This window comes from Enterobacter sp. AG326 (genome assembly GCF_004362415.1).
Lineage (GTDB): Bacteria > Pseudomonadota > Gammaproteobacteria > Enterobacterales > Enterobacteriaceae > Enterobacter > Enterobacter asburiae.
The window spans coordinates 56897-167679 of the sequence record NZ_SNXG01000008.1 but is presented as its reverse complement, the minus strand read 5'-3'; the positions used below and the strand labels follow the sequence as shown (position 1 = coordinate 167679).

Below are 110783 nucleotides of genomic sequence, written 5' to 3'. Positions count from 1 at the left end.
TGATAGGTCGGGTGTGTAAGCGCAGCGATGCGTTGAGCTAACCGATACTAATGAACCGTGAGGCTTAACCTTACAACGCCGAAGCTGTTTCGGCGGACGAGAGACAGAAGATTTTCAGCTTTGATACAGATTAACAGAATTTGCCTGGCGGCTTTAGCGCGGTGGTCCCACCTGACCCCATGCCGAACTCAGAAGTGAAACGCCGTAGCGCCGATGGTAGTGTGGGGTCTCCCCATGTGAGAGTAGGGAACTGCCAGGCATCAAATAAGTGAAGAGGCCATCCGTAAGGATGGCCTTTTTGCGTTTATACGCTGCACAAACTAATCCCCCAACGCCCTGCTTATACGGTAAACTACCTGCGTTTTTGCATCAGGATAGCGTCTATGAACCACTCCCTTAAGCCCTGGAATACCTTTGGCATTCAACGCAATGCTAATCAAATTGTACGTGCCGATACTGCACAGCAGCTGCTGGATGCATGGCAAAACGCGACAGAAAATAATGAACCCGTACTGATTCTGGGCGAAGGAAGTAATGTCCTGTTTCTCGATGACTTTGCGGGAACGGTGATCGTTAACCGCATCATGGGGATTGATGTTGAAGAGCGTGCCGACAGCTGGCACCTACACGTGGGGGCCGGAGAAAACTGGCATCATCTGGTGCAATTCACCCTCGAAAAAGGGATGCCGGGCCTGGAAAACCTTGCGCTTATTCCAGGCTGCGCCGGATCGTCACCTATTCAAAACATCGGTGCCTACGGCATCGAACTGAAACATGTCTGCGAATATGTCGACTGCATCGAACTGGCGACCGGAACGGCTAAGCGATTAACGGCGGAACAGTGCCGGTTTGGCTATCGTGACAGTATCTTCAAACATGAATATCAGGATCGCTACGTGATTGTCGCCGTAGGTCTGCGCCTGTCGAAGAACTGGCAGCCCGTGTTGACCTACGGGGATTTAACGCGTCTCGATCCGGCTACCGTAACCGCCCGCGACGTTTTTGACTCGGTTTGCCATATGCGGATGACCAAACTTCCCGATCCAAAAGTAAACGGAAACGCCGGCAGTTTCTTCAAAAACCCGGTTATCAGCAGCGAAAATGCAAAAGTCTTTCTTGAAGGATGGCCAGCCGCGCCACATTACCCTCAGGCGGATGGCAGCGTGAAGCTTGCCGCGGGATGGCTTATCGATCAATGCCAGCTAAAAGGCACTTCAGTAGGCGGTGCCGCCGTTCACCAGCAGCAGGCCCTGGTACTGATTAATCAACGCGATGCGACCAGCGATGATGTTATACAGCTGGCTCATTATGTTCGTCAGCGTGTGGGCGAAAAGTTTAACGTCTGGCTGGAGCCAGAAGTTCGCTTCATTGGCTGCACAGGTGAAGTTAATGCCGTGGAGGCTATCGCGTGAAGGACAATACCATTCCCTTAACCCTGATTAGCATCCTTGCTGACGGTGAGTTTCATTCTGGCGAGCAGCTGGGTGAACAGCTTGGCATGAGCCGTGCTGCTATCAATAAACATATCCAGACGCTTCGCGACTGGGGTGTTGATGTGTTCACGGTTCCCGGAAAAGGCTACAGTCTGCCGGAGCCGATTCAATTGCTGAATGAAGAAACGATCCGCAGCCAGATCGGACACGGCAATGTTGCGGTGCTGCCGGTGATTGATTCGACGAACCAGTATCTTCTGGATCGTCTGCCTGAGCTGACATCCGGCGATGCCTGCGTTGCTGAATATCAACAGGCCGGTCGCGGCCGTCGCGGTCGCAAATGGTTTTCGCCATTTGGCGCTAACCTCTATTTGTCCATGTACTGGCGACTCGATCAGGGCCCGGCCGCTGCCATTGGCCTGAGTCTGGTCATCGGCATCGTCATGGCGGAAGTGCTGCACGATCTGGGAGCGGATAAGGTACGTGTTAAGTGGCCTAATGACCTCTACCTCAACGATCGTAAACTTGCCGGCATTCTGGTCGAACTGACGGGAAAAACGGGCGATGCGGCGCAAATCGTCATTGGCGCAGGCCTTAATATGGTAATGCGCAATGTACAAAATGATGTGGTGAATCAGGCCTGGACTAACCTCCAGGAGGCGGGGATCGTCATCGATCGTAACACCCTTGCCGTGCGTATGATTAAAGAGTTGCGCAGTTCACTCACGCTTTTTGAGCAGGAAGGGCTGGCACCGTTCCTGTCTCGTTGGGAAAAGCTGGATAACTTCATTAACCGCCCGGTGAAACTGCTGATTGGTGATAAAGAGATCTACGGGACTTCACGCGGTATTGACGCACAGGGCGCGCTGCTCCTGGAACAGGATGGCGTAATTAAACCCTGGATGGGCGGTGAGATTTCACTGCGAAGTGCCGAATAACCGGATCGAGTTAATTATGCGAAAACCCGTGTGCGCAACGCTGGCCGTCATGATGAGTCTGCTGTTCTCGCCTCTCTCTCATGCGGATCGGGCCTGGGAGAGTTACAAGGCCCGCTTTTTCAAACCGGAAGGCCGCATTGTCGATACCGGCAATGGCGGCGTGTCGCATACGGAAGGTCAGGGTTTTGCCATGCTGATGGCGGTGGCCAACGACGATAAAGCCACGTTTGATAAGCTCTGGCAATGGACAGACAGTCAGCTGAAGAACAAAGAAAATGGTCTGTTTTACTGGCGCTATAATCCTGCTGAGTCCAACCCGGTCGCCGACAAAAACAACGCTGCAGATGGCGACGTGCTAATTGCCTGGGCGTTGCTGAAAGCCGACGCCCGCTGGCATGACAAACGCTACAGCGCCGCATCGGATGCAATTACAAAAGCACTGATTGACCATAGCGTGATCCGCTATGCTGGTTACCGCGTGATGCTGCCCGGCGTCCAGGGGTTTAAGCTTGAGGGTGAAGTGGTCCTTAATCCTTCCTATTTCGTGTTTCCGGCCTGGCAGGCCTTCTCCAGACGCAGTCATTTGCCGGTCTGGCGCGATTTGATTAAGGACGGGAAACGCCTGCTGGGGAAAATGGGTTCGGGTAAAGCGAATCTGCCCACTGACTGGGTTTCACTGGCATCAGGTGGCAAGCTGGCACCTGCTAAAGGCTGGCCGCCGCGAATGAGCTATGACGCGATTCGTGTTCCGCTGTACGTCGCCTGGTCTGATAAGCAAAGCCCGCTGCTGACGCCGTGGAAGGCCTGGTTCGGACAGTTTTCCCGGGAACAAACTCCCGCCTGGGTTAACGTCACGACCAACGAATATGCGCCCTACATGATGGAAGGCGGCCTGCTGGCTGTACGTGATTTCACGATGGGGCAGTCTTCCGGTGAACCCGAAATCACCTCTAAAGACGACTACTATTCGGCAAGTCTGAAAATGCTGGTGTGGATCGCCCAGCAATAATGTTGACATTGTCCCTCTCCCCGATGGGGAGAGGGACGTCATACCGTGTTACTGCGGATACGGTACCCAATCCCCGCCGTTCAGGCGAACGTAAGGTTTGTTTTGATATTGAATGACGACCGCGTTAGCGTTCTCTGAGACTTCCGCTGTTTGCGGCAGTTTGCTGGTGAGCTGATCCCAGTTCACGCTATCTTCCACAAACAGCTTCCCGTCAACGGCGCGGGCAACCAGTTCTGAAATCGCCAGATAGCTGGTTGGCTGTGTAATCTCAATCGGTGCGCCCTGATGCGGTGCCTTCATCCCAAAGAATTTAATACCTGCAGGCACGTTGGTGATGGACGGGCTTGGGATATCACGCAGGCCTGACACCTGCATTCTGTCACCTTTCAGCGCACCACCGTGCTCAGGCACCACAACCACCATCACTTTACGGCCTGATTTTTCCAGCTCCGTGAAGAACGCGTCCAGCTCGTCGAAGAATTTCTGCGCACGCACTTTATAATCTGCCGTTTTGCTCACGCCCGGGAAATGGTTACCGTCGTGGAGCGGCAGGGTATTAAAGAACGTCGCGCTGCGCGGGTTACTGTCTTTTTCGATGGTCTGCAGCCAGCGTTGCAGGACGGCGGTATCGTCATAAACGGGCGAACCGTCGAAGCCCAGCAGAGAGACAGGAAGACCGGTTTGGTCCATCAGCGGTGACTGCATGCCACCCTCTTCGCGCACCTCTTTCAGGAAGTTACCGAACTGGCCGTTATGCCCCAGCATCAGATGCTGCGTAAATCCCAGCTTTGCAAGGTTATCGAACAGATAACACTGGTTGCCGGCGGGTTGATACAGGTTTTTATGCGATGTCTGACCGCAGCTTGCACGCAGCAGGCGGATCGCAGCAGGGCCGCTGTACGAGGTGGCAGAGTTGAAATCTTTAAACTGAATGTCGAAATGTGACCACAGCGGATGAGACATCAAACCGGCGGCGTCCACGTCGGCCCAGGAGAGAGAGCAGATGTTGATCACCAGCAGTTCAAACGGCTGAGCATCCGCCGGCAGCGCATCCGGGAATTTAGTCTGTCGCTTGTCTTCCGCAGTATAGAAACTGGAGAGCCAGGCGTTCAGGTTGGTTGAGGTCGGCGGTGCGGTCTGGGTTGGGATATCGCCCACCACAGGCGTATCGCCTGCCGTTGTGACGGTTGCCGCCGCGCTTCCCCCTGTGGTGGTCACCGTGGTGGTCGGTTGACCGGCAGGCCACAGCGAAAAGTTCGGCCCAGCCAGCGTCAGCACGTTAAGCCAGATCATAATCGCGACCACAAACACCGTGACGCGGATCCACTGCGACAGGAACAGCCAGGCAACCAGCAGCACAAATACCGCGCCAATCATCTGCCAGTTAATAAAGCGCTCGGTCAGATCGAGGACATAGCTGGCGCTAAAGCCCGCCACCTGCGACCCCTGGCTCATAATGCTGTCCGGCCCCGGTAGCCAGGTATCATGCCAGAACAGCGCAAAGCCGACAGGTATAGCAACCCAGTGGCGCAAGCGATGTAGCCTGATATTCGGCAGCGGCATCAGCAGGAAGGCCATAAACACCAGGTTGAGAAGGGGATGGAAATTCAAATAGCCTGCCCACAGCAGGCCAAACTTCACCAGAAAGTAGAAGTTCCAGCCGGAAAGGCCGCGCCAGTATTGCCAGAGCGGCGAGGGTGACGAAGCGGTATAGGTAGAATTAGTCATGTTTTCGGTCTGCCTTGACGTGTGATGCCCGTGTCAGTGTTCCGGCTGGTTTTACATAGCGAGGTTTAATAAACAGCACTCTGGCCGTATCGCGGATACGGCGTATGGAATGGCGCGCATAGTAGCCAAGCGGGAAAAAGATCAGCGCACAGAATATAACCAGTTGAATGATATCGCTGATGTTCATGATGATGCGTTCTCCGCGTTGTCTGTTAGTAAGCGAAGGGGTTCCGGAACCCGACGCCAGACGTGTCCATCATGCCTGGCATTGAGGATCGGTTTGGCATCGCTCTTGATTGCGAGCGGTTTGGCCCATTGTTCAGGCTGGAGCGCACGCATCTGCACCAGCTCCGCGCTAATCGTATTATCTTCGAACCAAATCATACGGTTCGAGAAAATATCCCCTGTAGGCAGGGGGAAGATGTGGTTAAGCGCCGTATCGAGATCGTTTACCCGGCAGAAGGACAAAAACAGCACCAGGCGATTGTCGCCAATGGTCATGATGTCCCCAGTACGGTTCGGGCGACATAAGGTGAGAGCCTGTTCAACGCGAATACCCGGTACAGGACGCAGGGCAACCATGACCCCTTTTCCGTCAGCAGGAAGAAGCGTGTTGTTCATCATGTTGCCCACGGCGTCGCAGAAGGTATCCCATTTTTGGTACCCACGCAGCTTCATCGGCTGCGTCATGGAGAGCAGCGTGGAAATATCTTCCGGTACGTGGCGGCTAAACTGCTGGCCCTGAACGCTTTCGATAAGCGTCAGGCAGCGTGACAACGGCGCATTCCATGGAATAACCATATTGGCACCGCAGCCCAGAAGCAGGCGCTCATCGGTGGCGCGCAGGCTGGTATTATTTTCGCGCACGATGATTTTCAACGCACTGCCGCGCTGGCGGCGTAAGGTGTGGATTTGCCGTGCCAGCGTCTCAATCTGGTTATTCTGCATCAGCGAGAAAATAAGGGTTGCCGCCTGGGTTGTGCGGGCTTCATGGAAAAGGGCTTCGTTAGAATCAAACAGCGTCCAGTTTTCCGACAGGGCGGGTGCCCCCTCTAAAACCGCGATATGGCTCAGGATGCGTTTTTCATCACTGCGCGGTTGCACCACGGTTTCTTCCTGCTGCGCCAGGTGCCACTCGCCCTCGATATGTTTCAGCGTAAGCTGTTGCCTGGCGCTCACGCCTTTTTCATTACACCAGAATGCAATATCGTAGAGATAGCTGCCTGCCTGGTCACGAACGCTTGCCAGGCCGAACAGGGAGCGATATTCGCCCATTAAAAGTGAAAACAGCTTGTCATTATTACTGCCGGGATTGACTATCAATAGCGTGCAATTTTGAAATTTTGCCCATTTATTGATTTTTTCCAGCCACGGCAGTAGTTTTTCAGCGGGCATATTTTGCAGGACGTTATTTGCACATTTTAGAATCACTAAATAGTGATCCGGATCAATAGAGCACTGAACGTCGCGGGACAAAAAGTATAGACTATCGGCTTCCGATGTCATGGAAAATAATCGCACCGTCTGGGGGCCGCGACCACTTTCAAGCGTAATAATTTTCTTCGGATCTTCGCCCATGCTAATGACGGCCACGCGGGAATCCTTATCCTGAGCAGCAATTGTCTGGTTTACCAGACTGATAGCATCTTCATTACGGTCCGTATTAATCCACCAGACTCCTCCGACTGGCATGTGGCTCAATTCGTCCCATAATGACTGGATGCCAATAGAAAATATGGAGTCCACGGTGTCCCTCTTTTCGTCTAATTTATCTGTATCTCAGTTTACTAGCGAAAGCGTAGAAATAAACCTAACATTGAAATTAAAGAACATCAGATTTAGCATGTAAATGAAATTTGTCAGGGCAGGAAGCCTCGCAAGTTCTTTAGCGTGCGATTTTCCTTAAAGGGATGGAAAAAGAATGGATAATAACGAACCTGGAACCCCAGTCGACTCGACTCTGGGTTACACATTCCAAAACGATTTTCTGGCGCTGACGCAGGCCTTTTCTTTACCTGAAATAGATTACACCGATATTTCCCAGCGGGAACAGTTGGCCGCGGCTATTAAACGCTGGCCGTTATTAGCTGAATTCGCCCATCAACAATAAGGGAGCCATTGATGGCCATACTCGGATTACAGGGTGTCCGTGGCGGTGTGGGTACCACATCAGTTACCGCGGCGCTGGCGTGGTCATTACAGCTTTTAGGTGAATCGGTGCTGGTTATTGACGCCTGCGCCGATAATTTGTTGCGTATGTCGTTTAACGTCGACTTTTCTCGTGAAGAGGGCTGGGCCCGGGCACTGCTTGATGATAAAGACTGGCAGGATGCAGGGATGCGCTATACCTCCCAGCTTGATCTGCTGCCGTTTGGGCAACTGACCACCACGGAACGCGAGAATGAAGCCGCGTATCAGCGCTTGTTTTCACAGTTCACGCTGGCGCTGCAAACCCTGAAAGAAAAGGGGCACTACAAGTGGATCCTGCTGGATCTGCCGCACGGCGCCGGCACGCTGACCCGACAGCTTATCGCCCAGTGCGATCATATACTTTCCATCGTCAACGTCGATGCGAACTGCCATATCCGCCTGCATCAGCAGGGGCTGCCTCAGAACGCTCACCTTCTGATTAACGATTTGCGCATTGGCAGCCAGATTCAGGACGATCTGTATCAGGTCTGGCTGCAAAGCCAGCGCCGTCTGCTTCCCATTGTCATCCATCGTGATGAGGGGATGGCGGAATGCCTTGCGTCTAAGCAACCGCTCGGCGAATACCGCAGCGATTCACTGGCGGCAGAAGAGATCCTGACGCTGGCTAACTGGTGTCTGCTGAACTTCGCCAACAGGGCGGAGCATGCAGGGAGTTCTGTATGAGTCGTCTCGCCAGCTGGTTACTCATCCCACCGGTCAGTTCGCGTTTGAGCGAACATTACCGGCATTTCCGCCGACACGGTGCTTCGGCATTTAGCGCCGCGCTCGGCTGCTTCTGGATGATTCTGGCCTGGATGTTTATTCCCCTCGAACACCCGCGCTGGCAGCGCATACGTGCCCGGCACAGTGAGCTGTATCCGCACATTAATCCCAACCGGCCGCGTCCTTTGGATCCGGCACGCTATCTCATTCAAGCCATCTGGCTGGTGGTCACGTCATCCCGCTCAGAGAAAATAACGCCGCACTGGCGCAGCTTCTCCCGCGTGCAGCAGTTACGTGAACGTTACCACCAGTGGCTGGACAGGCTGCCCAACAGCGTAAGCGATAAGACCAGCCATCTGGATAACCACAAAGAGCTCGGGCATCTCCACCCGGGCCTGCGGCGCTTTATCCTCGGCGTGATCGTCGTGTTCTCGCTCATTCTGGCGCTGGTCTGTATTACGCAACCTTTCAACCCTCTGGCGCAGTTCACCTTCCTGATCCTGCTGTGGGGCGTGGCGCTGCTGGTCCGCCGTATTCCAGGCCGCTTCTCGGCGCTGATGCTGATTGTGTTGTCGTTGACCGTCTCCTGTCGCTACATCTGGTGGCGTTATACCTCAACCCTGAACTGGGACGACCCGGTCAGCCTGGTGTGCGGCCTGGTGCTGCTGTTTGCCGAAACCTACGCCTGGATTGTACTGGTGCTGGGCTATTTCCAGGTTATTTGGCCGCTCAACCGCCAGCCGGTTCCGCTGCCAAAAGACACCGCGCAGTGGCCGTCTGTTGATCTCTTTGTACCGACCTACAACGAAGATTTGAGCGTGGTGAAAAACACCATTTATGCCGCGCTGGGCATCGACTGGCCGAAAGACAAGCTCAAGGTCTGGATCCTGGATGACGGCAACCGTCCGGCGTTCCGCCAGTTCGCAGAGGAGGTTGGCGTCGAGTACATCGCCCGTCCGACTCACGAGCATGCGAAAGCCGGGAACATCAACAACGCGTTGAAGTATGCCACAGGGGAGTTTGTCTCGATCTTTGACTGTGACCACGTGCCGACGCGCTCGTTCCTGCAGATGACTATGGGCTGGTTCCTGAAGGAGAAAGAGCTGGCGATGATGCAGACGCCGCACCACTTCTTCTCGCCGGATCCGTTTGAACGTAACCTTGGCCGCTTCCGCAAAACCCCGAACGAAGGCACCCTGTTTTATGGCCTGGTGCAGGACGGGAACGACATGTGGGATGCCACCTTCTTCTGCGGCTCGTGTGCGGTTATCCGCCGTAAGCCGCTGGATGAAATTGGCGGTATCGCCGTCGAAACGGTCACGGAAGATGCGCACACCTCTCTGCGCCTGCACCGTCGTGGCTATACCTCGGCGTATATGCGTATTCCGCAGGCTGCCGGTCTGGCAACGGAGTCACTGTCGGCGCACATTGGTCAGCGTATTCGCTGGGCGCGCGGCATGGTGCAGATTTTCCGTCTCGATAACCCACTGATAGGGAAAGGGCTCAAGCTGGCGCAACGTCTCTGCTACGTCAACGCCATGTTCCACTTCTTATCCGGTATCCCGCGGCTGATCTTCCTGACCGCGCCGCTGGCGTTCCTGCTCCTTCACGCTTATATCATTTACGCCCCGGCGCTGATGATTGCGCTGTTTGTTCTGCCGCACATGATCCACGCGAGCCTGACGAACTCGAAGATACAGGGTAAATACCGCCATTCCTTCTGGAGTGAAATCTACGAGACGGTGCTGGCCTGGTATATCGCGCCGCCGACGATGGTGGCGCTGATTAACCCGCATAAAGGGAAATTTAACGTCACCGCCAAGGGTGGCCTGGTAGAAGAAGAGTACGTCGACTGGGTGATCTCCCGTCCGTATATCTTCCTGGTATTGCTGAATATCGTAGGCGTCATCGCCGGTATCTGGCGTTACTTCTACGGCCCGGAAAACGAAATCCTGACCGTCTTTGTGAGTATGGCCTGGGTCTTCTACAACCTGATTATCCTCGGCGGCGCGGTAGCGGTGTCGGTGGAGAGTAAACAGGTTCGCCGTGCGCATCGCGTTGAAATCTGCATGCCTGCGGCGATCGCCCGTGAAGATGGCCACCTCTTCTCCTGTACCGTGCACGACTTCTCTGACGGTGGTCTGGGGATCAAAATCAACGGCCAGGCGAAGGTGCTGGAAGGCCAGAAAGTTAACCTGCTGCTTAAGCGCGGTCAGCAGGAGTATGTCTTCCCGACGCAGGTTGTTCGAGTGGCGGGCAATGAAGTCGGTTTGCAGCTGATGCCGTTGACCAAAAAGCAACATATCGATTTTGTGCAGTGTACGTTTGCCCGCGCGGACACGTGGGCTCTCTGGCAGGACAGCTTCCCGGAAGATAAACCTCTGGAAAGCCTGCTGGATATTCTGAAGCTGGGGTTCCGTGGCTATCGTCACCTTGCAGAATTCGCCCCGTCGTCGGTGAAATTAATTTTCCGGTCACTTACTTCGCTGGTTTCCTGGGTCGTGTCGTTCATTCCTCGTCGTCCTGAGCGGGATGAGGCGAAGCAGGCGGACCCGGTTATGGCTCAACAATGATGATAACGCGATGAAAACAAAACTTTCCTGGTTATGTGCAGTGGCAATGGGGATGAATGCCCTCCCCGCAACAATGGCTAACGCAGCTCCTGGTAACGCAGCGGCAACGCCTGCGCCAACGGTACCTGTCGTCGCGCAGGCAACCGATCCGGTTGTCACCGCGGCACCCGGTCAAACAGAAAATATCACGCCGAACCAGCCAACGGAGGGGAACACCCTGCCGGCAGACGGCCAGGTCATCGGGCAGGTGATGCCGGGCGTCCGGGGGGCGAATGCGCCCGTCGTTGCGGACAATGCGCCGTCGCGGGACGTGAAGCTGACCTTCGCGCAAATTGCACCGCCTCCGGGCAGTATGGTGCTGCGCGGCATCAACCCTAACGGCGGCATCGAGTTTGGCATGCGCAGCGATGAGGTCGTTTCGAATGCGGTGCTGAACCTGGAATACACGCCGTCGCCATCTCTGCTGCCGACGCAGTCTCAGCTGAAGGTCTACCTGAATGATGAGCTGATGGACGTACTGCCGGTCACCAAAGAGCAGCTGGGTAAGAAAACCCAGGCTCAGGTGCCGATCAACCCGCTGTTCATCACCGACTTTAACCGTATCCGTCTGGAATTTGTCGGCCACTACCGCGATGTCTGCGAAAACCCGGCCAGCAACACGCTGTGGATGGACGTCGGACGTAACTCCTCGCTGCAGATGACCTACCAGTCGCTGGCGCTGAAAAACGATCTCTCGGCATTCCCGGTTCCGTTCTTCGATCCGCGTGATAACCGTCCGCTCACGCTGCCGATGGTGTTTGCATCATCCCCGGACGTGACCGAGCAGCTGGCGGCCACCATTGTGGCGTCCTGGTTTGGTTCACGTGCTGGCTGGCGTGGACAGAGCTTCCCGGCGATGTATGACAAACTGCCGGACAGAAATGCCATTGTGTTTGCGACCAACGCGAAACGCCCGGCCTTCCTGCGCGATCATCCGGACGTCAAAGCGCCAACCGTTGAGATGATAAGCCACCCGGAAAACCCGTACGTGAAGCTGCTGGTGGTCTTTGGCCGCGACGATAAAGATCTGGTGCAGGCCGCAAAAGCGATTGCCCAGGGCAACGTCCTTTTCCGCGGTGACAGCGTGGTGGTGGATGAGGTCAAACCGCTGCTGGCGCGTAAACCTTATGATGCGCCAAACTGGGTGCGTACCGACCGTGCGGTGACATTTGGCGAGCTGAAAACCTATGAAGAACAGCTGCAGGCGACGGGGCTTGAGCCAGCGCCGATTAGCCTGTCACTGAATCTGCCGCCGGATCTGTATCTGCTGCGTACCAACGGCATTGATATCAACCTGAACTACCGGTATACCGCGCCAGCGACCAAAGACAGCTCGCGCATGGATATCAGCCTGAACAACCAGTTCCTGCAATCGTTCAGCCTGCAAAGCACGCAGGATACTAACCGCCTGATGCTTCGTCTGCCGGTGTTGCAGGGGCTGCTGGACGGTAAAACGGATGTCTCCATCCCGGCACTGAAGCTCGGCGCGATAAACCAGCTGCGCTTTGACTTCCAGTACATGAACCCGATGCCTGGCGGCTCGGCGGAAAACTGCATCACCTTCCAGCCCGTACAGAACCACGTTGTGATTGGCGATGAGTCGACCATCGACTTCTCGAAGTACTATCACTTCCTGGCGATGCCGGATCTGCGCGCCTTTGCTAACGCGGGCTTCCCGTTCAGCCGCATGGCCGATCTCTCTGAGTCCATCGTTGTGATGCCAAAAGCGCCAAGCGAAGGGCAGGTAACGACCCTCCTGGATACCATGGCGACCGTTGGGGGACAGACGGGATTACCGGCGATTAACGTCACGTTGACGGATGATGGCAGCCAGATCCAGAACAAAGATGCTGACATCATGGTGATCGGCACTATTCCGGATAAGCTGAAGGATGACAAACGTATCGATCTGCTGGTGAAAGCGGCCCAGTCCTGGGTTAACACGCCGCTGCGCCAGACCGAGTTCCCAAGCATTATGCCGGATGTGAATGACCGTCAGGCCAGCGCGCAGACGACCGTAACGTCTCAGGGGGCAATGGCCGCGGTGGTGGGCTTCCAGTCACCTTACAACGAACAGCGTAGCGTGGTGGCTCTCCTGGCGGACAGCCCGCGCGGGTATGAATTGCTCAATACGGCCATGAACGACAGCGGTAAACGTGCCGCGATGTTTGGTTCCGTTTCGGTGATCCGTGAGTCCGGCGTCAATAGCCTGCGCGTGGGCGATGTGTACTACGTAGGCCATCTGCCGTGGTTCGAACGACTGTGGTATGCGCTGGCTAACCATCCGGTTCTGCTCGCCATCCTGGCGGCGGTCAGCGTGGTCTTGCTGGCATGGGTGCTGTGGCGTCTGCTGCGTATCATCAGCCGTCGTCGCCTGAACCCGGATGAGTAAGATGTGATGAAAGCCTTTCGCTGGTGTGCATTAGCAGCGTTGATGCTGGCGGCGCTTCCTCTTCGCGCCGCCTGTACCTGGCCTGCCTGGGAGCAGTTTAAAAAGGATTACATCAGTGAGGGCGGGCGTGTCGTTGATCCCAGCGACACGCGCAAAATTACGACCTCGGAAGGGCAAAGCTACGCCTTGTTCTTTGCCCTTGCGGCGAACGATCGCAGCGCGTTTGACCAGCTGCTGACCTGGACGCGCGATAATCTTGCCAGCGGCAATCTCAACGACCATCTGCCCGCCTGGCTATGGGGTCAGAAAGATAAAGAGACGTGGGCGGTGATTGATACCAACTCCGCCTCTGACGCCGATGTCTGGATCGCCTGGTCTCTGCTCGAAGCGGGTCGGTTGTGGAAACATCCGGACTATACCCGCACGGGTAAGGCGCTGCTGAAACGCATTGTCAGTGAGGAAGTGGTGAAAGTGCCGGGGCTCGGCGCAATGCTGCTTCCCGGTAAAGTCGGTTTTGCCGATGAAAACGTCTGGCGTTTTAACCCCAGCTATCTTCCTCCGCAGCTAGCGAGTTATTTCACGCGTTTTGGTACCCCGTGGACCCAGCTTCGTGAAACCAATCAGCGTCTGCTGCTGGAGAGCGCGCCGAAAGGTTTTTCGCCGGACTGGGTTCAGTATCAGAAAAACAAAGGGTGGCGGTTACAGCAGGATAAATCGCTGGTGGGCGGCTACGATGCCATCCGCGTTTATCTCTGGGTGGGAATGATGAGTGATAAAGATCCTCAGAAAGCCCGGCTGCTGACGCGCTTCCAGCCGATGGCGGCAAAGACAATGAAACGGGGTGTGCCGCCGGAGAAAGTGGATGTGGCGACGGGTAAACGCACCGGGAATGGTCCGGTCGGGTTCTCTGCCGCCATGCTGCCGTTTTTACAACAACGTGATGCCCAGGCGGTTCAGCGCCAGCGCGTTGCAGACCATTTTCCCGATAATAATGCCTATTACAGCTACGTGCTGACTCTCTTTGGGCAAGGATGGGATCAGCATCGTTTTCGCTTCACCGCAAAAGGTGAATTAATACCGGATTGGGGCCAGGAATGCGCAAGTTCACAGTAAATCTACTCACTTTATCGCTTGGCCTGGCACTGATGCCGATGGCTGAGGCCGCCAACTCTCCGCAGCAGAAACAGCTGCTGGAACAGGTTCGGCTGGGCGAATCGACAGAGCGTGAGGATTTGGTTCGTCAGTCGCTTTACCGTCTTGAGCTGATTGACCCGAACAACCCTGACGTCATTGCCGCACGCTTTCGCTACCTGCTGCGCCAGGGCGATAACGCCGGTGCGCAAAAAGAGCTGGATCGTCTGAAAGGGATCGCGCCGGGCTCGAGTGCGTATCAGTCATCTCGCAACACGATGCTGCTGTCCACCCCGGATGGCCGCCAGCAGCTCCAGCAGGCGCGATTGCTCGCCACCACGGGACACACGCAGGAGGCGATTGCAGCCTATGACAAGCTGTTTGACGGCAACCCGCCGGGCGGCGACGTGGCGACGGAATACTGGAACGTCGTGGCGAAAGACCCCGCTCGCCGGAATGCGGCCATTAACCAACTCAAGAAAATCAACACCAGCAGCCCCGGAAATACGCAGCTGCAGGCGACGCTGTCCCAGCTTTTGTTCCAGAGCGGACGCCGTGATGAAGGCTTTGCCGTATTGCAGGAGATGGCTAAATCGACCAACGGGCGCAGCCAGGCGTCTGATATGTGGTATGACCAAATCAAAGGCCAGCCTGCCAGCAGCGCCAGCGTCAGCGCGCTGCAAAAATACCTGAGCGTATTCAGCAGTGGTGATAGCGTCGTGGCGGCGCGTGCCCAGCTCGAAGAACAGCAAAAACAGCTCGCTGACCCGGCGTTCCGCGCGAAAGCGGAAGGGCTGGCGGCGGTGGATGCCGGGCAGGGGAGTAAGGCTGTGGCTGAGCTGCAAAAAGCCGTCAGCGCCAACCATGCCGACAGTGAAGCGGTGGGCGCCCTTGGCCAGGCCTATTCCCAGAAAGGCGACCGCGCCCGCGCGGTGGCGCAGTTTGAAAAGGCGATCGCCCTCGATCCCCAGAGCGATAACCGGGGTAAATGGGACAGTTTGCTCAAGGTTAACCGCTACTGGCTGCTGATCCAGCAGGGTGATGCGGCCCTGAAGGCGAATAACCCTGCGCAGGCGGAGCGTTACTATCAGCAGGCGCGCGGTATCGACAATACCGACAGTTATGCCGTGCTGGGGCTGGGCGATGCCGCCGCGGCGCGTAAAGACAACGACGCGGCGGAACGTTACTATCGCCAGGCGCTGCGTATGGACAGCGGCAACAGCAATGCGGTCCGCGGCCTGGCCAATATTTACCGCGCGCAGTCCCCGGAGAAGGCCTCGCAGTTTATCCAGTCTCTCTCCGCCAGCCAGCGCCGGAGCATCGATGATATTGAACGCAGCCTGACCAACGAGCAGCTCTCCGCTCAGGCAGAACAGCTGGAAAATCAGGGGAAATACGCCCAGGCGGCAGAGATTCAGCGTCGTCGTCTGGCGCTCTCTCCCGGCGACGTGTGGATAACCTATCGTCTCTCCCGCGATCTCTACAGCGCGGGTCAGCGCAGCCAGGCGGATACCCTGATGCGTCAGCTTGCCAGCCAGAAACCGTCCGACCCGGATCAGGTGTACGCCAACGGGCTCTATCTTTCCGGCAACGATCAGGACCGCGCCGCGCTGGCGCATCTGGACACGCTGCCGCGCAGCCAGTGGAACGGCAATATTCAGGAGCTTGCCGACCGCCTGCAAAGCAACCAGGTGCTGGAAACCGCCAACCGTCTGCGCGACAGCGGCAAAGAGCAGGAGGCGGAAAACCTTCTGCGCCAGCAGCCGACCTCCACCCGCATCGACCTGACGCTGGCGGACTGGGCGCAGCAGCGTGGCGATCTGGCGTCGGCGAAAACGACGTACAGTGCTGTACTGCAGCGTGAACCGCAGAACGAAGACGCGATCCTCGGCCTGACCGAGATTTATAGCGCGCAGGGTGACAAAGATGCCGCGCGCGCAGAGCTGGCGAAACTGCCCGCCGCGCAAAACGGCCAGCCGCAGTCGCTCAACATGCAGCGCCGGGTCGCGATGGCGCAGGCAGGACTGGGCGATTCCGCTGCCGCAGAACAGACCTTCAACAACATCATTCCGCAGGCTAAATCGCAGCCCGGCTCCATGGAAAACGCGCTGGTGTTACGTGATGCCGCGCGTTTCCAGGCGCAAAACGGTCAGCCTCAGCAGGCGCTGGAAACCTATAAAGACGCGATGGTGTCGTCCGGCGTCACGACGACCCGTCCGGCCGACAACGACAGTTTCACTCGTCTGACGCGTAACGATGAAAAAGACGACTGGCTGAAGCGCGGCGTGCGCAGTGATGCCGGTGACTTGTACCGTCAGCAGGATGTTAACGTCACGCTGCAGCACGACTACTGGGGTTCCAGCGGAACGGGCGGCTATTCCGACCTGAAAGCGCACACCACCATGCTGCAGGTGGATGCCCCGCTGTCTGACGGGCGCATGTTCTTCAGAAGCGATCTGGTCAACATGGACGCCGGTTCATTTGATAACAATAACGGGACCTACGATCCAAAATGGGGGACCTGCTACGAAACGCCGTGTAGCGGCAACACCCATCAGTCCGACAATGGCGCAAGCGTCGCCGTCGGCTGGCAGAATAAAACCTGGGCGATGGATATTGGCACCACGCCAATGGGCTTTGACGTCGTCGACGTGGTGGGCGGGATCAGCTACAGCAGCGATCTGGGCCCCATCGGCTATACCGTTAACGCCCATCGCCGCCCAATCTCCAGCTCTCTGCTGGCGTTCGCCGGGCAAAAAGATACCAACACCGGCACCACCTGGGGCGGCGTACGTGCCACCGGTGGCGGCGTCAGCATGAGCTATGACAAAGGGGAAGCGAACGGCGTCTGGTCAAGCCTGAACGCGGAAACGCTGACGGGTAAAAATGTGGAAGATAACTGGCGCGTCCGCTGGATGACGGGTTACTACTACAAGCTCATTAATAAAAACAACGAGCGCCTGACGGTCGGCGTCTCCAATATGCTCTGGCACTACGACAAAGACCTGAGCGGTTATACCCTGGGTCAGGGCGGCTACTACAGCCCGCAGGAGTATGTCTCCTTCGCACTGCCGGTGACCTGGCGTAAACGCACGGAGAACTGGTCATGGGAGCTGGGTGGCTCAGTGTCCTGGTCTCACTCTAAAACCAAAGACGAGCTGCGCTACCCGATTCAGAACCTGATCCCGACCGATGAGCCAGACCGCTATACCGACCGGGGCGCGATGGAAACCGGCAGCAGTTCCTCAGGCACGGGTTATACCGCGCGGGCCATTATCGAACGCCGCGTAACGTCCAACTGGTTTGTGGGCATGGGCGTGGATATTCAGGAAGCGAAAGACTATACCCCAAGCCATGCGCTGATCTATGTGCGTTACTCTGCTGCAGGCTGGCAGGGCGATATGGACTTACCGCCGCAGCCGCTCATCCCTTACGCGGACTGGTAATCGGATTTTCCTTAATCCATTTGTAAGTCTCTCTTAATAGCGCGGCAATCGGGTATACTCAGGCGCGCCAGGTTTACACCCTGGCGCGCCCTGCGCTTCGAGTTTTGTGGAGAGTCATTTTGCGTGTCAGCCGTTCCTTAACAATCAAACAGATGGCGATGGTTTCTGCCGTCACCATGCTGTTTGTACTGCTCTTCTGCGTAATTTTGCTGTTTCATTCCGTACAGCAGAATCGCTATAACACGGCTTCGCAGTTAGAAAGTATCGCCCGCTCGGTGCGCGGCCCTCTCTCTGCCTCTATCCTGAAAGGGGATATTCCCGAAGCGGAAACCATTTTAAAACGCATTCAGCCTGCCGGCGTCGTGAGCCGCGCCGATGTGGTCTTGCCCAACCAGTTTCAGGCGCTGCGGATGAGCTTTATCCCGGAGCGTCCCGTCCCGATGATGGTGATGCGCCTGTTTGAACTGCCGGTGCAGATTTCGCTGCCCGTTTATTCGCTTGAACGCCCTGCCAACCCGCAGCCGCTGGCCTACCTGGTATTACAGGCGGACTCCTACCGCATGTATAAATTCGTCATGAGTTGGGTGGTTACGTTAGTGACCACTTGCTTACTTATGACGCTGATCCTCAGCGTGGCGCTCACCTGGTGCATTAACCGGCTGATTGTTCATCCGCTGCGCCGTATCGCCCGCGAGCTGAATACGCTTGCGCCGCAGGATCAGATGGGGCATCAGCTTGAGCTACCGCGTCTGCATCATGACGATGAGATAGGTATGCTGGTGCGCAGCTACAACCTCAACCAGCAGCGCATCCAGCGCCAGCAGGATGAGCTAAACAGCAGCGCCACGCGCTTCCCGGTGTCTGAGCTTCCTAATAAAGCCTTCCTGATGGCGATGCTGGAGCAGACCGTTGCCCGTCAGCAAACCACGGCGCTGATGGTTATCGCCTGTGAAACCCTGCAGGACACGGCTGGCGTGCTCAAGGAGAGCCAGCGCGAAATGCTGCTGCTGACTCTGGTCGAAAAAGTGAAGTCTGTCCTTGCCCCGCGCATGGTGCTGACCCAGGTCAGCGGTTACGACCTGGTGGTGATTGCCAACGGCGTAAAAGAACCCTGGCATGCGATCACTTTAGGTCAGCAAGTACTCACTGTCGTTAATGAGCGGTTGCCCATTCAGGGAATTCAGCTTCGTCCAAGCGCCAGTATCGGTATTGCGATGTACTATGGCGATTTAACGGCAGAGCAGCTTTATCATCGCGCGTTCTCGGCGGCGTTCACCGCCCGGCGCAAAGGCAAAAATCAGATCCAGTTCTTCGCGCCGGAAGAGATGGAAAAGGCGCAGCAGCGCCTGACGGAAGAGAGCGACATCCTGACTGCGCTGGATAACCGCCAGTTTGCCCTCTGGCTACAGCCGCAGGTGAATTTGCTGACGGGAGAAGTGAAAAGCGCCGAGGCACTGCTGCGCGTGCAGCAGCCGGATGGTTCATGGGAGCTACCGGAAGGGCTGATTGAGCGCATTGAGTCCTGCGGCCTGATGGTTACCGTTGGCTACTGGGTGCTGGAGGAGTCCTGCCGTCAGCTTGCTGCCTGGCAGGAGCGCGGCGTGACGCTGCCGCTGTCGGTCAATTTGTCTGCCGTGCAGCTTATGCACCCAACCATGGTTTCAGAGATGCTGGAGCTGATCCATCGTTACCGAATCAAGCCTGATACGTTAACTCTGGAAGTGACGGAGAGCCGACGCATCGACGACCCTAATCAGGCGGTCGCAATTCTGAAACCGCTGCGTAATGCCGGCATTCGCATCGCGCTGGATGATTTTGGCATGGGATACGCCGGGCTGCGTCAGCTTCAGCACATGAAAACCCTTCCGGTGGATGTGCTCAAAATTGATAAAGCGTTTGTCGACGGTCTGCCGGGCGACAGCAGCATGGTGCAGGCGATTATCCAGATGGCGCGCAGCCTCAACCTGCATCTTATTGCCGAGGGAATTGAAACCGAAGCGCAACGCGCCTGGCTGGCAGAGGCGGGCGTGGAGAGCGGACAAGGCTTCCTTTTTGCCCCTGCTGTTCCTTCGGATGTCTTTGAAGAACGATACCTTTCTGGTGCTGACAATAGCGCAAAAGTGTAATTTTGTTGCTGGCTTGTGCGAGCCAGCTCAAAGTTCTTAACATTTGTGTTTCAAATTTGAACTGAGTTTATTTCTGTCCTGTTATGTGGGTGTTATTTTAAAGCCGCAGGTTAACCATAACCTTACAAAGCCTGTGGTTTTTCTTCCCAAGGACACCTTATGAAAACCTCACTCTTCAAAAGTCTTTATTTCCAGGTCCTGACAGCCATCGCCATCGGTATTCTGCTGGGTCACTATTACCCTGAGCTGGGCGCGCAAATGAAACCGCTTGGCGACGCGTTCGTTAAGCTCATCAAAATGGTCATCGCTCCGGTGATCTTCTGTACCGTCGTGACGGGCATCGCTGGCATGGAAAGCATGAAGGCGGTAGGTCGTACCGGTGCGGTGGCGCTTCTCTATTTTGAAGTGGTCAGTACCCTTGCACTGATTATCGGTCTGATCATCGTCAACGTGGTGCAGCCGGGCGCGGGGATGAACGTAGACCCGTCAACGCTGGATGCCAAAGCGGTTGCGGTGTATGCCGAGCAGGCGAAGGATCAGGGCGTGGTGGCCTTCCTGCTGGACGTGATACCGGGCAGCGTCATTGGCGCGTTCGCCAGCGGAAACATCCTGCAGGTTCTGCTGTTCGCCGTGATGTTTGGCTTTGCCCTGCACCGTCTGGGCAGTAAAGGCCAGCTTATCTTTAATGTGATCGAAAGCTTCTCGCAGGTGATCTTCGGCATCATCAATATGATCATGCGCCTGGCGCCGATCGGTGCTTTCGGTGCGATGGCCTTCACCATCGGTAAGTATGGCGTCGGTACGCTGGTGCAGCTGGGTCAGCTGATTATCTGCTTCTATATCACCTGTATCCTTTTCGTGGTCGTAGTGCTGGGCTCCATCGCCCGCGCGACGGGTTTCAACATCTTCAAATTTATCCGTTACATCCGCGAAGAGCTGCTGATTGTTCTGGGGACCTCCTCTTCAGAATCGGCGCTGCCGCGTATGCTCGACAAGATGGAAAAGCTGGGGTGCCGTAAATCGGTGGTCGGGCTGGTGATCCCGACGGGCTACTCCTTCAACCTGGACGGCACCTCGATATACCTGACGATGGCGGCCGTGTTTATCGCTCAGGCGACCAACAGCCATATGGATATTTTCCACCAGATTACCCTGCTGGTGGTACTCCTGCTCTCCTCTAAAGGCGCGGCAGGCGTGACGGGCAGTGGCTTTATCGTGCTGGCTGCCACCATTTCCGCTGTGGGTCACCTGCCGGTGGCGGGTCTGGCGTTGATTCTCGGTATCGATCGCTTCATGTCAGAGGCGCGCGCGTTAACCAACCTGGTGGGTAACGGCGTGGCAACGGTGGTAGTGGCGAAATGGGTAAAAGAGCTGGATCACAAAAAGCTCGACGATACTCTGAATAATCGTTCAACTGACAGCAAAAATCCTGGCTTATCCTCTTAATCTTGTCACAAATGCCCGTATTCCCTTGTCGGGATGCGGGCTCCTGCGCATAATAACTGTTCGTACCTGTCATAATTCGACAAGATTTTTTTTGGGTATATTTCACTTCTGACCGTGACGTTTTGCCGAACGCGCGGTCTAATCGACGTGTTTTCATCGTCATCTTTAAGAGTGAAGAGCGTCGCGAAACACTCTTTTTTAACCAGGAATGTTGATCAGGGGTTCACATGCAGGGCACAAAAATTCGACTCTTAACCGGCGGTTTGCTGATGATGGCAGCAGCCAGTTATGTGCAGGCAGATGCGCTCCAGCCAGACCCGGCCTGGCAACAAGGGACATTAGCGAACGGTTTTCAGTGGCAGGTGTTAGCCACTCCGCAGCGTCCCAGTGACCGTATAGAAATCCGTCTGTCTATTAATACCGGTTCCCTCACGGAAAGCACTCAGCAAACCGGTTTTAGCCATTTTATTCCCCGGCTGGCGCTCACGCAGAGCGGCAGCCTGCAAGCGGTTCAGGTGCGTTCGCTTTGGCAGCAGGCCATCGATCCAAAACGCCCGCTCCCCCCGGCTGTTGTCTCGTATGACTACACCATGTTTAACCTGAGCCTGCCAAACAACCGTAACGACCTGCTTAAAGAAGCGCTTACGTATCTCTCCGATGCCTCTGGCAATCTGGCGATTACGCCGGACACCGTCAACTATGCGCTGAGCAACAGCGACATGGTGGCGACCTGGCCTGGGGATACCAAAGAAGGCTGGTGGCGTTACCGCCTGAAGGGCTCGACGCTGCTGGGACACGATCCGGCCGAACCGCTGAAACAGCCGGTGGATGCCGAACAGGTAAAATCGTTCTACCAGAAGTGGTACACCCCGGACGCGATGACGCTAATCGTGGTGGGTAACGTGGACAGCCGCGCGGTGGTGGAGCAGATCAACAAAGCGTTTGGTGATTTGAAAGGCAAGCGTGAAACGCCAGCCCCTGTTCCGACGCTCTCTCCGCTGCGTGCAGAGCCTGTCAGCATTATGACGGACGCCGTGCGTCAGGATCGCCTCTCCGTCATGTGGGATAACGCCTGGCAGCCAATCCGCGAGTCCGCGGCGATGCTGCGCTACTGGCGTGCCGATCTGGCGCGTGAAGCGCTGTTCTGGCACGTTCAGCAGACGCTGAGCAAGAACAACGTGAAGAATATCGGTCTTGGCTTTGACTGCCGCGTGCTGTTCCAGCGTGCGCAGTGCGCCATCAACGTTGAATCGCCGGGCGATAAGCTGAATGCCAATCTGGGCGTGGTTGCGAAAGAGCTGGCAAAAGTGCGTAAAGAGGGTCTTTCCGAAGAGGAATTCAACGCTCTCGTGGCGCAGAAAAAACTCGAGCTGCAGAAGCTGTTTGCGACCTACGCTCGCGCCGATACCGACATTCTGATCAGCCAGCGTATTCGCTCTCTGCAGAACCAGGTGGTGGACATTGCGCCGGAACAGTACCAGAAGCTTCGTCAGGACTTCCTCAACGGTCTGACCGTCGAGATGCTCAATCAGGACCTCCGTCAGCAGCTGTCGCAGGAGATGGCGTTGATCCTCCTGCAGCCGAAGGGCGAGCCGGAATATGACATGAAGGAACTTCAGACGACCTGGGATTCCATTATGGCTACCGCGCCGCAGCCCGCGCAGGCCGCCACGGCCGATGATTTACATCCGGACGCGACGGATATTCCGCAGGGGCAGTAATGCTTAAACATTCCCTCTCCCTGTGGGAGAGGGTTAGGGTGAGGGCATCAGCCCGCACCTTACTTAAACAGGCATCGCCTCACGCGGAATAATCGCCCCGCGATACTGAATCACCGTGCTGGCCGTCAGGTGACCACGCTGTGCCGCCGCTTCCGGCGTTCCACCCGTCAGACGTACCGCCAGATATCCCGCGCTGAATGAATCGCCGGCCGCCGTGGTATCAATCACTTTCTCTTTGGCAAGCTTCACCGCCGGAACGTTAACCAGCGCTTCGCCCGCCACCGCGACCAGGCACGAATCCGCCCCGCGCTTAATCACCACTTCGCTCACGCCTGCCGCCTGCGTGCGTGCAATCACGTCCTCTACCGGTTTCTCACCCCACAGGGCGTCTTCATCGTCGAGCGTCAGGAAGGCGATATCGGTGCACTGCAGCATCTGCTGATAGACCTGCTGCGTCTCTTCGCAGCTGGCCCACAGGCGCGGGCGGTAGTTGTTATCGAAAATAACTTTGCCGCCGTTTGCACGGCATTCGCGCAGCAGCGAGAGCAGCTTTTCACGGCTGGCGGGGCTTAAAATCGCCAGGCTAATGCCGCTCAGATAGAGGTAGTCAAAGGTCGCCAGCTTTTCGCAGATGGCCGCGGCCGCGTCGCTCTCCAGCCAGAATTTGGCCGCGGCTTCGTTACGCCAGTAATAAAACGTGCGTTCGCCGGTGCTGTCGGTTTCGATGTAATAAAGCCCCGGGAGGCGGTTCTCCATACGCTGAATCAGCGACGTTTCAACATGTTCACTCTGCCAGGCCTCCAGCATTTGCTGGCTGAAGCTGTCCGTGCCCAGGGCGGTCACGTAGTTCACGGTAAGCGCGTCAGGCGCGACCTGACGGGCAATATAAACGGACGTGTTTAACGTATCGCCACCAAATCCGCGGCTGACTTCCGCGCCTTTTTGTGACAGCTCAATCATGCATTCGCCAATCACGGCAATTTTTTTGGACATAGTCGTGAACCTGAACAGAAGAATTATCAGCAGTGTGCGCTGAGTGAATTAACCGGTCAACTATATTAAAACAACGTTCCATTATTTTATTTGAGCCAGCGCGTGTTCCCGCGCATTTCTGTCATCTTAATTTCATTTTCCCGGTGAATTGAACATAAAGTTCTCAATTGTCGCGCCGATAATCCTGTGACGAGTCCAGAAAGGCTATCCCAACAACAGGACATCTGAAATGAAGTCAGAGCAGGTTATCCAGCGGCTGAGCACTACGCCTGAGGCAAGTATTGAGAACTTGCAGGAGCATCGCTACTGGCTGCAATGTGAGCGTGCGTACACCTATCAGCCGATCTACCGAACAGATGGTCGACTGATGGCAATTGAAATTTTGACCGTCGTTACGCATCCCTCAAACCCTACTCAGCGCATCGCGCCGGATCGCTATTTTGCCGAAGTTGCCGTTCGCCAGCGTCTGGACGTGCTGGAAGAGCAGCTTCGTATGCTGGCGACGAAGCAACCTTTTTTCGAACAGCACGATATCCTCGCCTCGGTGAACGTCGATGGCCCAACCCTGCTGGCGCTGCGTCAGAACGCAAAATTGCAGGAGCTGATCGCCACCCTGCCGTGGATGCGCTTTGAGCTGGTGGAGCATGTCCGCCTGCCGCAGGATTCCTCATTTGCGTCGATATGCGAATACGGCCCGCTGTGGCTGGATGACTTTGGCACCGGCATGGCGAACTTCTCCGCCCTGAGTGAAGTTCGCTACGACTACATTAAAGTGGCCCGCGACCTGTTCATTATGCTGCGTCAAACCCCGGAAGGGCGGAATCTGTTTACGCTGTTATTACAGCTGATGAACCGCTATTGCCAGGGCGTGATTGTTGAAGGTGTGGAAACACTGGAAGAGTGGCGCGATGTGCAAAACTCTCCCGCAGCGGCGGCGCAAGGCTATTATCTCTCCCGCCCGGTACCCATGGATCGCCTCGATAGCGTTATAACGACCCTCTGATAAGCCCGCTTCCCTTTGTCTGGACTATAGTTTTACAGGACAGGTCATCAGGAAAGGGGATAAAAATGACGAGAACAACCAGGGTAATCTCCTGGACAGCAGGGATTTTCTTGTTGTTGATCGTGGTCGTCGCCATCATTATTGCGACGTTTGACTGGAACCGTCTCAAGCCGACCATCAACCAGAAAGTCTCAACCGAACTGAACCGCCCCTTCGCCATACGCGGCGATTTAGGGGTGGTATGGGAGCGTCAGAAAGAGGAGCCAGGCTGGCGCAGCTGGATCCCCTGGCCTCACGTCCATGCCGACGACATCATTCTCGGCAACCCGCCGGATATCCCGGACGTCACCATGATCCACCTGCCGCGCGTTGAAGCCACGCTGGCTCCGCTGGCGCTCCTCACCAAAACGGTCTATCTGCCGTGGATCAAACTTCAGCAGCCCGATGCGCGCCTGATCCGACTTTCAGAAAAAAACAACAACTGGACGTTTAACCTTGCCAGCGACAGCGAAAAAGATCCGAATGCCCAGCCTTCCTCCTGGTCATTCCGTCTCGACAATATTCTTTTCGATCGAGGACGGATCGCCATCGACGATAAGGTCAGCAAGGCGGATGTGGAGATCCTGGTCGATCCGCTGGGCAAACCGCTGCCGTTTAGCGAGGTCACGGGCACGAAAGCAAAAGGCGACGCGGCAAGCGTAGGTGACTATGTCTTCGGCCTGACGGCAAAAGGGCGCTACAACGATCAGCCTCTCAGCGGTAAAGGAAAAATAGGCGGCATGCTGGCGCTGCGGAGCGAAGGCACACCGTTCCCGGTGCAGGCGGACTTCCGTTCCGGTAACACCCGCGTGGCGTTCGTGGGCACGGTTAACGATCCGATGAATATGGGGGGCGTCGACCTTCAGCTCAAATTTGCCGGCGATTCGCTGGGCGAGCTGTATGAACTGACCGGCGTGCTGCTGCCGGATACCCCGCCGTTCGAAACGGACGGGCATCTGGTTGCCAAAATCGATACCGAAAAAGCGTCCGTTTTTGACTACCGGGATTTCAACGGCCGCATCGGTGACAGTGATATTCACGGCACGCTGACCTACACCACCGGAAAACCGCGCCCGAAACTGGAAGGGGATGTTGAGTCCCGTCAGCTGCGTCTGGCCGACCTGGGCCCGCTAATTGGCGTGGACTCGGGTAAAGGTACCAAGTCGAAAGAGATCAAAAAGGATGTTCAGCCTGCCGGCAAAGTGCTGCCATACGATCGCTTCGAAACCGACAAATGGGACGTGATGGATGCGGATGTGCGCTTCAAAGGCGGAAAAATTGAACATGGCAGTACGCTGCCGATCAGCAATCTTTCGACCCATATCCTCCTCAAAAACGCCGACCTGCGCCTGCAGCCGCTGAAGTTCGGCATGGCGGGCGGGACGATTTCCTCGAATATTCACCTGGAAGGCGATAAGAAGCCGATGCAGGGACGGGCGGAAATCCAGGCGCGTCGATTGAAGCTGAAAGAGCTGATGCCGAACGTAGAACTGATGCAGAAAACTCTCGGTGAAATGAACGGTGATGCCGACATTCGCGGCGTGGGGAACTCGGTGGCGGCGCTGCTGGGCAGCGGCAATGGTAACCTGAAGCTGCTGATGAACGACGGGCTGGTGAGCCGCAACCTGATGGAGATCCTGGGGCTGAACGTCGGTAACTACGTCATCGGGCAAATCTTCGGTGATGACGAGGTGCGGGTGAACTGCGCGGCGGCCAATCTGGATCTGGTTAACGGCGTGGCGCGTCCGCAGATATTTGCCTTCGACACGGAAAACGCGGTGATTAACGTGACCGGGACCGCGAGCATGGCCTCGGAGCAGCTTGATTTGACGATTGACCCGGAAAGTAAGGGGATCCGCATCATCACCCTGCGCTCGCCGCTTTACGTGCGCGGAACCTTCAAAAACCCTCAGGCGGGCGTGAAGCCCGGACCGCTGATTGCGCGCGGTGCGGTAGCTGCGGCCCTGGCGACGCTGGTCACCCCAGCCGCAGCCCTGCTGGCGTTGATTTCGCCGTCTGAGGGCGAGGCTAATCAGTGCCGTACTATTTTGTCGCAGATGAAGAAGTAGCTCCCTTTCTCCCTCTCCCTGTGGGAGAGGGGCGGGGAGAGGGCATCGGGCCGCAGTGAATTACAGAGCCTGATGCTTCGTCTCGTGCGTCAGCAGTAGCGCAATCAGCGTCAGCGCTGCCATGGCCGCCAGATAGACGCCCACGTAGAACAGACCATAGTTCGCCTGCAGCCAGGTGGCGATATACGGCGCAACGGACGCGCCCAGAATAGAGGCAACGTTGTAGGAGAACGACGCACCGGTATAACGCACTTCCGTCGGGAACAGCTCAGGCAGCAGCGCGCCCATCGGGCCGAAGGTCAGCCCCATCAGGCTCAGGCCAATCAGCAGATAGGCCATCACCAGTGCCGGACTACCTGAACCCAGCAGCGGCGGGAAGACGAACAGGGCAAACAGAATGATCAGCGTGGTGATCACAATCATGCTTGAGCGGCGACCAAACTTATCCGCCAGCAGACCCGCAATCGGTACCATGACCCCGAACCCGATCACTGCCATCATCAGCATCCACAGCACTTCGTTACGCGGCAGCCCCAGGCCAACCGGCGCGGCGGCGGTACTGAACGTCATAGAGTAGACGGTCATGATGTAGAACAGCGTATAGGTTGCCAGCATGATGAACGTGCCCAGTACGGTCACGCGGACGTGTTTGGTCAGCAGCGTACCCAGCGGCACTTTCACCTGCTTGTTCGCCGCGGCCACTTTCGCAAAAACTGGGGTTTCATGCAGCGAAACGCGCACATACAGGCCAATCAGCACCAGCACGGCTGAGAAGATAAACGGGAGACGCCAGCCCCAGCTCATGAACTGTTCATCCGTCAGCAGCCAGGAGAGCAGCAGGAACGTCCCGTTGGCAAAGAAGAAGCCAATCGGTGCGCCCAGCTGCGGGAATGAACCGTACAGCGCGCGCTTGCGCGCCGGGGCGTTCTCGGTGGCCAGCAGCGCCGCGCCGCCCCATTCACCGCCCAGTCCCAGACCCTGACCGAAACGCGCCAGCGCCAGCAGGACCGGCGCCAGAATGCCGATGGTTTCATAGGTCGGCAGCAGACCGATGGCTACGGTGGAGATGCCCATCGTCAGCAGCGAGGCCACCAGGGTGACTTTGCGGCCAATGCGATCGCCAAAGTGTCCAAACAGCGCAGAGCCAATCGGACGCGCAACAAACGCGATGGCAAAGGTCGCCAGAGACTGCAGTGTGGCCGCCGTCGGATCGCCCTGCGGGAAGAAAATATGCGGGAAGACGATGACCGCGGCGGTGGCATAAATATAAAAGTCGAAGAACTCAATGGCGGTGCCAATCAGCGAGGCGACGACAACTTTATTGCGCGAGTTTACCGGAACGTTTTCCGTTCCTGAGTCGAGTGTGGTGGCTGTTGCTTGCATAATATTTTCTTATTTTTGTCGAACGAAAGGCCATATTACGCACAGCAAAAGCGACATTTCAATCTGTAACAAAGCCGCGCGCTGGTGATAAAAGCAACAAAAAGCGGATAATTTTCAGGCCAGCGAAAACACGTCTATGAAATGCTTCACAGATTTTAAATATCAGTCAATTAAACTGGTTTTCAGTTAAATAAAAGTTACGGACTGGATTTATATGCTGAAATGATGAATCGGGCTGAAATTTCAGCCCGAGAGCGGGGCTAGCGGTGCGTTTTACCGGGCATTCGCGTGTCGCCTTTGTACTCGGCGGTGGCAATCCATGCCGCGCAGAACAGCGTCAGGCGGGCGAAGAAATAGAAGAAGGCCATCAGTCCCAGCACCGAGCCAAACGCCGCGCCGGAAGGCGATTTCACCAGCGATGGCAGCGTGTAGGTCATCACGATTTTGATCACCTCAAAGCCGATCGCCGCAATCAACGTGCCGCGAATCAGCGCCTTCTTGCGCGGACGATGGCGGGGCAAGCGCCAGAAGATCCAGAAGAACAGCAGGTAGTTAGCGAAGATGGAAATGGCCAGCCCAATGCCGCGCCAGGCGGGCTTCAGCCATTCGATGTAATCAAGATAGAGCGCGGAGATGATCATCTGCTGCGCCGAGCCCGCCACGGAGGTAATGGAAAGCGTCACGATCAGCGCGACGAGCAGGCCAATCAGCGAAACAAAATCGCGGAGATACTTAACCCAAATTTTCTCCTGGTCCTGCGGCTTACGCTCCCAGACGTCGCGTGACTGGGCGCGAATGGCCTCGCGCAGGTTGCCCATCCAGTTAACGCCGGAGTAAAGTGCAATCAGCAAACCGACGATACCGACGGTGGTACGCTGCTGCACGGCGGTATTGATGGTGCTCTTGAGCGTGCTGGCAAGAGTCGGGTCACTGACGTTATTCAGGATCTTACTGAAGATATCCTGCAGCAGCGTCGGGTGCGACGCGAGCACAAAACCTGCCGCTGCAAACGACACCATCAGGATCGGGATCATCGACAGGAAGGAAAAATAGGTGATGGCGGCCCCAAACTGGTTCCCCATGCGGTCATTAAAGCGCTCGGTCGCGCGTATCAGATGCGCAACCATGGGAAACTGCTGAATTCTCGCGGCGATGCCGGTGACGGTCCCCAGCGCTTTGCTGGCGGTGCCTGGCGTTTTGGCCTCTTCGGGCCCGGTTTCCATCTTTTTGACGGGCTCATACTCTAAATGTTGGGTGGGTCGTTGCGGGTTGTTTTCCGGCGTCACGCGCATTTTCCTTTTCGTTGAGCTGGATGTGTTTTTGAATTATAGCTTGCGGCTAGTCCACGTAAGCTTTTGTGAGTTCGGTAAGCCACTCCATGAACAGATGGACCCGGCGGGAGAGGTTGCGGCGGTGAGGGTAAATCAGGGAGACGGGCATCGGTTCGGCCCGGTATTGCGGGAGGATCTCAATCAGTTTCTTCGCGCGCAGTAAATCGCGCACCCCAACCCGCGGAACCTGAATAATGCCCAGCCCGGCGAGACAGGCAGCCTGGTAAGTTTCCGTGCTGTTGACGGTTAACACCCCGCCCGTTTTTATCCACTGCGTCGCACTGCCGTTATAAAACTCAAAGCCCTGCGGGCGGGTTCCCAGCATCGCAGCGTAGTGGATCACGGCGTGCGAGCCTAAATCGTCCAGGGTTTCCGGATAGCCAAAACGCGTCAGATAATCCGGGCTGGCGCAGTTAATCACCGACAGCTTGCCCAGCGGACGGGCAATCAGCCCTGAATCCTTCAAAGTGCCGACGCGCACCACGCAATCAAACCCTTCGCGAATCACATCCACCAGGCGATCGCTGCTGCTGAGCTCCAGTTCAATGCCCGGATAGTGCTGCAGAAAAGCAGGTAGTTTGGGGATGACTAAATTTCGAGCAACGCCGACGGGCATATCCACGCGCAGCCGACCGCTGATGCTGGAGGGATCGTGCTGAAACATACCGTCGAGTTCATCAAGGTTTGCCAGCAGATCTTTTGCCCGTTCGTAATAGACCATGCCGTCCTGCGTCAGGCTGACGCGGCGCGTGGTGCGGTGCAATAGCTGGGTCCCAAGCCGGTTTTCCAGGGCCTGAATTTGCCGCGAGACGCTGCCTTTCGGCAGGGTTAATGTTTCGGCCGCGCGGGAAAAACTCTCCAGTTCCGCGACGCGGACGAACAACTGCATTGCGTGAATTTTATCCATAGAGGAAGCTCATTGTTGTTTCTGGTGAAACAGTGAAGCGTTTTAACCCATCTTTATTGATTTTCTATCACCTAATAAGCTCTTTCTCAATCTTCTTAACAGCCAAAACGAGGTTTATGATGAGTGAACGTATCGCATTAGTGACGGGTGGTAGCCGTGGTCTAGGTAAAAACGCTGCGTTAAAGCTGGCGGCAGACGGCACGGGAATTGTCCTGACATACAACCGTAGCCAGCAGGAAGCGCTGGATGTTGTGCATGAAATTCAGCAAAAAGGCGTCAACGCAGCGGCATTACAGCTCAACGTCGGGGATATCACGGGTTTTGATCATTTTGCCCGACAGCTTCAGGAAACTCTTAAGACCGTCTGGCAGCGCGAAACCTTTGACTATTTATTGAACAATGCCGGAACGGGTTTATATGCGCCCTATGCCGACACGACGGAAGCCCAGTTTGATGAAGCGTTGAACATTCATTTCAAAGGACCTTTCTTCCTGACCCAGCGCTTGCTGCCGCTGCTTAACGACGGGGGACGTATCCTCAACGTCTCCAGCGGGCTGGCCCGTTTTACCCAGCCGGGCTCAGGGACCTATGCGGCCATGAAGGGAGCGATGGAAGTGCTGACGCGTTATCAGGCGAAAGAGCTGGGCGCGCGCGGGATTTCCGTCAATATCATTGCGCCGGGTGCGATAGAAACCGACTTTGGCGGCGGACGCGTGCGCGACAACGCGGAGCTGAATCAGATGCTGGCCTCGCAGACGGCGCTGGGACGGGTGGGGCTGCCGGACGATATTGGCGATGCCATTGCGGCACTGCTCAGCGATAAGCTGGGCTGGATGAATGCGCAACGTATTGAAGTGTCAGGCGGTATGTTCCTGTGATGCGCGGGCTTAAGGGGAAGGAACCTCTTAAGGAAACCCTTAATATGGATGTGTCTGCATACTGACAGTGATAAAGAACGCAGGCAGCCATAGCCGATAACCCATTTTCATCACGATATTTCTCCAGAGAAAGACCCGGATGTTTTTTTATTAACGCAATGGCCGCTGAAAATATTTCCAGCGAATGACGTTTGATATTCGTTTCCTCTTAATAGCGACACTGAAGAGGAAACGACGTCCGGGAAATATCTGCTAAAAAGCGGTTGGTCAGGAATTATTATTCAGGTATTCCTGCTGTAATAAACCAAATAGCCAGTCATTTTGCCAGCGCCCCGCAAGGTAATAGCTCTCGCGTAATTCACCTTCCAGGCGAAAGCGGGCTTTTTCCAGCAGGCGTCTTGACGCGACATTTCCCGCGGTGACGGTGGCGGTGAGTCGCCGTATACCGCCCTGATGAAAAGCGTAATCGCAAAGTGCTTTCAGGGATTCAAAGCCGTAACCTTTCCCCTGCGCCTCGGGTGCGAAAAGGAAGCCCACTTCGGCGCAGTCCTCCTCCCGATGAATATACCCGGTAACGCCCAGCGGGGCATGTGAGGCGGCGTCACGTACGACGAGACAAAGCCAGTGCGCGCTGCCCGGTGACCAGGGCGTCAGGCGCGAATCAAACGCGTCGCGGATCGCCGCGACGGGGCGGTCTTCCGCCACAAAGCGCATGACGTCGGGGTGCTGCTGGAGCGCCAGAAAAAAGGGCCAGTCTTGTTCCTGCAGGGGCGAACAGGTCAGGCGAGAGGTAATTAAAACCGGCATTCAGTTTCTCCTGAAACATTTTAAATCATTTTAGGGTTGTCACTTTATTTCAACAGAAAGTCAGGTATGGTTAACCGCGTATAAATAAAAAGAAAAAAGGGCGTCTCGTGCCCATTCCGGATGTCTTCGTTGTCGCTTAAGGAAAACAATGACTCTCAGCACATCACACCATATCCGCGAACAGTTTGAACACTGTCTGGCGGTCATTCGCCATGCGTCGGTGGAAATTTTACTCCTTCTGAATGTACATGCTTCTGAGGGAAAAGATCCACGCTGGTTCCTGGAACAACTCGACAGCGCGCGATTAGCTCTGGGCGGCTGGGGAGCCGTTGCGAAAAAACTCAACCTCAATGATGCCGAGATGTCGGAATTTACGCTCCAGCTGCGCCTGCTGCAGCAGCGCGTTCCGCAGTATGAAAGCGGACAGGATGTGAGTGAAAACCAGCTTATTGCGGCGATGCGGTTTGTGACCGCGCTGGAACATCTTCGCCTGCAGCAGCCGCTGTTGACCTACAGCACTGACCTGGCACCGGGAAGCGAACTCCAGCAGCAGCAGGCGCACAAGCAGGTACGCGCGATTGAGCTGATGATTAAAGGGCTCATCCAGCAGGCCTGGCCCGATCAGGTGCGGCTGAACAACCATCTTAAGACCCTGTTTAACGCTGACCGCGTGCGGCGCTGGCTGAAGCTTGGCGAGATCAATGATGTCCTCAGCGGCATGATGTTCAGTGAACTGGCGCAGATGCTGGTGGATAAAAAAGAGTTCAGCCGCTATTACGCTTCGCTGTTCAGCGACCCGTCCATGCTGACGCTGCTGGTTGAACCGCGCAAAACGCTGCAAACCTTCCTCGATGATATTCGGCAAATCCGCAACAGCATCACCGTTCAGAAAACGCTAAGCTCGGCGCAAATCCAGCTGCTGGATAACTACTATGCGCAGATCGCGCGGCCCGTTCAGCGCGCGTTTGAAGAGGGGAGAACGCGCGTCAATCCGGCCGGATTCATGGCGGTAGATGCCAGCGAATTGCATACCTTCTGGGAAAAGGCGCAGAAAATGGATCGGGTCACCGGTGGGGATCTGTTTGAAGTCCGTGACACCATTGAAAAGCCGACCCAGCGCGCGCCGCGTACCCCTGAACAACGCGAGCAGCTCATTTCCGGTGCGCTATGGGGGGCGGTTGGCGTCATGGTGATCGCCATCGTGGCGGGAGGCTTCTGGCTGGTGACCAGCAGCAAACCGCAGCCTGCAACCGCCAGCGCGGCTGAAGCGGCTCCTCCGCAGGAAATGCGCGAGACGCCTTCCTCGCGCGAAACGCTCACGCGGATGGGGGTGACCTGGGACGAGAATAATTTCCGCTCGGCCATCAACCGCAACGATACCCGTGTGACCCTGCTATTTTTGCAGGGCGGCATGGACTGGAAGCTCTCCTGGACCGAAGAGGCGATGTCGGCAGGCTATGACGATGTGCTGGAGCTGATGTTACGCTACCGGCAGAACATGGTGGAAGAGAAGCCGTGTCGTCGCTTCATCAACACGCTCAGCCATGCCATGTCGAACGGCGAGTCTCTGACCTCGGTTCGTAAAGAGTATCTCAAAGCGTTCTGCACCGTGCCTGCCGTGGTGAAACGCCAGCAGCACGATCTCGACATGGCCACACGCCGTGCGCAGTCGCAGCCGGATGCCACCACGAAAAAATGGCAGTCCATTCAGACTGCCATTTATGAGGTGATTCGCTGATCTCTTCTCCCTCTCCCTGTGGGAGAGGGCCGGGGTGAGGGCACCAGACCGCACCCCGCTTAAGGCTCCCCATACAACCCAATCAGCCGCCGCACCACGCCGTTCGTCCAGCCAAAACCGTCCTGCAGCGGATACTCACCCCCGCCACCTTCGCGCGGCGTGCTGCTGGCGATGTGATACTTCTCAATTAGCTTGTGATGCGTCTTATAAAAATGGTTCACCGTATGCAGCCAGCTCCAGGCGATCTCATCGCCCAGCGAGTCGTTGCCGTACTGCTTGAACCCCTGAATCGCCATCCACTGCAGCGGCGCCCAGCCGTTGGGTTTATCCCACTGTTCGCTGGTTTCGTACTCGGTCGCCAGAATTCCGCCCGGGGTCAGCAGCCGCGATTTGACCGCATCAGACAAACGTTCTGCCTGCTCGTGCGTCGCCATTCCAACATACAGCGGCACAATGCTGGCGGCAGAAAACAGCGCCAGCTCTTCGCGTCGCCAGTCGTAATCGCGGTAGCAGCCGCTCTCCTCATCCCACAGATAGCGGTTCACCGCCGCGCGGCGATCGTTGGCTTTCTGGCGGAACGCCTCTGCCGTCTCTTTATCCCCTTTCGACGCCGAGATATTGGCGATAGCGCTTTCCAGCTTGAACAGGAAGGCGTTCAGATCGATGGGGATAAACTGCGTTGTGCGGATGCTGGCGAGCCGCGTCGGATCGCGCAGCCAGCGGGACGAATAATCCCAGCCGGACGCCGCCCCCGCGCGCAGATCGCGGTAAACCTCATTGGGCGGACGACCCGAGTGGCGGGCAGTTTCCACGTCCTCAATCCACGATTCGTCGCGCGGGGTATCACGGTCGTCCCAGTAGCGGTTGAGCAGTGAACCGTCCGGCATGCGTACGGCGCTGCGGTAAGCCTGGTTAAGCAGCAGCGACTCCGCACCGTCCATCCAGAAGGCGTACTCCATTTTGAGGTGATCCAGATAGCGTTTCGCACCGCGCACGCCGTCCTCCTCGAACAGCTCCACCATCAGGGCAAAGACCGGCGGCTGCGAGCGGCTGAGATAATAGGTGCGGTTGCCGTTGGGGATATGCCCGTAGCGTTCAATCAGCCAGGCGAAGTTGTCCGCCATACACTTCAGCAGATCGTTACGGCCACTCTCCGCCAGCCCCAGCATGGAGAAATAGGAATCCCAGTAGTAGGTTTCGCTGAATCGCCCGCCGGGGACTATATAGGCCTGCGGCAGGGCCAGCAGGGAAGACCAGGGAATATGATCCTGTGGCTCGCGCGTCAGCACCGGCCACAGGTTATCAATGTGCTCTTTCAGGGAGAGTCCCGGGTCGGAGACATATTCTGTGCCGTACGTTTCCGGCATCCAGAAGTGGTTCTCCACAAACTGGCGAAGGTCGAAATCCCGATGGCGTCTGACCTTGCGGTAGCGGATCAGGATATCCAGCGGATCCATCTTCGGCGCGCAGTCGGGGAAGGTTTTACTGTCCGCAAACAGCCGCGTCGACTGCACATGCTCGAACAGTTCAAGATAGCGGTCTGCGGGCGTCAACGCATCGGAGGCGGGTAGCCCCTCGATCATTTCGGGTTCCGGCTCCGCCTCAATCATTTCATCCAGTTTCAACTCGCAGGGATCGGTCTCGTAGCGCAGCTCTTCTGCAATCTCGAACTCGATGTTCTCGGTAGCCTGTAGTTTCTGGTTGAACATGGTGATAGGGACCTCCGGTTGTGTGTTCAAAAGACAGGTTTATCCGGGCGTCCTATAAGCGTAGTCATTCGCTTCGGTAGATGGGGAGGGATATGTGCGGTAGATCACTATTTTCGGAGCATTCGTTTTGCAACGATTTATGAATGTTAAAAAAATGCCCCTCCGGGGAGGGGCATCAGGATTAACGCATGGTCACAAACTCTTCCGCGGCCGTTGGGTGGATGGCCACCGTGTTGTCGAAGTCTTTCTTGGTTGCGCCCATCTTCAGCGCCACGGCGAAGCCCTGCAGGATCTCGTCCATGCCGAAACCGATGCCGTGGATACCGACAATCTTCTCTTCCGGACCTACGCAGACCAGCTTCATGCGGCACGGCTGACGGTGAGAGGTGACGGCGGTGTACATCGCGGTAAATGCCGATTTATACACTTTCACCTGGTCGTCGCCGTACTGCTCGCGCGCCTGCGGCTCGGTTAAGCCGACGGTGCCGATTGGCGGGTGGCTGAAGACCACGGTCGGAATGTTGCTGTAGTCCAGATGCTCGTCCGGCTTGTTGTTGAACAGGCGCTCGGAGAGACGACGACCCGCCGCAACGGCGACCGGCGTCAGCTCAACCGCGCCGGTGTTGTCGCCGACCGCATAAATGCCCGGAACGCTGGTGTTCTGGAATTTATCGACGACAATATAGCCTTTTTCATCGGTTTTCACGCCGGTCACGCCCAGGTTGAAGTTATCGTTCGCCGGCTCACGGCCAATCGCCCAGATCAGGCAATCGACGGTCTGGCTGCGGCCATCTTCCAGCTCAAGCGTCAGGCTGCCGTCCGCGTTTTTCACCACCGCTTTTGGCACGGCGTTGGTGTGCAGGGTCGGGCCTTCGGTGTTCATTACTTCAACCAGCGTATCGACAATCAGCGGGTCAAAGCTGCGCAGCGGCGCGTGTTTACGTACGAACAGGTGCGCTTCTGCGCCCAGGCCGTTAATCACGCCGGCCAGTTCCACCGCAATGTAACCCGCGCCAACAACGGCAACGCGCTTAGGCAGGGCAGGCAGCTCGAAGAAACCGTCGGAATCAATGCCGTATTCTACGCCCGGGATGTTCGGGTGGCTCGGACGACCGCCGGTGGCGATCAGGATGCGATCGGCGGTGATCGTCTCGCCGTTCACTTCGATCGTTTTCGCGTCCACAAAGCGGGCGAAGCCGTGGATCACGTCAACGTTATTTTTACCCAGCACGTTGTCGTACGAGGTGTGAATGCGGTCGATGTAGGCGGTACGGCTGGCGATCAGTTTGTCCCAGTCGAAGCGGTTGATGGTGGTGTCAAAGCCGTAGTCCGGGCCATACATATGGATAGCTTCACGGATTTGCGCCGCATGCCACATCACTTTCTTCGGTACACAACCCACGTTCACGCAGGTGCCGCCCAGCGCTTTGGCTTCAATCAGCGCGCACTTCTGGCCGTACATGGCCGCACGGTTGATGGAGGCGATGCCGCCGCTGCCGCCGCCGATTGCGATGTAGTCATAATGCTTAGTCATTGCTTTTGTCCTTAATCGTGAATTGCCGCGATTGTATACCTGAAATCAATAGTTTCCACCGATGGCTGCGATTACTCCGGCACGATCCAACTGACGGTGGCGTGGCCTGTACCCGCTGGCACCAGCGTTTTATGCAGCCACGGCAGCACGTTGTTCATCTGCGCTTCGAGCTTCCACGGCGGGTTGATCACAATCATCCCGGAGGCGGTCATGCCGCGCTGATCGCTGTCAGGGCGTACCGCCAGCTCGATCTGCAGGATCTTGCGGATGCCGGTCACTTCCAGGTCTTTGATCATGCGTTTGATTTGCGCGCGCAGCACCACCGGGTACCACAGGGCATAGGTGCCGGTAGCAAAGCGTTTGTAGCCTTCGTGGATACCGGTCACCACCGCCTGATAGTCGGTTTTGATTTCGTACGGCGGGTCGATCAGCACCAGGCCGCGACGGGAAACCGGCGGCAGTTTGGCCTTCAGCTGCTGGTAACCGTCGGATTTTTCCACGCGGGCGCGGCTGTCTTTCTGGAATTCAGAACGCAGCAGCGGGAAGTCGCTCGGATGCAGCTCGGTCAGCTGGAGGCTGTCCTGCTCGCGCAGCAGCTGACGTGCAATCAGCGGCGAGCCAGGGTAGTAGCGCAGCTGGCCGTTGCGGTTGAAGTGATTCACCACACCGATGTAAGGCTCCAGCTCGGCAGGCAGGTCGTCCTGCTGCCAGATGCGGGCAATCCCTTCCAGATATTCACCGGTACGCTCGGCATGCTCGCCGCTCAGCTGATAACGGCCCGCGCCCGCGTGCGTGTCCAGATAGAGAAACGGCTTCTCTTTCTCTTTGAGCGATTCGATGATCAGGCTCTGAACGGTGTGTTTAAGGACGTCGGCGTGGTTGCCTGCGTGGAAGCTGTGGCGATAACTGAGCATGGATGAATGTGTTCCAGGTAGTAAACGTAGGCCCGATTAGCGTAGCGCCATCGGGCAAAAATAGAGCGTATCGCCACAGTATACAGAAAAGTTTCCACCGCCGCGAAAGCGCAACGTCCGGCATTGAAATCCTCTACACTTAACCCCATTCTAGATCTCATATGCACAGCGCCGGATGCGCGCTTCATTCACCTTTTTCAACAGGACAGCGTTTATGACCAATCCATTACTGACGCCTTTTTCGTTGCCGCCGTTTTCTAAAATCCTCCCTGAGCATGTGGTTCCAGCCGTTACGCAATCGCTGGACAACTGCCGCGCGGCGGTAGAAAGCGTGGTAGCGCAGGGCGCGCCGTACACCTGGGAAAATCTGTGTCAGCCGCTGGCCGAAGTGGACGACGTGCTGGGGCGTATCTTCTCCCCGGTGAGCCACCTGAACTCGGTAAAAAACAGCCCGGAACTGCGCGAAGCCTACGAACAGACGCTGCCGCTGCTCTCTGAGTACAGCACCTGGGTTGGCCAGCACGAAGGGCTGTACAAAGCCTACCGCGACCTGCGCGACGGCGACCACTATGCCGAACTGAACACGGCGCAGAAAAAATCGGTCGATAACGCCCTGCGTGATTTTGAGCTGTCCGGGATTGGCCTGCCAAAAGAGAAGCAGACCCGCTACGGCGAAATCGCCGCGCGTCTGTCCGAGCTGGGCAACCAGTACAGCAACAACGTGCTCGACGCCACCATGGGCTGGACGAAGCTGATTACCGACGAAGCTGAGCTGGCCGGTATGCCGGAAAGCGCGCTGGCGGCGGCAAAAGCCCAGGCCGAAGCGAAAGAGCAGGACGGTTTCCTGTTAACGCTGGATATCCCGAGCTATCTGCCGGTGATGACCTACTGCGACAACCAGGCCCTGCGCGAAGAGATGTACCGTGCGTACAGCACCCGCGCCTCCGATCAGGGGCCGAATGCCGGTAAGTGGGACAACAGCCCGGTAATGGCGGAGATCCTCGCCCTGCGACACGAGCTGGCCCAGCTGCTGGGCTTCGAAAATTACGCCGATAAATCCCTCGCCACCAAAATGGCGGAGAACCCGCAGCAGGTGCTCGACTTCCTGACCGATCTGGCGAAACGCGCCCGTCCTCAGGGTGAGAAAGAGCTGGCCCAGCTGCGCGCCTTCGCGAAAGCGGAGTTCGGCGTGGACGAGCTGCAGCCGTGGGATATCGCGTACTACAGCGAAAAACAGAAGCAGCACCTCTATAGCATCAGCGACGAGCAGCTGCGCCCGTACTTCCCGGAAAACAAAGCCGTTAACGGCCTGTTCGAAGTGGTAAAACGCATCTATGGCATCACCGCCAAAGAGCGTACCGATATCGACGTCTGGCATCCGGACGTGCGCTTCTTCGAGCTGTATGACGAGAAAAACGAGCTGCGCGGCAGCTTCTACCTCGATCTCTACGCGCGTGAGAACAAGCGCGGCGGGGCGTGGATGGACGACTGCGTGGGCCAGATGCGTAAAGCCGACGGTTCTCTGCAGAAGCCGGTCGCCTACCTGACCTGTAACTTTAACCGTCCGGTGAACGGCAAACCGGCGCTGTTCACCCATGACGAAGTGATTACCCTGTTCCACGAGTTCGGTCACGGTCTGCACCACATGCTGACCCGCATCGAAACCGCAGGCGTGGCCGGTATCAGCGGCGTGCCGTGGGATGCGGTCGAGCTGCCAAGCCAGTTTATGGAAAACTGGTGCTGGGAGCCGGACGCGCTGGCGTTTATCTCCGGTCACTATGAGACCGGCGAGCCGCTGCCGAAAGAGCTGCTGGATAAAATGCTGGCGGCGAAAAACTACCAGGCGGCGATGTTCATCCTGCGCCAGCTGGAGTTCGGCCTGTTCGATTTCCGCCTGCACGCCGAGTTTAGCCCGGAGCAGGGCGCGAAAATCCTTGAGACCCTGGCCGAGATTAAAAAGCAGGTTGCCGTTATTCCTGGACCAACCTGGGGCCGCTTCCCGCATGCCTTCAGCCACATCTTCGCAGGTGGCTACGCGGCGGGCTACTACAGCTACCTGTGGGCCGACGTGCTGGCGGCAGATGCCTTCTCTCGCTTCGAAGAAGAGGGGATCTTCAACCGCGAAACCGGCCAGTCGTTCCTCGATAACATCCTGACCCGCGGCGGGTCTGAAGAGCCAATGGTGCTGTTCAAACGCTTCCGCGGACGCGAGCCGCAGCTGGATGCGATGCTTGAGCATTACGGGATCAAAGGCTGATTGTTACGTGAAGATCTGCTTAGTAGATGAAACAGGCGCCGGAGACGGCGCCTTATCTGTTCTGGCGGCCCGCTGGGGGCTGGAGCACGATGAAGAAAACCTGATGGCGCTGGTGATGACGCCGGAGCATCTCGAATTACGCAAGCGCGACGAACCGAAGCTCGGCGGGATTTTCGTCGACTTTGTCGGCGGCGCGATGGCGCACCGGCGCAAGTTCGGCGGCGGTCGCGGCGAAGCGGTGGCCAAAGCGGTCGGCATCAAAGGGAGCTACCTCCCGGACGTGGTCGATGCCACGGCGGGGCTGGGGCGCGATGCGTTTGTGCTGGCGTCAGTCGGCTGTCGCGTGCGGATGCTGGAGCGTAATCCGGTGGTCGCTGCGCTGCTCGACGATGGGCTGGCGCGAGGCTACGCGGACCCGGAAGTCGGCCCGTGGCTGCAGGAACGACTACAGCTGATCCACGCCTCCAGCCTGACGGCATTGACGGATATCACCCCGCGCCCGCAGGTGGTCTATCTCGACCCTATGTTCCCGCATAAGCAGAAAAGCGCGCTGGTGAAGAAAGAGATGCGGGTGTTTCAGTCGCTGGTGGGGCCGGATTTGGATGCCGATGGCCTGCTGGAGCCGGCTCGTCAGCTTGCCACGAAGCGGGTGGTGGTAAAGCGCCCGGACTATGCACCGCCGCTGGCGGACGTTGCGACCACTAACGCGGTGACCACGAAAGGGCACCGGTTTGATATTTATCCGGGTACGCCGGAATAAAAAAGCCGGGTGGCGGCTTCGCCTTACCCGGCCTGTGTCCTCGATCTATCCCCTCTCCCTTTGGGAGAGGGTTAGGGTGAGGGGAGCTTAATGCACTTACTCGTCTTCTTCGTCACGCAGTGGAACAATCAGCATATCCACGTGAACGGTGTTAATCAGCTGGCGCGCTGAAGACATCAGCTTGCTCCAGAAGTCCTGATGGTGACCGCAAACCACCAGGTCCATATCGTATTTCTTGATCGCATCAACCAGCACCTGGCCCAGGTCGCCGCTGCCGCTCAGGGTTTCGGTAATTGGATAGCCCGCGTTGGTGGAGAGTTCGCTCAGAGCGTGGTGAGTCTCTTCGGAAATGCGTTTCTGCATATCGCCAAGATTCACGTCGATCAGACCGGTGTAGAGGTCGGAGTAATTCACGTCAACGTGAATCAGCGAAACTTTCGCGTTGTAGGGACGTGCCATGGATACCGCTTTATCAACCAGCACTTTGCTCTCAGGGGAGAGGTCAACCGCGATGAGAATGTGTTTGTAAGCCATAGTGTTACTCCTTCCTTAAGTTATCGATGACTAAGTGAGAATGCCGTCGTCTGATACTTTCATTACGGCCCAGTTAAACATATTTTTCAAGCTTTGGTGTTGATAACGATTAACCTTGTGGCAAAAAAATTAACGGATCTCCTACACTATTAAATGAGCCGTTCGGATATTAAAACGCGAACCGGATCGACTTTTGGTCATTCTTTCACTGAACTGTCTGTCAGGGCATTGGGGTGCGGTAGCTCAGGAGCCTTGCTTCGTGGGCGGACGCCGGGGAGGATGTATGATTAGCACCGTCGCATTGTTTTGGGCGTTATGCGTGGTTTGCATAGTGAATATGGCGCGCTACTTCTCATCGTTACGTGCGCTGTTAGTGGTACTTCGTGGTTGCGATCCGTTGCTTTATCAGTATGTGGACGGTGGAGGGTTCTTCACCTCGCATGGACAGCCCAGCAAGCAGATGCGTCTGGTGGGATACATCTACTACCAGCGCTACCGCGATCATCACGATGAAGAGTTTATTCGTCGCTGCGAGCGCCTGCGTCGTCAGTTCATTTTGACCAGCGCCCTGTGCGGGCTGGTCGTGGTCAGTATGATTGCATTGATGATTTGGCACTGAGCATAAAAAAAGCGGGTCAGTTTCTGACCCGCTTTTTTGTCGTCTTCAACCGATTAGATCAGCTTCAGCGAAATCCAGTACAAACCGCCAGACAGCAGGATGGATGCCGGAAGGGTGAACACCCAGGCCATCAGAATGTTGGTCACGGTTTTGCGCTGCAGACCGCCACCGTCAACAATCATGGTACCTGCCACGGACGAGGAGAGTACGTGGGTGGTGGATACCGGCATACCGGTGTAGCTCGCCAGACCGATAGACACTGCCGCCGTCATCTGCGCGGACATACCCTGCGCATAGGTCATGCCTTTCTTACCGATCTTCTCGCCGATGGTGGTCGCCACGCGGCGCCAGCCAATCATCGTACCGATACCGAGCGCCAGCGCGACGGCCATGATGATCCAGATTGGCGCGTACTCGATGGTGTTGAGCATATCGCCTTTCAGTTTCTTCAGGAGACGCTGGTCGTCAGCATTCACGTCAGGCAGCTTCGCCACTTTATCCGTCACATCAGAGATGCACAGCATAATGCGACGCAGCTGACCACGCTGCTCAACGGTCAGTTTGTCATAACTTTCGATATTGCCCAGCATGCCTTTCGCACGTTCCAGCGCGTTAATCGCGTTTGCCGGATGGCAGTGGAACTCGCCTGGTGCAGTCGTGGCACCGGCTTCCGGAGAAGGGATTAACTGGTCAACGCCGGTCGCCTTCTTCAGCAGTTCAGGATGCTGCTGGAAGTAGGTTTCGACGTTGTTGACCGCATCGCGGGTACGGGTGATTTCGTAGCCGGAGGCATTCATGTTGACCACGAATCCTGCCGGTGCAACGCCAATCAGTACCAGCATCACCAGACCAATGCCTTTCTGACCATCGTTCGCGCCGTGTGAGAAAGCCACGCCGATAGCGGAAATGATCAGGGCAATACGCGTCCAGAATGGCGGTTTTTTCTTGCCGTCTTTCTTTTCACGCTCTGCCGGCGTCAGGTGAATACGGGAGCGTTTTTTGGTATTGCTCCAGTAACGACGCAGGATGAAGATCAGCCCGCCAGCCACCACCAGACCCACGATAGGGGAGACGATGAGTGAGGCAAAGATCCCCAGTACTTTCGGGATATTTAATGCATCAACAACCGAGGTACCGGTCATGAGGGCATTCGTTAACCCGATACCGATAATCGCGCCGATGAGGGTGTGAGAACTGGATGCAGGCAGGCCAAAATACCAGGTACCGAGGTTCCAGATAATTGCAGCAAGCAGCATTGAGAACACCATAGCGAGGCCATGGCCAGAACTAACGTTAAGCAGCAGATCCGTTGGCAGCATATGCACGATGGCATACGCAACGCTCAGCCCGCCCAGGAGAACACCAAAAAAGTTAAATACCGCCGCCATAACAACCGCAAGCTGCGATCGCATTGCGCGAGTGTAGATAACCGTCGCTACTGCGTTTGCAGTGTCGTGGAAGCCGTTGATCGCTTCGTAAAACAGTACAAAAACCAGAGCAAGCAATAATAAAAGCCCGGTATGTAAATCCAGGCCGGCAAACAAATGTAGCATAGGACGTTACGCCATTTTGAGGACATGAACGCGGCGCATTATCCAGGACAAATGCGCGGCGGGCAAAGTGAAATATAGACTTTTTTTGACATACCACCTGATTTGCGAAAAGCACCAGAAAGGATATTCTTTAAATTTCAATGGAATGCCTTTGTAATATCTTTTTACGCTGGTGTGACCACAGAGGAAACTTTACAATCCGCGGCAGTTAACAAAGAGGGTTTTGACGTGGAAAGGTTTGATGCCGTGGTAATTGGCGCCGGTGCGGCGGGTATGTTTTGTGCGGCAATGGCCGGACAGGCGGGTCGTCGCGTGCTGCTGCTGGATAACGGTAAAAAGCCCGGCCGTAAGATCCTGATGTCCGGCGGCGGGCGCTGCAACTTTACTAATCTGTATGTTGAACCCGCGGCCTATTTGAGCCAAAACCGTCATTTTTGTAAATCTGCGCTGGCGCGCTACACCCAATGGGATTTTATCGGCCTGGTGGGTAAGCACGGCATCGCGTGGCATGAAAAGACGCTGGGGCAGCTGTTCTGCGACGACTCCGCGCAGCAGATTGTCGATATGCTGGTGGCCGAGTGCGAGAAGGGTGGCGTCGTCATGCGCCTGCGCACGGAAGTGCTGGAAGTCGCCCGCGACGACCAGGGCTATACGCTGCAGCTGAACGGTGAAACCGTCAGTGCGGATAGCCTGGTGATCGCCAGCGGCGGCCTGTCGATGCCGGGGCTGGGCGCCTCCCCGTTCGGCTATAAGATTGCCGAACAGTTTGGCCTTAAAGTCTTGCCCACTCGCGCCGGGCTGGTGCCGTTTACGCTGCATAAACCCCTTCTTGAACAGCTTCAGACGCTGTCTGGCGTGTCTGTTCCTTCGGTCATTACCGCCGAAGACGGCACGGTGTTCCGCGAAAATCTGCTCTTTACCCATCGCGGCCTCTCCGGTCCGGCGGTACTGCAAATCTCCAGCTACTGGCAGCCGGGGGAGTTTGTCACGGTGAATCTGCTCCCGGACTGCGATCTCGACGCGTTCCTTAACGAGCAGCGTACCGCGCACCCAAATCAAAGCCTGAAAAACACCCTGGCAATGCAGCTGCCAAAACGTCTGGTGGAATGTTTGCAGGCGCTGGGGCAGATCCCGGACGTGTCGCTCAAGCAGCTTAACAGCCGCGAGCAGGAGATGCTGGTGGAAACCCTGACAAACTGGCGCGTGCAGCCAAACGGCACCGAAGGCTACCGCACGGCGGAAGTGACGCTGGGTGGCGTTGACACGAATGAGCTCTCGTCCCGCACCATGGAAGCGCGCAACGTGCCGGGGCTCTATTTTATTGGCGAAGTGATGGATGTGACCGGCTGGCTCGGCGGGTACAACTTCCAGTGGGCATGGGCAAGTGCCTGGGCGTGTGCTCAGGCGCTGGCAGAAGACAAGTGACATAAGAGCACAGCCACTCGTCGCGGTTGGCTTTATGGGCTGACGGTGGTTACGTCCGTCACAGCAAGAATATTGCTCGCGGCCACGGTCCCCATCTTGATATATGACGCTGCGGTAACGCCGCCAATATGCGGTGAAATAACCACGTTTTCTACGGACTGCCACAGGTGCGGCGCGGTCATCGGCTCGCGGGTAAAGCTGTCCAGCGCGGCGCTGTGCAGCGTGCCATCCCTGAGCGCCGCCAGTAACGACTCATCGTGGATCAGTCCACCGCGTGCCGTATTGACCAGAATCGCGTTCCGCTTGCAGTGTGCGAGCGTCTGGCTATTGATCATCCCCCGATTCTCATCTGTCAGCGGACAGTGCAAAGAGATGACATCGGAACGGGAAAGAAGTCCGTTCAGCGTTTCTGCGCGTTCGCACAGGGCAGGCATGGTCTTAGCATAGGGATCGTAAGCCAGCACCTTCATGCCGAAAGCGTGGCCAATAGTCGCCACGCGCGAGCCGATAGCACCCAACCCAATTAGCCCTAGCGTTAAGCCCTCCAGTTCAATGGATTTATGCGTCGCCTTATCCCAGTGCCCGTCTCGCAGCCGCTTGTCCAGAGGCACCACTGACTTTGCGGAGGCGAGGATCAGCGCCCAGGTATGTTCAGCCACTGCCGCCGCGTTTGCGCCTGGCGCAGCCCGGACGGCGATGTTGCGCTCGGCCGCTGCCGTCTGGTCTATCACATCGATCCCGCTTCCGTGCTTGGAAATAACCTGCAGAGCCGGGGCGGCATCCATGACCTTCGCGGTGATCCTGCCGTAACGTACAAGGATCGCCACAGGATTGTGTCGTTTACACAGCGCGATCAGGTCATCTTCTGTGGGCTGGCGGCCCGCAAACACTACCTCAAAGCCCTGTAACATGACCATGGCCTGCTCCGCCAGGTCGCTTCCGGTAACCAGAACTACGTCTTTGCCGCCCATTACAGCGTCTCCCCGTCGTTCAACATACCTGCCTTACGAAGCGCGTCATCAAGCCAGCGTGGACGTAAATCGCCTTCACGGATGGCAGCAAGACGCCGGGTCTCCATCTCCAGCTTTTCTTTTGCCAGAGCGATAACCTCCTGAACCTCATCTCGCGGGATAACGACCACGCCGTCGATATCCGCGACAACCAGATCCCCGGCCTGAACCGTCGCCCCGGCGACTGAAATGGGATGATTAACCCGGCCAGAAATTAACTTTGTCGGGCCGCAGGGGTTCAGACCGGCAGAAAAGACGGGGTAGTGACCTTTGCTCAGGGTATCGGCGTCACGTACAGCGCCATCAATAATAATGCCCGCAATGCCGCTCGCCTGAGCCTGAGTGGCCATGATTTCCCCAAGCAGCGCGCAGCTCAGGTCGCCTTTGCCATCGACGATCAGGACATCGCCGGGCTGCGCCACCGCCATCGCGGCATGAATCGCCAGATTATCACCCGGACGGACTTCAACGGTGATGGCCGGACCCGCTACGGACATGTGTGGGGCCAGCGGTTTGATGCGGCCATGAAGCGTACCGCGGCGACCGGCCACGTCGGCCAGAATAGCCGCCTGATACTCGGCAGCCCGACGAACGTCCTCGGCAGAAACGCGCTCGAAATGGCGATTAATCGGTTTTTTTTCAGTAACGGACATAAATGCCTCCATATTGTTTTACTGAGTACAATGCAGGTGTACAGAACAAAACAACTATAGCGGTGTTGCTTTCCTTTTAGCCAGACCCGAGGTGGCGTTTGTGATGTAAACACGAAGTGACTCACAAAATTTGAGGTACACTCACTGCCGGGCTAACAAGGAGATAATGATGGGGAATGAAGGCGTTGTAGCGGTTGAAAAAGCGCTGGCTTTACTGGATTGCTTCCGTCCTGGGGATGAGAGCCTGACGCTGACCGCGCTGGCACAGCTGTCGGGTTATCACAAAACCACGGTTTACCGCTTGATGAATTCTCTTGAACGGATGAATTACGTCGTCAGGCATGAAGACGGCAATTATGCGCTGGGCCCACGTCTGCTTTACCTCGGCAAGCTGTATGAACAATCTTTCCATCTTTCCCGGGTGGTTCAGCCAGAGCTTCAGGCCTTATCCCTGGCGTCTCAGGAGAGTGCCAGCTGGTATGTGCTGGAGGGAGGGCAGCGGCTTTGCCTGTTTCGCGCTGAAGCGTCGCATGGCCTGCGACACAGCAATCTTCCCGGCAGCCAGTTCCCGCTCGATAATTCGGCCATCAGTAAGGTATTGCGTCATTGGGGGCTCAATGAAAGCCTGCCGGAGGAAGAGGCTGAACTCCCATTCTACACGTCAGGCGCACGCGATCCCCACACCGCTGCGTTTGCGATGCCTGTCTTCGGCGTTCACGACAAGCTGGTTGCGGCGTTAGCCCTGACCGGCCCCATCTCGCGGCTGACGGAAGATCGTCGTGAGAAGGAGATAGGGCAGTTGATGAAGGCGGCCGCAAGCCGTCTGTCGCAGAAAATGGGCGCCAGTAAGCCCTTCTGTCAGCAGTTCTTTGGTGAAACGAGCGACGCGGCGGAAGAAAATCTTTAAACGCCGAAGCGGGACAAATGTCCCGCTTCTGTCATCGTTAATGCGTGACCTGTTTTTCGTGTAGCTGAGCGCGGCGGGCCTGCCGGCCCATAATGAGCACCGCGATGCCCCCAGCCACGCACAGCGCGGCCAGCGGAAGCATAGCCAGCGTGTAGCTGCCCGTTCGCTCATTGATAATGCCGTACGCGTTTACCATCACCGCCCCGCCTATCAGGTTTGCGATGGCGCCAATCGCGGCCAGTCCCGCCGCTGCTGAGGTACTGCTCATCCAACCGGACGCCAGCGCCCAGAAAGGCCCTTTCATTGAATAAGCGCCTATCAGCATAATGCTGAGGATAACGATCGTGGCAGACAGCGAGACGCTTACAAAGGCGGCGAACACGCCGGCGGCAATCATGAACAGCGTGAGTGCGGTATGCCAGCGGCGTTCGTTGGTACGATCGGAATTCCGTCCCCATACAATCATCAGAACCGATGCCAGACCGTAAGGAATGGCGTTAAACAGACCTGTCTCCAGGTTATCGAGATGGAAGGATTTCAGCAGTTGAGGAGACCAGACGCTGATGGTGGTGCCCGCGGAAGATGCACCCGCGTAAATCAGCGCCATCAGCCAGATTTGGCGATGCTTTAGCAACTGCCACGTCGTCTGGTGTCCAATGTTCTTTTGCTGGCTACGCTCGGTCTCAAGCGTGGTTTCCAGCCACTTTTTCTGTTCATCACTGAGCCATTTCGCCTGATGAGGGCGATCCCGGAGAATAAACCAGGCTGCAATACCCAGCAGCACCGCCGGCAAGCCTTCAATGATGAACAGCAGATGCCAGCCGCGAAGGCCCAGCCAGCCATCCAGTGACAGTATCAACCCGGAAAGCGGGGAGCCGATGAAGTTAGCGAGCGGGATGGCGACCATAAAGGACGCAATAATGCGTGCGCGGTAGCGGGACGGGATCCACCAGGTCAGATACAGCACGACGCCCGGGAAGAAGCCCGCCTCTGCAGCACCGAGAAGAAAACGGACGATATAGAGCGACGTGGTGTTCTGCACCAGGGCCATACACATGGAGACGATGCCCCAGCTGATCATAATGCGCGGGATCCACAGCCGGGCGCCGACTTTCTGCATGGCCAGGTTGCTGGGTACCTCAAACAAAAAATAGGCCACGAAGTAAAGGCTGCTGGCGAAGCCAAACGCGGCTTTACTGAGGCCAAGGTCCTCATTCATCTGCAGCGAAGCCATGCCGATATTCCCGCGATCGATAATGGAGACCAGGTAACTGACAATCAGAAACGGGAGAATACGCCAGATCACCTTCCGCATCGTCTCTCTTTCTATGTCCTCGGTGGCGGTCGCGCCGTTACGTAAATGTTCTGTCATTGTGTCCTCGCAGGGTTTGTTCTTTGTTTTATTAGGTACAACTAAGTTTTATTAAACAAAACCACTATAGCGACGGCGCGTTATTTTTATCCAGTTAATGGAAGGTTTAAATGATGTAAATAAGAGGTGACTCACAGATAGTGCGCTTCAGATATATCGTTCACAGCAGCCGAACCAGTGGCAAAGAGGAGGTTCTGTAATGGAAATAATCACGCAACGCAATTATTGCACCAACTTTTCCTCGCCGTTCAACTAAGCTTCGACCGGGTGCCCCGCCGCGTTAGCGGGGCCATATTCCTTTTGGTCGAGCACGCATCATGCAGCTACTCAGTATTATTATTTTGCTTACCCTAACCGTGGTGATCCATTCGCTGTGGATGTTTGGCGTTTTAAAATTCATCAAATTAGAAGTCGATTCTGCGGTACGCATCGTGTTACGCAACGTCGGTATCGTCATCTCCATGATCTTCGCCCACCTTCTTGAGGCCGGACTGTTTGCTGCGTTTTATTTTGTCATCGACGCGTTTAATGACTGGAACACCAGCTTCTATTTTTCACTGGTCAGCTACGCCACCGTGGGATACGGCGACGTCACGTTACCCCAGCACTGGCGGCTCATCGGCGGTGTGGAAGGGCTGGTGGGCGCGTTGATGGTGGGCTGGTCCGTGGCGGTTCTGGTGGCGGTGCTACAGCGTTTGCGCGGCATGAGCGCCTAAACGGCAGATGCGCGATCCCCGCCTGGTAAGGTAAAGTACTCCTCCTTGCGCGGCCTGAAGGCCGCGAATTTGAGGGCGAAGAGGCTGATTAACGGCCCGCCCTTTTCTGTTCCTGGTTTACGCCAGTTTGCATGGTGTTGTGTTTTGTCTGCCAAAAGGGTTTTGTATGTCTGCTGCTCATCTCGGTTTCCCGACGGAAACCGTTGTTGTCTTTGTGGTGATGGCCGTTGGGGCGATGTTTATCGACCTCTTTATGCACCGTCACGATAAACCCGTCTCGCTGAAAAGCGCGGCGATGTGGTCCATTTTCTGGGTCATGATGGCGATGGCCTTCGCCGGATTCCTGTATGTTCACCACGGCGCCGAGATGGCGAGCCTGTTCCTCACCGGCTATGCGCTGGAAGAGGTGCTCTCCGTCGATAACCTGTTCGTGATGATGGCGATCTTCGCCTGGTTCGGCGTGCCGGATAAGTACCGTCACCGCGTGCTCTACTGGGGCGTGCTGGGGGCGATTGTCTTCCGTGGCATCTTTGTGGCTATCGGCACCAGCCTGTTAAGCCTGGGGCCGTACGTTGAGGTGATCTTCGCGCTGGTCGTCGGCTGGACGGCGGTGATGATGCTCAGGCGCAATGAAGAGAGCGACGAAGTGGAAGATTACTCGGGTCATCTCGCCTATCGCCTGGTGAAGCGCTTCTATCCGGTCTGGCCGAAAATCAGCAGCAACGCCTTTATTCTGACGCAGAAAGAGGTGGATGCGGAGCTTGAAAAGCCGGAAAACCAGGACGTGATGGTCGGACGCGTGAAGAAGGCGAAGCGCTATGCGACGCCGCTGCTGCTTTGCGTAGCCGTCGTCGAGCTCTCTGACGTCATGTTCGCGTTTGACTCCGTGCCGGCCATTATTGCCGTGAGCCGCGAGCCGCTGATTATCTACAGCGCCATGATGTTCGCGATTCTCGGCCTGCGTACGCTTTACTTCGTGCTGGAAGCGCTGAAGCAGTATCTGGTGCACCTCGAGAAAGCCGTGGTGCTGCTGCTGTTCTTCGTGGCGTTCAAGCTGGGGTTAAATGCCACCGACCACTTCTGGCATCACGGTTACAGCATTGGCGCCACGGCCAGTCTGTTTGTGGTGCTTGGCGTGCTGGCGCTGGGGATTATAGCGAGCGTGATGTTCCCGGGGAAACGTGAGGCCTGATGTACCGCTTTTCTCCCTCTCCCTGTGGGAGAGGGCCGGGGTGAGGGCGCCAGTCCGCACCTAACCCTTAATCGGTGAATTCCGACGCTTGCGCGGGTGGTGGAAGTGCCGCCAGTGCGGATCCTGCGCCGCCGCCAGCAGCTCGTGGTCGCCGCGGGTGTCTCCCCAGGCGCGCAGGTGATAGGCGTTCAGATCGCCATACACTTTTTCCAGCCTCGCCACCTTCTGGGCGCAGCGACAGTTATTGCCCGTAATGCGCCCCGTCAGCTTGCCGTCTTTCACTTCCAGCTGCGTGCCAATCAGCTTAATGCCGAGCTTATCAGCCCACGGCTGGAGCACCAGCGCCGGGGATGCGGAACAGATGGTCACCTCCGCACCGGAATTTACCTCAGCCGCCACCGCCAGAACCCCTTCAGGGCGCATCAGCTTGTTCCAGTATTTTTCGCAAAAGGCTTCCGCCTGCTGGCGCAGCCAGTGTTCATCCACGCCCGTCAGGAACGTTTTAATCAGCACTTCCTTCAGCTCATCGCGCGTCAGCTTGCGACGCACGCAGTGGAGCGTGGGCAGCGCCATGCGCACCAGGCGGCCCGCGAAGTAGCGTTTGCCAAAGGCAAAACGCAGGAAAGGAATAAAGCTGTCGTGGTGCGTTAATGTCCCGTCAAAGTCAAAGACAGAGAGCACGCTGGATTTTGCCACCGTCTCGTCGGCAATCATATTGGTCATAAATACGTCTTAGCTGAAATACACATTCTGCGGATCAGTTTACCTGCTTTAGCTGGACAGTCCTTATATCACCACTCTTTTTTTCTCGATCTTGCGATCTCAAAGTGAATCCATTTTTGGCCTCGATAACAATTGGTGAAAAAACGAACTGTCTATGTTATCGCCACATCGCAAGATATTTAGGGGAACCATTGGGCCCCACAGGTAAGGAAAAACTCACTCACTACTTCTTTCTTGATATGACTCTTAGATCGCTTATTTCAATCCTCACGTTAAGTTTTGCTTCGTTTTCTGCGTTCAGCTTTCAACTTCCAGCGTCGATGCTATCGATGAACAGTGAGCTGGCAGCATCACCGGCGAAATCTGCGCTGGTGCATCAGGAAACAGGCCCGCTGCGCTCGCGTATTCTCGACCAATACCAGAAGTGGAAAGGCACCCAGTACCGGTGGGGCGGAACTACGCATCGCGGGGTGGATTGCTCCGCGCTCATGCAGCACCTGTTCACCGATGCGGCGCATCTTAATTTGCCGCGCACGACGAGTGAACAGATCCATCGCGGCGTGCAGGTCGCGCAATACCGCCTGAGAGCCGGCGATCTGGTCTTCTTCCAGACGGGCCCGAACCGCAAGCACGTCGGCGTTTATATTGGCAAAAACCAGTTTATTCATGCCTCAACCAGTCAGGGCGTAACGGTTTCAACCCTGACGGATGATTACTGGCAAGCACACTACATTACCGCCCGTCGCATTGCAGGCAGCGCGGCCTGACAGCATCAGATAATGTCATCCACGACGCCACCGTCGACGCGCAGCGCCGCGCCCGAGGTGGCGGAGGCCTGGGTCGAACAGACATAAATCACCATATTAGCCACCTCTTCAACCGTTGCCGCACGCTGGATAACCGAGCTGGGGCGGTTGGCCATCACAAACTCTTTCGCCAGCTGTTCCAGCGATTTGCCGGTTTTTTCGATTTCATCTTTCATCATCTCTGCGAAACCGTCTGACATCGTCGGGCCCGGCAGCACGCTGTTGACCGTCACGCCGCTCCCCGCCACGAACTTCGCCAGCCCGCGCGCCAGCGAGAGCTGCGCCGTTTTGGTCACGCCGTAGTGGATCATATCCGCCGGAATATTGCAGGCCGACTCGGAGGAGATAAACACCACGCGTCCCCAGCCTTTCTGCACCATACCCGGTAGCAGGGCGCGGGACAGACGCACGCCGGACATCACGTTGGTCTGCCAGTAACGCTCCCAGGTCTCATCGTCGGTGGCATAGAAATCCTGCGGACCGTAAATCCCGGCGTTGTTGACCAGAATATCGACGTTATTCGCTACCTTCAGAAGCGACTCGACCCCTTCCGCCGTGCTGAGGTCGGCAATCGCGGCGCGCACCTGTACGCCCGGCACCACCTGCTGGAGCTGCTGAATGCCTTTATTCACCGATTCCGTGCTGCGGCCATTGACGATCACTTCCGCACCGCTTTCTGCCAGACCTCTGGCAATGGCGAACCCGATCCCGCCGGTTGAGGCGGTCACCAGCGCCACTTTCCCCGCAAAGTCGATTTTCATCATCTGCTCCTTCTCGTTTAAACGTTCGGACCTTAAAGCGTAGCAGGTGAGGATGACGGCTCCTGGCTAAAAAGGCGCAACAGCGTCTCAACCTGCTCATCAAGCGGGGCGAGGGAACGCTTTACAATCAGGTGAAGCGGCGTTGCCCTGCGCGCGCCGTGGCTCAGCGGCAGGCGCTTCAGTACGCCCTGATCCAGCTGGGTCTGGATGCGTTCCTCTGGCAGCCAGCCGTAGCCGACCTGAGAGACGACGGCCTCAATAGCGGCATCGATGGTGGAGAAGGTCCACGACTCGCCGGCAGCACGCGCGGCGGGCTGACTGTCCGCAATCTGGATGAGCGGCCACGGGCGCAGCATCTCATCATTTAGCGGCGCGTCGAGGTGAAACAGGGGATGCCGGGAATGGGCCACGGCAACAAAGTCGATATTCATCAGCCATTCGCCGAGCCCGGTAATGTCCTGGCGGCGGGTTAAGACCATCACATCGGCTTCGTCGTTAATGGCGTCGGCGCGGGTATTTTCCAGCACCTCTGTCAGACGAACCTGAGTCTGCGGATACTGCTGCTGGAACTGACGAAGAATAGCGAACAGGCGGCGGCGCGGGAAAATGGAATCCACCACCAGATCTAACCTCGTGCGCATCCCGTTGCGAAGGGTCGCTGCTCGCGTCTCAACGTACGAAAACGCTTTCAGCAGCGGTTTAACCTGGTTGAGAAGAAGCTCTCCGGCCGGAGTTAACACCGCTCGTCGCCCCTCCGGGACCAGGAGCGCCACGCCGAGCCGCTCCTGCAGCAGCGACAGGTTATAGCTCACCGAGGACTGGCTGCGGTGGGTTTCTTCCGCGGCTTTGGCGAAGCTGCCCGCTTCCACCACTCTTTCCAGTAAAGCCCATTGTTCCAGCGTCGTCTTATGCATAATTTATCTAAAATTTGGATGAATTTGATTAAAACATAGCGTTATTCATTCATTTTTTGAAGGGGTACGATCGTCTCATCAAAACAAAGGAGACATCTTATGAACACCTTCGACAAACACGACTTAAGCGGCTTTGTTGGTAAACATCTTGTATATACCTACGATAACGGCTGGAACTACGAGATTTACGTAAAAAATGAGACTACGCTTGATTACCGTATTCACAGCGGTCTTGTAGCCAACCGTTGGGTGAAAGATCAGCAGGCTTATATTGTGCGGGTAGGCGAGAGCATCTATAAAATTTCCTGGACCGAGCCAACCGGTACCGACGTCAGCCTGATTGTGAACCTGGGCGACAAACTGTTCCACGGCACCATCTTCTTCCCACGCTGGGTCATGAACAATCCGGAAAAAACCGTCTGCTTCCAGAACGACCATATTCCGCTGATGAATAGCTATCGCGATGCGGGCCCGGCGTATCCAACTGAAGTGATTGATGAATTTGCTACGATCACCTTTGTGCGCGACTGCGGTGCGAATAATGAAAGCGTTATTGCCTGTGCAGCCAGTGAATTGCCGAATGATTTTCCTGCTAATCTTAACTAAGCGCGACAGTTGATTCCGCGACAATTGATATTAATAAAAAGTTCCCGGAGGATGACGGAATTTCCACTCAAACCTCCGGGATTTTTATTTTGGTTGAGTGTTCATTTACTTTTCTTATAATTTCACTGTAAACAAAATGAAATAGTAGAGTAATCGTTGTGAGTCCACCCACAAAAAAAGAAAAAAATAGTAAGAATGACTATCTTGCTGTTGTAAAACGATTTTCTATTCTCTTTTATGTGCTGTTTCCCTTCTGCTTTTCACCTGTCTTAATTTTTTCCTAAGAAAACGACGTTACTTTTGCTTCAGTTGATGGTTTGTTGACATAACTGTAATAGCGACTTAATTTTATTTGGTCTTTATTTAATAACCATCTTGCATGATTCCATTGAGCTGCCCATTACGACAGCGCAGTAAAAGATGACGCCTTTAATACAGCAAGGAAATTAATAATGAGTGATTTTCTGCCTTTTTCGCGACCGTCGATGGGCGCTGAGGAAATTGCGGCGCTTCAGGACGTTTTGATGTCGGGCTGGATCACCACTGGGCCAAAGAATCAGGAACTTGAAGAGGCATTCTGTCAGCTTACCGGGAATCAGCATGCGATTGCCGTCTGTTCAGCCACCGCAGGTATGCACGTCACGCTGATGGCGCTGGATATTGGCCCGGGCGATGAAGTCATTACCCCTTCCCAGACCTGGGTCTCCACGCTGAATATGATCGTGTTGCTGGGTGCCACACCGGTCATGATTGATGTGGACAAAGATACGTTAATGGTGACGCCAGAAGCCGTTGAAGCCGCCATTACCCCGCGTACCAAAGCCATTATTCCCGTTCATTATGCCGGCGCGCCGTGTGAAATCGACGCTATTCATGCCATCGGTGAACGTCACGGTATTCCGGTTATTGAAGATGCGGCCCATGCCGCCGGAACCTACTACAAGAACCGTCATGTAGGCTGGAAAGGGACCGCGATTTTTTCCTTCCACGCCATTAAAAATATGACCTGCGCGGAAGGTGGCTTAGTCGTCACGGATAATGCCCAGCTGGCACAGCGGATCCGCAGCCTGAAATTCCATGGCCTGGGCGTAGATGCCTATGACCGCCAGACGCACGGCCGCGCGCCGCAGGCGGAAGTGATCGCGCCGGGCTATAAATACAACCTGGCGGACATCAACGCCGCGCTGGCGCTGGTGCAGTTAGGCAAACTGAAAGAGGCCAACAGACGCCGCCAGGAAATTGCTGAACGCTACCTGCGTGAGCTTGCCGATACGCCGTTCCAGCCGCTCACCATTCCGTCATGGCCGCACGTGCACGCCTGGCACCTGTTTATTATTCGCGTTGACGAAGCGCGCTGTGGAATTTCCCGCGACAACCTGATGGCGGCGCTGAAAGAGAAAGGCATCGGTACCGGCCTCCACTTCCGCGCGGCACACACCCAAAAATACTACCGCGAGCGTTTTCCTGATGTATCGCTCCCGAATTCTGAATGGAATAGCGCGCGTATTTGTTCTCTCCCTCTTTTCCCGGACATGACTCATGACGACACAACCCGCGTCATTACCGCACTCCATCAGCTTGCAGGACATTGATATGTTCAGTGCACCGCCTGTACAAAAAGTTTCCGTGGTAATCCCGGTTTATAACGAGCAGGAGAGCCTGCCCGAACTGATCCGCCGTACAACCGCCGCCTGCGACACGATGGGCAAGGCTTATGAAATTCTGCTGGTGGATGACGGCAGTAGCGATAATTCCGCGCTGATGCTGACCGAGGCCGCGCAGGCCGAAGGCAGCCATATTGTTGCCGTGCTGCTCAACCGCAACTACGGCCAGCACTCGGCGATTATGGCGGGGTTTAGCCACGTCACGGGCGATCTGATCATCACCCTGGACGCTGACCTGCAAAACCCGCCGGAAGAGATCCCGCGTCTGGTCGCCAAAGCCGATGAAGGCTATGACGTGGTCGGCACGGTACGTCAGAACCGTCAGGACAGTCTGTTCCGCAAGCTGGCCTCACGCACCATCAACCGTCTTATCCAGCGCACGACCGGTAAAGCGATGGGCGATTACGGCTGCATGCTGCGCGCCTACCGCCGCCATATTGTCGACGCGATGCTGCACTGCCATGAGCGCAGCACCTTTATTCCGATCCTCGCCAACACCTTTGCCCGCAAGGCAACGGAAATTCCGGTTCTGCACGCCGAGCGCGAGCATGGGGAATCGAAGTACAGCTTTATGCGTCTCATCAACCTGATGTATGACCTCATCACCTGCCTGACCACCACGCCGCTGCGTCTGCTGAGCGTGTTCGGCAGCATCATCGCCGTGGCCGGGTTTGCGCTGTCCGTTCTGCTGGTGGTGCTGCGACTGGTCTTTGGCCCGCAGTGGGCGGCGGAAGGGGTCTTCATGCTCTTTGCCGTGCTGTTTATGTTCATCGGCGCCCAGTTTGTCGGGATGGGCCTTCTCGGTGAATACATTGGCCGTATCTATAACGATGTTCGCGCGCGTCCGCGCTACTTTATTCAACGTGTTGTCCGTCAGGAACACAAAGCATCTCAAGAGGAAATTCACCCATGAAAGCTGTTGTATTTGCCTATCACGATATGGGGTGCACGGGCACGCTGGCCCTGCTGGAAGCGGGCTATGACATTGCGGCAATCTTTACCCATCCGGACACGGCCGGAGAGAATAACTTTTTTGGCTCCGTGGCGCGTATCGCCGCCGAGCGTGGGATCCCGGTTTATGCACCGGACGATGTAAACCATCCGCTGTGGGTGGATCGCATCCGCGCGCTCGCGCCTGACGTAATCTTCTCGTTCTACTATCGCAACCTGCTTTCCGACGAAATCTTAGGTCTGGCCGCAAAAGGCGCCTTTAATCTTCATGGTTCTCTGCTTCCCGCCTACCGTGGCCGCGCTCCGCTGAACTGGGTGCTGGTGAACGGTGAAACGGAGACGGGCGTGACGCTGCACCGCATGGTGCGCCGTGCTGACGCGGGCGCTATCGTGGCACAGCAGAAGGTCGCTATTGATGCGGACGAAACGGCGCTGCAGCTGCATCAAAAGCTGAATGCAACGGCGCAGACGCTGCTGCGTGATGCACTTCCCGCCATTCTCAGCGGCACCTTCAGCGAGACCGCGCAGGATGAGAGCAAGGCAAGCAGCTTCGGCCGCCGCGCGCCGGAAGATGGCCGTCTGGACTGGAACAAGCCTGCCCGCCAGCTGCACAACCTGGTGCGCGCCGTGACCGACCCGTGGCCGGGCGCGTACAGCTTTGCTGGCGTAAGCAAATTTATCGTCTGGAAATCCCGCGTGCGTGACGACATCCCTGCCGCCAAACCGGGCACCGTCGTCTCTGTCACTCCGCTGATTGTGAGCTGCGGCGAGCAGGCGCTGGAGATCGTCACCGGACAAACCGACAACGGCCTGTACGTTCAGGGCACGCAGCTGGCGCAGTCTCTGGGTCTGGTGGCCGGGGCGCTGATCACCAGCGCGCCGGTTGTTGCCATCAAGCGCCGTACCCGCGTGCTGATCCTCGGCGTGAACGGCTTTATCGGCAACCACCTGACCGAACGTCTGCTCAAGGACGATAACTACGAGATTTACGGTCTGGATATCGGCTCTGACGCCATCAGCCGTTTCCTCGATAACCCGCGTTTCCACTTCGTGGAAGGGGATATCAGCATCCATTCCGAATGGATTGAATACCACATTAAAAAATGCGACGTGGTGCTGCCGCTGGTCGCCATTGCCACGCCAATCGAGTACACCCGTAACCCGCTGCGCGTGTTCGAGCTGGACTTCGAAGAGAACCTGAAGATCATCCGCGACTGCGTGAAATACGACAAGCGCATCATCTTCCCGTCCACGTCTGAAGTGTACGGCATGTGTACCGATAAGAACTTCGATGAAGACACCTCCAACCTGGTGGTCGGGCCGATCAACAAACAGCGCTGGATTTACTCCGTCTCCAAACAGCTGCTGGACCGCGTGATTTGGGCCTACGGTGAGAAAGAAGGCCTGCGCTTTACCCTGTTCCGTCCGTTCAACTGGATGGGCCCGCGTCTGGATAACCTCAACGCGGCGCGTATCGGTAGCTCCCGTGCGATCACCCAGCTGATCCTGAACCTGGTGGAAGGCTCGCCAATTAAGCTTATCGAAGGCGGGAAACAGAAACGCTGCTTTACGGATATCAGCGACGGTATCGAAGCGCTGTTCCGCATCATCGAAAACAAAGATAACCGCTGCAACGGTGAAATCATCAACATCGGTAACCCGGACAACGAAGCGAGCATTCGCGAGCTGGCAGAGATGCTGCTGGCCAGCTTTGAGCGCCATCCGCTGCGCGACAAGTTCCCGCCGTTTGCCGGTTTCCGTGAAGTGGAAAGCAGCAGCTACTACGGCAAAGGGTATCAGGACGTTGAGCACCGTAAGCCAAGCATCCGCAACGCGAAGCGCTGCCTGAACTGGACGCCGACGGTGAAGATGGAGCTGACCATTGATGAGACGCTCGATTTCTTCCTGCGCACCGTGGAGCTGTCGGAACAGGACTCATGAAAAAAGTCGGTTTACGCATTGATGTCGACACCTTCAGGGGAACGCGTGACGGCGTACCCAAACTGCTGGAACTGCTGAGCAAGCACGGTGTGCGTTCCAGCATTTTCTTCAGCGTGGGGCCTGACAACATGGGACGCCATTTATGGCGTCTGGTTAAACCGGCATTTCTGTTCAAAATGCTGCGCTCGCGCGCGGCATCCCTCTACGGCTGGGATATTTTGCTGGCCGGCACCGCCTGGCCCGGCAGACGCATCGGCGCGGGTAATGAAGCCGTTATCCGCGAGGCGGCGCAGCATCATGAGGTGGGTCTGCACGCCTGGGACCACCATGCCTGGCAAGCCTGGGCGGGCGTCTGGGATATCCCGCGCCTGTCCCGTGAGGTCGAGCGTGGGATGCTGGAGCTGGAGGCCATTACCGGTCAGCCCGTGCGCTGCTCCGCCGTGGCGGGATGGCGTGCGGATCAACGCGTCGTGAAAGCCAAAGAAGCCTTTGCGTTTCGCTACAACAGCGACTGCCGCGGAACCGGGCCTTTTTTGCCGCTGTTAGGCGAAAATCGCTACGGTACCGTGCAAATTCCGGTCACGCTTCCCACCTGGGATGAAGTGGTCGGGCGCGAGGCGAAGGCTGATGAGTTCAATCGCTACATTCTGGACCGCATCCATCGTGACGCCGGCACGCCGGTGTATACCATCCATGCCGAAGTGGAAGGGATTGCGTATCAGCATGATTTCGATGAACTGCTGACGATGGCCGCTCAGGAGGGTATTGAATTTTGCCCGTTGAGCGAGCTGCTGCCGGACGACCTCAGCACCCTGCCCGTGGGTAAAGTCGTACGCAATGAAATGGCTGGCCGGGAAGGCTGGCTTGGCTATCAACAAACCGTGAGTCCGGTCCCATGAAAACAGCCCGTTATGGCTTAGCGCTTCTCGCACTGTTTATCGTTTACTACCTCATTCCGGTCGATATTCGTCTGCTCTGGCAGCCTGATGAAACCCGCTATGCGGAAATCAGCCGCGAAATGCTGGCATCCGGAGACTGGGTTGTCCCGCATTTTCTGGGGCTGCGTTACTTTGAAAAACCGATTGCTGGCTACTGGATCAACAGCATCGGGCAGCTGCTGTTCGGGCACACCAACCTCGCCGTGCGCGCCGGTTCTATATTCTCAACCGGGTTAGCGGCGCTGCTGGTCATCTGGATGGCCTGGCGTCTCTGGCGAGATAAGCGGACCGCCATTTTCTCCGGTCTTATCTTCCTGACCCTGTTCCTGGTGTATGGCATCGGCACGTATGCGGTGCTGGATCCTATCATCACCCTGTGGCTGGTGGCGGCGATGTGCAGCTTCTGGCTGGCCTCACAGGCTCAAACCGTTGCCGGAAAAGCGGGTGGCTATGTGCTGCTTGGGCTGGCCTGCGGGATGGGAGTGATGACCAAAGGCTTCCTGGCGCTGGCGGTACCGGTGATTGGCGTGCTGCCGTGGGTGATCGCCCAGAAGCGCTGGAAAGAGGTGCTGATTTTTGGCTGGCTCGCGATCCTGAGCTGCGTGCTGATTGTTCTGCCGTGGGGGCTGGCCATTGCGCAGCGTGAGCCTGACTTCTGGCGTTACTTCTTCTGGGTTGAGCATATTCAGCGTTTTGCCCAGAGCGACGCGCAGCACAAAGCCCCGTTCTGGTACTACATACCGTTCCTGATCGCGGGCAGCCTGCCGTGGCTTGCGCTTTTGCCCGGCGCGATTCGTCTTGGTTGGAATGACCGACAAAACGCGGGTGGCGGGTTCTATCTGCTGGGTTGGGTGGTGATGCCGCTGCTGTTCTTCAGCATCGCCAAAGGCAAGCTGCCGACCTATATCCTGCCGTGCTTTGCCCCGCTGGCTATCCTGATGGCGCGCTATGCCTGCCTCGCGGCGGAAAAAGGTGCCAGAGCGTTACGCATTAACGGCGGGATTAACCTGGCGTTTGGCGTTATCGGCGTAGTGGCGGCGCTGGTGGTCTCGCCGTGGGGACTGTCTAAGCATCCGGTCTGGACGTCGGTCGAACTGTATAAAGTCTTCTGTGCGGTGGTGGCGTTCCTCATCTGGGCCGCTGTAGGCTGGTTTACGCTCAGGCAGAGCCAGCAGCGCTGGTGGCTGGCGGCACTGTGCCCTGCAGGGCTGGCGCTGCTGATTGGTTTTGCCATTCCGAACCTGGTGGTGGATTCCAAACAGCCGCAGTCGCTGGTCGATACCGTGCGCGAGCCGCTTCAGGAAAGCCGATTCGTGCTGGCCAATAACGTTGGCGTGGCAGCGGGCCTGGCGTGGGAGCTGAAGCGCAATGACATCACGATGTTCGATCAAAGCGGCGAACTGCGCTACGGACTGGACTATCCCGATGCGAAAGATCGTTATGTTGATAAAGATGACTTCGCGCAGTGGCTGGCGGAGCACCGTCAGCAGGGGCGCGTATCGCTGGTGATGCTGCTGTCAAAACACGACGATATTTCACAGGCGAATTTACCGCAGCCGGACAATCTCTATATTCAGGGGCGTCTGGCCCTGCTGGAGTATCTGCCGAAGTGATGACCTGGATCTGGCTGATACTGGCAAGCCTGCTCAGCTGCGCGGGACAGCTGTGCCAGAAACAAGCCACCCGTCCGGCGAAAGCCGGGCGGCGCGGGGCGCACATCGTGCTGTGGCTTGGCCTGGCACTGCTGGCGCTGGGCAGCGGGATGCTGGTCTGGCTGGTGGTGCTGCAACGTCTGCCCGTCGGCATTGCCTACCCCATGCTGAGCCTCAATTTTGTCTGGGTGACGCTGGCGGCGAAGGCGTTCTGGCGTGAGAACGTCGCGCCGCATCACTGGCTGGGGGTAGGGTTCATCATCATTGGGATTATTGTGCTGGGAGGGAGCCTGTGAAAGGAGCGTTCTGGGCCTTATGCAGCGTGCTGTTAGTCAGCGCGGCGCAGCTGCTGCTGCGCAATGCCATGCAGGCATTGCCACCGGTGAGTGAGATCCTGGTGTTTGTTTCCGCGCTGTGGCACTTCTCGTCCGGCACGGGCGCGCTGCTGCTGGGGTTGACGGGGTACGTGGCCTCCATGGGCTGTTGGTATCTGGCGCTGCACCGTATGGCGCTCAGCAAAGCCTATGCCCTGCTGAGCCTCAGCTATATTCTGGTGTGGGCCGCCGCGATCCTGCTGCCGGGCTGGGGGGAGCGCTTCTCCTGGCACGGGCTGGTGGGCGTCGGGTTTATTATTCTGGGCGTGTTAGTGATTTTTCTGCCCCGAACGTCCCAACGTGAATAATCGACTCGTTGGTCAGGGTATAAGGGGTCGATGTGCAGACGGCAAGGCTCAGCGAGCCAACCTGTAGCTGACTGACCGCGTGCGTCTGCGCCGTGCTGTCGATGCTGACAATCTGCCAGGCGCTGCCGCCACGCTGTTTCACAATCGCTTCTTTCCGCGTCCAGATACGCCAGAACGCGGAAAGCCGTTCCTCGGGCGCTTCACGCTCCAGCTCGTCATGCTCCGTCATGCTGAATACCGCATTAGCCAGCGCCTGCCAGTTCTTCCTCGGGCGAATCACTTCGATATCGCAGCCGACCTCGCCTTCATCGCTCATCAGCAGGGCGATATCGTCACCGCTGTGGCTCAGGTTGAACCACAGCGGATGACCCTTCGCAAAGGCCGGTTTCCCCTGCTCACCGTAAATGATGTCGGGGAGCGGGTGAGGGGATAACGTTCTGGCGAGCAGCGTCCTCCCGGCAAGCCAGGAGGCCTGTCGGGCACCCTGAGGCGCCCTGTCTGCGAGCGCTGACGCCAGCGGGTCCGCGCAAAGAGTGGAGATTTTTCCCAGTACAAACTGGTACATAGTTACGCCCAGCGTTTAATGATAATCGAGGTGTTGATGCCGCCAAACGCGAAGTTATTGCTCTGCAGATACTCGCAGTCAATCTGACGGGCTTCTCCCATAATATAATCTAAAGCACCGCATTGCTCATCCGGCTGCGTTAAATTGAGCGTCGGAGCAAACCAGCCTTCACGCATCATCTGCAGGCTCATCCACGCTTCCAGCGCGCCGCAGGCGCCCAGCGTATGGCCAAAATAGCTCTTCAGCGAGGACACCGGCACGCTGTCACCGTAGATAGCGGCGGTAGCCAGGCTTTCGGCGATATCGCCGCGATCGGTGGCGGTACCGTGCGCGGAGATATACCCCATATCCCGGGCGCTTAATCCCGCCATGGCCAGCGACTGTTCCATGCAAATCTGCATGGTTTCACGCTGAGGCTGGGTGATATGGGCCGCGTCGCAGTTAGTGGCAAAGCCCACGATTTCGCCGTAGATCGTGGCCCCGCGCGCTCTGGCGTGCTCCAGCTCTTCCAGAATCAGGGTGCCTGCGCCTTCTCCAATCACCAGACCATCGCGCTGCGTATCAAATGGCGACGGGGTGTGTTTAGGCGCGTCATTGCGCTGGCTGGTGGCGAACAGCGTGTCAAACACCGCCGCTTCAGACGGACAAAGTTCCTCAGCGCCCCCCGCGACCATCACGGTCTGATAGCCGTGGCGAATGGCCTCCCAGGCGTAGCCAATCGCCTGGCTGCCGGAGGTACAGGCGCTTGAGGTCGGGATGACGCGGCCGCGTAGTCCAAAGAACAGGCCGGTATTCACCGCCGTAGTGTGCGGCATCATCTGGACGTAGGTTGTTCCGGTGATGTTATTGGTGTGCTTTTCGGTGAGCATGGTCGCGAATTCGCTGACCGGCCCGGTACTGCCCGTGGATGAGCCATAGGCGATACCGGTTTGACCGTTGGTGAGCACCGCTTCGCCAATCAGCCCCGCCTGCTCCAGCGCCAGCTCGGTGGCGCGGGTCGACATCAGCGACACCCGGCCCATGGCGCGAATACGCTTGCGGGTATAGTGTTCCGGCAGCGTGAAATCATCGATCGGCGCGCCCAGAAGGGTATGCAGGCCATCATACACCTGCCATTCCGGCATTTTACGCACCGCGTTTTCATACGCCAGCAGCCTGCTGGAAACGGATTGCCAGCTTTCGCCAAAGGCGGTCACGCCGCCCATGCCCGTAATCACCACGCGACGCGTCATAGCATTCCTCCGTTAATGGAAATGACCTGGCGGGTAACGTAGCCCGCAATATCCGACATCAGATAGCTTGCCAGCCCGGCGACCTCCTCAGCCTGGCCCATACGTTTCATTGGGATGATGGACATCGCTTCCTTCAGCGCGGCTTCTTCCATCTCAATCATGCCGGTATCAATCAGGCCCGGGGCAATGCAGTTGACGGTGATTTTGCGTTTTGCCAGCTCAATCGCCAGCGCTTTGGTGGCGCCGATAATACCCGCTTTGGCCGCGCTGTAGTTCACCTGTCCGCGGTTGCCCATCACGCCGGACACGGACGATAAGGTGATAATGCGCCCCCCTTTACGGGTGCCAATCATCGGCATAATGCAGGGGTGAATGACGTTATAAAAACTGTCGAGATTGGTGTGGATCACGCTGTCCCAGTCGTCTTCGCTCAGCGCCGGAAAGGCGCCGTCGCGCGTAATTCCGGCGTTGCTGACCACGCCATACCATGCGCCATGGGCTTCAATCTCCTGCTCCAGCACCTCGCGGCACTGTTCGCGGTTGCCCACATCAAAGGCGAGTAAACGACCGTTGCCACCCGCCTGCGTGATGGCGTCCAGCGTCTCCTGCGCGCCTGCGGCATCACGATGGTAATGCACGCCTACGGTAAACCCGTCGGCGGCAAGCTGGCGGGCGATGGCGCGCCCTATGCCTTTGCTGGCCCCTGTGACCAGTACGGAACGACTCATGCGTTAGATCCCTGATTAAAAAGCGATATTAATTCTTCTGCGCTCGGCTGGAAGGTATTGACCCGGCCCGTGGCCAGCGTCTCTTCATTCGCGGAAATCGCGCATTCAAAACTGCCGAAGCGTTCGTCCTGCATCAGCAGCTTAACGGTGATGTCCAGCGTCAGGCCTGCGGCGAAATGCCCGCTGGCGCAGACCAGCTCGCGCGCGCCGAGCACCATGCCCAGCGCGATATGATCCTGCCCCTGCTGCTGGCGATGCCAGCCTGACCAGACGCCGACGGTTTGCGCCATCAGCTCGAGCGCGTACCAGCCCGGCAGGTCGCCATCGGCATTGAGAAACGGCGCCAGCACGCTTTGCCCGTTGACGGCCACGCGGCAGACCGCCGTGTCGTCCGTAACGTTCTCAACGGATCCCAGCAGCATCATCGGCGCCTCGTGCGGCAAATAGGCTTCGGGTGATAAGTAGCTCATGAGGCTCTCCCCAGCAGGATGCTGGCGTTATTGCCGCCAAACGCGAACGAGTTAGACAAGATGACCGGCTTTTTCAGGGCGGCGCGCTGGTGCAGAAGGCCGCACGGCGCCAGCGTGTCGTCCGGTGCGTAGCGGGCGAAGTCCTGCGGCGGCAACGGCAGATCGCGCGTCAGAATCAGCCAGCTCAGGGCCGCTTCGGTAATGCCGGCAGCGCCCAGCGTATGGCCGGTAAGGTGTTTGGTGGAGCTGCAGGGCACGCTTTCCCCGAAGAGATCGTGAACGACCTGCGATTCAATCTGATCGTTGAGCGGCGTGGCCGTGCCGTGCAGGTTGATGTAGCCGATATCTTGCGGCTGCATACCCGCTTCGTTAAGCGCCTGAGCGATAGCCCTTATCGCCCCTTCGCCCTGCGGATGCGGAGCGGAAATATGGTACGCATCGCTGGATTCACCCGTCCCGATCAGCGCCACGTCGGCGGGCTCCCGGCTCAGCACCATCAGCGCGGCGGCTTCACCGATGGTGATCCCCCGGCGGTCGCGACCAAACGGCTCGCAGAGCGTGGGGGAGAAGGATTCAAGGCTGTTAAAGCCGTTGACGGGCATCCGGCTCAGGGTATCGGCCCCGCCGACAATGGCGATGTCCACCAGTCCGGCTTCAATGAGACGTTTGCCGCCGATCATCGCCCGCGCGCTGGAAGAGCAGGCCGTCGAGATCGTATAGGCCGGCCCTTCGAGCTGAAGCCAGTTGGCGAGGAAGCGGGACGGATCGCCCAGCTCCTGCTGCGGATACTGCCAGCGCGTGCTCGCTTCGCCATGGGTCATGCGGCGCACGTGCTCATCGCCCTCATCCAGCCCGGAGGTGCTGGTCCCCAGCACCACGGCCACGCGGTCGCGACCGACGCGGGCGATGGCCTCGTCAACGGCGGGCTGAATCTGCGCCAGCGCGGCCAGCAGCAGCTGGTTATTGCGGGTGCGGTGTGCGGAGAAGGTGTCCGGGATGGGCGGCAGCTCGCCTTCCACGCCGCCCAGTACGGCTTCGGGTAAACCCTGCAACCAGCCGGTCCGGGCGTACATCCCCGGCGCCACGCCTGCCGTCAGGTTCGCGGCAATCTCGTCAGGCGAGTTGCCCAGCGCGTTGACCATGCCAACAGCGGATATATAAATCATCTCAGTCACCCAGATATTGAATGGTGATGTGGTATTTAAAGACGTGCTGCTCGATGCTGATCGGCTCGCGCTTGCCCTTGCGCTGCAGGTAGACAATCTCCGTCACCAGCTTGCCGCTGTCGTTGCGCAGCTCGCGCCGATCGCCATTGTCCGTTAACGTCCAGCCCTTCGGCAACTGCGGCTGCCAGGCGCTAATCGGCCAGTGGCTGAGCATCACGTCGGCCAGAACCTGGCTGGCGGGCGGCAGCTGCGGCACGACGATAGACTGCTCGGTATGAATACCGGTCTCATCGTACGTTGCCAGGAACAGACGAATGCCCACGGAAGAGAGCCCGGCCAGCGTCACCTTATGCGCATCCGCGTTGAGCATCACCAGCAGGGACTGCGTTTGTCCGTTAAAGCTGCCGGTCAGCAGCTGCTGGGAGCTTACCGCCGGGCTAATGCCGGGCGGCGGCAGCATCACTCTGGTGCCCGGCTGGAGCCAGGCCTGGGGACGCGTCTCTTTGGTATCGGTCGAATGGCTGCAGCCTGCCAGCAGCAGCGCCGCGGCCAGCGCAACGGCGCGATAAAAAGCGTTCATTTACGTTTTCTCTCTTTCTTATCCGGCATCGCCAGCGGAGCCAGCAGGAAGGCGGTAAAAATACCGCTCACCAGCACGATGCCAAAGCTGCTGATGGCCTGGGTGGCGCTGAAGACGAGCATGCCCAGCGTGAGCAGCGTGGTCATCATGGCCAGCGTAATCGCCAGCATTGAGGTCAGCGGCGTACCGCGCGGGTTGCTGAAAAACAGCGTGTAGTTAATGCCAATGCCGAGCACCAGTACCAGCGCCAGCAGTGAGAACAGATTCACCGTGTGGCCCGCTGCGGCCAGCACCGCCAGCCCGCAGGTCAGCGACAGCACGGACGGCACCAGGCTTATCAGCCCTTTACGCCAGCCGAGGCGCAGCATCGCCCCGCAGGCAATCACCGCCAGCGCGGCAAACAGTAGCCCCGTCAGCAGCGTGCGGTAGAGGGCAAACAGGCTGTCAAAGCTGGCTTTGCGATCGACCCAGACGACGCCGTCATGGCGCGCGGCCAGTTCACCGAGGTACGCGCTGTTTTTCGCGCCGTCCACCGGCACCAGCACGCCGCTTTCCCCGTTGGGCAGGGTCAGCCAGAGCAGACGCCAGCCTTCGCTGGCCGGGCTTTTAAGCCACGCGTCCACGCTGACCGGCATGGCGTCGAGATTCGGGGATACGGCGCTGAGCCCGGCGCTTTTCAGCACGTTCGTTACCGCAGGCGCGGCGTTCTGCAGCAGCGTAAGATCGCTTTTCTGGCGCGCCAGCGAGTTCAGCGGCAGGGTACGCCAGCGGGCGATCTCTCCGGCTTTTTGCGCCTGTGCCAGCGCCGGGGTAAAGGCTTCCAGCCGCTCCAGCGTTTGCTGAGGCGAGGCGCCATGCACCACAAACCATTTCTGATCGACGCTTTGTCCGGTCAGGGCGGTAATGGCCTTCTCCTGCGCCAGAATATCTTTTGGCAGGGCCTGCAGCTGGGCGATGTCATCGTCCACCCTCAGGGTGCTCATCCCCACGGCGGAGAGCAGCACCAGCGCGACGGGCAGGCCAACGGACAATTTTTTATTGCGTCGCCAGGCGGCCAGCCAGCGCAGCATCAGGACCATCAGCGGAACCGGGCGCACCGGTAAGCCCCGGCACAGCCACGGATGCCAGAAAATCACCGTCAGGCAGGAGGCGCTCAGCCCCACGGCGGCGAACACCGCCATCTGGCGGATCCCGGGGAAGGGGGCCAGCATCATAATCAGGTAGGCGGCGACGGTCGTCAGCAGCGCCAGCAGCAGCGCATTGCGTACTTTGGCCAGGCTTTGCCAGGGGGAATATTCCGCGCCGTGCACCATCCGTTCGGTCAGGTAGTAGAGCGTGTAGTCGGCTGAAATACCGATGATGCTCATGCTCATCACCAGCGTCATCAGGTGCAGTTCGCCAAAGAGCAGCAGCGTCACCACCGTACCCGCCAGCGCGCCGATGGCAATCGAGAGCACGCTCAGCAGCAGCGGGCGCAGGGAGCGGAACACCGCTACGATGAGCAGGAACACGCCAAGCAGGGTGGCGATGCCCAGCGTCGAGACGTCGCGTTTGGCCTGCTGGCTGGCGTAATCGCTGTAGAACACGGTCCCGCGAGAAAGCAGCTGCGCCTGCGGGAAACGCGCTTTTAGCGTCTCCTGCAGCGCGTTAAGCGTCGTCACCAGCCGGTGGGTCTGCTGCATATCAAATGACGAGCCCGCCAGCTCGCCGTGCAGCAGATACCAGTAGTTTCCCGCCTCATCTTTTGTGACCAGCCAGCCGTCCATCAGCCGCAGCTTCTGGCCGTTTTGCGCCAGAGCGAGCTGCGAGCCGCGCATCAGCATCAGGGGATCGTTTTGCAGCTCTTTGCCGCTGACGCCGGAAAAGGCCGAATAGAGCTGAGATAAAATCCACTGCGCCTGCGCTTCTCCGCCGTTTTGCAGGCGGGCGCGGGTGGCGGGATCGATCAGGCCATTCCGGTGCTGCCAGAAGAATTCTCCCCAGGCTTTTTGCCCGGCGGCGTCCATCGGACCTTTGACCTCGCTAAGCGAATCGCTGCTTTGCAGCAGCGCCAGCCACTGCTGCGCCACGCGCGGATCGGGCTCTTTGCCGGGGCTGACCAGCCAGACCAGCTGGCGGTCGAGACGCTGCATAAATCCGTCGTTGAGCGCCGGCGGGATCGCCCCCAGCGTCTGCTTCGGCAGCATGGCCAGCACGCTGCTGTTCAGACGCGCGCCGGGCAGCAGCGACAGCAGCACGCCCAGCAGAATGAGGCATAGCGTGGCCCACAGCAGCGCCGGGCGCAGGGATTTACGGTGCGGCAAAGCGTTGGCGTTCGTCATCGGTCAGGCTGGCGGGCGTCAGTTGGTGGCGTGAAAGGGCGATATCGGTACGGTCGCCCTGTTTGTCGTTGAGGCGAATCGTCTCCAGATAGGTCGCGCCGCCCAGATCGAGGGTGACGAAAATCTTGTCCAGCGGCGTCGTTTTTGGCGTAAGCACCAGCGACCAGCGGCCCGCGCCCAGGTCTTTAAAATCGATGCGGAAGTTCTCTTCAAGCACCTTGCGGTCGGCCTGGAACAGGGCCCGCAGAAGATGGTTGAACTGGAACATCTGCGGATTATTGTCGGCGGTGACGGTCTGCGGCGGCTGGCCGTTAATGGCCTGAACCATCCGCTTGTCATCGAGCAGGAGCGTCATCGGAAACGGCGCTTTTTGATCCCACAGCAGGCCGCTGTCGCGGGCGATCAGCATCTCGCCCTGCGAGCGCAGCGGCTGCGGCATATCTTTTATGGTGCGAACCTGTTCGAAGTGCGCGCGCACGACTGGCTGCACGGTGAAGCGCTGCTGCAGTTCATCCAGCGTCACGGCGCTGACCAGCGGGCTGACGATCAGCGCCAGCAAAGGCAACCATTTCATGGCGTCACTCCCATTCGTTCAAACAGTATTGCCGGGCTCACAAAGCACATTTCGCGGGTGGCTTCTTCTACCGCTACCTGGATGGTGTAACCGGTCGTGGTGCGTTTGCCGGTCTGCGCATCGAAAATTTGATAGGCAATGCGCAGGCGGTTTTCATACTCTTCAATATGCGCGCGGACGCGAATACGCTGCTCAAAGGTCACCGCATCGCGGTATTTTACCCGGGTATCGACGACGGGCCAGACGTAGCCGGAGGCCTTCATCTGGCGATAGCCATAGTCAAACTGATTGAGCAGCGCCTCGCGGGCGATCTCAAAGTAGCGGAAATAGTTACCGTGCCAGACCACGCCCATCATATCGACGTCGTGGAACGGAACGGTGATCTCGACTTCAGTCGTAAAGCGGGGATCGGTCAGCACCCTTTACTCCTTCTCTCTGGACTCTGGCAGATGCCAGAAATCGAAAAAATTAAACCAGTCGAGCGGCGACATGAGGGCGTAATGCTCCAGCCGCTGCGCGTAGCGATCGACGGTCTCCTGCAGTGCCTGCTGGCGTTCGCCGCGCGGCAGGCGCAGCGGGTCGGCAAACGGTTCGCTGTGCAGGACGAGCTTACCCTGCTGGCGCAGGGCAAAAATCAGCACCACCGGGCAGCGCAGGATGGAGGCCAGGATAAACGGCCCCTGTGGGAACGGCGCTGGCTGGCCCATGAACGGACTCCAGATCACGCGCCACTCGCCGCCACGCTGCGGATTCACCGCGATGCGGTCGCCCACAATCGCGACCCATTCTCCCCGCTCAAGCTTCTCTTTGATGGCAATCGCGGTGTCCGGGCCGATGTCGGTAACCGACATCAAATTCACGCCCGCCTGGGGCGCCATTTCGCTCATGATTTGCTTAAAGCGCTGGGCGTTCTCGCTGAAGACCAGGGCGGTGATAATTTTGCTGCCGTCCAGCTGGGCCAGCGCCCGGCAGGCCTCAACGTCGCCAAGATGCGAGGCCAGCAGCAGCTTGCCCTGCGGCGCCGCGACGTTAAGCGTTTCGCTCGCGCCGGGGGCAAAGACCACGTCGCGATCAAACTTCAGCTCACCGCGCCAGCTGGCGACTTTATCCAGCATCGCGTTGCCGAAGCGCATGAAATGGAAAAAGCTGTTGAGCCGCGGGGGAACGGTCATGTTCCGCTGACGCAGCTCGTGCTTCACTCTCTCAATCCACTGCCGCGAGGCCTGGCGCGCCGGACGCGCGATAAGCCAGTACACGCCGATCGTTGGCCACAGCAGCACCGTAAAGGCCCGTCGCCCCATCAGCTTCCAGACGCGCAGCATCAGGCGCATTCCCCACAGGCCCTTGACCTCGTCCTGCTGCGCCCAGTGCTGGCGGCGTCGACGGAAAAGCAGGCCGGGTATGCGGGGCAGCATGCCGAAGAACAGCCGGGTATGCATCAGGGAGATCCGCACGTTATCTTTTAACGCGTCGAAGTGGGATAACCCGTCCTGCGGGTAGGTGACGCGGGTGGGCAGAAAGACGCTGGCATTGCCCTGCCAGTAGAGACGGACCATCACTTCGGTGTCAAAGTCCATCCGCTTGCCGAGCGTTTCACGCGCTGCCAGCCGCAGCGTGGGCGAGACCGGATAGACCCGAAAGCCGCACATGCTGTCTTTAAGCTGCAGGGATAAGGTCTCAATCCACACCCAGACGTGGGTTACCCAGCGTCCGTAGAGCCGCGAGCGTGGAATGGAATCATCGTAAATGGGCTGGCCGGAAATCAGCGCGTCCGGGTGGCGCTCCGCCAGCGCCAGCAGTTTGGGGATATCTTCGATGGCGTGTTGACCGTCCGCGTCCACCTGCACGGCGTGGGTATAGCCCGCGCGCGCGCACTCCTCCAGCCCCCTGATGACCGCGGCACCTTTCCCGGCGTTTTCCGCCAGACGGACCAGCGTTACCTGCGGTTGCTCTGCCGCCAGGCGCTCGAGCTCCTGTCGGGTGATCGCTTCGCTGCCGTCATCCACCACCAGGCACGGCAGGCCGAACGGCGCGAGACGCGACAGTACGCGGGCAATCATGGCGCCGTGGTTGTAGCACGGGATCAGCACGCAGGGGCGAAAGATCACTGACATAGCCGAATTTTCCCGCTGCTGGCGGTATGGCGCTCCGCCCCGGCGTGAAGCTGATAGCTGAAGGTCAGCATCTGACGTTCGGCATGCCACTCAAGCACCAGCGTCACCGTGGTTTCCGGCAGCTGAGGCGCCTGGAACTTCACGTTTTGAATGCTGTGAAAGCGGTAGCCCGGTGCCAGTAACGTCGTGGCGTAGTGCATCACCCAGTCAAGCTGCGCAACGCCGGGCAGCAGCGGTTGTACGGCAAAATGGCCCTGAAACCAGAACAGCGCCGCGTCGAGATGCAAAATGATTTCCAGCTTCTCCGGCTGTGTCTGGCGGCGCTCAATTTCATGAATTTTCATGAAATAACTCCTCTAACTGCGCATAGACACGCTTGTTCATACTGTTTACCGGCATTTCATCGACAATGCGCCAGTAGCGCGGAACGGCGACCGGCTCAAGCCACGGCAGCAGGGCGCGACGCCAGGCGAACTCCTGCGCTTTTTTATCCTGCATATACCCGCGCTGACGAACCGCTTCGTCCAGGACAAGCAGCGCGCCAATCCCCTGACGGCCTCCGCGCGTGACCGGCAGCGCAGCCGCTTCGCAAATGCCGTCGAGCTCCAGCAGGCGACGTTCGATCTCGTTAAGCGAGATGCGCTTTTCTTCAATTTTGACCACCCGCCCGCGACGACCGGCGATGCTGAACAGCCCCTCGCTGTCGAAGTGGAGGATATCGTCCAGCTGGAGTCCTTCTTCCTCATGGATCAGTGGCGACGTGACGCGACAGGCTTCATCTTCCTGATGGAAGATAACGCCGGGGAACGCGAGCCACGGCACGTTATCCTGCTGGCGATGGCGCCAGGCGAGGATCCCGGTTTCGGTGCTGCCATAAATTTCATCCGGCCAGATGTTAAGCCAACCCGCGGTGGTGGCGACGTCACACCACGGCAGCATTCCGCCTGCTGAAATCAGCATTCTGACGGGCGGCGCGGGCAGCTCCGTATCCAGGCGCTTCAGGAACGCCGGGCTGCTGATGAACAGGTAATGCCGATCATGAGGAAGGGCGGCCAGCTGCTCTGCGTAGTAGAGCATCGCGGCATGCAGCGGCAGGCCCAGCGCCATCGGCAATACGATACGGAATGTCAGGCCGTACAGATGTTGCGGTACGACCGAGGCGACAACGCTACAGCCGGTCAGCCGCTCGCCGAAGCGGTCAGCCAGCAGACGGGCTTCGCGATCCAGGCTGACGATGTGCTTAATCACCCGGCGCGGGGTACCCGTGGAGCCGGAGGTGAACAGCTCAACGAAGCGGCTTTCGTCAATCTCCGGCAGGGGCGCCCAGCGGCTAGCCGTCTGATGGCTGGAGGCCACCTCAATCAGCTTGCCATGGAAATCGAGAGTCCGATCGCTCAGAACGCCGCTAAACAACGACTGCTGTTCTTCAAGCTGCGAGACGCGGCTATGGCCGGGAATAACCGGCGTTTTACCGGCATGCAGCGAGGCCAGCAGCGCAACGATAAACAGGTAGCTGTTTTCAAAGCACAGCGCCCAGCGCTCGCCTTCCTGCTGACGTAGGGTGTCGACCAGCATGGTCACGTCGTGGCGCAGCTGGCCAAGCGTCCAGGTACGATCGTCAAGCCAGGCAACGGGCATGTCGTCAGGGCGGGGCGCATTTAACCACTGGCCCAGCGGAAGAGGGTTAGTCATTGTGCATCTCTTTTTTAATCACCCGCTGGCGCACCAGCCACTCGGTCGCCATCAGCGTTCCCATCAGGATGTAGGCCACCATACCGTTCCACAGCGTCCACAGATGCATGTCGCCGTGCAGCACGGTGAACAGCGCCATCGCGCCGTTTCCGATGAAAAAGCCGCACCAGACGAGGGTCACCTTGCGGGTATAGCGCACGCCCTCCGGGGGCAGGTTTGGCTCGCGCAGGCGCGCCAGTCGCTCGACCAGCGGCATCGCGGTCCACAGTGAACCGCCGAACACGGCCAGCATCACAAGGTTGACGACCACCGGGTAGAACAGCAGCCACTGGTGGGTTTTCAGCAGGTAGCTGGCCGCGCAGAGCGCAATGCCCGCGAACGCCACGCACTGCACCACATACCGCATCGGGCCAGCGTTCCGCCGCGCCTGGCGCAGCCGCAGCAGCAATACCAGCGCCATCACCGGCAACAGCCACTGCAGGCTGTTGTGTGTTAGCCCAAATCCAATCAGGAAAGGCCACGCCAGCAGCATCAGCCCCGTCAGCAGTGGGATGACCGGGAACGTCCGTCCACCACGCACGAGGTCTTACTCTTCGCGCAGAAGCTGTTCGACGGCGTCTACCACATCCTGAACGGTACGAACCGACTTGAAGGTTTCCGGCTTGATTTTCTTGCCCGTTTTCTTCTGCAGATGAACAATCATGTCCACCGCGTCAATGCTGTCCAGCTCCAGGTCTTCGTAAAGACGGGCTTCGGGCGTAATGTCCTGCGGGTCGATTTCAAAGAGCTTGGTCAGAAGGCCGCAGACTTCCTGGTAAATGTTTTCTTGTTCAGTCATCGTTCACATCTCAGGCGCGTTGAGCGTTGATAAAGGACGCCAGCGTGGCGACGGAAAAGAAGTGCTGGCGCATCTCTTCGCTTTCAGCAGAAAGCACCACGCCATACTGGTTTTTCACGGCCAGACCCAGTTCCAGCGCGTCAATGGAGTCCAGACCCAGCCCATCGCCAAACAGCGCGGCATCGGTATCAATATCCTCTGCGGTAAGCTCGTCCAGATTCAGCGTGGTGATAATGAGATTCTTAATTTCAAGATAAAGCGCTTGCATCATTAATTCCTGACAAAGATTGAAGGCCTGATGTTAATCGATGCTGTAGATGCCGGTTTAACTGCCTTGCCGCCAGCGCCGGTTCTTGTTCATTTGCATCGTAAAATTCGTCGATGTTCACGCGGTCGCGGACATCCACGGTGAAAACGGGTTTTTCTGGCGGTACATCATACCAGCGACTTTTTTTATCCAGCAGGTGTTCGCTACAGTGGATCAGCACCACCCGCAGATCGCTGTTACAGCGCACGGCGATATTTGCCGCGCCGCGCTGGAGGGAGATAGCCTCACCAAGCCGGGTACGCGTGCCTTCCGGGAAGATTAACAGCGTGTCGCCCTGAGCCAGACGCTGCTGGCTGGCCGCGAGCAAGGGCTCGGCTTCGCTGTTAATCAGGTAATCCGCCGCGCGGATAACGCCGCTGACAAAGGGGTTGCGCAGCAGCGCGCTCTTCACCAGACAGTCGGTTTCCGGCATCACCGACGCCAGAATCACGTAGTCTATTAACGTGGGGTGGTTAGCCACCACCAGACAGCCCCGATCGCTGCGCAGCGCGTCAAGATTGTGAATGCGATAGTCCAGTACGCCGAGGCCGCGCGCCACGGTCAGGAAGAAGCGGAAGCTGGCCGCAATGCTGCGACGCGCCAGGCGGCGACGGCTGGCGCGGTCGCGCTGGACGATCGGCAGCAGGTTGAACCAGACCAGCGACAGCAGCAGCCCGCCCACGCCAAACAGCGCGAAGCAGAAGCCGGTCATCGCCAGACGCCATAGCCAGTTGATGCGGGCGGCCAGGCGGTTCATGCGCGCGTCCATTGCCACAGCAAACGTTCGCCGGGCACTACAAACTGACGTTCCTCGCTGAGATAGCGCTGCAGGAACATCAGGCTTTGCGGCAGGGCGGGTTCTTCACCCGTGCTGCCGCTGCGGGTTTCACACTGCATTCCGTTGCCGGATTCAATCACCAGCGCCAGCGCGTAGGGCCAGGTGGGCATCTGTGGCGGTAGCGCCGGATGGTAAAATTCCGGCAGCGCGCCGTCAAAATCGACCAGCAGGACGCGGGAATAGCCCGCCAGCAGCAGGCTCAGCACTTCACATAAGGCCTGCTGGAAGGTGTCCAGTCCGGCAGAAATAGATGACGAGACGATGGCCTGGCGTGCGGTGATCGTGAGATTGCCCACCGCGGAATTGTGCACGGACATCGCGAAATCGGTGGGTGAAACGGACTGCCCGGTCGCCAGAGCATGCAGAATACGGTCGTTGCGCTCCAGCTCGCCGTGGCGGCTGGAATAGACGACGGCATCAATGGCGTGGTTTTGTAGCATGGCAAGACCAATATCCACCGCCAGCTTACTGCCTGAATTGAGGCGGCGCGCGGTCATCATGGGTAGAGCGGTCAGTCGGGGAAGCGGGGCCGATGGGTCAACGGCCAGCTGCAGGCGCGACCACGCCTGCCACTCTGTGGCATCGCTGAGTCCTGGCGCTCTTGCCTGCCAGTCGATAATGTTCAGTGAAAATTTCATCTACGCGCGTCCGCGACAAATAACCGTATTCAAAGGGCAGGCTGGGCCACCCGGGCAGCTAAGCTGCTCTATTGTTCACGTTTGGTGCATATCAGCAGGGTATGACCGACCCCAAGGTTGTCCAGCCGCTGTTCAACGCTGAAACCTGCGCTCTCCAGGTAGCGATAAAACTTCTCTACGCTGTAAAACCGGCTATTACCATTCGCCATACAGGTGAAATAGAGCGAGGTGGCATTCAGGCTGAAAGAGGCTGCTTCAAATTTCTGAGCATCCCAGAAAAGCTCCATGATGCACAAACGTGCGCCTGGCTTCATAGCCTGTGCGACGCGCGTCAGCATGGCGACAATCTGATCCGGAGAGAAACAATCCAGGAACTGGCTCATCCACCAGACGTCGGCGTCACCCGGCAATGTTGCTGGGCTAAGCATATCGATAGCATGGAATGCAATACGATGAGAAAAACCTGCTTTTGCGATGTTTTCCTGCGCCAGCGCTATCTGCTGCGGCAGATCGAGGATCGTCACGGCAACATTTTCGTCATAGCGGCAGCAGCGTAACGACCATTTACCCGTATTTCCGCCCACATCGTACAATTTTGTCGGCGAGCTTGCGAATATATATGGCAAAGCAGCGTCAAAAGCGGCGTCAGAATAGTAATGATCGAAGGCGAACCAGCTCTCTTTCGCCGGAGCAGGTAATTGGGATAACGCCGGGTAGATGGTTGGCCAGTTGCCAAACACGGCTAATCCGGCCGGTTTTTCTTCCTGCAGGGCGTCCGCCAGGTGAAATAGCCCCTGGTAACAAACGTCCTGGGTGAAATCCATATTTACGCGGGTCATTTCGTCGTGCAGTAAAAAATGGCCCACTTTCGCCAGGAAATAACGTCCATTCTGTTGGGTAACAATTCGACCGCTTAATCCCATATCCAGCAGTACGCTGACGCCATAGCTGCCGAGCGTGCTGTGTTCGGTTATTTCCTCGAGGCTTGCCCCCTCTTTACCTTGTTTATCGAGCCAGGCGAGAACGCCTGAGTTACGCAGACAAAGCGCAGTCTGGAATAACATCGGGGCAAAGGCGATGCGCTGCGCTTCGGTAATGGCATCCAGTGCGCTGAGTGTGTCCTTTTCGTACATGACTGCGTAACCTTTGAGGGCAATAAAGAGAGGTTATCGGGCCATACGCGGCCCGACTTTAGAAAAATATTACAGCGCGGCGCCAGAGGAGAGGTTCAGTTGAATATCGTGGTCGAGGTTATTCACCCAGCGGTTATAATTTTTGTGGATTTTACCGTCTGCCGCTTTCAGGTTAAGGCTGTTTTCATAGTTGATTGAATAGCTTGTTGCCGTGTACGGAATACTCACCTGGACCGAGTGATCGCGTGACTGCAGACGCCCCTTAATCATTCCCGGGCCGGTTTCCGTCATGATCCAGTCGCGTTTTTGGCCTGCTTTCATAATTGCCGTTTTTACCTGATCGGCAGTATGGCCTGTGCTTACAATAGAGTGAACCTGAGCGATTGGCGCGGTACGCGCGCAGCCTGCCAGCGCGCCAACGAATACGGCAGCAGCACACCATTTAACGATCTTTTTCATCAACAACTCCATATCAATAATAACAATTAAAGGCAGTGGTTTTTACAAATAATATTCATCCGGCTTTTTTCTATCGCCAGGTGTAATTTTTAATCAATATTAATGTTTGCATTACGTTGAAGCGAAGGCGGGAATAATAACATGGAAAATAAATAAGGATTTCATTTTTTATAATTTGCGTTAAATCATGAATTGCGTTTGAACGTAATGCGCGCGGCGTAATTAAAAACAGAATGAATATCGCCTTAACGCAAATAAAAATACCGCGACGGATTAGGGGCGCGGTAATTTACGGTGTATTACTGACGGTTTAAACCTGCCTGCACAGGTAGGTCCGCTACCCGGGTAATCGGCTTTTTGGCCTCCCCGGCCCGAGCAGGATCGCCAGCTTGCTGCCGCCTTTGGTGGTCTCCATCCAGATTTTACATACGCTGGTCAGGGGGACCGACAGCAGCATACCGACCGGGCCCAGCAGCCATCCCCAAATCAGTAAGGATAAAAATACCACCAGCGTCGACATGCCCAGACGGTGTCCCATCATGCGCGGTTCAAGAATATTGCCCAGCACCATATGCACGACGAGGAACAGCGCGCCGACCAGCATGCATTCGTAGAAGCCGTTAAACAGAAACGCCTGAATCATCGGCGGTACGGCGGAAAGCACCGCGCCAATATTGGGCACGTAGTTCAGCAGAAAGGCCAGCACGCCCCACATCAGCGCGAACTGCACGTCCATCAGCATCAGCCCCAGCCAGACAATCACCCCGGTCCAGACGCTCAGGAGCGTTTTCAGCGCCAGATATTTGGAGACGCCCTTCAGTGCCCGGTGTAAGCCAGCAATGTGAATTTGTGGATTGTTCAGCGCAAAGCGCAGCTTATAGGGGACGTGACGAACTTCGAACAGCATAAACACCACCGTCATGACCAGCAGCAGAATGCTGGCCATCGCGCCGGAAAGCCCGGTCATCAAGGTGGTGGCGTAGGTCATGACCTTCTCGGAGTCCATCCTGCGCAGCATCCGTTCGGGTGAGATATGGAGATTAAGGAAGGGCACCATCTCCTGCAGCGCGACAATTTTACGCGTCAGCTCTTTGTTGTACTGCGGCAGCATGGTGGAGAATTCGCTCAGCGATGCCGCCAGTACGCCAAAGAGCGCCGTCAGGCCAATCAGCATGACAATAACCACGATGGTGATGGCCACCGGACGGCTGACGCCCCGGCGTAAAAACCAGGTGACCAGAGGATTAAGCACGATGGCAAAAAAGAGCGCCAGCAGGAGCTGAACAATAATGTCGGCGGCAGCATGGATACCCGCAAGGATAACCACCAGACAGGCGAGTTTTAATAAGATGTGGAGTCCTGCTTTGTCGGACGGGTTAGCGATCATGCGTGTTCCTTAATATGATGACCCGATAAGTGTAGTGCCCGGGCTTCGCTTCGTCTGGCACCGTTAATCTGAAAGTCGGGGCTGATTTTCTTATTGCGCCGTGGTAATAGTGAAACACTGTTGTAAAAAATCCAGGTAGAACCCCATGCCCGAACCTGCCGCTGAACCGGCACTGAGCGGACTGCGCCTCAATCTGAGCATCGTTTCCGTTGTGATTTTCAACTTTGCCAGCTATCTGACCATCGGCCTGCCGCTGGCAGTCCTGCCGGGCTATGTCCATGACGTGATGGGCTTCAGCGCCTTTTGGGCGGGGCTGGTGATAAGCCTGCAATATTTCGCCACGCTCCTCAGCCGCCCGCATGCCGGGCGCTACGCGGACACGTTCGGTCCAAAAAGCATCGTGGTGGTGGGACTGTGCGGCTGTTTTCTCAGTGGCCTGAGCTATCTGCTGGCTGCCGCAACCAGCCACTGGCCGCTGGTCAGCCTGGCGCTGCTCTGCCTGGGCCGCGTCATTCTTGGCATCGGGCAAAGTCTGGCGGGAACCGGCTCAACGCTGTGGGGCGTGGGCGTGGTAGGCGCGCCGCACATTGGCCGGGTGATCTCCTGGAACGGGATTGTCACCTACGGTGCGATGGCGCTCGGGGCGCCGCTCGGCGTGGCCTGCTATGCGTTGGGCGGGCTGCATGGGCTTGCCATCACCATTATGGCGGTCGCGCTGCTGGCGATCCTCTTTGCGCTGCCGCGCCCGAAAGTGAAGGCCAGCAAAGGCAAGCCGCTGCCGTTTCGGGCGGTGCTGGGGCGCGTCTGGCCGTACGGCATGGCTCTGGCGCTGGCGACCACCGGCTTCGGCGTGATCGCGACTTTCATCACCCTGTTCTACGACGCCAAAGGCTGGGACGGCGCAGCCTTTGCGTTAACCCTGTTTAGCTGTGCGTTTGTTGGCGCCCGCCTGCTTTTTCCTAATGGCATCAACCGCCTTGGCGGGCTGAATGTGGCGATGATCTGCTTTGCGATAGAGATAGTCGGGCTGCTGCTGACCGGAATTGCGATGGTGCCCTGGGTCGCGAAAGTGGGCGTGTTCCTCGCGGGCGCTGGCTTTTCCCTGGTCTTCCCGGCGCTGGGCGTGGTGGCGGTAAAAGCCGTGCCGCAGCAGAATCAGGGGGCGGCGCTGGCGACCTATACGGTGTTTATGGATATGTCTTTAGGCATTACCGGCCCGCTGGCGGGGCTGGTGATGGCCTGGGCAGGGGTTCCGGTGATCTATCTTGCCGCGGCGGGTCTGGTGGTGATTGCGCTGCTGCTGACGTGGCGGCTAAAAAAATGGCCCCCGGTGCAGGCACCGGAGGCCACGTCATCGTCGTGAAGCGTTACTGGATCACGATGGTGTTAATGATATTTTCAGCAGCCGTCTGCGCTTTCTGCTGATCTTCCGCTGGCAGGGTGATCTGCAGGGTCAGCAGTTTGTTATCAACCTTGCCCAGCACCACAGAAGAGTAGGCGGTCTGGCCTTTTGCAGAGATGATGCTGTCGAGCTGTTGCAGCGTGTGGCCTTTCAGCTCGATGGATTTATTGGTCACGACCTGCAGCTGCGGATCGCGGCCGCGCTGCTGATCTTCCAGACGTTTGGACAGAACGGCCAGGTCTTCGCTGGTGTCGTCGCCCACAATCACAATGACCGCTTTCTGCCCGGTTGCGTCGGAGTAAACGTGCATGTTGTTCGCCTGGGTGCCCAGCTTGCCGCTCTGGTCAGTCATATCGGCTGGCAGAGAGAAACTGAGTTTGCCATCCATCAGATTCACCGGCTGGCCGGTCGCGTTGCTCTCTGCGGATGCGCCCTGAGCAGGCGTTTTCGTGTCGCTGTTATCACAGGCTGCAAGACCCACAACCAGCAGGCCAATCCCGACATATTTAACCAGATTGCGCATTGACTTCTTCCTTTCGATAAACGGCCATAACGGCTCATTCGCTCATCTTATCACAACTGATAAAGCGAACCCTTAACCAGCCTGCAATGCCGTGATTTCAGATTTATCTGCCAGCCTTTTCAGCAGCATATTGAGCAGCACGCCGTACATAGGCAGGAAGAACACAATGCTGATAAGCACCTTGAAGCAGTAGTCCACCAGCGCGATTTCCATCCAGTGTTCAGCCATGAACGCATCCGGGCTGCGCCAGAAGGCGATGAAGAAGAAAGCCAGCGTATCGCTCACGTTACCGAACAGCGTGGAGGCGGTTGGCGCCATCCACCAGCGATGATTCTGACGCAGGCGGTTAAACACATGCACGTCGAGGATCTGCCCCAGCGCGTAGGCCATAAAGCTTGCTGCGGCGATACGGGCTACAAACAGGTTGAAGTGGGTTAACGCCTCAAAGCCCTGCCAGCTTCCCATATAAAACAGTGACGAAACCACGTACGAGATGAACAGCGCCGGGAGCATGACCGAAAAAATAATGCGGCGAGCCAGCGGTGCGCCAAAGATACGCACGGTCAAATCGGTCGCGAGGAAAATAAACGGGAAGCTGAATGCGCCCCAGGTGGTATGAAAACCAAAGATGGAGATCGGGAGCTGCACCAGATAGTTGCTGGAGGTGATCACCAGCAAATGGAAAAGCGAAAGCCAGAACAACGCTTTTACGCGCTGTGATTCAGAAAACGACGTCATATTGTGACCTTTTTATACGTTGGGGTGAGGGAACCCAATAAAAACCGCAGCATGATACTGCTTTAGCAGGACATTGCAATGGTTAGTTTTTACGCAATCGTTAACCTGGTTTGCATTGATCGCAACCGGGCGTAAACTACAGCCGTTTTTACCAGACCGAGAAGACCATGACCGACCTGTTTTCCAGCCCAGACCACACTCTTGATGCCCAGGGCCTTCGCTGCCCGGAACCGGTAATGATGGTACGCAAAACCGTGCGCAACATGCAGACCGGTGAAACGCTGTTGATTATTGCCGACGACCCGGCCACCACCCGCGATATTCCCGGCTTTTGTACCTTTATGGAGCATGAGCTGGTGGCACAGCAGACCGAGGCGCTGCCGTACCGGTATTTGATTCGTAAGGGTTAAGTTTTGTAGGCCGGGTAAGGCGAAGCCGCCACCCGGCAAAAAGGCCTCTGCGGCCTGATGCCCTCACCCCGGCCCTCTCCCACGGAGAGAGGGAGAAAGTCATCCTTTCATCCACGCCCTGATCCCGTCCAGGAACATCTGCGTTGCCATCATCACCAGAATCAGCCCCATCAGGCGTTCCAGCGCGTTCACCCCTTTCTCACCCAGCAGGCGCAGGAACAGCGACGACTGCAGCAGGATAATAAACGTCCCGCCCCAGGCGATCAGCAGGGCAATCACCAGATGGCTCATCTGGTTCGGATACTGATGCGACAGCAGCATCAGCGTGGCCAGAATGGTCGGTCCGGCAACGAGTGGAATTGCCAGCGGCACGATAAACGGCTCTTCACCCGCAGGCAGGCCGCTGCTGCTGCCTTCCGCGCTCGGGAAAATCATCTTAATGGCAATCAGGAACAGAATAATCCCGCCGGAAATCGACACGGTTTCGGCGCGCAGGTTCAGGAACGCGAGAATTTTTTCTCCCGCAAACAGGAAGATAAACATCACCAGCAGGGCGATGAGCAGTTCGCGGATCATGATCGCCCGGCGGCGCTTCGGCTCGGTGTGCTTCAGCACCGACATGAAGATCGGCAGGTTTCCCAGTGGATCCATTATCAGGATCAATAAAACCGCTGCGGAAATGATTTCACTCATGTAAATTATCCCTGAAATTCTCTAAGGTTATTATGATAATTAGCTGTATTTCTGATTGCCGGGCAATCATCGATTAATTTCGCTTGCGACTTTGGCAGCATTTTGTAATGTGAAGCATATCCCAGTTCAATACTGGCTTGCACAAACAGCACACACCCTCAGCAGGAAAAAAATGCTATGAAAAACGTTGGTTTTATCGGCTGGCGCGGTATGGTCGGCTCTGTACTCATGCAACGCATGGTTGAAGAGCGCGATTTCGACGCTATCCGCCCGGTCTTCTTCTCCACTTCCCAGCTCGGCCAGGCAGCTCCGTCCTTTGGTGGTACCACAGGCACGTTGCAGGATGCTTACGATCTGGAAGCGCTGAAGGCACTCGACATTATTGTCACGTGCCAGGGCGGCGATTATACCAACGAAATCTATCCAAAGCTGCGTGAAAGCGGCTGGCAGGGCTACTGGATTGACGCGGCCTCTTCGCTGCGTATGAAAGACGATGCCATCATCATTCTTGACCCGGTTAACCAGGGCGTCATCACCGACGGCCTGAACAACGGCGTGAAAACCTTTGTTGGCGGTAACTGCACCGTCAGCCTGATGCTGATGTCCCTCGGCGGCCTGTTCGCGCAGGATCTGGTGGAGTGGGTCTCCGTGGCGACCTACCAGGCGGCGTCCGGCGGCGGTGCGCGTCACATGCGCGAGCTGCTGACCCAGATGGGCCAGCTTCACCAGAGCGTCGCGACCGAGCTGGCAAACCCGGCGTCCGCGATCCTTGATATTGAACGTAAAGTGACTCAGCTGACCCGCAGCGGCGAGCTGCCGGTGGACAACTTCGGCGTACCGCTGGCCGGCGGCCTGATTCCGTGGATCGACAAACAGCTGGATAACGGCCAGACCCGCGAAGAGTGGAAGGGCCAGGCTGAGACCAACAAAATCCTCGCGACCGCGAACACCATTCCGGTTGACGGTCTGTGCGTACGTATCGGCGCGCTGCGCTGCCACAGCCAGGCCTTCACCATTAAACTGAAAAAAGATGTGTCTATTCCGACCGTGGAAGAGCTGCTGGCCGCGCACAACCCGTGGGCGAAAGTGGTACCAAACGATCGCGATATCACCATGCGCGAGCTGACCCCGGCTGCCGTTACCGGCACGCTGACCACGCCGGTTGGCCGTCTGCGCAAGCTGAACATGGGGCCGGAGTATCTCTCCGCGTTCACCGTCGGCGACCAGCTTCTGTGGGGCGCCGCCGAGCCGCTGCGCCGCATGCTGCGCCAGCTGGCGTAATAATTTGTTAACTACCGGGGGTGATTTTCACCCCTTTTTTTTGCGTACTACATGGAGTAACACGCGTATGTCTTATTTTTTATCAGGAGTCATCTAGAGCGTTGGCTATGCTTTAAGGAAGAGTCATTTCTTACCTGAGGTTCGAACGGAGCAGAATGGATGCACATTTTTGTGCTGTCCCGTTCAGGTCACATTAAAAGTCGTCCCGGAGCGCTTAAAAAGGACGACATAAAAAACAGGATGAATACCATGTCCGATCGTGTGGATAGAGACGTGATTAATGCGCTTATTGCGGGTCATTTTGCTGACCCCTTTTCTGTGCTTGGGATGCATCAAACTGAGGATGGCCTTGAAGTTCGGGCACTGTTACCGGATGCCACAGAAGTCTGGGTGATTGAACCCAAAACCGGCCGCAAGGTGGGTAATCTTGAATGCCTCGATTCGCGTGGCTTCTTCTCGGGCGTAATGCCCCGTCGTAAAAACCCTTTTCGCTATCAGCTCGCCGTCCTCTGGCACGGTCAGCAAAACCTGATTGACGACCCTTACAGCTTCGGCCCTCTGCTTAAAGAGATGGATGCCTGGCTGCTCTCCGAAGGAACGCATCTTCGCCCTTATGAAACGCTGGGTGCCCATGCCGATACCATGGACGGCATTACCGGCACGCGGTTCTCCGTGTGGGCGCCTAACGCCCAGCGCGTCTCCGTTGTCGGCCAGTTCAACTACTGGGACGGTCGCCGCCACCCGATGCGCCTGCACCGGGAAACCGGCATCTGGGAGCTGTTTATCCCCGGGGCGCACCCCGGGCAGCTTTATAAATTCGAGATGATCGACGCCAACGGCAAGCTGCGCATTAAAGCCGACCCGTATGCCTTCGAAGCGCAGATGCGCCCGGATACCGCGTCGCTGATTTGCGGCCTGCCGGAGAAGGTCGTCCAGACGGAGGAGCGTAAACAGGCCAACCGCTTTGATGCGCCCATCTCCGTCTATGAGGTACACCTTGGCTCCTGGCGTCGCCACACCGATAACAACTTCTGGCTGAGCTACCGTGAGCTTGCCGACCAGCTGGTGCCGTATGCCAAATGGATGGGTTTTACCCACCTTGAGCTGCTGCCGGTCAACGAGCATCCGTTCGACGGCAGCTGGGGCTATCAGCCCACCGGGCTGTATGCGCCCACGCGCCGCTTCGGCACGCGCGATGACTTCCGCTATTTCATTGATGCCGCGCACGCCGCCGGGCTGAACGTCATCCTCGACTGGGTGCCGGGCCATTTCCCGTCGGATGACTTTGCGCTGGCAGAGTTTGATGGCACGAAGCTGTACGAGCACAGCGACCCGCGCGAAGGCTATCACCAGGACTGGAATACGCTGATCTACAACTACGGTCGCCGTGAAGTCGCAAACTACCTGGTCGGGAATGCCCTGTACTGGATCGAGCGGTTTGGCATTGATGCTCTGCGCGTCGATGCGGTGGCGTCGATGATCTACCGCGACTACAGCCGAAAAGAGGGCGAGTGGATCCCGAACGAGTTTGGCGGCCGTGAAAACCTGGAAGCGATTGAATTCCTGCGCAATACCAACCGCATTATCGGCGAGCAGGTGGACGGTGCCGTGACCATGGCGGAAGAGTCGACCGACTTTGCGGGCGTCTCCCGTCCGCCGTCATTAGGCGGCCTGGGGTTCTGGTATAAGTGGAACCTGGGCTGGATGCACGACACGCTCGACTACATGAAGCTGGATCCGGTTCACCGTAAGTATCATCACGATAAGCTGACGTTCGGGATGCTCTACAACTACACCGAAAACTTCATGCTGCCGCTATCGCACGATGAAGTGGTGCACGGCAAAAAATCCATTCTCGACCGCATGCCGGGCGACGCGTGGCAGAAGTTTGCCAACCTGCGCGCCTACTACGGCTGGATGTTTGCCTTCCCGGGCAAGAAACTGCTGTTTATGGGCAATGAGTTCGCCCAGGGACGCGAGTGGAACCATGACGCCAGCCTCGACTGGCACCTGCTGGAAGGCGGCGACAATTGGCACCACGGGTTGCAGCGTCTGGTGCGCGACCTGAACCTGACCTACCGCCACCACAAAGCGCTGCACGAGCTCGACTTCGATCCGTACGGCTTTGAGTGGCTGGTGGTGGACGACCACGAGCGCTCGGTGTTTGTCTTTGTGCGTCGTGACAAAGCGGGTAACGAAATCATCGTCGCCAGCAACTTCACGCCGGTGCCGCGCGAACACTATCGCTTCGGCATTAACCAGCCGGGCAAATGGCGCGAGATCCTGAATACCGACTCGATGCACTATCACGGCAGCAACGCCGGTAACGGCGGGCTGGTACAGAGCGACGCTATCGAAAGCCACGGGCGACCCAACTCCCTGAGCCTGACGCTGCCGCCGCTTGGCACCATCTGGCTGATGCGGGAGGGCGAATGACGCAGCTTTCGGCAGGTAAACCCGAACCGCTCGGCGCGCGTTTTGACGGGAAGGGGGTCAATTTCACCCTCTTTTCCGCTCACGCTGAGCGGGTAGAACTGTGCGTGTTTGATGGGGAAGGTAACGAGCACCGTTACGATTTACCCGAGCGCACAGGGGATACCTGGCACGGCTACCTGGCCGGAGGACGGCCAGGCATGCACTATGGCTTTCGCGTACACGGTCCGTGGGATCCGGCGCAGGGCCACTGGTTTAACCCGGCGAAGCTGTTGATTGACCCGTGCGCGCACCGCGTGGACGGCGAATTTAAAGACGACCCGCTGTTCCACGTGGGCTACGGCGAGCCCGACCACCGCGACAGCGCGCCCGTCGCGCCAAAAAGCGTGGTGGTGAACGATCTTTATGACTGGGAAGACGATGCCCCGCCGCAGACGCCGTGGGGCAATACCGTCATTTATGAAGCCCACGTCAAAGGGCTGACGTACCTGCACCCGTCGATCCCCAAAGAGATGCGCGGCACCTATAAGGCGCTCGGGCATCCCACCATGATCGCCTACCTGAAACACCTCGGCATCACCGCGCTGGAACTGCTGCCCGTCGCCCATTTCGCCAGCGAGCCGCGCCTGCAGCGGCTGGGGCTAAGCAACTACTGGGGCTACAACCCGCTGGCGATGTTCGCGCTTGAGCCACGCTATGCCGCCCATCCGGAAAAGGCGCGGGACGAATTTCGCGATGCGGTGAAGGCGCTCCATACGGCGGGCATTGAGGTCATTCTGGACGTCGTGCTGAACCACAGTGCCGAAAGCGATCTCGACGGTCCGACGCTCTCCATGCGCGGAATTGATAACCGTAGCTATTATTGGATCAGGCAGGATGGCGATTATGAGAACTGGACCGGCTGCGGTAACACGCTCAACCTCAGCCATCCGGCGGTCACGCATTTTGCTTATGAGTGCCTGAAATACTGGGTGGAAACGTTCCACGTCGACGGTTTTCGTTTCGACCTGGCGCCCGTGATGGGGCGCACGCCAGCGTTCAGCCAGCAGGCGCCGCTGTTTGAGGCGATAAAAAACTGTCCGGTGCTCTCGCAGGTGAAGCTTATTGCCGAGCCGTGGGACATCGGTGAAGGCGGTTATCAGGTCGGGAATTTCCCGCCGCTGTTTGCCGAGTGGAACGATCACTACCGCGATGCCGCGCGCCGCTTCTGGCTGGAACGGAATCTGTCGCTGGGGGAGTTCGCCGGACGCTTTGCCGCTTCAAGCGATCTCTTTAAGCGCGACGGCAAACGTCCGTCGGCCACCGTCAATCTGTTGACGGCACACGACGGTTTTACGCTCCGGGACTGCGTTTGTTTCAATCAGAAACACAATGAGGCAAACGGCGAAGAGAATCGCGATGGCACTAACAATAACCATAGCTTTAATCATGGTATAGAAGGGTTAGGCGGAAGCCTGGACGTCATCGAGCGGCGACGTGCCAGCGTTCATGCTTTGTTGACAACGCTTTTATTGTCGCAGGGCACGCCGATGCTGCTGGCAGGCGATGAACACGGCCATAGCCAGCACGGTAACAACAATGCGTATTGCCAGGACAACACGTTAACCTGGCTCGACTGGGGTGAAGCCAACAGCGGGCTGATTCATTTTACCGCTGCGCTGATCCATCTTCGCCAGCAGATCCCCGCGCTGACCGCCGACCGCTGGTGGGAAGAGGGTGACGGCAACGTTCGCTGGTTGAATCAAGACGCGCAACCGTTAAGCGCGCAAGAGTGGCAACACGGCGTACCACGCCTGCAAATCCTGCTGTCGGATAAATGGCTGGTCACGCTGAACGCGACGGATGACGTCGCAGAGATTGTTTTACCTGAAGGGGAATGGCGAGCTGTTCCCCCCTTTGCCGGAGCGGATAATCCGGTAGTAATGGCTGTCTGGCACGGGCCTGCGCACGGAGTGTGCGTATTCCAAAGATGATAAAAAAGGAGTTAGTCATGGTTAGATTAGAGAAGAACGATCCCTTAATGTTGGCGCGCCAGCTACCATTAAAAACGGTTGCCCTGATACTTGCGGGTGGACGTGGTACCCGTCTGAAAGATTTGACCATCAAGCGCGCGAAACCGGCTGTTCACTTTGGTGGTAAGTTCCGTATCATCGACTTTGCGCTCTCCAACTGTCTCAACTCGGGCATTCGCCGTATTGGCGTCATTACGCAGTATCAGTCGCATACGCTGGTTCAGCATATCCAGCGCGGCTGGTCATTCTTCAGCGAAGAGATGAACGAGTTTGTCGATCTCCTTCCCGCTCAGCAGCGCGTCCACGGCGAGAACTGGTACCGCGGAACGGCGGATGCGGTGACGCAGAACCTCGACATCATTCGTCGCTACAGCGCGGAATACATCGTGATCCTCGCCGGGGACCATATCTACAAGCAAGATTACTCCCACATGCTCATCGACCACGTCGAAAAAGGGGCGCGCTGCACCGTAGCGTGTCTGCCTGTGCCCGTTGCTGAAGCGACGGCGTTTGGCGTGATGCACGTGGATGCCGACGACAAAATTATCGACTTTGTTGAAAAGCCGGCGAACCCGCCAACCATGCCCGGCGATGACACCAAATCGCTCGCCAGCATGGGGATTTATGTCTTTGATGCAGATTATCTTTATGAGCTGCTGGAAGAAGACGACAAAGACGAAAACTCCAGCCACGACTTCGGTAAAGACATCATTCCGAAAATCACGAAAGCTGGCATGGCGTATGCACATCCTTTCCCGCTGTCCTGCGTGCAGTCCGACCCGAATGCGGAACCCTACTGGCGCGATGTGGGAACCCTGGAAGCGTACTGGAAAGCGAACCTGGACCTGGCGTCGGTCACGCCTGAGCTGGATATGTACGACCAGAACTGGCCGATTCGTACCCATATGGAATCGCTGCCGCCGGCCAAATTCGTGCAGGACCGCTCCGGCAGCCACGGCATGACGCTCAACTCGCTGGTATCCGGCGGGTGCATTATTTCAGGCTCGGTAGTGGTGCAGTCGGTGCTGTTCCCCCGCGTGCGGATAAATTCATTCTGTAATATCGATTCGGCAGTCTTACTGCCTGATGTCTGGGTAGGGCGCTCGTGCCGTCTGCGCCGCTGCGTTATCGATCGTGCCTGCGTCATTCCAGAAGGGATGGTGATTGGTGAGAACGCGGAGGAAGACGCGCGTCGTTTCTATCGTTCGGAAGAGGGGATCGTGTTAGTCACACGGGAAATGTTGCGGAAGCTGCAGATCAAACAGGAGCGATGATGCAGGTTTTACATGTATGTTCTGAGATGTTCCCGTTGTTAAAAACGGGCGGTCTGGCAGATGTTCTGGGTGCATTACCGGCGGCGCAAATCGCCGGAGGCGTGGATACCCGAGTCCTGCTGCCCGCCTTTCCGGATATCCGGCGCGGTATTCCCGATGCAAAAGTGGTGACCCGCCGTGAAACGTTCGCCGGACGTATCACCCTGCTGTTTGGACATTACAATGGCGTAGGGATTTACCTGATCGACGCGCCGCACTTATACGATCGACCGGGCAGCCCGTATCACGATACGAACCTGTTCGCCTACACCGATAACGTGCTGCGCTTTGCGCTGCTCGGCTGGGTCGGGGCAGAAATGGCGACGGGGCTGGATCCGTTCTGGCGCCCGGATGTGGTGCACGCGCACGACTGGCACGCCGGGCTTGCCCCGGCGTATCTCGCCGCGCGCGGCCATCCGGCCAAATCGGTCTTTACCGTGCATAACCTGGCGTATCAGGGGATGTACTATGCCCATCACATGAGTGAAATCGATCTGCCATTATCGTTCTATAACATGCACGGGCTGGAATTTAACGGGCAGATCTCGTTCCTGAAAGCCGGGCTGTACTACGCCGATCACATCACGGCGGTGAGCCCAACCTACGCGCGTGAGATCACCCAGCCGGAGTTTGGCTACGGCATGGAAGGGTTGCTGCAGCAGCGCCATCGCGAAGGCCGCCTGTCGGGCATTCTGAACGGCGTGGATGAACAGATCTGGAGCCCGGAAACCGATCTCCTGCTGGCGGCGCGCTATGGCCGTGATTCCGTGGAAGACAAAGCGGAAAACAAACGCCAGCTGCAGATTGCAATGGGCCTGAAGGTTAACGACAAGGTGCCCCTGTTCGCGGTGGTCAGCCGCCTGACCAGCCAGAAAGGGTTGGATCTGGTGCTGGAGGCGCTGCCCGGTTTACTGGAGCAGGGCGGGCAGCTGGCGCTGCTCGGTGCGGGCGACCCGGTGCTGCAGGAAGGTTTCCTTGCCGCCGCGGCGGAACATCCGGGGCAGGTGGGCGTGCAGATTGGCTACCACGAAGCGTTCTCGCACCGCATCATGGGCGGCGCGGACGTCATCCTGGTGCCGAGCCGTTTCGAACCCTGCGGCCTGACGCAGCTTTACGGCCTGAAATACGGCACCCTGCCGCTGGTACGCCGCACGGGCGGACTGGCGGATACCGTATCCGATAGCTCTCTGGAAAACCTGGCGGACGGTATCGCCAGCGGGTTTGTCTTTGAGGACAGTAATGCCTGGTCGCTGCTTCGGGCGATTCGGCGTGCTTTCGTCTTGTGGTCCCGTCCATCGCTCTGGCGTTACGTTCAGCGTCAGGCGATGTCCATGGACTTTAGCTGGCATGTCGCGGCGCAGTCATACCGCGATCTCTATCAACGCTTGATGTAACGAGGCGAAGTTACTGATATGAACGCTCCATTTAGCTACTCTTCACCCACGCTCAGCGTTGAGGCGTTAAAGCACTCCATCGCCTACAAGCTGATGTTCACCATCGGGAAAGATCCGGTTATAGCCAACAAGCACGAGTGGCTGAACGCCACCCTGTTTGCGGTGCGTGACCGCTTAGTTGAACGCTGGCTGCGCTCAAACCGCGCCCAGCTCTCGCAGGAAACGCGTCAGGTTTACTACCTGTCGATGGAATTTTTGATTGGCCGCACGCTTTCCAACGCGCTGTTGTCGCTCGGTATTTATGACGACGTCAAAACCGCCCTGGAAGAGATGGGGTTAGATTTAGAAGAACTGATCGACGAAGAGAACGACCCGGGCCTCGGCAACGGCGGCCTGGGGCGTCTCGCCGCCTGCTTCCTCGACTCGCTGGCAACGCTGGCGCTGCCGGGCCGCGGCTACGGTATTCGCTACGACTACGGTATGTTCAAACAGAACATCGTCGACGGGCGCCAGAAAGAGTCGCCGGACTACTGGCTGGAGTACGGCAACCCGTGGGAGTTTAAGCGCCACAATACGCGCTACAAGGTGCGCTTTGGCGGACGTATCCAGCAGGAAGGCAAAAAATCCCGCTGGGTAGAAACGGAAGAGATCCTGGCCGTGGCCTACGACCAGATAATCCCCGGCTATGACACCGATGCCACCAACACGCTGCGCCTGTGGAGCGCTCAGGCCAGTAGCGAAATTAACCTCGGTAAATTCAACCAGGGTGACTACTTTGCGGCGGTGGAAGATAAAAACCACTCCGAGAACGTGTCCCGCGTGCTGTATCCGGATGACTCGACCTACTCCGGCCGCGAGCTGCGCCTGCGTCAGGAATATTTCCTCGTCTCTTCGACGATTCAGGATATCCTCAGCCGCCACCATCAGCTGCACAAAACCTACGCCAACCTGGCGGAGAAAACGGCGATTCACCTTAACGACACCCACCCGGTGCTTTCCATTCCGGAGCTGATGCGCCTGCTGATTGACGAGCATAAGTTCAGCTGGGATGACGCGTTTGAAGTGACCTGTCAGGTGTTCTCCTACACCAACCACACGCTGATGAGCGAAGCGCTGGAAACGTGGCCGGTGGACATGCTCGGCAAAATCCTGCCGCGCCATCTGCAGATCATCTTTGAGATTAACGACTACTTCCTGAAGACGCTGCAGGAGCAGTACCCGAACGATACCGGGCTGCTGAGCCGCGCGTCCATCATTGATGAGTCAAACGGTCGCCGCGTGCGTATGGCCTGGCTGGCGGTCGTCATCAGCCACAAGGTCAACGGCGTGTCCGAGCTCCACTCGAACCTGATGGTGCAGTCGCTGTTTGCGGACTTCGCGAAGATCTTCCCGACGCGGTTCTGCAACGTGACCAACGGCGTCACGCCGCGCCGCTGGCTGGCGCTGGCCAACCAGCCGCTCTCTGAGGTGCTGGATGAGAATATTGGCCGTACCTGGCGGACCGATTTGAGCCAGCTGAGCGAGCTGGAACAGCACATTGATTTCCCGACGGTGAACAAAGCCGTGCGCGAAGCCAAGCTGCTGAACAAAAAGCGTCTGGCGGTCTGGCTGGCGATGCACCTCAACGTGGTGGCAAACCCGAAAGCGCTGTTCGACGTTCAGATCAAACGCATCCACGAATACAAGCGTCAGCTGATGAACGTGCTGCACGTAATCACCCATTACAACCGCATCAAGGCCGATCCAACGGCCGAATGGGTGCCGCGCGTGAAGATCTTCGCCGGTAAGGCGGCCTCCGCCTACTACATGGCGAAGCACATCATTCATCTCATCAACGATGTGGCGAAGGTGGTTAACCAGGATCCGGATATTGGCGACAAGCTGAAGGTGGTGTTCATTCCGAACTACAGCGTAAGCCTGGCGCAGATGATCATCCCGGCGGCGGATCTCTCTGAGCAGATTTCCACGGCGGGTACGGAAGCATCCGGCACCAGTAACATGAAGTTTGCCCTTAACGGCGCGCTGACCATCGGCACGCTGGACGGGGCGAATGTCGAGATGCTGGAGCACGTGGGCGAAGAAAATATCTTTATCTTCGGTAATACGACGGAAGAGGTGGAGGCGCTGCGCAGGAAAGGCTACTCGCCACGTCAATATTACGAAGAGGATGAAGAGTTACGTCAGGTGCTGACGCAGATCGCGACCGGCGTGTTTAGCCCTGATGAACCGAGCCGCTATCGCGATCTGGTGGACTCGCTGATTAACTTTGGCGATCACTACCAGGTGCTGGCGGATTATCGCAGCTACGTGGACTGTCAGGATAAGGTGGACGAACTGTATCGCCAGCAGGAGAAGTGGACCAGCGCCGCGATGTATAACATCGCCAATATGGGCTATTTCTCGTCCGACAGGACCATCAAGGAGTATGCCGAGACGATCTGGCATATTGATCCGGTGAGGTTATAAAAGCAAAACGGCAACCTCGGTTGCCGTTTTTAGTGTTTGTACCCTCTCCCTGTGGGAGAGGGTCAGGGTGAGGGCATCAGCCCGCACCGATCGTATTACGACGCCAGCGAAAGCTCACGCTTCCCCGCATTTTGCAGTAACCACTGCGCCACGCGAGACTGTTGCTCGGCGTTGAGCCACATCCCTTCTTTGGTACGACGCCAGATAGCATCATCCAGGCGACGAACCCACTCATGCTCAACCAGGTAACGCAGCTCGGCTTCGTACAGCTCGTGGCCGAAATGCTCGCCCAGATCCGCAATGTCCTTCGCATCGCCCAGGAACAGCTCGGTATTGCTGCCGTAGGTGCGGGCATAGTGGCGCGCCATTCCTTCGGTGATGAACGGGAAGCGACGGCGCAGCTTCGCGGCGTAATCATCGCGGTTATCGCCGATATCACCGCCGGGCAGTACCGCGCCTTTGGTCCATGCCGGGCCAATGCCTTTGTAGTACGGCGCCAGTTTTTCCAGCGCGTGCTCGGCCAGCTTGCGGTAGGTGGTCAGCTTGCCGCCAAACACGGAAAGCAGCGGCGCCTGACCGTCAACGTCGTGAATATCGAGCGTATAGTCGCGGGTAATCGCCTGCGGCGAGTCAGACTCGTCATCGCACAGCGGACGCACGCCGGAGTAGGTCCAGACCACGTCGTCGCGTGACAGCTGCTTCCTGAAGTGCGCGTTATACACTTTGAGCAGGTAGTTCACTTCGCTCTCGTCGATCTCGACGTTCTTCGGATCGCCTTTGTACTCCACGTCGGTGGTGCCGATGATCGAGAATTCGTCCATCCACGGGATCACAAACACGATGCGCTTGTCTTCGTTCTGCAGAATGTAGGCCTGCTTCTGCGTATGCACGCGCGGCACCACAATGTGGCTGCCCTTGATCAGGCGAATGCCGTACGGCGAAGGCAGATGCATGCCGTCATCGAAGAACTGCTTCACCCACGGGCCAGTAGCGTTCACCAGGCCGCGCGCTTTCCAGCTGAATTTCTCGCCGGTATCGATGTCTTCCGCTTCCACAATCCACAGGCCGTTTTCACGACGGGCAGCGGTCGCGCGGGTACGGGTTTTCACCTCGCCACCTTTCTTCTCGACCATCTGGGCATTCGCCAGCACCAGACGCGCATCGTCCACCCAGCAGTCTGAATATTCGAAACCGCGCACGATTTCTGGCTTAAGGACCGATTCTGAGCCAAAACGCAAACCTTTCGAACCCGGGAGGCTGGTGCGTTTACCCAGATGATCGTACATAAACAGACCAATTCGGATCATCCACGCCGGACGCAGATGCGGGCGATGGGGCAGGCGGAAGCGCATCGGGATAGCCAGATGCGGCGCCATTTTCAGCAGCACTTCACGTTCGGCCAGTGCTTCACTGACCAGGCGGAATTCGTAGTGTTCCAGGTAGCGCAGGCCACCGTGAATCAGTTTGGAGCTGGCGGACGACGTCGCGCAGGCGAGATCGTTAGCTTCCAGCATCAGTACGGATAAACCGCGTCCTGCGGCATCGACCGCAATACCGGCACCGTTGATGCCACCGCCTATCACAATCAGATCTTTGGTTTCCATAACACCCTCATGCACTTTCGTTAAAGCTCAGAAATGTTCGATATCGCTCATAATAGCAAAGGAACGCGCTTTTGGTAACATCAAAAAAACAATTTAGAGTGATATGGATAACATAATGGCGTTTACCCGCCGCCAGGACGTACACTACGGGGTAAAATCTTGTCGTTGACCACTGTAAAGAGAACACCATGGATCAGTTTGAATGTATTAACGTAGAAGAAGCCCACCAGAAGATGCACCAGGGAAAAGCGGTGCTGGTGGACATCCGCGATCCGCAGAGTTTTGCGATGGGCCACACGCCGGGCGCGTTTCATCTCACCAACGACACGCTGGGCGCGTTTATGCGCGATAACGACTTCGAGACGCCGGTGATGGTCATGTGCTACCACGGCAACAGCAGCAAGGGCGCGGCGCAGTATCTGCTTCAGCAGGGCTACGACGCGGTATACAGCGTCGACGGCGGCTTCGATGCCTGGCATCGTCATTTCCCGGCAGAAGTGGAATACGCTTTTGAGCGCTGATCCCGCTATACTGTCCCCTTTTGTGTGGAAATAAGCGACCGCTGCCCATGTTGATGATCACCTCTTTTACCAACCCGCGCGTCGCCCAGGCGTTTGTCGACTATATGGCGACGCAGGGCGTTATTCTGACCATTCAGCAACATAACCAGACCGACGTCTGGCTGGCCGACGAGGGACAGGCCGCGCGCGTAAACGAAGAGCTGGCGCGTTTTCTTGAGAACCCCGGCGACCCGCGCTATCTGGCGGCCAGCTGGCAGTCCGGGCAGACCGACAGCGGACTGCACTACAGCCGTTTTCCCTTCCTTGCCACCATCCGCGAACGCGCGGGCCCGTTTACGCTGCTGCTGATGGCGGCCTGCATTATCGTCTTCATTATTATGAACGTGGTGGGCGACCAGAGCGTGATGATTGCCCTGGCCTGGCCCTATGACCCGTCTCTTGAGTTTGACGTCTGGCGCTATTTTAGCCACGCGCTGATGCACTTCTCGGTGATGCATATCCTCTTCAACCTGCTCTGGTGGTGGTATCTCGGTGGTGCCGTTGAAAAGCGTCTGGGCAGCGGCAAGCTGATCGTTATCACCCTTATCAGCGCCCTGCTGAGCGGCTATGTGCAGCACAAGTTCAGCGGGCCGTGGTTCGGCGGGCTGTCGGGCGTCGTGTATGCCCTGATGGGCTATGTCTGGCTTCGCGGGGAGCGCGATCCGGAAAGCGGCATCTATCTGCAGCGCGGATTAATAACCTTTGCGTTAATATGGCTAATTGCCGGATGGTTTGATCTGTTTGGTATGTCTATCGCCAACGGTGCACACGTCGCCGGGCTGGCCGTGGGGCTGGCGATGGCGTTTGCCGACACGCTCCATGCGCGAAAACGAACATAATTCTCAGGGATAATTGATGAAACAAACACAACGTCATGACGCTATTATCGAACTGGTAAAAAAACAGGGATACGTCAGCACCGAAGAGCTGGTGGAGCAGTTTGCCGTCAGCCCACAAACCATCCGTCGTGACCTGAACGACCTGGCCGAACAGAACCGCATTCTTCGCCACCACGGCGGGGCGGCGCTGCCGTCCAGTTCGGTCAACACCTCCTGGCACGACCGTAAAGCCACGCAGACGGCAGAGAAAGAGCGCATTGCCCGCAAGGTCGCCAGCCAGATCCCGAACGGGGCGACGCTGTTTATTGATATCGGCACCACGCCGGAAGCGGTGGCCCATGCGCTGCTGGATCACGAGAACCTGCGCGTGGTCACCAACAACCTGAACGTGGCCAATACCCTGATGCAGAAAGACGACTTCCGCATCATCCTCGCGGGCGGCGAACTGCGCAGCCGCGACGGCGGGATTATCGGCGAAGCGACCCTCGATTTTATCTCTCAGTTCCGCCTCGACTTCGGCATTCTCGGGATCAGCGGCATCGACAGCGACGGCTCGCTGCTGGAGTTTGACTATCACGAGGTGCGCACCAAGCGCGCGATTATTGAAAACTCACGCCACGTGATGCTGGTGGTGGATCATTCCAAGTTTGGCCGTAACGCGATGGTGAACATGGGCAGCATCAGCATGGTGGATGCGGTCTATACCGACGTGATGCCGCCGGCGGGCGTGATGCAGGTGATTAAAGATAATAATTTGCAGTTAGAGTTGTGTTGAAAAGCCGTTCCCCCTCTCCCTGTGGGAGAGGGCCGGGGTGAGGGCATCAGGCAAACCTAAACCCCATACCCCATCATCTTCAACAATTGCTGCGCATGCTGCACCGCATCCTGACGATGCGCCACGCCCAGCTTCTGATACAGATTGCGGATATGCGTTTTGATGGTGGTCGCCGCCACTGCGAGCTCGCCGGCAATCTGCTCGTTGCTGTAGCCTGAATAGATCAGCCCCAGAACCTGCCATTCGCGCTGGGTGAGCGGGCTGGTGCGGATAAGTTCCGGCACTTCCGGATGGTTCAGCAGACGTTCAACGAAGTTCTCATCAAAATGCGCGAACTTGTGCCGATGATGCTGGTTAATCTCGCGCAGGATGCGCTGGGCGCGATGCTGGTCCAGCTCCGGCAGCGTGTTGAGCTGAATAAGCTGACGCAGCTGCTGCGCCATCACTTCACCTTCAATCACAAAGTGGCTGATAAACCCGGTGCGGTTAGCCAGCTGCAGCGCTTCCAGCAGCACGCGCTGGGCATCGTTTTTACGACCCGCCTGCCAGTAGAGCTGGTTCAGCAGCAGCAGGTTGCGGTTCAGGTCGCTCATCAGACGCAGGCTGCGCGCGTTCTCGTTCAGCTCTTCCAGCACAATCTCTGCGGGCTCTATTTCACCGAGCAGGATCTGCGCGCGGGCAATGTTGCGCCACTGGCTCTGCAGGAAGTGGTTGTTAGCAAATTCCGGTTTTGGCGTCTGACGCAGCCAGTTGGCGGCGGATTTTTTATCGCCGGTCATCTGCCAGTAAATCACCCGGACCTTATCGGCGTTAGAGACCCAGTCGCTATGATACTGACCGTTGCCGAGCAGGTTCTCCAGGCGGTTCAGATGGTTGCGGGCGTTATCGAGATCGCCGCGCGCCAGCGAGCACTGCACCAGCAGCGCCAGGCACTGCAGCTGCTGCTGAGGCTGGAAGCTGGAAAGGACATCCACACCCTGGCGGGCGCAGCTTTCCGCTTCATCCAGACGTGACCATGCCCACAGCAGCTGAGCGCGAATACGCAACAGGAACTCGTGCATTGGCAGCTGTTCCAGATGCTGTTCACGAATCAGCTGGAACGCTTTTTCCTGGTTTTCCCAAGCGGCCTGCAGGAACCCCTGCGCGAATAAAATCTCGCTCTGTTGGATCAGGCTCCACAGCGCGTAATGCCAGACATCATGACGACGCGCCATCTGTTCGGTTTGCTGCATCAGTGAAAGCGAACGCGTGAGGTCGCCCTTGCAGTGCAGCACTTCGCCGTGCACCGAGGTCGCCACGATGCGGCTGTAGAAGTTAGCCAGCGGCAGCTCGTCCAGCGCGACCATCGCCAGCCGTTCAGCTTCGTCCGGGTCGCCGTCGTTAATGGCCACCTGAGCGCGCAGCGCGTTAAATTCGCCGTGCAGGGTGGTATCCATTTCGCTTTCCATCTCCTGCTCGGCGCGCGCCAGCAGGGTGTTCACTTCGCTGTAGCGGTGCTGGCTCTGCATCAGCCAGGCCTGCAGCAGCACCAGACGCGGGTTCTCCAGCAGGCTTTCCCACGGCAGGGCTTTGAGAGACTCTTCCAGCAGCGTCAGCTCGCTGTGGTTAAACAGGCCCCACGCATGGTTGAGGAGGATATCGCGCAGCATGCTGGCATCACCGGCGGCCAGCGCGTGGTGGATGGCCTCGCTCGGGAAGCCTTGCGCCATCCAGCTTTCGGCAGCGGCGCGGTGGATCTCCGGCAGTTCAGCCGCCAGTTCCCACTGACAGCGCTGGCGCAGGAAGCTGCCAAACAGCGGGTGATAGCTAAACCACTCGCCGGGATCGTCCATGCGCGTCAGGAAAAGGCCCTGACGTTCAATCTCTTCGAGCTGCAGCTGGCCGTTTTCACAGCCCGTCACGCGCACGATGAGCGCATCGTTCATGGAGCGTAGCAGCGAGCTTTTCAGCAGGAAATTACGCGTCGAGGGATCGACGCTGTCCAGCACCTCATCCACCAGGTAGTCAGAAAGGTGACTGGCGTTGATGCCCGCCAGACGCCGCGCAGACTGATGCGCCGGACTGTTGTTTTGTCGGGCAGAGAGCGCGATAAGCTGCAGCGCCGTGGCCCAGCCGGCAACGTCATCACACAGACGGCTGCTCTCGGCGGCCTCAATCGGTGATGTCAGGCGGCAGTCAAAGAACTGTTTCGCTTCCTGGTGGGTAAAGGCCAGCTGCTGGCTGCCCACTTCCAGAAGCTGATCGCGCACGCGCAGGTTGGCAATACCCAGCTGCGGCAGGTTGCGTGACAGCACCACTAAAGTCAGGTTTTCCGGCTGATGGCGCAGGAAGAAACGCATCGATTCATGAATCACCGGGTTAGTGATGAGATGGTAATCATCAATCACCACGTAAAGCGGGCGATGCCATTCGGCCAGTTCGATAAACAGCTGAGAGAAAAGGGAGGACAGGCTGGCGTACTGGCGCTTTTGCACCATCACCTCACTGGCGACGCAGTGTCCATGGGTGGCTTGCTGTATAGCGGCAATCAGATAGCTGGCAAAACGCTCCTGCTGATTATCGCCCTCGTCGAGGGAGTACCAGCCAAGATCGCTTTTACCCGCGGCCCATTGCGAAATGAGCGTTGTTTTTCCATAGCCTGCAGGGCTCGTAACCAGCGCCAGTCGGAAATTATGCGCGCCGGAAAGTTTAGCCAACAGACGCTCGCGGACCACTGTATGGTCAAGACGAACCGGGCGACTTAATTTAGACGGAATCAACATAGGTTTCACTTCACTGTGGGGAACGAGAGATTTTATTTTTTTTGCGCTTCGTAATTAATAGGATATAAGGTCGAACAGAAAGAGAACTATTGCAAGTTATGTCTGGGTTTTGTGGTTCTGAATTTGCACTCTGTCACAAAACATTCAGGCAAATGTTGGAACTTTCTCGAAAGGGGCTTAACGCCGCGTCACTACTGGCTTGTCTGGATTCGTTACCGCTGCGCTGAAACTGGTTTCAGAAAGGTATAGTGACGTCAAATTTAATAAAGTGCGGGTAAAGTTGAGTGAGAGTAATAGTCTCCGGAGATGTAACCCGATGACTAAATTATTATTCTACGTAAGTAATCATTTCAGAACGGATTAATTTCACCCGAAACTGCATTTCATTTCTTTGACATTCTCCCCGGTTACTTTTTTATCTTCCGGGCACACTCGAACTATGCTCTGAGAGTGGCCACGATCACACTTTTATGCTCATCCCCGCTACTCCTCCCTGTCTAATCCCCCACAGGAGGAGGAAGAGGGGAAATGAGCCAGGCACACTAGCGCCAACTTGTGTTTTCTTTCTAAAGGATGCCGATCCCCTATGTCACAGCCTACCTTCAACAAAGCTCAATTCCAGGCTGCCCTGACGCGTCAGTGGCAGCGTTTTGGCCTTCATGCTGCAAACGAGATGACGCCTCACCAGTGGTGGCAGGCCGTGAGCGGTGCGCTCGCAGAGCAGCTGGATGCTCAACCGGTGGCGAAGCCTGTTAAAGGCCAGCGTCACGTGAACTATATCTCGATGGAATTCCTGATTGGCCGCCTGACCGGCAACAACCTGCTGAACCTGGGCTGGTATCAGGACGTCGGCGATGTGCTGAAAGAACACGACATTAACCTGACCGACCTGCTGGAAGAAGAGACTGACCCGGCGCTGGGCAACGGCGGCCTGGGACGTCTGGCAGCCTGTTTCCTTGACTCTATGGCGACCGTCGGCCAATCGGCGATCGGCTATGGTCTGAACTACCAGTACGGCCTGTTCCGTCAGTCGTTTGCCGATGGCCATCAGATGGAAGCGCCGGACGACTGGCATCGCAATACCTATCCGTGGTTCCGCCACAACGCGCAGCTGGATGTGCAGGTCGGCATTGGTGGGAAAGTGACAAAGCAGGGGCTCTGGGAACCGGCGTTCACCATTACCGGTGAAGCCTGGGATCTGCCGGTGCTCGGCTACCGTAACGGCGTGGCGCAGCCGCTGCGTCTGTGGCAGGCGAAGCACGCGCATCCGTTTAACCTGACCAAATTTAACGACGGCGATTTCCTGCGCGCCGAGCAGCAGGGCATCGACGCCGAGAAGCTGACCAAAGTCCTCTACCCGAACGACAACCACCTGGCCGGTAAAAAGCTGCGCCTGATGCAGCAGTACTTCCAGTGCGCATGCTCCGTGGCGGACATTCTGCGTCGCCATCACCTGGCGGGCCGCAAGCTGGCGCAGCTGCCGGACTTCGAAGTGATTCAGCTCAACGATACGCACCCGACGATTGCCATCCCGGAACTGCTGCGCGTGCTGATCGACGAGCATCAGCTGAGCTGGGACGACGCCTGGGCCATCACCAGCCGTACCTTTGCCTACACCAACCACACTCTGATGCCAGAGGCGCTCGAGTGCTGGGATGAGAAGCTGGTGAAAACGCTGCTGCCGCGCCACATGCAGATCATCAACAAGATTAACGACCAGTTTAAAACCCTGGTGGCTAAAACCTGGCCGGGCAACAAAGCGGTCTGGGCGAAGCTGGCGGTGGTTCACGACAAGCAGGTGCGCATGGCGAACATGTGCGTGGTTAGCGGCTTTGCGGTGAACGGCGTGGCGGCGCTGCACTCGGATCTGGTGGTCAAAGATCTCTTCCCGGAATACCACCAGCTGTGGCCGACCAAATTCCACAACGTGACCAACGGCATCACGCCGCGTCGCTGGATCAAGCAGTGCAACCCGCTGCTGGCCGGTCTGCTGGATAAGACCCTGAAGAAAGAGTGGGCCAACGATCTGGACCAGCTCATCAACCTGGAAAAATACGCTGACGACGCGAAATTCCGCGAGCAGTACCGGGCGATCAAGCTGGAGAACAAGGTTCGCCTGGCGGAGTTTGTGAAAGTGCGTACCGGCATTGAGATCAACCCGAACGCCATTTTCGATATCCAGATTAAACGTCTGCACGAGTACAAACGTCAGCACCTGAACCTGCTGCACATTCTGGCGCTGTACAAAGAGATCCGCGAGAACCCGCAGGCTGACCGCGTGCCGCGCGTGTTCCTGTTCGGTGCGAAAGCGGCGCCGGGCTACTACCTGGCGAAAAACATTATCCTCGCCATCAATAAAGTGGCGGCGGCGATCAACAGCGATCCGAAGGTGGGCGACAAGCTGAAGGTGGTGTTCCTGCCGGACTACTGCGTCTCGGCGGCTGAAATGCTGATCCCGGCGGCGGATATTTCCGAGCAGATCTCTACCGCAGGGAAAGAGGCGTCCGGTACCGGCAACATGAAGCTGGCGCTGAACGGCGCGCTGACCGTCGGTACGCTCGACGGGGCCAACGTCGAAATCGCCGAGAAGGTGGGTGAAGAGAATATCTTCATCTTCGGCCATACCGTGGAAGAGGTGAAAGCCATCAAGGCCAAAGGCTATGACCCGGTGAAATGGCGTAAGAAAGACAAAGTGCTCGACGCGGTGCTGAAGGAGCTGGAAAGCGGTAAATACAGCGACGGCGACAAGCACGCGTTTGACCAGATGCTGCACAGCATGGACAAACACGGCGGTGACCCGTATCTGGTGATGGCGGACTTCACGGCCTATGTAGAAGCGCAAAAGCAGGTCGACGTGATGTATCGTGACCAGGAGGCGTGGACCCGCGCGTGCATTCTGAATACTGCCCGCTGCGGTATGTTCAGCTCTGACCGTTCAATCCGTGATTATCAGGCCCGTATCTGGCAGGCAAAACGCTAAGGAAGCGCGATGGAGAGTAAACGTCTGGACAGCGCCGCGCAGGCGGCGGGGATCAGCCTCAGTTACATAAATGCGCACGGCAAACCGCAGTCTATTGGCGCCGACACCAAAAGACGTTTGCTGGACGCCATGCACAAAGCCGACGCGAAAGCGTCGGTTGCGCCGGTGCCGAACGTGAAGGTGTTCACCGCAGGCAAAAAGATGCCGCTGGCGGTGGAGGGGCGCGGCGAGTTTAGCTGGCTGCTCACCACCGAAGAGGGGCATCAGCACAAAGGCCACGCCACCGGCGGCAAAACGTTAAACCTTCCGGCGAAGCTGCCGGAGGGGTATCACACCCTCACGCTCACCCAGGATGACCTGCGTTTCCACTGCCGGGTGATCGTCGCGCCAAAACGCTGCTACGAGCCGCAGGCGCTGCTCGAAGGCAAAAAGCTGTGGGGCGCCTGCGTGCAGCTCTACACCCTGCGCTCCGACAGCAACTGGGGCATCGGTGATTTTGGCGATCTGAAAAAGATGCTGGCTTCCGTGGGCGAGCGCGGCGGCGCGTTTATTGGCCTCAACCCGATCCACGCGCTCTATCCGGCCAACCCGGAGAGCGCCAGCCCGTATAGCCCGTCGTCCCGTCGCTGGCTGAACGTGATTTATATCGACGTTAACGCGTTAGATGACTTCAAAAATAGCAAAGAGGCGCAGGCGTGGTGGAAACTCAGCACCACGCAGCAGGCGCTGAAGCAGGCGCGCGACGCAGACTGGGTGGACTATTCCACCGTCACGGCGCTGAAAATGGCCGCGCTGCGTCTGGCGTGGAAAGGCTTTTCGCAGCGCGATGACGAGCAGATGGCCGCGTTCCGCCAGTTTGTGACGCAGGAGGGCGAGAGCCTGTACTGGCAGGCGGCGTTTGATGCGCTGCACGCGTATCAGGTGAAAGAGGACGAAATGCGCTGGGGCTGGCCGGTCTGGCCTGACGCCTATCAGTCCGTCGACACGCCTGAAGTGAAAGCGTTCTGTGAAAAATATGCCGATGAAGTGGACTTCTACCTGTGGCTGCAGTGGCTGGCGTACAGCCAGTTTGCCGCCTGCTGGCAGGTGAGCCAGGGCTATAAGATGCCGATCGGCCTTTATCGCGACCTGGCCGTGGGCGTGGCGGAAGGCGGCGCGGAAACCTGGTGCGACCGCGAGCTTTACTGTCTGAAAGCCTCCGTCGGCGCGCCGCCGGATATCCTTGGCCCGCTCGGCCAGAACTGGGGGTTGCCGCCGATGGATCCGCACGTCATGGCGGCGCGTGCCTACGAGCCGTTCATCGACCTGCTGCGCGCGAACATGCAGAACTGCGGCGCGCTGCGTATCGACCACGTGATGTCCGTGCTGCGCCTGTGGTGGATCCCGTACGGTGAAACCGCCGATCACGGGGCGTACGTGCAGTACCCGGTTGACGATCTGCTGTCGATCCTGGCGCTGGAAAGTAAGCGCCATCAGTGCATGGTGATCGGTGAAGATCTCGGTACCGTGCCGGTGGAAATTGTCAGCAAGCTCCGCGACAGCGGCGTCTACTCCTATAAAGTGCTCTATTTTGAAAACGACCATGAGAAAACCTTCCGCGCGCCGAAAGCGTACCCTGAACAGTCAATGGCAGTCGCGACGACGCATGACCTTCCTACGCTTCGTGGCTATTGGGAAAGCGGCGACCTGACGCTCGGCAAAACGCTGGGGCTGTATCCTGATGAAGAGGTTCTGCGCGGCCTGTATCAGGATCGCGAGCTCTCGAAACAGGGGCTGCTGGATGCGCTTCACAAGCAGGGCTGTCTGCCGAAACGTGCCGGACATAAGGCGTCGTTGATGTCGATGACCGCTACCCTCAATCGTGGCCTGCAGCGCTATATTGCCGACAGCAACAGCGCCCTGCTGGGCCTGCAGCCGGAAGACTGGATTGATATGGCGGAGCCGGTGAACATTCCAGGCACCAGCTATCAGTACAAGAACTGGCGTCGCAAGCTGTCCACAACGCTTGAGAAGATGTTTGCCGATGACGGGGTGAACAAGCTGATTAAGGATTTGGACAAGCGGCGAAAAGCGGCCGCGAAGAAGTGATAAAAAAACCCGCCAGTGGCGGGTTTTTTATTGCCGGGTAAGCGTAGCGCCACCCGGCTTTTTTACATCAAACCACCATATTCAACAGCAGCACCCCGACCAGACCACACACCGAAATAATGGTTTCCAGCGCGGACCAGGATTTGATGGTTTCACCGATCGTCAGGTTGAAGTACTCCTTGAACAGCCAGAAGCCAGGGTCGTTAACGTGAGAGAAAATCACGCTACCGGAACCGACGGCGATAACCATCAGCTCAGGGCTTACGCCCGTTGTCGCAATCAGCGGGGCAACGATACCGCCCGCGGTGATCGCCGCAACGGTTGCAGAACCCAGCGCAATACGCAGAACCGCGGCAATAGACCAGGCCATCAGGAGCGGCGATACGTTGGTTTCATGCATCATGGCAGCGATGTATTTGTCCACGCCGCTGTCGACCAGAACCTGCTTGAACGCACCGCCACCGCCGATGATCAGAAGCATCATGGCAATGATTTTGATGGAAGAGGTCAGCGTGTCGTTGATCTGATCCATAGAACGGCCGCGGTTCAGGCCGAAAGTGAACATCGCGATCAGCACGGCAATCAGCGTTGCCATCACCGGGTCACCCAGGAATTCCGCAACGGACAGGAACGGATGACCTTTCGGCAGGATCATCTCCGCCACGGCGCGCATCGCCATCAGGATCACCGGTACCAGAGAGGTCCAGACGCTGACGCCAAAACCAGGCATCTCTTCTTCGGTGAAGGTTTTGGCGCTGTACAGACCTTCCGGAATCGGCTTATCAATGCCTTTCAGGAAGCGGGCGTAAACCGGGCCAGCCAGAATCACCGTTGGGATCGCCAGAATCGTACCGAACAGCAGGGTTTTACCCATATCCGCGTGGAAAATGGTTGCGATAGCGGTTGGGCCCGGGTGCGGCGGCAGGAAGCCGTGAGTCACGGACAGCGCCGCAGCCATTGGCACACCGACATACAGCAGCGGGATGTTTGCCGCAGCCGCGATGGTGAACACCAGCGGCAGCATCAGCACGAAGCCCACTTCATAGAACAGCGCGAAGCCGACGGTAAAACCGGTTAACACCACGGCCCACTGAATGTGCTGTTTACCGAATTTGGCAATCAGGGTGGTGGCAATACGCTGTGCGCCCCCGCAGTCCGCCAGCATTTTGCCGAGCATGGCGCCGAAGCCCATGATCAGCGCCAGGCTGCCGAGCGTGCCGCCGACGCCGGCTTTGATGGAACTGATAACTTTAACCAGCGGCATACCCTGCATCAGACCGACTGCAAGTGCCACCAGAACCAGAGCGATAAATCCGTTCAGCTTGAAGCGGATCATCAAGAGCAGTAATAACACAACACCGATAGCAACGATGACTAATGGCATGATTTACCTGGCCTTTGAATTGTTATGGGTAACGTCATTGTTTCAACGACAAATTCCGATTGTCCCAACTGGGAACAGAGTGTTAACGGCACTCATACTGATGCCTTCGAAACCATTAAGTTTAGTCGGCTGTTATAAGGATGCTGAGTGCCCACGAGAATGATACGGGTAACATGACTTGATTGAGAATCACCCTGGGAGGGTAAATTTGAATTATGAGACGCAGGTCAACATATAGAGGGAGAGGGCTGGGGTGAGGGCATCAGACCTCACTATTTTTGTAGGCCCGGTAAGCGCGGCGCCACCGGGCAATACGGACGGATACTGAATCAGTAGTAAGAGTGCTCGCCGCGCTGGTGCTCGGTCAGGTCACGCACGCCTTTCAGTTCCGGGAACTCGTTCAGCAGCTGCTTCTCGATCCCTTCTTTCAGCGTTACATCGACCATGGAACAGCCGTTACAGCCGCCACCAAACTGCAGAATGGCAAAACCTTCGTCGGTGATTTCCATCAGGGAAACACGACCGCCGTGGCCCGCCAGCTGTGGGTTGATCTGGGATTGCAGCAGATACTCAACGCGTTCCATCAGCGGGGCATCGTCAGACACTTTACGCATTTTCGCGTTCGGCGCTTTCAGGGTCAGCTGAGAACCCAGCTGATCGGTGACGAAGTCGATCTCCGCATCTTCAAGATACGGTGCGCTCAGCTCATCAACGTAGGCGGTGAGCTGTTCAAATTTAAGGGCAGTGTCAGTCGCTTCCACAGCGTCCGGAGGACAATAAGAAACACCACATTCTGCATTCGGAGTGCCTGGATTAATCACAAACACGCGGATCTGCGTCCCTTCTTCCTGATTTGCCAGCAGTTTGGCAAAGTGCGCTTGTGCAGAATCGGAAATACGGATCATAGCTTTGGCCTAATAGTTGACTAAATTACCTGGGTATAATCATACGCCCATTGAAGAAGGGCTACAAGGTACGGCACAGACACCATACCTGAACCGACGCGGCGCCGCTTCGCAAAAGCAGTCGGGAAAGTTCAGCAACGGTACTGCCCGTGGTGACGACATCATCCACAATCGCGATATGGAGACCGTCGACCGGCAATTCAAGGCGAAAGGCATTTTTGAGGTTTCTTTTGCGAAGCCGGGCGCTGAGTTGATGCTGGATGGCGGTGGCATGAACACGCGTCAGCGCGCGGGCCTCGTACCGACAGCCGAGCCACCGCGCGAGGGGACGGCAGAGCAGGTCACTCTGGTTATAGCCGCGCCGCCAGTGCCGACGTCGGTATAAAGGGACATTCACCACCATGTCGATTTTCGCCAGAGCCCGCTGACGTCGCGCCTGCAAAACCGCCAGCAATAGCAGGCGGGCAAGGGGCTGTGCCAGCGAGCTCTGCCCGGAAAACTTCAGCGCATGAACCAGTCTGCTCAGCGGGGGGACATAATCATCCACGGCCACCAGCGCGCTCCACGGCGGGGATTTTTTCAGGCAGCGGCCACAGGGCAACGAGGGGTTTGTGGCCGGTAAACCACATTGTGGACAGATCCCGATACGCCATTCCAGCGCTCGCGTACAGACGGAGCAGACACCCCACCCGCTGAGCGCCAGCGGCATTTGGCATAGCCAGCACAAGCCGGGTACTGTTAGCATGTGCAACCTCCATGTGAAAAAAGAGAACAGTAACTGATGAAGACGCTGTGGTGGCAGACCGTAGGGACAGGAAATTGCCATCTTGTGCTGCTGCACGGATGGGGCCTGAACGCGGAGATATGGCATTGCATACGTGAGGAACTTGCCTCGCATTTCACACTGCATCTGGTGGATTTACCCGGCTTTGGCCGCAGCCGCGGGTATGGCGCGTTGTCGCTTGATGAGATGGCGCAGCAGGTTCTGGACGCTGCGCCGCAAAACGCGGTCTGGCTGGGCTGGAGCCTGGGCGGGCTGGTGGCGAGCCAGATTGCGCTGTCGCGGCCTGACCGCGTAAAAGCGCTGGTGACGGTGGCGTCATCGCCCTGTTTTAGCGCGCAGGAAGAGTGGCCGGGGATCAAGCCTGACGTACTGGCGGGCTTCCAGCAGCAGCTGAGCGACGATTTCCAGCGGACCGTAGAGCGGTTCCTGGCATTGCAGACAATGGGCACTGACACCGCGCGTAAAGATGCCCGAACGCTGAAGCAGACCGTGCTTTCGCTGCCGATGCCGGAGGTTGAGGTGCTAAACGGCGGTCTTGAACTCCTGAAAACGGTTGACCTGCGCGAGCCGCTGGCCGCGCTGACGATGCCGCACCTGCGTATCTATGGTTACCTCGACGGGATCGTGCCGCGCAAAGTGGTTCCGCTGCTGGATTCGCTCTGGCCGGACAGTGAATCGCAGATCATTGCTAAAGCCGCACATGCCCCGTTTATCTCTCATCCGACGGAGTTTTGTTCAGCGCTGATTGCGTTAAGTCAACGTTTAGACTGATTATTTTCTATCCAGCCTGGAAAAAGTTACACACCGCAACCATACTCCTGATGTCGTTGCGGTTGTTCTGCCTACGATAATCAAAACAACAATCCTATGGAGAGTCAGGCTATGAAACTTGTTACAGGTATTGTCACTTCTCTGGTTATTGGGTCACTGTCATTTGGCGTCTTTGCGGCAAAAGAGCTGGAAAAAGATAAAGTTGCCGGCATGAATTTGACGAAAATTGGTGAGATTTCTACGTCTGACACCACCGCGCCGATGGACGCGAGAAAAGAGCTGTCGAAGAAAGCGGATGAGCTGGGCGGAACGTACTATGTCGTCACCAGCGCTGAAAAACAGACCAAAAACGTACGCGCAACGGCGGACGTCTACAAGTAATACGATAAAGCCGGGCAGCGATGCCCGGCTTTGTTAACGCAGCGCCCACCACTCCCTGAGGCAGGCCTTTCCTTCCGGACAGCTTTTACAACTGCCGGAGAGACAACCGTCCGCGTCTTCCTGAATCCGCACGGCTTTCCCCATGGCTTCCAGTCTTTCCAGCATGGCATCGATCATCGGCTGCGGCGTATGCAGGCTGAGGCTCAGCTGTTTCGCCTCCATTCGCCCTTGCAGTGCCAGCAGGTCACGAACCTGAATCAACGATGCCATGGTGTGCTCCTTAGTGACAGTCGCCCGCCGGGCTGCTGCAGCAGGTCGCGGCGGTTTTACGGTTTGCCAGCAGGTCGATGTCGACGCGGCTGCGCGCCCGCCGCAGCAGACCAAGCACGATCGCGTTAAACAGCACA

The 110783-nt window shown here is 57.4% G+C and carries 96 protein-coding genes and 1 rRNA gene (1 of these 97 cut by a window edge); 48 read left to right on the top strand and 49 right to left on the bottom strand.

Annotated elements, in window-relative coordinates; all coding sequences use genetic code 11:
- Positions 1 to 143: 143 nt before the first annotated feature.
- The 4 genes from rrf to DFO52_RS19945 all read left to right on the top strand — a co-directional run bounded on the left by rrf (position 144) and on the right by DFO52_RS19945 (position 3380).
- A 5S ribosomal RNA gene (gene rrf / locus DFO52_RS19960) occupies positions 144 to 259 on the top strand.
- Positions 260 to 383: 124 nt separating this feature from the next.
- A complete protein-coding gene (gene murB, locus DFO52_RS19955; protein WP_133551054.1) occupies positions 384 to 1412 on the top strand; it encodes a UDP-N-acetylmuramate dehydrogenase in 1029 nt (342 codons plus the stop codon).
- Positions 1409 to 2371 carry a bifunctional biotin--[acetyl-CoA-carboxylase] ligase/biotin operon repressor BirA gene (gene birA / locus DFO52_RS19950; RefSeq protein WP_029740467.1) on the top strand — a complete coding sequence of 321 codons (963 nt, stop codon included), beginning with the start codon at positions 1409 to 1411 and terminating at the stop codon, positions 2369 to 2371. Before murB ends, birA begins: the two co-directional genes overlap by 4 nt.
- Before the next feature lie 16 nt (positions 2372 to 2387).
- On the top strand, positions 2388 to 3380 hold the full coding sequence (locus tag DFO52_RS19945) for a glycosyl hydrolase family 8 (protein ID WP_047646779.1): 993 nt from the start codon (positions 2388 to 2390) through the stop codon (positions 3378 to 3380).
- Between the two features lie 48 nt (positions 3381 to 3428).
- Here the strand turns inward: DFO52_RS19945 and bcsG are convergent, their stop codons facing one another.
- The 3 genes from bcsG to bcsE are packed head-to-tail and all read right to left on the bottom strand — an operon-like array spanning position 3429 to position 6854.
- The gene (gene bcsG / locus DFO52_RS19940) at positions 3429 to 5108 is read right to left on the bottom strand and encodes a cellulose biosynthesis protein BcsG (RefSeq protein WP_048992966.1); all 1680 of its coding nucleotides are present in this window, start codon (positions 5106 to 5108) and stop codon (positions 3429 to 3431) included.
- Positions 5101 to 5298 carry a cellulose biosynthesis protein BcsF gene (gene bcsF, locus DFO52_RS19935; protein ID WP_024908822.1) on the bottom strand — a complete coding sequence of 66 codons (198 nt, stop codon included), beginning with the start codon at positions 5296 to 5298 and terminating at the stop codon, positions 5101 to 5103. The genes bcsG and bcsF overlap by 8 nt, the downstream gene beginning before the upstream one ends.
- A complete protein-coding gene (gene bcsE, locus DFO52_RS19930; protein WP_029740464.1) occupies positions 5292 to 6854 on the bottom strand; it encodes a cellulose biosynthesis c-di-GMP-binding protein BcsE in 1563 nt (520 codons plus the stop codon). Before bcsE ends, bcsF begins: the two co-directional genes overlap by 7 nt.
- Before the next feature lie 175 nt (positions 6855 to 7029).
- On the opposite strand from bcsE, the gene bcsR reads away from it, so the two are divergent.
- The 9 genes from bcsR to DFO52_RS19885 all read left to right on the top strand — a co-directional run bounded on the left by bcsR (position 7030) and on the right by DFO52_RS19885 (position 22895).
- Positions 7030 to 7218 carry a cellulose biosynthesis protein BcsR gene (gene bcsR / locus DFO52_RS19925; protein ID WP_008503237.1) on the top strand — a complete coding sequence of 63 codons (189 nt, stop codon included), beginning with the start codon at positions 7030 to 7032 and terminating at the stop codon, positions 7216 to 7218.
- Between the two features lie 11 nt (positions 7219 to 7229).
- Positions 7230 to 7982 carry a cellulose biosynthesis protein BcsQ gene (gene bcsQ / locus DFO52_RS19920; protein WP_023333774.1) on the top strand — a complete coding sequence of 251 codons (753 nt, stop codon included), beginning with the start codon at positions 7230 to 7232 and terminating at the stop codon, positions 7980 to 7982.
- Positions 7979 to 10594 (top strand): UDP-forming cellulose synthase catalytic subunit, encoded by a 2616-nt coding sequence (gene bcsA, locus DFO52_RS19915; RefSeq protein WP_029740462.1) that lies wholly within the window; start codon positions 7979 to 7981, stop codon positions 10592 to 10594. The genes bcsQ and bcsA overlap by 4 nt, the downstream gene beginning before the upstream one ends.
- A 10-nt stretch (positions 10595 to 10604) precedes the next feature.
- Positions 10605 to 13025: a cellulose biosynthesis cyclic di-GMP-binding regulatory protein BcsB gene (gene bcsB / locus DFO52_RS19910; RefSeq protein ID WP_133551053.1), complete on the top strand. Its 2421-nt coding sequence runs from the start codon at positions 10605 to 10607 to the stop codon at positions 13023 to 13025.
- A gap of 6 nt (positions 13026 to 13031) precedes the next feature.
- Positions 13032 to 14138, top strand: a complete 1107-nt coding sequence (gene bcsZ / locus DFO52_RS19905; RefSeq protein ID WP_047646780.1) for a cellulose synthase complex periplasmic endoglucanase BcsZ — start codon at positions 13032 to 13034, stop codon at positions 14136 to 14138.
- Positions 14120 to 17602 carry a cellulose synthase complex outer membrane protein BcsC gene (gene bcsC / locus DFO52_RS19900; protein ID WP_133551052.1) on the top strand — a complete coding sequence of 1161 codons (3483 nt, stop codon included), beginning with the start codon at positions 14120 to 14122 and terminating at the stop codon, positions 17600 to 17602. The genes bcsZ and bcsC overlap by 19 nt, the downstream gene beginning before the upstream one ends.
- A 119-nt stretch (positions 17603 to 17721) precedes the next feature.
- Positions 17722 to 19728: a biofilm formation regulator HmsP gene (hmsP, locus tag DFO52_RS19895; RefSeq protein ID WP_133551051.1), complete on the top strand. Its 2007-nt coding sequence runs from the start codon at positions 17722 to 17724 to the stop codon at positions 19726 to 19728.
- A gap of 159 nt (positions 19729 to 19887) precedes the next feature.
- Complete coding sequence (locus DFO52_RS19890) at positions 19888 to 21174, top strand: dicarboxylate/amino acid:cation symporter (protein WP_032662127.1); 1287 nt, start codon at positions 19888 to 19890, stop codon at positions 21172 to 21174.
- Between the two features lie 227 nt (positions 21175 to 21401).
- Positions 21402 to 22895 carry a pitrilysin family protein gene (locus DFO52_RS19885; RefSeq protein WP_047646783.1) on the top strand — a complete coding sequence of 498 codons (1494 nt, stop codon included), beginning with the start codon at positions 21402 to 21404 and terminating at the stop codon, positions 22893 to 22895.
- 63 nt (positions 22896 to 22958) lie between these two features.
- On the opposite strand, the gene DFO52_RS19880 is transcribed toward DFO52_RS19885, so the two are convergent.
- On the bottom strand, positions 22959 to 23888 hold the full coding sequence (locus DFO52_RS19880; RefSeq protein ID WP_047646784.1) for a sugar kinase: 930 nt from the start codon (positions 23886 to 23888) through the stop codon (positions 22959 to 22961).
- Positions 23889 to 24117: 229 nt separating this feature from the next.
- Here DFO52_RS19880 and pdeH point away from each other — a divergent pair, with 229 nt between their 5' ends.
- Positions 24118 to 24891, top strand: a complete 774-nt coding sequence (pdeH, locus tag DFO52_RS19875) for a cyclic-guanylate-specific phosphodiesterase (RefSeq protein WP_023309584.1) — start codon at positions 24118 to 24120, stop codon at positions 24889 to 24891.
- 65 nt (positions 24892 to 24956) lie between these two features.
- The gene (locus tag DFO52_RS19870) at positions 24957 to 26999 is read left to right on the top strand and encodes an AsmA family protein (protein ID WP_133551050.1); all 2043 of its coding nucleotides are present in this window, start codon (positions 24957 to 24959) and stop codon (positions 26997 to 26999) included.
- A 60-nt stretch (positions 27000 to 27059) separates the two neighbouring features.
- On the opposite strand, the gene DFO52_RS19865 is transcribed toward DFO52_RS19870, so the two are convergent.
- From DFO52_RS19865 to DFO52_RS19855, 3 genes are all read right to left on the bottom strand, one after another.
- On the bottom strand, positions 27060 to 28382 hold the full coding sequence (locus DFO52_RS19865; protein ID WP_047646786.1) for an MFS transporter: 1323 nt from the start codon (positions 28380 to 28382) through the stop codon (positions 27060 to 27062).
- A 260-nt stretch (positions 28383 to 28642) separates the two neighbouring features.
- Positions 28643 to 29668 carry an inner membrane protein YhjD gene (gene yhjD, locus DFO52_RS19860; RefSeq protein WP_038417846.1) on the bottom strand — a complete coding sequence of 342 codons (1026 nt, stop codon included), beginning with the start codon at positions 29666 to 29668 and terminating at the stop codon, positions 28643 to 28645.
- A gap of 52 nt (positions 29669 to 29720) precedes the next feature.
- The gene (locus DFO52_RS19855; protein ID WP_029742152.1) at positions 29721 to 30620 is read right to left on the bottom strand and encodes a LysR family transcriptional regulator; all 900 of its coding nucleotides are present in this window, start codon (positions 30618 to 30620) and stop codon (positions 29721 to 29723) included.
- 119 nt (positions 30621 to 30739) lie between these two features.
- Here DFO52_RS19855 and DFO52_RS19850 point away from each other — a divergent pair, with 119 nt between their 5' ends.
- Entirely contained in the window at positions 30740 to 31498 is a 759-nt protein-coding gene (locus DFO52_RS19850) for an SDR family oxidoreductase (protein WP_133551058.1), read from the top strand.
- Between the two features lie 267 nt (positions 31499 to 31765).
- Here the strand turns inward: DFO52_RS19850 and DFO52_RS19840 are convergent, their stop codons facing one another.
- Positions 31766 to 32305 (bottom strand): GNAT family protein, encoded by a 540-nt coding sequence (locus tag DFO52_RS19840; protein ID WP_133551049.1) that lies wholly within the window; start codon positions 32303 to 32305, stop codon positions 31766 to 31768.
- Positions 32306 to 32453: 148 nt separating this feature from the next.
- Between DFO52_RS19840 and DFO52_RS19835 the strand changes: the two genes are divergently transcribed.
- On the top strand, positions 32454 to 34043 hold the full coding sequence (locus DFO52_RS19835; RefSeq protein WP_032662140.1) for an STY4199 family HEPN domain-containing protein: 1590 nt from the start codon (positions 32454 to 32456) through the stop codon (positions 34041 to 34043).
- A 59-nt stretch (positions 34044 to 34102) separates the two neighbouring features.
- On the opposite strand, the gene DFO52_RS19830 is transcribed toward DFO52_RS19835, so the two are convergent.
- From DFO52_RS19830 to DFO52_RS19820, 3 genes are all read right to left on the bottom strand, one after another.
- Entirely contained in the window at positions 34103 to 35752 is a 1650-nt protein-coding gene (locus DFO52_RS19830) for an alpha,alpha-trehalase (RefSeq protein ID WP_133551048.1), read from the bottom strand.
- A 181-nt stretch (positions 35753 to 35933) separates the two neighbouring features.
- Positions 35934 to 37286: a glutathione-disulfide reductase gene (gorA, locus tag DFO52_RS19825; protein ID WP_029740254.1), complete on the bottom strand. Its 1353-nt coding sequence runs from the start codon at positions 37284 to 37286 to the stop codon at positions 35934 to 35936.
- 71 nt (positions 37287 to 37357) lie between these two features.
- A complete protein-coding gene (locus DFO52_RS19820; protein WP_133551047.1) occupies positions 37358 to 38200 on the bottom strand; it encodes a 23S rRNA (adenine(2030)-N(6))-methyltransferase RlmJ in 843 nt (280 codons plus the stop codon).
- 214 nt (positions 38201 to 38414) lie between these two features.
- On the opposite strand from DFO52_RS19820, the gene prlC reads away from it, so the two are divergent.
- Positions 38415 to 40457: an oligopeptidase A gene (prlC, locus tag DFO52_RS19815; RefSeq protein ID WP_032662146.1), complete on the top strand. Its 2043-nt coding sequence runs from the start codon at positions 38415 to 38417 to the stop codon at positions 40455 to 40457.
- Between the two features lie 7 nt (positions 40458 to 40464).
- Positions 40465 to 41217: a 16S rRNA (guanine(1516)-N(2))-methyltransferase RsmJ gene (gene rsmJ, locus DFO52_RS19810; RefSeq protein ID WP_029740252.1), complete on the top strand. Its 753-nt coding sequence runs from the start codon at positions 40465 to 40467 to the stop codon at positions 41215 to 41217.
- A 96-nt stretch (positions 41218 to 41313) separates the two neighbouring features.
- On the opposite strand, the gene uspA is transcribed toward rsmJ, so the two are convergent.
- Complete coding sequence (gene uspA / locus DFO52_RS19805) at positions 41314 to 41751, bottom strand: universal stress protein UspA (RefSeq protein ID WP_003861223.1); 438 nt, start codon at positions 41749 to 41751, stop codon at positions 41314 to 41316.
- A 283-nt stretch (positions 41752 to 42034) separates the two neighbouring features.
- Between uspA and uspB the strand changes: the two genes are divergently transcribed.
- Positions 42035 to 42370: a universal stress protein UspB gene (gene uspB / locus DFO52_RS19800; protein WP_003861224.1), complete on the top strand. Its 336-nt coding sequence runs from the start codon at positions 42035 to 42037 to the stop codon at positions 42368 to 42370.
- A gap of 53 nt (positions 42371 to 42423) precedes the next feature.
- Here the strand turns inward: uspB and pitA are convergent, their stop codons facing one another.
- Positions 42424 to 43923 carry an inorganic phosphate transporter PitA gene (gene pitA / locus DFO52_RS19795; protein ID WP_008503116.1) on the bottom strand — a complete coding sequence of 500 codons (1500 nt, stop codon included), beginning with the start codon at positions 43921 to 43923 and terminating at the stop codon, positions 42424 to 42426.
- Between the two features lie 228 nt (positions 43924 to 44151).
- On the opposite strand from pitA, the gene DFO52_RS19790 reads away from it, so the two are divergent.
- Positions 44152 to 45348, top strand: a complete 1197-nt coding sequence (locus tag DFO52_RS19790) for an NAD(P)/FAD-dependent oxidoreductase (RefSeq protein WP_133551046.1) — start codon at positions 44152 to 44154, stop codon at positions 45346 to 45348.
- Positions 45349 to 45380: 32 nt separating this feature from the next.
- Here DFO52_RS19790 and DFO52_RS19785 read toward each other — a convergent pair whose 3' ends face one another.
- Both DFO52_RS19785 and DFO52_RS19780 read right to left on the bottom strand, forming a co-directional pair.
- Positions 45381 to 46319, bottom strand: coding sequence for an NAD(P)-dependent oxidoreductase (locus DFO52_RS19785; RefSeq protein ID WP_133551045.1), 939 nt, complete (start codon positions 46317 to 46319; stop codon positions 45381 to 45383).
- A complete protein-coding gene (locus DFO52_RS19780; RefSeq protein ID WP_029740246.1) occupies positions 46319 to 47011 on the bottom strand; it encodes a diguanylate cyclase in 693 nt (230 codons plus the stop codon). The genes DFO52_RS19785 and DFO52_RS19780 overlap by 1 nt, the downstream gene beginning before the upstream one ends.
- Positions 47012 to 47180: 169 nt before the next feature.
- On the opposite strand from DFO52_RS19780, the gene DFO52_RS19775 reads away from it, so the two are divergent.
- A complete protein-coding gene (locus DFO52_RS19775) occupies positions 47181 to 47918 on the top strand; it encodes an IclR family transcriptional regulator (RefSeq protein ID WP_133551057.1) in 738 nt (245 codons plus the stop codon).
- Positions 47919 to 47955: 37 nt separating this feature from the next.
- On the opposite strand, the gene DFO52_RS19770 is transcribed toward DFO52_RS19775, so the two are convergent.
- A complete protein-coding gene (locus DFO52_RS19770; RefSeq protein ID WP_133551044.1) occupies positions 47956 to 49290 on the bottom strand; it encodes an MFS transporter in 1335 nt (444 codons plus the stop codon).
- Between the two features lie 317 nt (positions 49291 to 49607).
- Between DFO52_RS19770 and DFO52_RS19765 the strand changes: the two genes are divergently transcribed.
- Both DFO52_RS19765 and DFO52_RS19760 read left to right on the top strand, forming a co-directional pair.
- A complete protein-coding gene (locus tag DFO52_RS19765; protein WP_023309546.1) occupies positions 49608 to 50006 on the top strand; it encodes a potassium channel family protein in 399 nt (132 codons plus the stop codon).
- A gap of 166 nt (positions 50007 to 50172) precedes the next feature.
- Positions 50173 to 51198 carry a TerC/Alx family metal homeostasis membrane protein gene (locus DFO52_RS19760; protein ID WP_024908851.1) on the top strand — a complete coding sequence of 342 codons (1026 nt, stop codon included), beginning with the start codon at positions 50173 to 50175 and terminating at the stop codon, positions 51196 to 51198.
- Positions 51199 to 51258: 60 nt separating this feature from the next.
- Here DFO52_RS19760 and DFO52_RS19755 read toward each other — a convergent pair whose 3' ends face one another.
- Positions 51259 to 51921 carry an HAD family hydrolase gene (locus DFO52_RS19755; protein ID WP_014885577.1) on the bottom strand — a complete coding sequence of 221 codons (663 nt, stop codon included), beginning with the start codon at positions 51919 to 51921 and terminating at the stop codon, positions 51259 to 51261.
- Positions 51922 to 52241: 320 nt separating this feature from the next.
- Here DFO52_RS19755 and DFO52_RS19750 point away from each other — a divergent pair, with 320 nt between their 5' ends.
- Positions 52242 to 52688 carry an NlpC/P60 family protein gene (locus DFO52_RS19750; RefSeq protein WP_223862644.1) on the top strand — a complete coding sequence of 149 codons (447 nt, stop codon included), beginning with the start codon at positions 52242 to 52244 and terminating at the stop codon, positions 52686 to 52688.
- Between the two features lie 5 nt (positions 52689 to 52693).
- Here DFO52_RS19750 and DFO52_RS19745 read toward each other — a convergent pair whose 3' ends face one another.
- Together DFO52_RS19745 and DFO52_RS19740 are read right to left on the bottom strand one after the other, a co-directional pair.
- Positions 52694 to 53488, bottom strand: coding sequence for an SDR family NAD(P)-dependent oxidoreductase (locus DFO52_RS19745; protein ID WP_045403298.1), 795 nt, complete (start codon positions 53486 to 53488; stop codon positions 52694 to 52696).
- A gap of 32 nt (positions 53489 to 53520) precedes the next feature.
- Positions 53521 to 54402, bottom strand: a complete 882-nt coding sequence (locus DFO52_RS19740) for a LysR family transcriptional regulator (protein ID WP_032662157.1) — start codon at positions 54400 to 54402, stop codon at positions 53521 to 53523.
- A gap of 99 nt (positions 54403 to 54501) precedes the next feature.
- Here DFO52_RS19740 and DFO52_RS19735 point away from each other — a divergent pair, with 99 nt between their 5' ends.
- From DFO52_RS19735 to arnF, 8 genes are all read left to right on the top strand, one after another.
- On the top strand, positions 54502 to 55008 hold the full coding sequence (locus DFO52_RS19735) for a phenolic acid decarboxylase (RefSeq protein WP_024908855.1): 507 nt from the start codon (positions 54502 to 54504) through the stop codon (positions 55006 to 55008).
- Between the two features lie 452 nt (positions 55009 to 55460).
- Positions 55461 to 56600, top strand: a complete 1140-nt coding sequence (arnB, locus tag DFO52_RS19730; protein ID WP_023309541.1) for a UDP-4-amino-4-deoxy-L-arabinose aminotransferase — start codon at positions 55461 to 55463, stop codon at positions 56598 to 56600.
- Between the two features lies 1 nt (position 56601).
- Positions 56602 to 57585, top strand: a complete 984-nt coding sequence (arnC, locus tag DFO52_RS19725) for an undecaprenyl-phosphate 4-deoxy-4-formamido-L-arabinose transferase (RefSeq protein WP_023333737.1) — start codon at positions 56602 to 56604, stop codon at positions 57583 to 57585.
- Complete coding sequence (gene arnA, locus DFO52_RS19720; protein ID WP_047646799.1) at positions 57582 to 59564, top strand: bifunctional UDP-4-amino-4-deoxy-L-arabinose formyltransferase/UDP-glucuronic acid oxidase ArnA; 1983 nt, start codon at positions 57582 to 57584, stop codon at positions 59562 to 59564. The genes arnC and arnA overlap by 4 nt, the downstream gene beginning before the upstream one ends.
- The gene (gene arnD, locus DFO52_RS19715; RefSeq protein ID WP_133551043.1) at positions 59561 to 60463 is read left to right on the top strand and encodes a 4-deoxy-4-formamido-L-arabinose-phosphoundecaprenol deformylase; all 903 of its coding nucleotides are present in this window, start codon (positions 59561 to 59563) and stop codon (positions 60461 to 60463) included. The genes arnA and arnD overlap by 4 nt, the downstream gene beginning before the upstream one ends.
- Complete coding sequence (gene arnT / locus DFO52_RS19710; protein WP_133551042.1) at positions 60460 to 62115, top strand: lipid IV(A) 4-amino-4-deoxy-L-arabinosyltransferase; 1656 nt, start codon at positions 60460 to 60462, stop codon at positions 62113 to 62115. Before arnD ends, arnT begins: the two co-directional genes overlap by 4 nt.
- Positions 62112 to 62450, top strand: coding sequence for a 4-amino-4-deoxy-L-arabinose-phosphoundecaprenol flippase subunit ArnE (gene arnE / locus DFO52_RS19705; RefSeq protein WP_166642372.1), 339 nt, complete (start codon positions 62112 to 62114; stop codon positions 62448 to 62450). The genes arnT and arnE overlap by 4 nt, the downstream gene beginning before the upstream one ends.
- Positions 62447 to 62836, top strand: a complete 390-nt coding sequence (gene arnF, locus DFO52_RS19700; RefSeq protein WP_047646803.1) for a 4-amino-4-deoxy-L-arabinose-phosphoundecaprenol flippase subunit ArnF — start codon at positions 62447 to 62449, stop codon at positions 62834 to 62836. The genes arnE and arnF overlap by 4 nt, the downstream gene beginning before the upstream one ends.
- Here the strand turns inward: arnF and acpT are convergent.
- The 20 genes from acpT to DFO52_RS19600 form a co-directional block, all read right to left on the bottom strand.
- Positions 62784 to 63401 (bottom strand): 4'-phosphopantetheinyl transferase AcpT, encoded by a 618-nt coding sequence (gene acpT / locus DFO52_RS19695; RefSeq protein ID WP_029740668.1) that lies wholly within the window; start codon positions 63399 to 63401, stop codon positions 62784 to 62786. The two genes, arnF and acpT, sit on opposite strands and share 53 nt — an antisense overlap.
- Positions 63402 to 63403: 2 nt before the next feature.
- Positions 63404 to 64633, bottom strand: a complete 1230-nt coding sequence (locus DFO52_RS19690) for a beta-ketoacyl-ACP synthase (RefSeq protein WP_133551041.1) — start codon at positions 64631 to 64633, stop codon at positions 63404 to 63406.
- Entirely contained in the window at positions 64630 to 65361 is a 732-nt protein-coding gene (locus DFO52_RS19685) for a 3-ketoacyl-ACP reductase FabG2 (protein WP_032662188.1), read from the bottom strand. The genes DFO52_RS19690 and DFO52_RS19685 overlap by 4 nt, the downstream gene beginning before the upstream one ends.
- Entirely contained in the window at positions 65358 to 65831 is a 474-nt protein-coding gene (locus tag DFO52_RS19680) for a 3-hydroxy-fatty acyl-ACP dehydratase (RefSeq protein WP_029740666.1), read from the bottom strand. The genes DFO52_RS19685 and DFO52_RS19680 overlap by 4 nt, the downstream gene beginning before the upstream one ends.
- Positions 65828 to 66997 (bottom strand): beta-ketoacyl-[acyl-carrier-protein] synthase family protein, encoded by a 1170-nt coding sequence (locus DFO52_RS19675; RefSeq protein ID WP_133551040.1) that lies wholly within the window; start codon positions 66995 to 66997, stop codon positions 65828 to 65830. The genes DFO52_RS19680 and DFO52_RS19675 overlap by 4 nt, the downstream gene beginning before the upstream one ends.
- A 1-nt stretch (position 66998) precedes the next feature.
- A complete protein-coding gene (locus DFO52_RS19670; RefSeq protein WP_047646807.1) occupies positions 66999 to 67577 on the bottom strand; it encodes a DUF3261 domain-containing protein in 579 nt (192 codons plus the stop codon).
- Positions 67574 to 69898 carry an MMPL family transporter gene (locus DFO52_RS19665; protein WP_133551039.1) on the bottom strand — a complete coding sequence of 775 codons (2325 nt, stop codon included), beginning with the start codon at positions 69896 to 69898 and terminating at the stop codon, positions 67574 to 67576. The genes DFO52_RS19670 and DFO52_RS19665 overlap by 4 nt, the downstream gene beginning before the upstream one ends.
- A complete protein-coding gene (locus DFO52_RS19660) occupies positions 69867 to 70472 on the bottom strand; it encodes an outer membrane lipoprotein carrier protein LolA (protein WP_133551038.1) in 606 nt (201 codons plus the stop codon). The genes DFO52_RS19665 and DFO52_RS19660 overlap by 32 nt, the downstream gene beginning before the upstream one ends.
- Complete coding sequence (locus tag DFO52_RS19655) at positions 70469 to 70891, bottom strand: thioesterase family protein (RefSeq protein WP_008503087.1); 423 nt, start codon at positions 70889 to 70891, stop codon at positions 70469 to 70471. Before DFO52_RS19655 ends, DFO52_RS19660 begins: the two co-directional genes overlap by 4 nt.
- A gap of 3 nt (positions 70892 to 70894) precedes the next feature.
- Positions 70895 to 72586 carry a glycosyltransferase family 2 protein gene (locus tag DFO52_RS19650; protein ID WP_133551037.1) on the bottom strand — a complete coding sequence of 564 codons (1692 nt, stop codon included), beginning with the start codon at positions 72584 to 72586 and terminating at the stop codon, positions 70895 to 70897.
- Positions 72577 to 72930 carry a hydroxymyristoyl-ACP dehydratase gene (locus DFO52_RS19645; protein ID WP_133551036.1) on the bottom strand — a complete coding sequence of 118 codons (354 nt, stop codon included), beginning with the start codon at positions 72928 to 72930 and terminating at the stop codon, positions 72577 to 72579. Before DFO52_RS19645 ends, DFO52_RS19650 begins: the two co-directional genes overlap by 10 nt.
- Entirely contained in the window at positions 72917 to 74278 is a 1362-nt protein-coding gene (locus DFO52_RS19640) for an acyl-CoA synthetase (protein ID WP_133551035.1), read from the bottom strand. The genes DFO52_RS19645 and DFO52_RS19640 overlap by 14 nt, the downstream gene beginning before the upstream one ends.
- Positions 74271 to 74858, bottom strand: coding sequence for a hypothetical protein (locus DFO52_RS19635; RefSeq protein WP_133551034.1), 588 nt, complete (start codon positions 74856 to 74858; stop codon positions 74271 to 74273). The genes DFO52_RS19640 and DFO52_RS19635 overlap by 8 nt, the downstream gene beginning before the upstream one ends.
- 6 nt (positions 74859 to 74864) lie before the next feature.
- Positions 74865 to 75116 carry an acyl carrier protein gene (locus DFO52_RS19630; protein WP_032662212.1) on the bottom strand — a complete coding sequence of 84 codons (252 nt, stop codon included), beginning with the start codon at positions 75114 to 75116 and terminating at the stop codon, positions 74865 to 74867.
- Between the two features lie 10 nt (positions 75117 to 75126).
- A complete protein-coding gene (locus DFO52_RS19625; protein WP_008503081.1) occupies positions 75127 to 75384 on the bottom strand; it encodes a phosphopantetheine-binding protein in 258 nt (85 codons plus the stop codon).
- Positions 75365 to 76180 carry a lysophospholipid acyltransferase family protein gene (locus DFO52_RS19620; RefSeq protein ID WP_133551033.1) on the bottom strand — a complete coding sequence of 272 codons (816 nt, stop codon included), beginning with the start codon at positions 76178 to 76180 and terminating at the stop codon, positions 75365 to 75367. Before DFO52_RS19620 ends, DFO52_RS19625 begins: the two co-directional genes overlap by 20 nt.
- Positions 76177 to 76899 carry a beta-ketoacyl synthase chain length factor gene (locus DFO52_RS19615; RefSeq protein ID WP_133551032.1) on the bottom strand — a complete coding sequence of 241 codons (723 nt, stop codon included), beginning with the start codon at positions 76897 to 76899 and terminating at the stop codon, positions 76177 to 76179. The genes DFO52_RS19620 and DFO52_RS19615 overlap by 4 nt, the downstream gene beginning before the upstream one ends.
- A 68-nt stretch (positions 76900 to 76967) precedes the next feature.
- Positions 76968 to 78032 (bottom strand): class I SAM-dependent methyltransferase, encoded by a 1065-nt coding sequence (locus DFO52_RS19610; RefSeq protein ID WP_133551031.1) that lies wholly within the window; start codon positions 78030 to 78032, stop codon positions 76968 to 76970.
- A gap of 69 nt (positions 78033 to 78101) precedes the next feature.
- Positions 78102 to 78491, bottom strand: a complete 390-nt coding sequence (locus DFO52_RS19605) for a hypothetical protein (protein ID WP_121932666.1) — start codon at positions 78489 to 78491, stop codon at positions 78102 to 78104.
- 337 nt (positions 78492 to 78828) lie between these two features.
- Positions 78829 to 79878 (bottom strand): AI-2E family transporter, encoded by a 1050-nt coding sequence (locus DFO52_RS19600; protein WP_023309517.1) that lies wholly within the window; start codon positions 79876 to 79878, stop codon positions 78829 to 78831.
- A gap of 145 nt (positions 79879 to 80023) precedes the next feature.
- On the opposite strand from DFO52_RS19600, the gene DFO52_RS19595 reads away from it, so the two are divergent.
- Complete coding sequence (locus tag DFO52_RS19595; RefSeq protein WP_133551030.1) at positions 80024 to 81241, top strand: MFS transporter; 1218 nt, start codon at positions 80024 to 80026, stop codon at positions 81239 to 81241.
- 4 nt (positions 81242 to 81245) lie between these two features.
- On the opposite strand, the gene DFO52_RS19590 is transcribed toward DFO52_RS19595, so the two are convergent.
- Both DFO52_RS19590 and DFO52_RS19585 read right to left on the bottom strand, forming a co-directional pair.
- Complete coding sequence (locus DFO52_RS19590) at positions 81246 to 81803, bottom strand: DcrB family lipoprotein (protein WP_023309515.1); 558 nt, start codon at positions 81801 to 81803, stop codon at positions 81246 to 81248.
- A 72-nt stretch (positions 81804 to 81875) separates the two neighbouring features.
- Positions 81876 to 82541 carry a 7-cyano-7-deazaguanine/7-aminomethyl-7-deazaguanine transporter gene (locus DFO52_RS19585; protein WP_023309514.1) on the bottom strand — a complete coding sequence of 222 codons (666 nt, stop codon included), beginning with the start codon at positions 82539 to 82541 and terminating at the stop codon, positions 81876 to 81878.
- Between the two features lie 167 nt (positions 82542 to 82708).
- Between DFO52_RS19585 and tusA the strand changes: the two genes are divergently transcribed.
- The gene (tusA, locus tag DFO52_RS19580) at positions 82709 to 82951 is read left to right on the top strand and encodes a sulfurtransferase TusA (protein ID WP_008503071.1); all 243 of its coding nucleotides are present in this window, start codon (positions 82709 to 82711) and stop codon (positions 82949 to 82951) included.
- Between the two features lie 99 nt (positions 82952 to 83050).
- Here the strand turns inward: tusA and yhgN are convergent, their stop codons facing one another.
- Positions 83051 to 83644 (bottom strand): NAAT family transporter YhgN, encoded by a 594-nt coding sequence (gene yhgN, locus DFO52_RS19575; protein WP_003861574.1) that lies wholly within the window; start codon positions 83642 to 83644, stop codon positions 83051 to 83053.
- A 177-nt stretch (positions 83645 to 83821) separates the two neighbouring features.
- Here yhgN and asd point away from each other — a divergent pair, with 177 nt between their 5' ends.
- From asd to glgP, 6 genes are all read left to right on the top strand, one after another.
- Positions 83822 to 84925: an aspartate-semialdehyde dehydrogenase gene (gene asd, locus DFO52_RS19570; RefSeq protein WP_033146834.1), complete on the top strand. Its 1104-nt coding sequence runs from the start codon at positions 83822 to 83824 to the stop codon at positions 84923 to 84925.
- Positions 84926 to 85174: 249 nt separating this feature from the next.
- The gene (glgB, locus tag DFO52_RS19565) at positions 85175 to 87361 is read left to right on the top strand and encodes a 1,4-alpha-glucan branching enzyme (protein WP_133551029.1); all 2187 of its coding nucleotides are present in this window, start codon (positions 85175 to 85177) and stop codon (positions 87359 to 87361) included.
- On the top strand, positions 87358 to 89331 hold the full coding sequence (gene glgX, locus DFO52_RS19560) for a glycogen debranching protein GlgX (protein WP_121426136.1): 1974 nt from the start codon (positions 87358 to 87360) through the stop codon (positions 89329 to 89331). Before glgB ends, glgX begins: the two co-directional genes overlap by 4 nt.
- Positions 89332 to 89348: 17 nt before the next feature.
- Complete coding sequence (gene glgC / locus DFO52_RS19555; RefSeq protein WP_023333724.1) at positions 89349 to 90644, top strand: glucose-1-phosphate adenylyltransferase; 1296 nt, start codon at positions 89349 to 89351, stop codon at positions 90642 to 90644.
- Positions 90644 to 92077, top strand: a complete 1434-nt coding sequence (gene glgA, locus DFO52_RS19550; protein ID WP_023309509.1) for a glycogen synthase GlgA — start codon at positions 90644 to 90646, stop codon at positions 92075 to 92077. The genes glgC and glgA overlap by 1 nt, the downstream gene beginning before the upstream one ends.
- A gap of 18 nt (positions 92078 to 92095) precedes the next feature.
- Positions 92096 to 94543, top strand: a complete 2448-nt coding sequence (gene glgP, locus DFO52_RS19545; protein WP_029740650.1) for a glycogen phosphorylase — start codon at positions 92096 to 92098, stop codon at positions 94541 to 94543.
- A gap of 95 nt (positions 94544 to 94638) precedes the next feature.
- On the opposite strand, the gene glpD is transcribed toward glgP, so the two are convergent.
- Positions 94639 to 96147 (bottom strand): glycerol-3-phosphate dehydrogenase, encoded by a 1509-nt coding sequence (gene glpD / locus DFO52_RS19540; protein ID WP_029740649.1) that lies wholly within the window; start codon positions 96145 to 96147, stop codon positions 94639 to 94641.
- A 188-nt stretch (positions 96148 to 96335) separates the two neighbouring features.
- Here glpD and glpE point away from each other — a divergent pair, with 188 nt between their 5' ends.
- From glpE to DFO52_RS19525, 3 genes are read left to right on the top strand one after another with little or no spacing between them, the layout of a single operon-like run.
- Positions 96336 to 96668 (top strand): thiosulfate sulfurtransferase GlpE, encoded by a 333-nt coding sequence (gene glpE / locus DFO52_RS19535; protein WP_006177908.1) that lies wholly within the window; start codon positions 96336 to 96338, stop codon positions 96666 to 96668.
- 47 nt (positions 96669 to 96715) lie between these two features.
- Entirely contained in the window at positions 96716 to 97546 is an 831-nt protein-coding gene (glpG, locus tag DFO52_RS19530; RefSeq protein WP_133551028.1) for a rhomboid family intramembrane serine protease GlpG, read from the top strand.
- Positions 97547 to 97562: 16 nt separating this feature from the next.
- Positions 97563 to 98321 (top strand): DeoR/GlpR family transcriptional regulator, encoded by a 759-nt coding sequence (locus DFO52_RS19525; RefSeq protein WP_133551027.1) that lies wholly within the window; start codon positions 97563 to 97565, stop codon positions 98319 to 98321.
- Between the two features lie 56 nt (positions 98322 to 98377).
- Here DFO52_RS19525 and malT read toward each other — a convergent pair whose 3' ends face one another.
- Positions 98378 to 101083, bottom strand: coding sequence for an HTH-type transcriptional regulator MalT (gene malT / locus DFO52_RS19520; protein ID WP_133551026.1), 2706 nt, complete (start codon positions 101081 to 101083; stop codon positions 98378 to 98380).
- A 586-nt stretch (positions 101084 to 101669) separates the two neighbouring features.
- On the opposite strand from malT, the gene malP reads away from it, so the two are divergent.
- Positions 101670 to 104063, top strand: a complete 2394-nt coding sequence (gene malP / locus DFO52_RS19515) for a maltodextrin phosphorylase (protein ID WP_029742189.1) — start codon at positions 101670 to 101672, stop codon at positions 104061 to 104063.
- Positions 104064 to 104072: 9 nt separating this feature from the next.
- Positions 104073 to 106151 carry a 4-alpha-glucanotransferase gene (gene malQ / locus DFO52_RS19510; RefSeq protein WP_038417785.1) on the top strand — a complete coding sequence of 693 codons (2079 nt, stop codon included), beginning with the start codon at positions 104073 to 104075 and terminating at the stop codon, positions 106149 to 106151.
- A gap of 67 nt (positions 106152 to 106218) precedes the next feature.
- Here malQ and gntT read toward each other — a convergent pair whose 3' ends face one another.
- The 3 genes from gntT to gntX form a co-directional block, all read right to left on the bottom strand.
- Positions 106219 to 107535, bottom strand: coding sequence for a gluconate transporter (gene gntT, locus DFO52_RS19505; RefSeq protein ID WP_029742207.1), 1317 nt, complete (start codon positions 107533 to 107535; stop codon positions 106219 to 106221).
- Positions 107536 to 107864: 329 nt separating this feature from the next.
- Entirely contained in the window at positions 107865 to 108440 is a 576-nt protein-coding gene (gene nfuA, locus DFO52_RS19500; RefSeq protein ID WP_008503055.1) for a Fe-S biogenesis protein NfuA, read from the bottom strand.
- A 61-nt stretch (positions 108441 to 108501) separates the two neighbouring features.
- Positions 108502 to 109185 carry a DNA utilization protein GntX gene (gene gntX / locus DFO52_RS19495; protein WP_133551025.1) on the bottom strand — a complete coding sequence of 228 codons (684 nt, stop codon included), beginning with the start codon at positions 109183 to 109185 and terminating at the stop codon, positions 108502 to 108504.
- A gap of 36 nt (positions 109186 to 109221) precedes the next feature.
- Between gntX and bioH the strand changes: the two genes are divergently transcribed.
- The gene (gene bioH / locus DFO52_RS19490) at positions 109222 to 109995 is read left to right on the top strand and encodes a pimeloyl-ACP methyl ester esterase BioH (protein WP_133551024.1); all 774 of its coding nucleotides are present in this window, start codon (positions 109222 to 109224) and stop codon (positions 109993 to 109995) included.
- 111 nt (positions 109996 to 110106) lie between these two features.
- The gene (locus DFO52_RS19485) at positions 110107 to 110376 is read left to right on the top strand and encodes a YdgH/BhsA/McbA-like domain containing protein (RefSeq protein WP_023309499.1); all 270 of its coding nucleotides are present in this window, start codon (positions 110107 to 110109) and stop codon (positions 110374 to 110376) included.
- Between the two features lie 33 nt (positions 110377 to 110409).
- On the opposite strand, the gene feoC is transcribed toward DFO52_RS19485, so the two are convergent.
- Both feoC and feoB read right to left on the bottom strand, forming a co-directional pair.
- Complete coding sequence (gene feoC, locus DFO52_RS19480; protein ID WP_024907906.1) at positions 110410 to 110646, bottom strand: [Fe-S]-dependent transcriptional repressor FeoC; 237 nt, start codon at positions 110644 to 110646, stop codon at positions 110410 to 110412.
- Positions 110647 to 110656: 10 nt separating this feature from the next.
- A protein-coding gene (feoB, locus tag DFO52_RS19475) for a Fe(2+) transporter permease subunit FeoB (RefSeq protein ID WP_133551023.1) crosses the window boundary here: on the bottom strand, positions 110657 to 110783 show its end. It continues 2192 nt past the right edge of the window; only the last 127 of its 2319 coding nucleotides appear in the window; the start codon falls outside the window, past its right edge — the gene reads right to left on this strand; its stop codon occupies positions 110657 to 110659.

Coding starts and splice junctions, on each gene's coding strand:
- DFO52_RS19585 (WP_023309514.1), bottom strand. CDS start 82,541: ATGACGTCGTTTTCTGAATCACAGCGCGTAAAAGCGTTGTTCTGGCTT.
- DFO52_RS19525 (WP_133551027.1), top strand. CDS start 97,563: ATGAAACAAACACAACGTCATGACGCTATTATCGAACTGGTAAAAAAA.
- DFO52_RS19770 (WP_133551044.1), bottom strand. CDS start 49,290: ATGACAGAACATTTACGTAACGGCGCGACCGCCACCGAGGACATAGAA.
- bcsC (WP_133551052.1), top strand. CDS start 14,120: ATGCGCAAGTTCACAGTAAATCTACTCACTTTATCGCTTGGCCTGGCA.
- malT (WP_133551026.1), bottom strand. CDS start 101,083: ATGTTGATTCCGTCTAAATTAAGTCGCCCGGTTCGTCTTGACCATACA.
- DFO52_RS19660 (WP_133551038.1), bottom strand. CDS start 70,472: ATGAAATGGTTGCCTTTGCTGGCGCTGATCGTCAGCCCGCTGGTCAGC.
- DFO52_RS19840 (WP_133551049.1), bottom strand. CDS start 32,305: ATGCCGGTTTTAATTACCTCTCGCCTGACCTGTTCGCCCCTGCAGGAA.
- DFO52_RS19890 (WP_032662127.1), top strand. CDS start 19,888: ATGAAAACCTCACTCTTCAAAAGTCTTTATTTCCAGGTCCTGACAGCC.
- gorA (WP_029740254.1), bottom strand. CDS start 37,286: ATGACTAAGCATTATGACTACATCGCAATCGGCGGCGGCAGCGGCGGC.
- DFO52_RS19605 (WP_121932666.1), bottom strand. CDS start 78,491: ATGAAAAAGATCGTTAAATGGTGTGCTGCTGCCGTATTCGTTGGCGCG.
- gntT (WP_029742207.1), bottom strand. CDS start 107,535: ATGCCATTAGTCATCGTTGCTATCGGTGTTGTGTTATTACTGCTCTTG.
- DFO52_RS19855 (WP_029742152.1), bottom strand. CDS start 30,620: ATGGATAAAATTCACGCAATGCAGTTGTTCGTCCGCGTCGCGGAACTG.
- yhgN (WP_003861574.1), bottom strand. CDS start 83,644: ATGAGTGAAATCATTTCCGCAGCGGTTTTATTGATCCTGATAATGGAT.
- DFO52_RS19630 (WP_032662212.1), bottom strand. CDS start 75,116: ATGACTGAACAAGAAAACATTTACCAGGAAGTCTGCGGCCTTCTGACC.
- pdeH (WP_023309584.1), top strand. CDS start 24,118: ATGAAGTCAGAGCAGGTTATCCAGCGGCTGAGCACTACGCCTGAGGCA.
- bcsQ (WP_023333774.1), top strand. CDS start 7,230: ATGGCCATACTCGGATTACAGGGTGTCCGTGGCGGTGTGGGTACCACA.
- pitA (WP_008503116.1), bottom strand. CDS start 43,923: ATGCTACATTTGTTTGCCGGCCTGGATTTACATACCGGGCTTTTATTA.
- DFO52_RS19765 (WP_023309546.1), top strand. CDS start 49,608: ATGCAGCTACTCAGTATTATTATTTTGCTTACCCTAACCGTGGTGATC.
- glgP (WP_029740650.1), top strand. CDS start 92,096: ATGAACGCTCCATTTAGCTACTCTTCACCCACGCTCAGCGTTGAGGCG.
- DFO52_RS19595 (WP_133551030.1), top strand. CDS start 80,024: ATGCCCGAACCTGCCGCTGAACCGGCACTGAGCGGACTGCGCCTCAAT.
- bcsA (WP_029740462.1), top strand. CDS start 7,979: ATGAGTCGTCTCGCCAGCTGGTTACTCATCCCACCGGTCAGTTCGCGT.
- DFO52_RS19625 (WP_008503081.1), bottom strand. CDS start 75,384: ATGCAAGCGCTTTATCTTGAAATTAAGAATCTCATTATCACCACGCTG.
- malP (WP_029742189.1), top strand. CDS start 101,670: ATGTCACAGCCTACCTTCAACAAAGCTCAATTCCAGGCTGCCCTGACG.
- DFO52_RS19880 (WP_047646784.1), bottom strand. CDS start 23,888: ATGTCCAAAAAAATTGCCGTGATTGGCGAATGCATGATTGAGCTGTCA.
- glpD (WP_029740649.1), bottom strand. CDS start 96,147: ATGGAAACCAAAGATCTGATTGTGATAGGCGGTGGCATCAACGGTGCC.
- DFO52_RS19650 (WP_133551037.1), bottom strand. CDS start 72,586: ATGTCAGTGATCTTTCGCCCCTGCGTGCTGATCCCGTGCTACAACCAC.
- arnT (WP_133551042.1), top strand. CDS start 60,460: ATGAAAACAGCCCGTTATGGCTTAGCGCTTCTCGCACTGTTTATCGTT.
- DFO52_RS19600 (WP_023309517.1), bottom strand. CDS start 79,878: ATGATCGCTAACCCGTCCGACAAAGCAGGACTCCACATCTTATTAAAA.
- DFO52_RS19885 (WP_047646783.1), top strand. CDS start 21,402: ATGCAGGGCACAAAAATTCGACTCTTAACCGGCGGTTTGCTGATGATG.
- malQ (WP_038417785.1), top strand. CDS start 104,073: ATGGAGAGTAAACGTCTGGACAGCGCCGCGCAGGCGGCGGGGATCAGC.
- tusA (WP_008503071.1), top strand. CDS start 82,709: ATGACCGACCTGTTTTCCAGCCCAGACCACACTCTTGATGCCCAGGGC.
- DFO52_RS19675 (WP_133551040.1), bottom strand. CDS start 66,997: ATGATTTATATATCCGCTGTTGGCATGGTCAACGCGCTGGGCAACTCG.
- DFO52_RS19685 (WP_032662188.1), bottom strand. CDS start 65,361: ATGAGTCGTTCCGTACTGGTCACAGGGGCCAGCAAAGGCATAGGGCGC.
- DFO52_RS19945 (WP_047646779.1), top strand. CDS start 2,388: ATGCGAAAACCCGTGTGCGCAACGCTGGCCGTCATGATGAGTCTGCTG.
- bcsB (WP_133551053.1), top strand. CDS start 10,605: ATGAAAACAAAACTTTCCTGGTTATGTGCAGTGGCAATGGGGATGAAT.
- DFO52_RS19735 (WP_024908855.1), top strand. CDS start 54,502: ATGAACACCTTCGACAAACACGACTTAAGCGGCTTTGTTGGTAAACAT.
- nfuA (WP_008503055.1), bottom strand. CDS start 108,440: ATGATCCGTATTTCCGATTCTGCACAAGCGCACTTTGCCAAACTGCTG.
- DFO52_RS19780 (WP_029740246.1), bottom strand. CDS start 47,011: ATGTCCGTTACTGAAAAAAAACCGATTAATCGCCATTTCGAGCGCGTT.
- prlC (WP_032662146.1), top strand. CDS start 38,415: ATGACCAATCCATTACTGACGCCTTTTTCGTTGCCGCCGTTTTCTAAA.
- DFO52_RS19760 (WP_024908851.1), top strand. CDS start 50,173: ATGTCTGCTGCTCATCTCGGTTTCCCGACGGAAACCGTTGTTGTCTTT.
- bcsR (WP_008503237.1), top strand. CDS start 7,030: ATGGATAATAACGAACCTGGAACCCCAGTCGACTCGACTCTGGGTTAC.
- glpG (WP_133551028.1), top strand. CDS start 96,716: ATGTTGATGATCACCTCTTTTACCAACCCGCGCGTCGCCCAGGCGTTT.
- DFO52_RS19665 (WP_133551039.1), bottom strand. CDS start 69,898: ATGACGAACGCCAACGCTTTGCCGCACCGTAAATCCCTGCGCCCGGCG.
- DFO52_RS19750 (WP_223862644.1), top strand. CDS start 52,242: ATGCTATCGATGAACAGTGAGCTGGCAGCATCACCGGCGAAATCTGCG.
- DFO52_RS19615 (WP_133551032.1), bottom strand. CDS start 76,899: ATGAAATTTTCACTGAACATTATCGACTGGCAGGCAAGAGCGCCAGGA.
- acpT (WP_029740668.1), bottom strand. CDS start 63,401: ATGTACCAGTTTGTACTGGGAAAAATCTCCACTCTTTGCGCGGACCCG.
- DFO52_RS19620 (WP_133551033.1), bottom strand. CDS start 76,180: ATGAACCGCCTGGCCGCCCGCATCAACTGGCTATGGCGTCTGGCGATG.
- asd (WP_033146834.1), top strand. CDS start 83,822: ATGAAAAACGTTGGTTTTATCGGCTGGCGCGGTATGGTCGGCTCTGTA.
- DFO52_RS19485 (WP_023309499.1), top strand. CDS start 110,107: ATGAAACTTGTTACAGGTATTGTCACTTCTCTGGTTATTGGGTCACTG.
- glgC (WP_023333724.1), top strand. CDS start 89,349: ATGGTTAGATTAGAGAAGAACGATCCCTTAATGTTGGCGCGCCAGCTA.
- DFO52_RS19590 (WP_023309515.1), bottom strand. CDS start 81,803: ATGCGCAATCTGGTTAAATATGTCGGGATTGGCCTGCTGGTTGTGGGT.
- DFO52_RS19670 (WP_047646807.1), bottom strand. CDS start 67,577: ATGAACGCTTTTTATCGCGCCGTTGCGCTGGCCGCGGCGCTGCTGCTG.
- DFO52_RS19865 (WP_047646786.1), bottom strand. CDS start 28,382: ATGCAAGCAACAGCCACCACACTCGACTCAGGAACGGAAAACGTTCCG.
- DFO52_RS19850 (WP_133551058.1), top strand. CDS start 30,740: ATGAGTGAACGTATCGCATTAGTGACGGGTGGTAGCCGTGGTCTAGGT.
- DFO52_RS19870 (WP_133551050.1), top strand. CDS start 24,957: ATGACGAGAACAACCAGGGTAATCTCCTGGACAGCAGGGATTTTCTTG.
- glgB (WP_133551029.1), top strand. CDS start 85,175: ATGTCCGATCGTGTGGATAGAGACGTGATTAATGCGCTTATTGCGGGT.
- glpE (WP_006177908.1), top strand. CDS start 96,336: ATGGATCAGTTTGAATGTATTAACGTAGAAGAAGCCCACCAGAAGATG.
- DFO52_RS19775 (WP_133551057.1), top strand. CDS start 47,181: ATGGGGAATGAAGGCGTTGTAGCGGTTGAAAAAGCGCTGGCTTTACTG.
- DFO52_RS19645 (WP_133551036.1), bottom strand. CDS start 72,930: ATGAAAATTCATGAAATTGAGCGCCGCCAGACACAGCCGGAGAAGCTG.
- glgX (WP_121426136.1), top strand. CDS start 87,358: ATGACGCAGCTTTCGGCAGGTAAACCCGAACCGCTCGGCGCGCGTTTT.
- gntX (WP_133551025.1), bottom strand. CDS start 109,185: ATGCTAACAGTACCCGGCTTGTGCTGGCTATGCCAAATGCCGCTGGCG.
- glgA (WP_023309509.1), top strand. CDS start 90,644: ATGCAGGTTTTACATGTATGTTCTGAGATGTTCCCGTTGTTAAAAACG.
- DFO52_RS19740 (WP_032662157.1), bottom strand. CDS start 54,402: ATGCATAAGACGACGCTGGAACAATGGGCTTTACTGGAAAGAGTGGTG.
- DFO52_RS19820 (WP_133551047.1), bottom strand. CDS start 38,200: ATGCTCAGTTATCGCCACAGCTTCCACGCAGGCAACCACGCCGACGTC.
- arnA (WP_047646799.1), top strand. CDS start 57,582: ATGAAAGCTGTTGTATTTGCCTATCACGATATGGGGTGCACGGGCACG.
- bioH (WP_133551024.1), top strand. CDS start 109,222: ATGAAGACGCTGTGGTGGCAGACCGTAGGGACAGGAAATTGCCATCTT.
- uspA (WP_003861223.1), bottom strand. CDS start 41,751: ATGGCTTACAAACACATTCTCATCGCGGTTGACCTCTCCCCTGAGAGC.
- DFO52_RS19640 (WP_133551035.1), bottom strand. CDS start 74,278: ATGACTAACCCTCTTCCGCTGGGCCAGTGGTTAAATGCGCCCCGCCCT.
- DFO52_RS19690 (WP_133551041.1), bottom strand. CDS start 64,633: ATGACGCGTCGCGTGGTGATTACGGGCATGGGCGGCGTGACCGCCTTT.
- bcsG (WP_048992966.1), bottom strand. CDS start 5,108: ATGACTAATTCTACCTATACCGCTTCGTCACCCTCGCCGCTCTGGCAA.
- arnC (WP_023333737.1), top strand. CDS start 56,602: ATGTTCAGTGCACCGCCTGTACAAAAAGTTTCCGTGGTAATCCCGGTT.
- DFO52_RS19755 (WP_014885577.1), bottom strand. CDS start 51,921: ATGACCAATATGATTGCCGACGAGACGGTGGCAAAATCCAGCGTGCTC.
- murB (WP_133551054.1), top strand. CDS start 384: ATGAACCACTCCCTTAAGCCCTGGAATACCTTTGGCATTCAACGCAAT.
- DFO52_RS19835 (WP_032662140.1), top strand. CDS start 32,454: ATGACTCTCAGCACATCACACCATATCCGCGAACAGTTTGAACACTGT.
- DFO52_RS19610 (WP_133551031.1), bottom strand. CDS start 78,032: ATGTACGAAAAGGACACACTCAGCGCACTGGATGCCATTACCGAAGCG.
- arnD (WP_133551043.1), top strand. CDS start 59,561: ATGAAAAAAGTCGGTTTACGCATTGATGTCGACACCTTCAGGGGAACG.
- DFO52_RS19830 (WP_133551048.1), bottom strand. CDS start 35,752: ATGTTCAACCAGAAACTACAGGCTACCGAGAACATCGAGTTCGAGATT.
- DFO52_RS19680 (WP_029740666.1), bottom strand. CDS start 65,831: ATGAGCTACTTATCACCCGAAGCCTATTTGCCGCACGAGGCGCCGATG.
- bcsZ (WP_047646780.1), top strand. CDS start 13,032: ATGAAAGCCTTTCGCTGGTGTGCATTAGCAGCGTTGATGCTGGCGGCG.
- feoC (WP_024907906.1), bottom strand. CDS start 110,646: ATGGCATCGTTGATTCAGGTTCGTGACCTGCTGGCACTGCAAGGGCGA.
- uspB (WP_003861224.1), top strand. CDS start 42,035: ATGATTAGCACCGTCGCATTGTTTTGGGCGTTATGCGTGGTTTGCATA.
- DFO52_RS19745 (WP_045403298.1), bottom strand. CDS start 53,488: ATGAAAATCGACTTTGCGGGGAAAGTGGCGCTGGTGACCGCCTCAACC.
- arnB (WP_023309541.1), top strand. CDS start 55,461: ATGAGTGATTTTCTGCCTTTTTCGCGACCGTCGATGGGCGCTGAGGAA.
- DFO52_RS19785 (WP_133551045.1), bottom strand. CDS start 46,319: ATGGGCGGCAAAGACGTAGTTCTGGTTACCGGAAGCGACCTGGCGGAG.